Source organism: Pinibacter soli, from assembly GCF_029961145.1.
Taxonomy (GTDB): Bacteria; Bacteroidota; Bacteroidia; order Chitinophagales; family Chitinophagaceae; genus Pinibacter; species Pinibacter soli.
The window spans coordinates 1095983-1211325 of sequence record NZ_JASBRG010000007.1 but is presented as its reverse complement, the minus strand read 5'-3'; the positions used below and the strand labels follow the sequence as shown (position 1 = coordinate 1211325).

Here is a 115343-nt window from a genome sequence, read left to right as displayed (position 1 = left end):
GTAGAATGGAAGGCGTGGCAATAGAAGCAGTGCGGTTGCTTAACGGACAAAAGAAATACGATGCTTCTTACTATTCTATTTTTAATGTGGTATGGTATGGATTAAAGCCACTTGAGTTCGGATTAAAAGATACAAGCAGAGCTCCAAAATCAACCGACGGAATTTTCTTCGATGCATTCAAAGAAGGTCAGCCGGGAGTGCAGCCGGAAAGGCTCGGGCCATATACCAGCACATTGAATCCGGGTTATGATCCTTCATTGCCCATGTACCGCACATGGCCGTTGTTCAATGCCATACAAGCCTCTTATGCTACGAATGTTCCTATCAGTGATTATGACAAAATAGAAGATAAACCAACGACTGATGATAAACGCAAAACGTCCTATTCAAAAATAATGATCTTGTCTGCAGATCCTGAAGCTAAGCTGGCTACGCTGTTCAGGGATCTTGGTGTACAAGCAGAGGATAAGCTTTCTGCAACAGATCATGCGCTGGTTATTGTAGACGGAAAATTTCCTCCAACCGATAAATCATCTATTTCGCTCTGCAGTGCTGTTACAAACAAGGGCGGTGATATCTTCATTTGGGGTGCCAATGAAAAAACACCTGCAGCCGTAGCATCTTATCTTCCTTTCGCGGTAAATGTTGTTGATCGCAAAGCCACTTCGTTTATCAAAGAAAATGATGATCCTCTTTTGAATGGTTTTGGTAACGGTGAACTTTACTTCAGTGAGATGGCGTCGCAACCGCTGGTGAATTATTGTATTGCGGGTGATTTTGTCAACAAAGGAAAAGTGCTGTTGAGTGCTTGCAATGCCGACTGGAAGGCCTGGAACGGCAAGGCGGAATATTCTAAAACCATTTCCCTGATTAAAAGCGAAAGAGAAAATAAAGCAGTTGGCAATGTGATGGTCGTATATTCATCGGGCCAGGGAAATATTTATTTCACCACACTTGATCCACAGGCAATCTACAAAACATCTGAAAGAGTATTGTATGCCCTGTTGGCAAATCTTGGTGCAACGTTCAATGCTCAAGCAGGTAAAGATCTTTCAGCGATAGATGGCGATGGTGTTCTGCAATACGCGATGTTTTTGGATTCTGTAGCAAATGGTAAAACAACATCAAGAACGCTAAGTGCTTCTTCGAACGGTACATTGGATGCGAGCGATATTCAACAAAGCAAGGATGGGAACAACTTCACTAGCTTTTGGGTGTACAGTCCCCGCTCGCTGGTGAATCTTTTGTCAGAGCCGGATATGCCGGTGTTAGATATGGATATCACTACCAAAAGTCCGTGGCAGGTGTATTTGAATGGAAAGGCCGTAGATGCCGCTTCCATTGAAAATAAGAAAGATGGTAAAATTATTCATTCACTGCCGCTGGATAAAGGTTGGAACCATTTTCTTATTCAAAACGTGCAAAGAAATAATTTGGGCGTGCAGGTAAAATTCATTTCTACCCAGAAAGATTTTGTCGAAAAGCTTCGTTCAAAAATTTCCCAATAAAAATTTAAACAGATTCAACTAACAATAGCCAACAATTAATCAAGAGCGTTTATGAAGAAGAATCTTTCAAAAATTATTTTCGGTTTCTTTTTACTACATGCCAACGACACACAGGCGCAAACAAAATATTTCATGTCAGCTGTAGCGTCTGTTAACCAGGCAGCTGTTGGCCAGTCTTTCGATGGTGATACGAAAACAGGCTGGGCATTGCGTAGCAATGATCTTAAGAAAGAACAATCGGTGTTGTTTACTTTATACAAGCCCGGCAACATTAACGGCTTACACATTGTTACCGATAATCTCACTGCTGATGTGTTAAAAAAATCGTTGACAATATACGTCACTTACGATCCTATGAACCTTGGAACGCCTGTTACCTACAGTGTTTCGGGGAGCAAGACGTTTGATGTTTCATTTCCCGCAAAATATGGTGCGCATTTAAAGATGGTGATAAAAGAAAGTAGCATCAAAGCGCCTGTTACTTTCAAAGAGATCACAGTAGAATATGGCGGTGCTATGACTGATGCGACTGAACTAAAAAACAAACCGTGGCTAAATGCATCGCTCCCTGTAAATGAGAGAGTGCTTTTGCTACTGAACGTAATGACACCTGCGCAAAAGATGGAATTGTTGAGAGAAGGCTGGGGCATACCCGGCATTCCTTCTTTGGGCATTCCGTTTGTGAACAAGGTGGAAGCCATTCACGGTTTTTCGTATGGAAGCGGCGCTACTATTTTTCCGCAATCAATTGGTCTTGGTGCAACATGGAACAAGCAGCTGATAGAGAAAGTTGCAGAAACAATTGGTGATGAAACGGTGAGCGCAAACACTGTGCAGGCATGGTCTCCCGTGCTTGATGTGGCGCAGGATGCGAGGTGGGGACGTTGCGAAGAAACTTATGGAGAGGATCCTGTGTTGGTATCGGAAATAGGTGGAGCATGGATCAAAGGCTATCAATCAAAAGGATTGATGGTTACACCAAAACACTTTGCTGCACACGGTGCACCGCTGGGTGGTCGCGACTCTCACGACATCGGATTGTCTGATCGCGAAATGCGTGAGATACATTTGGTTCCTTTTCGTCACGTCATCGAAAAGTACAAATGTCAATCGATCATGGTTGCTTACTCTGATTTCTACGGCGTGCCTGATGCAAAAAGCAAAGAGTTGCTCAAAGGCATTCTTCGCGAGGAGTGGGGATTCGATGGCTATGTAGTTAGCGATTGCGGTGCAATTGGCAATCTTACAAGTAAGAAACATTTTACGGCAACGAATGTAGTAGAAGCAGCGAATCAATCGCTTGCCGCAGGCGTAGCAACTAATTGCGGAGATACGTACAACAATCCGAAAGTGATAGAAGCTGCAAAGAACGGAGGTCTCAATATGGATGATCTCAATTTCACTTGCAGTACTTTGCTCGCAACAATGTTTAGGAACGGCTTGTTTGATCATAATCCTGCAAAGTCTTTAAACTGGAACACTATCTATCCGGGTTGGAACAGTCCTGCACATAAAGAAGTGGCGAGACAAGCGGCGAGAGAATCAATTGTGTTGTTGAAAAATGAAGACAAGGTTTTGCCGCTCTCTAAAAAAATATCAACTATTGCAGTGATAGGCCCGGGCGCCGACGATTTACAACCCGGCGATTACACTGCGAAACTTCAGCCCGGACAACTTGTTTCTGTTCTATCAGGTGTGAAGAAAGCTGTTGGCACTGCAACGCAGGTGTTGTTTGAAAAGGGGTGCGAGTTTTATTCCACAGATAGTTCGCGCATAAAAGACGCGGTTGCTGCTGCGAAAAAAGCAGAAGTCGTAGTAATGGTATTGGGCGATTGCTCAACAAGTGAAGCGATGAGTGGTGTTAAAAAAACTTCCGGTGAAGCGAATGACTATGCTTCTCTTATTTTGCCAGGATATCAGCAAAAATTATTGGAAGCGGTTTGCGCCGCTGGAAAACCTGTTGTATTGATTCTCCAATCGGGTAGGCCATACAACTTAACTTATGCTTCCCAACATTGTAAAGGCATATTGGTAAACTGGCTTCCGGGACAGGAAGGCGGCTATGCTACTACCGATGTATTGTTTGGCGATTACAATCCCGCAGGTCGCTTGCCTATGACCTTTCCGAAGGATGTTGCGCAGTTGCCATTGTATTACAACTTCAAAACATCAGGAAGGCAGTATGCGTATGTAGATATGCCATTCTATCCTTTGTATCCTTTTGGATATGGCTTGAGTTATACCTCTTTTAATTATTCGGATTTAAAGACTTCAATAAATGACGATGGCTCAATAAATGTTACGGCAATTGTTACCAACACTGGCAGCGTTGCAGGCGATGAAGTAGTGCAACTATATGTTACTGATATGTATGCAAGTGTGAAAACCCGCGTAACAGAGTTGAAAGATTTTTCCCGTGTAACGCTCGCTCCGGGTGAAGCAAAGAAAATATCGTTTACGCTAAGCCCTTATCAATTATCTTTATTAAATGACGAAATGGATAGAGTGGTAGAAGCCGGTGATTTTAAAATTTTGGTTGGTGGAAAAAGCCCTTCCTTTAAAGCATCGGATGAAATTAAGAACAGTGTTGCATTTGCCACCAGTGTAGAAGGCGTAAGTACTATGTTGCATTACAATAAAAAGTTTGCAGCATCATTTAGCATAACTACCGGAAATATTTTTGTTGACAGCATCATCGGAAAAAAGATATTGCCCGTGCTCGTTAAGAACAGTGGCAATCTTACAGATGTTGGAACTGTCTCGATGTATATAAATGGAAGTCGTGCGGATGATGTGCATCACTTTGAAGTAGAACCCGGTAAAGAAAAGCAAGTGGCATTTGTTCTTAATGAAGACATAGCAGGTAAACAGGTAACGTTTACAAGTAAACATGTGAGTATAACAAAACAGTTTTAATTGTTGACATAAATAGTAGCGTATCACAAGACCTGACAGGGTTCTAAAAACCTGTCAGGTCTTGTAGCACCTAAGTTGACCGTCATGCGACTCCTTAAAATCGAGAATGATTATATGTATAAACAGAAAAAAACGATTGCAAATTCGAATTGGATAAAAATTCTGGGTGGTATTTTTTTTCAAATCTCTTTCATTTCAACCTTTTCACAGGATCGCTTAACAAAAGAAGATTCTACATTGCCAGCCTCTCAACGCAATGGGAAAATAACAGCGCAATGGTATGACCGTGCGGTTTTTTCTGGAAAGGGAGATGGACCACAGAAAGAAAATGTTTTGTGGTACCGCACATCTGCAAAGGTGTGGGAAGAAGCACTTCCAATAGGCAATGGAAAGTTGGGTGCGATGATATTTGGCGGTGTTACTGATGAACGCATTCAGCTAAATGAAAGCACACTGTGGGATGGGTTTGCGCAGGATGCTAGCAATCCCAATGCATTAAAAGCTTTACCGGAGGTACGTCGTTTATTATTTGAAAATAAAAACAATGAAGCGGTTGAATTGGCGGGTAAAACCATGATGGGAAATCCGTCGCGCATCAAGCCCTATCAATCGCTGGGAGAATTGTGGTTTGATATGCCTCTGGCCAATGCAGAGAATTATGTTAGAAGTCTGGATTTGTCAACTGCAATCGCGACGGTGCAGTACCGTTTGAAAGACGCTACATATACAAGAGAAAGTTTCGCAGACGCAGCAAGTAATGTGATGGTTGTTCGTTTTACGGCAAGTAACAAAGGCAGCATTGGTTTCAATCTGAGATTGAGACGTGCAAAAGATGCCAACTGCGTTCCCGTTGCAGACGATAACCAGGCACTACTGCTTAGCGGACAGGTGTCGGTGAAAGACAGTACAGGGAAACAAAGAGGAGTTAGGTTTGCCGCAGAAGTTAAAGCTGTTGCGGAAGGTGGAACAGTAGAAGTCAAAGACGGCGTGTTGTCCGTGCATGAGGCTACGTCCGTTACATTGTACATAACAGCGGCGACAAATTATCCGGGTTTGTTGCAATTGGCAAAGGGTGTACAGACCTCAAATATTGATCCTGAAAAAGAGTGTAATAAAACTCTTCGCAAAGCCATTACTGTTCCTTACGCTCAATTGAAATCGCAACATATAAAAGACTATCAACGCTATTTTAATCGTGTGGCAATTAATTTGGGAAAGGTTGCTGATACATTAAAGACGTTGTCTACAGATGAGCGCCTTGCACAAGCCCGTGTGAATGGAAAAGCGGACAATGATCTGATCGCAACATACTTTCAATACGGACGTTATTTATTGATCTCCTCTTCGCAGCCGGGCGGCATGCCTGCTAACCTGCAAGGTTTATGGGCATGGCAAATGAATCCACCATGGAACGCAGACTTTCACACGAACATCAATGTACAGATGAATTATTGGCCCGCAGAAATAACCAATCTTTCTGAAATGCATTTGCCATTGTTTGATCTTAGCAATGCATTGGTGAAGCCCGGTGAAAAAACAGCACGTACGGAATACGGAGCACGCGGTTGGGTGGTGCATCACCTCACCGATGCATGGGGTTTCACAGCTCCTGCAGACGGTCCGCAAGGCATTTGGCCAATGGGCGCCGCATGGCTCGCACAGGATCCATGGGAGCATTATTGTTTTACAGGAGATAGAAAATTTCTTTCTTCTACGGCTTATCCTTTGATGAAAGGTGCTGCTTTGTTTATGCTCGACTTTCTTGTGAAAGCACCGGAGGGTACGGCTTGTGCAGGTAAGCTTGTAACTAATCCATCATACTCACCGGAGAATGAATTTGTATTGCCTAACGGAAAAGTATCTGTTTTTACATATGGAGCTACAATGGACCTTGAAATTATTCATGATCTGTTAACGCACTGCATCGAAGCAAGCAAAATACTGAATGTAGACGCTGATTTTAGAAAGCAATGTACTGAGACATTACAGCAATTGGCACCAATCCGCATAAGTAAAACAACGGGGAGAATAATGGAGTGGGCAGAAGATTATAAAGAAACAGATCCGCATCATCGTCATACTTCGCATTTGTTTGGATTGTATCCCGGCAACCAGATTACCGTGAATGGTACACCAGAGCTTGCAGAAGCTGCACGTAAAACATTAGAGGCAAGAGGTGATAACGGTACGGGCTGGAGCCTCGCATGGAAGATCAATATGTGGAACAGGTTGCAGGATGGCGATCACGCATATAAATTGCTATCGGTGCTGCTAACAACAAAAACGCTGCCCAATCTTTTTGATAACCATCCTCCATTTCAAATAGACGGAAACTTTGGTGCAGCTGCCGCCATAGCAGAAATGTTTTTGCAAAGTCAGCAACAAACGACAAACGGCAGTTATGTTGTTCAGCTGCTGCCTGCGTTGCCGCATGCATTTGAAACAGGCGCTGTTAAAGGGTTGGGTACACGCGGAGGCTTTGTGGTGGATATGGAATGGGCAAATGGAAAACTGGTAACTGCAACCTTTACTTCGAAACTTGGCGGAGAATTGAATGTTCAGTTGGGCGATAAGACCGTGAAATTTTCGACGATGAAAGGAGAATCGGTCCGATTGGATGGAGAGTTGAAGAAGGTTACAAGTCAAAATTAAAAATTCAAAAGTCAGAAAGTTTATTTTCCGTAACCATCCTGATAATAAGCTTTTTGACTTTTTACTTCATAATAACCAGATGAGCAGGAAGCAATATTACAAACGTAGAGCCTTTATCCCGTTCGCCGAATGCATATATATAGCCCTGGTGATTCTCAATGATTTTTTTGCAAAGGGCAAGGCCGATGCCTGTTCCTTTGTAAGCGGATTTTGAATGCAGCCGCTGGAAAATCTGGAATATTTTTTCTGCATACTGTTGTTCAAAGCCGATGCCGTTGTCTGTAAAAGAAATTTCCAGCACACGCTCTGAGTCCAGTATTGGTACGCCATCTGGAAGTTGGTCGTTGAACAGGAATCGTGTACTAATGTTTATGCAAGGGGTTGTTTCGCAAAATTTTATCGCATTGCTGATCAGGTTTGCAAACAGTTGTCGCAATTGAGACGGCAGCCCCATTATTACAGGCAATTGCTGCGATTGAATTTGAGTGCCTGTTGTATTGATTAGTGTTTCATAGTCTTCAAGAACTTCTTTCAGAATGAGGTTAAGATTTGTTTTTACAAACTGAGTTTCCTGTCGGTCAATTCTGGAATATTCCAGGATGCTTTCTACAAGACCTGACATTCGCTCGGCAGATGATTTTATACGATTAAAATAATTTGCCGGCATCGGATCAAGGCGTCCATTTTTCTCAATGATGTCTATGAATGTTTGAATTTTCCGCAAAGGCTCCTGCAGATCGTGACTGGCTATATAAGCAAATTGAGCAAGATTCTCATTTGACTTTAGCAGGTGTTCATTCATTCTGCTGAGATCAGCTGTGCGTTCGGCAACCGTTTGTTCAAGTATTTCTTTGGTGGTTTTTTCGTCGGTAATATCCAGCATGGTGCCAATGATCTTTTCTGCATCACCATTCGAAGAGAAATATACTTTGCCTCGCACTCTTGCCCATCTGATGGCTTTCGATTCCTGAACAACGCGGTATTCGATGTCGTAGTCACCGCTGTCTACATTTGTCATAGCCTCTTGCAGCCGGGCATTTACAAGATCTTTGTCTTCCGGATAAATAGCCTCCATCATAACTGCCCAGGTAAGCGCTTTGCTCCATGTACCGAAAATATTGGCCGTTTCTGTTGAGTAGGCAAGGTTATGGTTTTTGATATCAAACGACCATGTGCCAAGTCTTGCTGTCTCGATGGCAAGCCGGTATCGTTCCTCACTCTCACGTAAGGAAACTTCCTGCATCTTTTGAAGTGTGATATCACGTGCAATTTTCGAAGCACCTACTATCTTGCCATTAGCATCTTTTATCGGCGAAATTGTCAGAGATACATTCAGCAGCTTTCCGTTTTTGGTAATGCGAACGGTTTCATAGTGTTCAATGCGACTACCTCTGCGAAGATGTTCCTGGATCATGGATTCTTCGTTCCATAGATTTCCGGGAATAAGTTTAAAGATCAGTTGACCGATCATTTCATCGGCAGTGTAGCCGAAGATTCTTTCTGCGCCTGCGTTCCAGCTGGTAATTACGCCATCGAGTGTTTTGGAAATGATGGCGTCGTCGGAGGTTTCAACGATGGCGGCCAGGTGTGCTTCTTTTTGTTGGTTTATATTTTGACTTAGAACGCTTTCGCAGTTAACAATAAAGCCAATGTGTGCGCCTTCTTCATCATGGAGATATCTGAGATTGGTTTTGACAAGTGTTCTTTTACCATCAGATTTTTCAACGAGCATGTTGTGTATCGACAGCTTGCCGTTCATTATACTTTCGGTTGAAAACGGTGCAAATGGCTGTCCTTTCTCGTCAAAAGTTTTCCATGCGGCGGTCCATTTTTCTTTGCCGGGTTCAGGCCTGCGGCCCCAAAGTTTTGCGGATGCTTCGTTGTAAAAAACAATAAAGCCATTGCTGTCGCAAATGTATACAGCATCTTGCTGTGGGTCTAAAACCTGTTGCAATAAGTATTTAGTATCCGGAAATGTAACGCTCATGGTTGTGTAAGTCGCATGGGGGTAAAGGAAAAACGATAACAATAAATATTGTGCCAGTGGTAATTCGGGTCGGATATTGGATTATCAACGAAAACATAAATTACAAAATAAACGGTAAGTGTGGGTAAAACATTCTACAATTTTTCCTGCATGTCGTTCGAACGCAATTTGAAAATTTGAGGATTTGAAAATTTGAAAATGCTTTGAGTGTATCTCCCTAATTGATTTAATCATTCTTGCGATGCAATATGTTTAGGATTAATAACGAGATTTGCACGTCGAGAATTTTCAAATTTTCAAATCCCCAAATTTTCAAATTGATGCAAATCTTTAAATCAAGTCTTTTATTGATGATCATTGCGGCGTTTGGTTTCGCTGCAGCCGCACAGGATTATATTTCACCGACCACACCACCAAAGGCGGGCAAAGCGCCAGGTGTTAAAGTGAAATTGTTGAGTACAAACGGCGAAACAAAAAATTATGTGCTTGTATTTGCAACAGGTGATGAGCTACGTACAGGATTAACCGAGTTTGCTAAAAAGTACAATGTAAAAAGTGCCCATTATTCAGCCATTGGAGATGCCAGTACGCTGACAGTTGGATGGTATGATGAGCAAAAGAAAATGTTCAAAGTAATTCCCATCAATGAAGCCGCAGAAATTACAACACTTACGGGCAACATTGCTATTTACAATGGCCAGCCGGTTGCGCATTCCCATGTAAATGCCGCCACGTCGGATGGTATTGTACACGGCGGACATTTGCTGGAGCTGGTTGTAGGTCCTACGCTTGAAGTGTTCATTACCGTTGAACCTGTTGGCTTGTACAAAAAGTTTGATGACAAGTCGAAGGCTGCAGTGATAGACCCGGAGGAATAATTTGAAGGAGAAAAAGAACGCAGATTGTCATGATTGTCATGATCTGTTATGATTTTTAAGGATGGTTGTCACTGTTTATAAACCACAAAAAAAGCAGCGCAGAAACGACTTTGGAAACTTCGTATTTATTAGCCTTATGAAAACGTAAAATCATATCATTCAAATCATGACAATCATGATAATCTGCGTTCCGGTTCTCCCTACATTTTCTTATCCAGGTACCAATCAATATAATCTTCCTTTATGCTGTTGATATCAAGCACTCTGTAGATCATGGAGTGCTTTGGCAGGAAATCCTGCGCAGCGGTATTTGCTTCGAGGTTCACAATTGTTGAAACCATTGAACGGGATCTGTTTTTGAAGCGGGAAATAGGTTGCCCCGGGGAATCAAAGAATTGGCAACGATATTCTGTAGTATCACTTCCGCTGATAGTAATGATTTTAAGATTGTTGTAGGCATCTGTGGAAACGGCTTCATGATTCATTGTCGTTTTTTGAGACGCAAGAAAGGTGTCAAGCATTTTGAAGCTTTGCATTTCTTCAATTTTTTTCCTGGAGTCTTCCTTGTCCGAATCAAAGCCTCTTAGTTTCCAGAGCTCGTCATTTTTTTTCGCTACCTGTACAATTTCTTTTCTTTCGGGAGCGGCCAATCTTGGCCCGATAAACGATGGTGTAAAATTCTGTTTATCAGTATTTAGTTGGGTGAGCCAGTAATATATTTTCTCTCTTGGAACAATGGCCAGGTTTTTTGTAGAAAACCTGATAGAGTCAGTATGTAGTGATTTGCCATCGTTTCCCGCCGATGCGACAGTAGAAAATCGATGTGTAAATTTAAAGTCCCCACTTTGAATTCGGCTAAGTTCAAGTATTTCGCCCTTCCCGTAAACGCCGGGTCTGCCAAATGAATATTGACCCTTGCTGTAGTCAATGATGATGACATTCACAGAATCAATACTTTGTCCAAATAAAAATTGGTGAGCGATCACAAAAAGGATGATCAAAAGCTGCTTTGCCATCTTGCAGTTATTTAGCGTTTAGGTTGCGGTAGCTTAGATAACAACAATGGCAAAAAAATGTTGGCAAATAGTTTTACTTCTTATAACTTATCCGGCGCCTGCTCATCTTTGTAGCCTTTATAGTCAAGATATATGTTAACGAGGGTTTGAAAGTTTAAGGAGATTAAGAGTTGTTTCATTTACGGGTTATTTACACACCTCATCAATTCTTTTCTGTGCATATTCCGCCCCCAGCGATTTTGCCTTTGTCCAATCCATGCAGGCTTCTTTCTTGTTGCCTTTGTTGAATTTGGTATTTCCTCTGTTAAAATATGCCATGGTGTTCTTTGGGTCGAGTAATATTGCTTCGTCATAATCCTTTAGTGCTTCGTCAAATTCGCCGGATTCATCTTTATTGGTAGCTCTGCTTATCAAAGCGTCTACGAAATGCGGGGCCAGCTCAAGTGCTTTGTCATAGTCACATCTGGCAGCTTTCTGAGTTCGCAATTCATCTTTAATAAGACCTCTGGAGTACCAGGCATCGGGATTTTTCGGATCGATCCTTATAGCTGTTGAAAAATGAATAATAGCCATTCCGAGATTTCTTTTATTGTAGGCTTCCATAGCTATGTCAAAATAATGATCATACAAGTTAGAGTCAAGTTTCGGGAAATTTTGATTATTTGGATCAGCAAGCGCTCCATAGCCCGTAAGTTTACAGTCAAATTCATATCCCTTGTAATACAGGTCAATTGCCCAATACATGAGATTGCTACTGTCAAGCGGAAATGCCGTCGCATCTCCTTTTAGTTCCCAATATCCCTTTTGTTTTTTTATTGGGTAGTTTTTAAAGCCATAGTTATTTGATAGAAATACTGCTAGTGAGTCCAGCTTGTCCTTCGCATCAGAAATGTATGTAAAGTCAAATGTCAGTAAACTATATTCTTTGGTTCCGTTTGCTATCATTCCTTTGTAAATAGAATTAGCATCGGCCATCTCGTTTCCGAAATTGTCATTGAATTCAGTTTGGGAGAGGTATCTGGTTTTCATTATTGTTGTTTGAGCAGAGCAAAGAGATACTAAAAATGAAAGCAGCGTTGTAGTTAAAAGTTTGATCATGAAAATGGGTACAGGGTTCAGCAGCGAACTTAAGACATTTTTTAGCACTTGAAAAGTTTGCGGACAATAAATAGGCGACGTTAAAACATGTAGAGTTTTTTTCATCACCAAGGCACTAAGGGCACTAAGTTTCACTAAGAGAGGGCTTACTGCGGCGTAGCGACACGAAAGTAAAATACTGAAAACCCTCTCACAAGGAGCGGTTCACAATCCTCCTTTCCTCTGTGAAAAAAAACTCTTTTCCTCTGTGGTTTAAAAAGTAAAGCCTTCCACTTAATGCAGCTTTGTGTGCTTAGTGAAGGAAAACGGACAACCATGTTAATTATTTATTACCATAATATTACGATTACGTTATAATCCTTGTAACGCTGATGAACAGTTGCATTTTTATCTTCCTTTGCCGAAATTTTTTAGCCCAATGCAACTGCGTTCTCTGCTTATAACCGGACTGTTTTTCATTTGTAATACTTCGTTCGGCCAACAAAACGAACACTCCGTAAAAGGGACTATTCTTGATGCCCAATCAAAAGAACAGCTTTCGGGTGCAACCATCACCATTGCTGAATTACATCGTAATACAAGCACGAGATTGGATGGTTCTTTCACACTTGAACATATCAATAGCGGTACTTATCATTTCCAGATCAGCTACATTGGTTACATAACAATTGATACAGTATTTGCTGTAAACAGCAACATCAAAATATATATACTATTAAGGAACGCGTCTTCTGCTTTGAGTGAGGTTGTAATTGCAGGAAGAAAGGCAAACGGTGAATCTGAGATAGCTGCAAAAAGAACAGAACAAAATGCAGCAAGCGTTCAGAATATCATTTCGGCAAAGGCAATTCAAATGTCTCCCGACGTAACAGTGGGAAATGCTTTGCAACGTGTATCAGGCGTGTCTGTAGAACGCAGCAGCAGTGGTGACGGACGTTATGCGATCATCAGAGGGATGGATCAGCGATATAATAATACATTGATCAATGGTGTAAAAATCGCGAGCCCTGATAATAAAAGCCGTTTCATTCCACTGGACATTTTTCCTTCTGATTTGATCGAAAGAATTGAAGTGAACAAAACACTTACACCTAATATGGAAGCCGATGCGATCGGTGGTACGGTAAATATGGTGATGAAAAACGCTCCCGATGCATTGTATGTAAACGCCAGTGCTTCTGCAGGGTTCAACCAGAACGTATTGAAAAACGGCTTTGATCAATTTCCTGTAAGTGCCATTAATAAACAATCTCCATACAGAGCGAATGGTCCTGCTTATAGTGCCACTCCGCAGGATTTTACAAGAGATAATTTGAACTATACACACAAGTCTGCACCGGTAAACACGTTCGCGACATTGTCTATCGGCAACCGCTTCTTTAAAAATCGTTTAGGCGTAATGCTTGGCGGTTCTTATCAAAATGTTTACAAGTCATACAATACGATCTTTAGTCCCGGCGAGTTTCAGGATGGTGGACAACTTTACATCAAACATTTCAATGTTCGTGATTATTCTACGGAACTTACCCGTGCGGCATTGAATGGTAAAGTTGATTTCAATATTAATGATAAGAACAAAATAGGCTTGTATGCAATATATGCTGACTTGCAGGATGCGCAGGCCCGTTTAACAACAGATACGCTCATTCTTGCTCCGAGAACTGTTCCGGGAACCGGCCAGATATGGCAGTTCGGACGCTCCAGATATCAACATCAAAATATTTTCAACACAACTTTGCAAGGCCAGCATACTATTGTTACTGACAGACTAAAGCTTGACTGGTCCGCTGTTTATTCCAATGCAATGAGCCAGGTTCCGGATGTGGCAGAGTATGAATACGATGGAGGGATCTATGCAGATGCAAATGCACCGGGCTCTGCACCATACAAGCATCCTGATGTGTTGATGGACTATGATCGTACATGGTGGAAAAATACAGACAGGGATTTGACGGGCATCGTAAATCTTAGTTACAATAATACAACGCGTAATATTCCCTACACAGTAACAGTGGGTGGTTTGTATCGTGATAAACACCGTGTGAATGAGTATGATAATTATGAGTTAAGACCTGTGCCAAATTCAGATGGTTCAAAGCAAACATGGGCAGGTATTTACAATTACAAATGGTCTGTGTTTAACCCCAAGGGTAGCGCTGCAGATTACAATAACTACAGGGCAAACGAAACGATCGGCGCGGCTTATGCAATGCTGAAGTTTAAAATAAAGCGATTGGAGACCGTTGCCGGTGTGAGAATGGAACATACTGCGCAGGACTACATGACTGATGTGGATGCAACAGTAGAAGGAAAATCGGGAGAGAAAAGTTATCAGGATATTTTGCCCAGCGTAAACTTCAAATATTTGCTGAATGATAAAACAAATATTCGTCTTTCTTACTACAGCGCAATAGCAAGGCCAAGTTACTTTGAGATCGTTCCTTATAACGACAAAGCAGGAGATGATTTCGTGGTGAATGGTAATCCATTTGTGAAGCATTCTACATCGCAGAATTTCGATGTTCGTTACGAATGGTACGCAAAACCAAACGAGCAATTATTTGTAGGAGCATTCTATAAAAAAATACACGATCCGATTGAATATGGGTTCAATTTCACAGGATTTCAAAACAGCCAGATATATCAACCAAATAACTATGGCGATGCGGCTAACTATGGTCTGGAACTGGTGTACGAGAAATACATTGGCAACTTTGGTGTAAGAGCAAACTATACTTACACTCACTCTTCTATCACCACAACGAAGTTCACGTCGTTTAGAAAACCAGATGGTACAGTAGACAAAATGTATCCTGAGCAAACAAGGCCATTGCAAGGGCAGGCACCGCATGTTGCAAACGTAGCTGTGTTGTATAAGAACAATAAACTTGGTTTAGATGCGCAGGTTACATGGCAGTATACAGGAAAACGCATTGCACTGGTATCTCCTTATTACGAAATGGACTACTGGCAAACAGGCATGAGCATTTTTGATTTGGCAGCAGAAAAAAGAATTGCGAAACATTTTTCAGTATTTGTCAAGGTTCAGAATCTGCTGAATGCAAAATATGAAGTGTATGTGAACAAGCCGGTTATCAACGATGTGCGGGTTCCTTACCAGGACCCTGCGTCAGGCAAAACACTTACACAGCGTAGCGAATACGGACAAGTCTATCAGGCTGGTGTTCGTTACATTTTCAAAAAATAATTTCAAATACAACTATTCAACTCTTATTAAAGTACAATTATGAAGAAACATCATTTCAGGATCGGTCTTATCGCAATGATTCCGGTCGTAATGTTCTCTTGTAAGAAAGACGGTGAAAACACAAACATTTCAAAGCCGTTGACTATTATCGGTCAAAGTATTTCTGATACTATTCTTCCAAAGAAAGATGCAAGCGGTAATTCTATTCCTTTGAAAGGAACAATGCTTGCAGGCAAAACGTATCACATCATGTCTGACGTTACTATTAATGCAGGCGATACGGTGTATGTACAACCAGGTGTAAAGGTTTTGATACATGGTGATGGTCTTAGTCCTGAAACAAGTCCGGCAATTTATGTTAACGGAACATTCGTAAGCCAGGGTACTAAAGATGCTCCAAACTGGTTCACGATTTATGAAACGTCAACTGTTCAAAAGTCAAATTCTACATACAAAGACGACGCTGTAAATGACCCGGCTTACAAAGGTTACTGGGGTGGTTTCCAGTGCGGTAAAGCGGCAGATCTTTTGTTGCTTCGCTGGACACACGTTGAATACACAGGTGGCCCTTGGGGCGCGAATGCAGCTGATTACGGCGCAAAACCTGGTGATCCACGTTATGCAGTTTACATGAACCGTGCTTCAGGCTTCAGCAAATTGATCCTTGAAGATTCATGGTTCTTTGGTAGTAAAGATGACTGTATCGGTAAATGTGAAAACACTTACGTGAGCATTATGAGAAACACGTTTAACAAACTTGGTGGCCAGGGTGGTGAAGGTGTAAACCTGAAAAGCCACACCTTCGGGGATATGGCATACAACCTGTCTTACGGTATCGCTACAAACGGTTTGAAAACTGCAGGTACAGATGGCGTTAACACGTTAGTGAACATCTACAACAACACGCTTGTTAACTGCGGTTTCAGGCAAACAAAAGCTACGCGTAATGGTTCTATCAATACAGAAACAAACACTGGTGGTTTTATTTACAATAACATCATCGTTAACTGTAAACAAGGGTTGAGAATTTCTTATCAATCAGAAAAAGGTAAACCTAGTGATACATTGAACACATCTTACGGTCACAACCTAACTTGCATTGGTAGAGGTACTGTAATGGGCCCTGCGGACCAATACATGCTTTTCATCGAGCCTAATCAGTTCACGTTGAAACAAGCAGGTGATTTGAATGGTTATACAAATGGTGTGATCGCAGCTAATGGCACTAACGCAGGTACTAACAATCCTAATGATTCGTTGAAGTACGATCCAATGTTCACAAATTATGATGTTGCCAAAAACAGCATAGGTAAAGAATATAGAAACAGCGTGATCCCTGCTGGTGCTGACTTCCACTTGAAAGCTGGTTCTCCTGCAATTGGTGCCGGTGTTTACAAAGGAGGTACAGGCGCTAATGCAATGCCATCGAAACCAACAGCTCCAGTGTTGATGCAGTACGGTTTCCCGATGACTATACTAGGTGCCGCAAAGCCTACCGAATTTGACGCTGTTATCACTGGTCCAAATAAAGATTTGGGTGCGTTCCCAACTGACAATAGCGGTAATCAGCATTCTTACTAGTAGCTGCTGAACGCCTAATGCTTAATGCTTAACGCAGAACGCAAGGTGCCCGATCTTTCGACACCTTGCGTTCTGCATTAAGTGTTTTGCTTTGAACGTTGTGCATTAAGCTTTCACTAATGAAATTTTACACTTTACTTTCTATCGTTACTTTGATTGACGCTGTTGGATGTTCGAAGAACTCAACAGGGGTAACGCCGGATAATCCCGGTGGTAGCGACACTATCGTTACTGTGGTCAAAGACACTACGCCTCAAGCAAAATATGATATTACACAACTTGATAACTGTTTGTTGTTTGCAACAATACCGGTTGTAAACGTTATGCAACGCCAGGAGTACAACGAATTATCGGGCATTGCTTCGAGTGTTGCTAATCCAGGTGTATTGTATGTGCATGAAGATGATGCAGGTACAAACACTATCGCACTCACCAATGCACTTGGTGATGACCTTGGCAAACTTGTGCTGGATAATATTTCCACACGCGACGTTGAAGATATAAGAGTTGGCCCGGGCCCTGAAGCCGGAAAGACCTATATCTATTTTGCCGACATTGGTGATAACAATGCTTCACGCAAAACAATTACAGTGTATCGTTTTGAGGAACCTGTGCTGAAAGACCTCTCAGGTAGTTCTGTTATTCATATGCAGTCAATTGATAAAATAGAACTCGCTTATCCAAAAGGTGCAGTGAATGCAGAAACATTACTGGTTGATCCTGTAACGAAAGATATTTTTATTGCATCAAAAGAAACATTGCGAAGCACGATATATTCCGCTGCTTATCCTCAATCGCTCACAGTTACAATCGTTTTGAAGTCTGTTGTGAAAACAAATTTTGACCTCCTTACTTCCGGTGATATTTCTCCGGATGGCTCAGAAATGGTGTTGCGTAACAAAGGACAGATATGGTATTGGAAAAGAAATGCCGGTCAGTCTGTTGCACAAACAATATTGACAGCTCCACAAACGGCACCTTATGCAGGCAACGAGCACCAGGGCGAAGGCATATGCTTTATGTACGATGGTAGTGGTTATTTAACCGATACTGAAATAAAAGATCACGCCGGTGCTTTATCAACTATTTCATTTTATAGAAGAAAATAACAACCCGAAGACTCAATATGAAAAGAATATTTCAGCAACCTGTTATAATCATCGCTGTATTGGCAACAATGGTGGCAACAAGTTGTAAAAAAGACGATAACAATTCGCAGGACAATGAACCTATACAATTCATTTTTACTTCTGATGCACACTATGGTATTTCACGTCCTGCGTTTCAGGGCAAAACAAACGTGGATGCACATGTGGTGAATGCAGCCATGATCGCAAAAATGAACACGCTGCCTAATCTTACTTTGCCTAATGATGGAGGATTGAATGCTGGCAAAAAGATCAACACTGTTGATTATCTTTTTGAAGGTGGCGACATTGCAAACCGGATGGAAACAAGTGTCAGTGTACAAATTGCTGCTGCATCATGGGAGCAGTTCAGAGTGGATTATCTGCAGAACCTGACCGTAAAAAATAAAGATGGTCAAAAAGCACAGTTGATGATTGTTCCGGGTAATCATGATGTTTCGAATACCATTGGGTATTACGCAAAAATGTCGCCGCTTACAGATGCGACATCAATGGCGAATATCTACAACCTGATGTTTGGCGTTTCTACAAAAGATGCGCTGAATTATAATTACGCAAAAGACAGGATCAATTATTCAAGAGATATCGCAGGTGTTCACTTTTGTTTCATACAAATGTGGCCGGATTCAAGCGTGAGAGTATGGATGAACAATGATCTGCAGAAGGTGTCATCAACAACGCCTGTAGTTATTGTGGCACATGATCAGCCTGCTGTAGTATCAAACCATTTCACCAATCCAAACGGAGATCATTCTATCAACAGTACAGATAAGTTTGATAACGTACTGGACGAGCGTTTTAAAAGTGGTACTACAGCTTCTGTTGCAGATAATATCGAGCAGAGAGCATTTGTTGCTTTCCTGAAACAACACACCAATATCAAAGCATACTTGCATGGTCACGCACACGAAAGCAAGTACTATGTGTACAATGGCCCTGACAATGATGTTGCATTGAGCACAGTAGGAGCAGACTCGCCAATGAAAGGCGTGGTGTCTACTATGAATGATGAAACAAAACTTTCGTTTCACTTCGGCGTACTGGATCCTAAAACAATGACACTGACGATGAGAGAATGTTTGTGGGATGCAGACCCTTCAAATCCACTGGCGGCTATACAATGGGGTAAAATGGTAACGATTAATTTGAAGTAATGTTTGTTAATGCGACCATACAACGATTTTAAGTTAAACAAAGAAACCCGCTCAAAAGGCGGGTTCTTTTTATTTAATGTGGCGATAGCTAAATAAGGTGTTATAAAATCAGCGCTGCTTATTTTATAGCGTTTACGATTCTATTTTTCCAATAAAGACCTCTTCCATGCCTTTAGTTCATCCACTTCGAATACCAGCTGATGATCGCTGCAATTGATTATAAATTCTCCGCCTGCATTAAAAATGGTTGGGTAAAACTTAAATGAATGTTGATCCGTCAATGACCATGAATGTACTTGCTGGGTCTGCTCATCCTGCTGGCACGGAACAAAAGCCAGTCGTTTGTCAGTTAAAAACAATTTACCGGGAACTGCATTCTCATCCATTGTATGATTTGCCGGGGTTTGAAGTTTTACAGTCTCTGAATCCTGAAGCGTAATGTTGATTGCCTGCAGCACTTTTACTGGCTTTGTATATTTTCTATGGATCAAGCCATTGGCAAGCAAAGCTGCAATGCTCATAAAGCTGGATGCTAATAAAGTGTCCTGCGATGAAAAGTGATAGTAGGTGCCAAAAATATATGCTAGAACAAACATGGCAACACCGTAAGAAATTCCGTTGCGTAATATTTTGATAGTTTGGTTCATGGGTTCGGGTAAATGGATTTGAAGGTGATTTTCTAATGCGCAAACTTTATCTCATAAATATTCTCCCACAGTTTCCCTGTTACATACACTTTATCTGTAGCGGGATCATAAGCGATTCCATTCAGTACATCCACGTTTGGATTCTTTGTTTTGGCTTCATTCATCAATGAACTCAGGTCGATCTTTCCAACTACTTTTCCATTGGATGGATCGATCTTTACAATCACATTTTGTTGCCACACATTGGCATAAATAAATCCCTTGATAAATTCCAATTCATTAATGCTTTCAAGAGGAGTGTTGCTATCTGTAACGGAGAGTATTTTTTCCTGCGTTAAAGTTTTTGGATTCAGATAGGTAAGTTTGTTTGTGCCGTCGCTCATAATTAAGCTTGCGCCATCAGTTGTCATGCCCCAACCTTCAATGTTTGAATACTTAAAGTCTCCAATTTTTTTAAAGGTTTTAGCGTCGTAAATAAAACCTGTCTGGTTTTTATAAGTAAGCTGGTACAGTTTGTCATTAAGAAATACAATTCCTTCACCGAAGTATTTTGACTTGTCCAGTTCCACTTTTGTTTCAATATGGCCGTTCGATAAATTGTGCGCTACTACCAAAGATTTTGTTAGTGGAAGATCCTTTGGTGAGCCCGAGCTTTCGTATAGTGTGCCGTTATAAAATAGAAAGCCTTCGGTAAACAGGGAAGCATCGTGAGGATATTGATTAACTATAGAATAGTTGATTAACGGAGTAGCCGGAATGGCAGCTGTTTCAGTGGTTGTGGTGCTGCTTTGTTCATTGTTGCAAGATGATAATGCGACAAGGCTAACCGCAAAAAAGGTAGATGCGATATTGGTGAACTTCATGAAATTGATATTTGGTTCGATCTGAACGGCAATATATCAATTATGTTTGAAATGCTGGGAATGAATAGATATAACTGTTTTGTGGGCCGGTCGTTTATATGCAACGATGAATGTTACGATTCCAAGTACGGCCCCTTGGTTTCGCCCCAGCCCCAGGTCGGCATTGGCGCTTTTTCGTTCATCGGATTGGTTGTTAACTGAGAATTGATTACCGCTATTCGTGTTCCCCATTCTAAATATCCAACAAAAGCAGAGCGAAATTCCGGGTCGCTTTTAAGGCCGATTTCGTCAGCGGTTTGTATCAGTAAATTCATCCAGCGTTGCCGTTGTTGCTCAGTAAGCATTTTACCGATATGCTTGCCGATCATTTTTGCATGTGAACCTTGGTCTTGTCCGGAGTATAACTCACCCGCACCAAAAACTTCTGCTATGAAATGCGTTACATGGTTTACATGTTCGGGTGACATATGTTCGAATAATCCTCCAATCAAGTCGTCCTTCAATACCTTGTCGTAAAATTTTGTAAACAAAGTTTCAAAGGTTGTGATATCGCCAATCCATTCGAATAGAGTAGGTATGTTTTTATTGTCGTTCATGGTTGTTGCTTTAATGGCTTAACAGAAGTCTCGTAATTGTTATTAAGTCAAATTTATGCCATGAAAGGGATAGGTTAAGTGATTTCTTTGTTATTGATGTTTGTTCCCATTCTTCATGCTTGCTCAGTTCAGGTCGAGTTTGAATCTTTTGTTGTTGCTGATAATTGCCGTCACTTGTCCTTTGTTGTTAAGTAGCTGTCTGGTTTTGGCGGGATTAAACCCTTCAATGACCTGCGTTCCATCATAGAAAAAGTATTTGTCCACTGCATATTGGTAATGCCCTTGCAGCAGTTTGAAAGTTTTGGTATCTGCGCCTTCAAGTTTTGAAATTTGCATTCCACCGCTTACTGGTCTGTAGTAATAAACGTTGTTTTTATCTTTTGCATACCAGCCGTCGAGGTTCAAAAGTCATCGGATCAACTTCCTAGCAAAAATATCCATTGAAATATTCAACTTCAGTCAGATGGTCCTTAACTTCTCTCAGGCCAATTGTGTTCTCATACAGATGGCCGGTTTGACTTTTGTAAAATTCATCTTTAATGTGTGTAAGAAGAAGGCTGTCACTTAGTTCAAATTGAGCAGGGCATTTGCATGTTTTTGCAGTGTCCTCTGAGTCGACGTCGTGATGAACAATCGGTTTTTGTTCAGCTTTTTTTATGGTAAAACTGTTTTTAGTGTTTTGCCCACAACCCTGATGCATGGCCGCGCAAGCGATTAGCAAAATGCAGTTTGCAATTTTCATTGTCCGGTTTAAAGTTTTCATAGCAACTGGAGGTTTAATTTTTTATTGCTGAGGCGCACCAATCTTCGGGGAATCTTTTGACATTGTTCCCTGCCAGCTGGTGTACATCCATTTGCCATTGCGTTTTACAAATACTGCGGTGTATAAAAATTCCACCACAAGCATGTTGTCTACATACACCTGGCCACGGCCATTGGTGATGCCTACATTGTCATACACTCTAATCTTTTTGTCGACCAGTTTGAGATTTCCCAATTCAACCATTTTCATGCGGGCGGTATCCGCGAAGGACTGCGCTTTGTCTGCCGTTACGCCATCCGCGTTGATGGTAAAAAAATCATCAGCAACGTCGGTTTTGTAATATTCCTTATAATGCGTGAAGTTCATGTTTTTAAACATCCGCGATTCGGCGGCTTCTACTTCTTTGATTTTCGTAGCGTCTGTAGAATGTTGTGCTGCTAAACTAAATGAACTTAATACGAGGGCTGCGATGAACAAAAGTTTACATTGTTTCATATGCTTTTGGGTTTAATTGAATGACGGGCGTGATAGAAGAGAGAAAAGCATTGGGAAAGTTTTCGGGATAGGATTTGTCCGGAGGCTGATGCTATTGCAAATGCCTTTATTTATTACTTGTCACTTCATTGCCTCGAATCCTGATCTCTTTTGACTTCTTAATATTTTCTTCGGTCTTCGTTAAAACCTTTACAAATTCCAACTGAAGTTTTTCTTTCGGGTTATTAATTTCGTCCACAATGATTTGAAGTACATTGTTTTCGTCGATAAGATATTTGTCGTAATCGGCATTGATGATGTCGCCATCAATCATAAATACAACTGGGTTGTCCGTAATGTTTGTGTATTTGAATTTTAGTTCATTCAGGGTAATTGGTTTGGGTGTGTAACTGACTTTCGTCTTTATGAGAATTTTACCGTTATATTGAATGCCGTTGATCGTGTCTGCGTGGAGGACATCTATGCTTTCTATCGTATTTGGGTTGATGGATGGCATTGAGCTACCGAAAAAAGTGCCGTTCAGGTAGTACGCGGTTTGTGTTACAGGTTTTAGCTTGTTTCTATAAATCACTTTTATTGTGCTGTCTGATGCGATTGTAACGCCTCTGGCGATTGGGGTTTGCGCATGCATTGTAATGGGTAAGGCTACGAAAGCAAGTACAAGAAAGTGCTTCATTTTCGTTTAAGTTTATAAAGTTTAATGGTAGAGGGTAGGATAATAATATTGCACAATTTAATAGAATCAGTTCGCTTTTGCAATGCTCCTATATCGCATTAGCCGTTAAACATTTTGTGTCTTTTTATTTCTTCTCCACGGCTGAGCTTTAAGGCGTGATAGAATGAAGGTACATCGTTTGTCCAATTTTTTAAGGCGAGAATAATCGCCGCAATTTCAATTCTGGTCAGCAAGCCAACCCAGAATAATATGTTGAATAATATGGTTGATTGGCATTGCACGATAACCTGAATTAGCGTTGCAAACAATAACAGTGTCCATACTTTTGCGCCAATGGAATGCGTGGCAATTTCTTTTTTGAACTTTAAGAAGCTTACCAGATATGTCAATGCTTCAAACATAATCAGTATTCCCAATTTTACTGCATTTGATTTAAAAAAATCAGGACACTGGATATATGTTGCAATTGCAACCGAAATGAAAAATATTTGGTCGATGGTTGAGTCTAAGCGTCTGAGTTTTTGCGTTGATATTTTTAATTGTCTTGCAATAATTCCGTCGAAAATATCTGTCAATAATCCGGTGGTTAAAAGAATGATTGCAGTTGTTTTATAGCCATCAAAATGCAGGCAGCTTAGAAAGATCAATATCAAGCCAATCACGAGCCTCAAATAAATCAGCAGAGCGGGAATTTTAGTTTTCATTAGTTTAACGGTCTTCTTCAGTTGTTCTGGGGAATATTGTTTCCAATTATTTTTTAAGAGTATTCACAGACGTGTATGGTTAATGCAGTCGGTTTAAATTAACTATAACTTTTCGATTTTTTGCTCCACGCTAATCACATGAATATCCTGCGTGCCAACATTCTGCAAAACATGTGGTGGAAGCGCTTCGACCCAATTGGCAGCTCCCGGGCCGGGCTTTTTTTCAAGCATTCTTGTATCGAGCATCACATTACCTTCGTCATCAAATCTCACAAAATCCGACCAACTCAAAATGTAAGTAGACGCCGGATATCGATGCGTATGAATCGCCGTTGTTTCGCCCGGTGGAATAAGCGTATCCAGCACCCGCACGAATTCATTTTCGAATAAGAGCTTGTGGTGCTGGGGTGACGCGATGAGAGCGTCGAGGGAATCGGGGTAGGGCCAGGGTTTATTATTGTTTGTTGTCATAAGCTTTAATATTTGTCAGACGACCCATGCAAGGTGTTCGAATACTTTCGCTTCATCCGTGTTGAAATCTGTCAGCTTATCATTCATAAGTAATTTCATATATAGTTAACAGTTTGCCGACGTCGAAAAGGATTTGTTTTCAAAGTTCGAAAACTCGAATTAGTAGCAATGATATTCAAATTTATCGATCAAGTACTTTTTGCCGTTGGCGTAAAAGCCATACACTGCTCGCTTTAATTTGTCTTTATTGTAAATGATTAGTTCCATATCCTTGCTGGTTTGAGTATACGGAAAACAGTCAATGTTTGGTGGAGGGGCATCGCAGTATACTTCGTAATTGATAGTTTCCAGTGAGGTGTCTGTGTAAATATATTCCGTAATTCTGTTTAAATTGTTATGTACCAGTTCGCCAATTGTGCCCGACTTTGAAAAAGAATTTAGCCGGATTATCCTGTTGTATTTGTCATAAATTGCGCTGTCTGTTTTGCGCCATTCTGCTTTTCCCAAACCATGCCTTCCAATTACAAGTTTGGTTTGGCCTTTGAGATTTTGATACGAGTAATAGACTACATCATTTAGTTCCAAACTCGTTGGTTTGATTTCGATTTGATCAGATACATTTCCAGGATAGTCTTCTTTGAAATAGGTCAATTTTGTTTTAAGGAGATTCTTTTCATCGTAGAAAAACTCTTCATAGCCGACATAATAGCTGTCTTTCCTGCCATAATAGTTGTAACAGTCGAGGTAGCTTTGAACTTGTCCTTTATTGTTTTGAATAAATCGTTCAAATCCAAGAAGGGCAGTCTTTTCGTCGTTGTATTTTAATCGATAAGTGGTGTCACCGCTAATTCTATAAATAAACGGGTTTCTGAAACTATCAATAGGATAGTTGATGTCTCCGATCAATCTTCCAAGAATGTCATAAATTTTAATATTCATTTCGCCAGGAAGAGTAAGTTCGCAGCTATCGATTACATATTTTATATGATTGTTTTTGATAAGCCTGTTTTCGGGATAGTACTTGCCAGATAAAAGGCTTTCTATATAGGTGTTATTTTGTTGTCCAAAACAAATTGCTGACAAGATTGTGAACTTGATGAGGATTACTAAATGTCGCATGAAAAATGATGTGTAAATTTTACATCCGTTTATTTTAAGAAATTGAAAAATGACGATTTGGGACGTTTGTGAACTTAATAAATTTTTCCCAAAAACAAAAAAGCCCGCATCGCTGCGGGCCTTATATCTCTGATAAAAATTCTACAACACCATTATCTCAACTCTTCTATTCACTCTTCTGTTTTCTTCACTCGTATTTGGCATCAACGGCTTTGTTTTGCCCAAGGATGTCACCTCAATACGATCGGCATCAATGCCTTTGTTTGCAAGATATGCAGCCACTTCCTGGGCGCGTTTGAGGCCGATTTTCTGGTTGGTTTCGTCAGACCCGATATCACAGGTGTGGCCAGTGACAGATACACGCATGGTGGGATATTTTTTCATAATGTTGGCGATGCTATCCAGGCGCGGTTTGAGTGCCTCAGGAACGTCGGTGCTGCCGATTTTTCCAAACGCCACAGGGTCCTGTAGTGTTCCCATTTCTTCGTCTGACATAACAGCAGGTGGCGGCGGTGGCGGAGCGATTTGCTTCACTTGTTCTACCGGTTGCACAGCAGTTGTCTGGCTGTCTTTCTTCACTTCTGGTTCAGGTTGCACTTTGGATGCAGGAACCGATGTTTTTGCAACAGAATCTGATTTTCCTGTAGTAGATGCCGATTTGCCTGCGGCAGGAGCGGCCGGAGCAGACTTCGATTTTTTGCGGTCAAAACCAAGCTTCACTTGTATGCCAAATGCATTAGGGTAGGCGTTTCCTGCTGCTTCCATGTTCAACACGGTGCCGGGCACGATATTATTTACGCCGGTGGCGCTATATGAAAGCATAGAACCGCTGCCATCTTTTTTGTAAACGTTGGTAAGGCCATAGTCTGCATACACACCTGCGTACAGGCGCATACCTGTAGAGAGCGGGAAACTCACACCCGTTGCAAAGCTCGCCATAGCGCCAAGCTTGAGGTCGGCGTTGCTCGTGCCGCTCCAGTTTTGAACGGTGCCAAAACCATGTTCAGGCAGTTGTTTCACTTCTACATTCATGTCGGGGTAGTAGCCGGAAGTTTCGATCTGGTCAGCAGAAGCTTTTGCTTTTCCGCTAAACGGCATTAAGAGCTTCGCACCGCCGTTGATGTACCATTGTATTTTTTCACCGTTGGTGTGGTATTGCAATATCAGCGGAACTGTTACTGCCATGAAGGTTTGTTTTTCCTGGTAGCCTGTTGTTTTTACGTTGTATTGAAACGCGGAGCCCATATCATCTACCTGGAAGGAAGAGTAGGTGAGCTGGCTATTTAGCGTAGCTTTTGTTGCATAGAATGCGCCGTTAATGCCGGTTAGTACGTTCCAGTTTTTGTGCACGGGAAACATATATCCAACGCCCAGTGCGCCACCGGCTTGCGGTTTCACGTTGCCGCCGGGAAGATCGTAATGCAATCCCTGCAGGCCGCCATTTATTTCGACGCTTAGTTCCTGAGATATTGCATTGCCCGTGATGGCCAGTAAGCCAAGTGACATTGCGAGCATTTTTCTATTCATCCTATAATGATTTTAAATTCTTTAATTATTAGTTACTAATTTCTAATTACTGCTTACTTCACCAGCAGGTTCACACTCGTTTTCGCTCCGTTCTTCAGCAGCAGCGTAATGTAATACATGCCGCGTGCAGACGGTGCTGCGATCGTTTGTGTCGCCGTTACATTCGTAAGCTCCTGTTGTACTTTGCCTGACATATCAACGATCGCCATTTTCGCACCTTGCAATGCCGCAGCCGTATAGCTACAAGTTACTGTTACGCTCGAACCTGCAGTAGATGGATTAGGGTATACTTTGATTCCGGCAGTAACTGTAGCGCTGCCATTTAATGTTAGCGGACATGACTGAATCGCTACATTGTTTTTGTCGGTGGCCACTACATAGTATGTGCCGTTTAGTGCTTTTGCTTCGCTGTAGTAAGCCGAAGTTTGGTTGGTCACCACGGTGTTGTTTTTATACCATTCCCATTTGGTGTAGTTGTTGCTGCTGTTGTCAAACATCAATACATCGCTCCAGTGTTGTCTTATTGCAGATGCTGATCTGTAGTTTACAGTGTTCGTAACAGAAGGAGCTGCAAAGTGATTGGCATCGCCGGCCTGATTTGCTGTAATCACCGCATAGCCCGGCAGTACCGGTGTAAGCGAGTTACCGCTGATCGTTCCTACACTCGTGTTTGCAATGGAGTAAGAAACAGCCAGGCCACTGTTTGCAGTTGCGTTCAACTGAATTGGTGCTATGTCTGCTGTACAGCCTATTGTAAGGTCCTGGCTCCAGGTAATTAGCTGCGGCGCTTTAGTAATGGTAAACGTATTGCCAAAAAAAGCAATGGTGTAGTTTGCGCCTGCGCCAATTGTTCCTTGTTGTATGGCGTAGGTGCCTGCATTTTCTCCGGCTACTCTTGCCAGTTTTCCGATGGTCACGTCGTCGCTATATTTCCAGCCTGTTGCAACAAAAGTTAAAGCAGGATCTGCCGTTCCGTAGACTTTTGTTTGCGGATTAGCTGTAATCGTCAGCGTTGCGGGTGTGATTGCAAAGTTGGCCGCAGTGTAAGCGATGATGTAGTTGTTACCCGCGCTCAATGTATTTTGATTGATAGGGAAGTTGCCCACGTTCTCGCCGGCAAGTCTTTTCAATGCGCCGGTGATCACGCTGTTGCCATCGCCATTTACCAAACCGGTTGCAACGTAGGTCAACGCAGGGTCGGCATCGCCGTATATTTTGGTTTTATCATCTGCCTTAATGGTTAACGGAACGGTGGTGATAGCAAGATTACCCGTTACATAACTGATGTTGTAGTTTGCATTTACTGCACCTGTTGCCGTGATAGGATAGTTGCCTGCATTGCTTGCTGCAGTTGCAGTTGTAGTAATGGATGGCGCGTTAGCGAGGCTTGAAACGCCATCGCCATTTACCCAGCCACTATACGTTGCGGTAAATGTTGGAAGCGCCGCACCATAAGCTTTTGTTTTGTTGTCCGCTGTGATGGTCAATGCTGCCGAAGTGATCGACAATTTTCCATTTACATAGTTGATGGTATAGTTTGCGTTTACCGCGCCACTTGCTGTAATGGTGTAATCGCCCACGGCACTGGCAGCGGTTGCTGATGTATTTGCAGTTGCTGCCGGTGTTAATTTAGTAGCATCATCATTGTTTACAAAGCCACTGTAGCTAATCGTTAACAGTGGATTGTTTTGACCATAAACTTTTGTTTTGTTATCAGCTGTAATTGTCAGCGTTGCTTTGTTTACTGCAAGATTTCCCACAACATAAGTGATGGTGTAGTTTGGATTCACCGCACCGCTTACATTGATAGGGTAGTTGCCCGCCGGACTTGATGTAGTCGCGGTTGTAGCGATGGCAGGCGCTGTTGTAAAACTGGAAACACCATCGCCATTTACCCAACCGGTATACGTTGCAGTAAGTGCTGGATTGGCGTCGCCGTAAGTTTTTGTTTTACTATCTGCCGTAATGGTTAACGGTGCAGCAGTAATGGAGAAGTTCGCTCCGTAATAAGTAATAGTATAGTTACTGCTTAGCAACAACGTTCCCTGTGTAATGCTGTAGGTGCCTACATTCTCGCCCGCCGTTCTTGCAAGCGCTCCTGAAATTACATCTCCATTCACAGGCGAAGGCAGTGTTGTGTAGTTTAATACAGGATCAGGAGATCCGTACTCTTTGGTTTTCGCAGTTGCTATAATATTAATCGACATTGGATTGATTACGAGTGTTTGTTGTACATCAACCGGTGCGCCGTGATTGGCGTCGCCTGCTTGCGATGCTTTGATAATAACCGTTCCTGCAGCAACGATATGCACCTGGTTACCATTAACAATAGTTGCAAAGGCAGTGTTCATACTTGTATAAGTGATAGCTGGTCCGGGATTGGTGCTGGTAGCACTTAATGTAAGATCGGCATCTCCGTAAGTACTCGCAGGTAAAGGAGAAAATGTGAGCGTTGGCAGGGCATTTACAACCAAAGAATATGATTTGCTTGCAGTGTAAGGGCCCGCGCCGGTTGAGCCATCCTGGGCGGTAATCGTAAGGTTGAATGTGCCGCTTGCAGTTGGCGTTCCTGATAAGGTGCCGGTATTCGTTAAACTCATTCCCGGAGGCAATGCGCCTGAAGAAAGCGAGTAGCTGTATGGAGCAGTACCACCTGCTGCTGTCACAGTAGCAATGTATGCCACATTTTGGTTTGCTGCCGGTACACTGGCTGGAGCCATAGATATACTCGGAGCAGCTATAGTAAGTGTATATGATTGTGTTGCTGTTTTTGCAGCAGCATCTGTAACCTTTACCACAAAGTTGAAAGTGCCGCCTGCCGTAGGCGTTCCTGAAAGCACGCCCCCTGCAGACAGTGTTACACCTGCAGGCAATGAACCGGAGGTGATTATAAAAGCATAAGGCGTCGTGCCGTTAGATGCTGTTAATGTTTGGCTGTATGCGGTAGTGACAGTTCCTGAAGGCACTGTTGTTGGAGAAATAGTAAGCAACGAAACAGTAAAAGAGTTGGTTGAGCTGTTTGCACTTGTGTTGCCTGCTGCATCAGTTGCTGTGGCTTTTACGGTATGTGAACCGTTAGAAAGCGAAGCGGGCTGCGTAAGCGTCCAGTTGCCGGATGCATCTGCAGTAGCAGTACCTATGGAAGTTCCGTCTACTATGACGTTAACGGTCGAACTGATTTCCGCGGTGCCACTATAGACAGGTGTTGCAGTAGTGACGCTTGCGCCATTCGCAACGGTTACTACAACGGGAGCTACGGGTGCCAAGTTATCAATTGTCCACGTGTATGTTGCCGGCGTTGCATCTGTATTGCCTGCATTGTCCGTGGCCATTACATAAAAGGTGTGGCTGCCTGCTGAAAGGCCGCTGTAACTTTGAGGTGATGTAGGTGCAGCATATGATCCTGCATCCAGTTTTGCTACAAATGTCGAAGGGCTTTCGCTGCTGGTAAATGAAAAGCTTGCATTTGTTGAATTGGTAAGCGCAGGAGGATTCGCGGTGATGGATGTCGTTGGCGCAGTTTTGTCAATTTGGTAAAATGGAGCTCCAATATAGGGAGAGTTGGTAGGAACAGCACCCATTGCGTTTCCATTTACTACAAGTCGCAGGCCGCCATCTCCGGAGCCTGTATTAACTGTTACCGTGTAAGTGGTGCCACTTCCGCTAACACCGGTGACAGTCGGTCCTGTAAGGCCTCCGGTTGTTGTAAATCCAAAAGCGGCTGGCGTTACATTTGTAGCGTTGTCGCTAAATGTAACGGTGTATAAAACAGATGATGCATTTGTGGGATTGGGTGAGGCGGCCGTAACGCTGGCAACCGTAAGAGGTACAGGCGTTTGGAAAGTGATTTCCGCTCCATAGGCCGTTCCTGTGGCATTTGTCGCATATGCCCTTGCGTGGTACCATGTGCCGGGCGTAAGTCCGGTAAGGTTCGAAGAGATCGCACCTGTGCCGGAACCGTTGGCTACTTTGCCGTCGGCGATGGTTGGGTCAGTGCTTGTACCATAAGCAATTCCCTTTTCGCTTACTGGGCCGTTGCCCGCGTAGGTGACATTGCCTGAAACAGTTGCGGTTGTAAAACTGACACTGCTGGCCGAGCCTGTTGTTACATCGGCTCCTGCCAACACTGTAACAGAAGATAGGGCACAGCCATTGTCCTTTACCCATACATTGGTGGTTCCTGAGTACCAGGATGTAGGAATGGTTTGGCCGGCGGCAAGGTTATGGTAGTATAAATCGCCTGCATTTCCGAGCATCAGCATCCAGGTGGCTCCAACGGGATAGAGGTGATAAGTGCCCTGGACCCCGTTTCCTGAAAATTCGGAGCCGGTCCAGCTAAGCGTTATGGTTGATGTTTCATTACAGTCCGTAAGTTTTACAGTTTGGGAAAATAATGAGCCGGTAAGCAACAACAATAAAATGGACAGGTAGAGTTTTGGTCTCATATAATTGGATTTGTCAGCCTGCTAAGGCGTACTATAATATTGACTAATTGAAAACAGCAATTTCCTGGAAATGCATTATTAATGGCCTTTTGAGCCTTATGCGTTTTTCTGGTCTGCAAAAAATGGATAATAACGGGATCGTGAGCACGATATTGCGGGAGTGCCAAAATTGGCTTGGGTACGGTTGGTTATCATGGTTTGGGTTTGGTGTTATAATAACAGGTTATTGGTTCCTGTTAAGGATGCAAAGAAATTGAAAAGATCGGAATCTTTCTATTTAATTTTAGGAATAGTACGGTTCGTGTGGGTAAAATGGGAATTTGGAACGGAGAAAGCACGCAAGTGACGCTGATTCGTTTCCTTAGGAATAATATTCCCGGGCGGGATTGCTTCGACCCATTCCTTACATTTCAGGAATATTTCCTTTTACAATCTCCACTCTCCGCAGGGTCTCGCAATGACGGCGCTACCATTTTGAACTTAAGGCTACAACCTGTTACTGCTGAATTCGAGAGTGGCACGTCATTGCGAGCCCTGTGGAAAATGAATGGTTGAATTATAAAAAGTAAAATAAATAAAAAAGAACCGGGCGAAGCAATCTCAACAGAAGATATATCTGTAAGGAAACGGGGTTGACTTCTAATTCCTGATTTCTAGTTCCTAAAAATTCCTGTACTGCTTATCAATAAACTGATGAAATTCTTCTCTGTAAGTTTCTCCAATCGGCAGTTCGAACGTATGCACACGAACAGTACTGCGCTCAATCACATCAACATAATTCAAAGAAATGATAAACGATTTATGAATGCGAATGAATTTATACGGACGCAGTTGATCTTCAAATTTCCTAAGATTTTGCAATACCATTACTTTACCTTTTGTAGTGTGAATGATAACATAGTTGCCTGAACCTTCGAGATAGTAAATGCTATCGAGCATTACTTTGATCATCCGGCTATCGGATTTGACAAAAATAAAATCGTCCTTTTCCGGAGAAAGCAATTGCGATGATTGCGCAGGCGATGAGCTTTGTTCGGCGCCGCTGATGGAGCGAACTTTTTTTACGGCACGTTCAAATCTTGCAAAAGAGAAAGGCTTCAGCAGGTAATCAACCACGTCCATTTCATAACCCTGCAACGCAAAATCAGGATAGGCAGTTGTTAAGATCACATTCGTGTGTTGAGGCAATCTTTGCGCAAGCGCAAGGCCGTTGATGCGACTCATTTGTATATCGAGAAACACAAGGTCGAATTGTATTTTGCCAGCGCTTATGTCCTGCAGGGCTTTTGCAGGGTCTTTGTAAACCTGCACCAATTCAAGGTCGGGAATGCGCTTGGCATATTCAGTAATGACGCCGAGTGCATTTGCTTCATCATCAATCGCGATGCATGTTATCATAAGCTAAGTCAATTTGAAGTTCTGCAATATATTTTCCTTCTTCCTCCTGCAAAGAAATGGTATGGTGACCGGGATACAGCAATGAAAGCCTGCGTTGCAGATTTGGTAAGCCAATGCCGCTTGTCGCATCTTTTACTTTTCCTTCGTCAATTACATTTTCTACGCGATATAAAAGTTGCTTGTTTTTAATTTCGATCAGCGCTGTGATGGGAATTTCCTCTGTGCCCAATTGTCCGTGTTTACAGGCGTTTTCAAGGAAGGTACTAAGTATCAGCGGCGCGATAAGGCATTCTCTTCCAGGTTCGTCTATATCTGTATTTAGTATGATCACATCATCAGTGAAACGGAAAAGATGGAGTTTGATAAATTGTTTCAGGTACTCAATCTCTTTGTGCACCGATACCTTTTCGTCTTTATTATGTAAAACATAACGCAGCAGGTCAGAGAGCTCCAGCAAAGCATCTGCTGTTGATGCAGATTGAATGAGTGCGAGGTAATAAATATCATTGATGGTATTGAACAGGAAATGCGGATTGAGTTGATAGCGGAGTAATGCAAGTTCAGCGCTTGTTTTTTCCTGTTGTAAAATTCTTGTCTCTCTGTCTTTCACAAACCAGTCTCTCATATAGGCGTAACCAATTCCCAGCAGCATATACACCAGCATACCTACCGTAGACCACAACCACGCAATTGGCGATAGCTGCAACGTAGCCATTGCTACCGATTTTCCGCCCAGATTAGCGATGGGTTTGAATGGCCTTGTGGGCGACAGCAGCCATCTTTGCCCTGCAAGGTCCACATTGGCAAGGACAAATATTATTACAGGTACAATAATAAGAAGGGGATAGAATCTTCTTTTAGCAATAAAGTATGGAAAGATAACAAATGCACCGAGTGACAATGAAAGGAAACCATTGCAATGGATAAAGAACCTGCGCATTATGACAATATGCACATCGTTCACTTTCAGCAGTGTTCCCGACAAAATATAGAACAGGAACCAGAAAGCCTGGAATATCAAAAACAGCATCACAATCTGCCTGATTTTGCTGCCTGAAGTCGGTTGTATATTGGTTAAAGGCATACTGCAAATTATCTATTTATATGAAAGCTGCAACATTTTAGGGATCAAATCAGGAATCTAAAGTGGTGGGAGGCGTTCACGTATTTAATTGGGGTGTTCACATATTAGACTCAAAACAGAAATAATAATTTGATAATTATGTACTGTCAATAGGGAAGTAAAAGTAAAAAGTAAAAAGTAAAAAACTGGAGCCGCTATTTTGACTTTTGAATTTTGATTTTTTAAAAACAGCCTGATGAAATTTTATACAGCCGCCATAATATGCAGTTCACTTGTAGCGAGCGCCAGTGCGCAAAGTAAGATCATTTTCAAAGGAAAGGTATCCGGCGATACCAAAGGATACAATAACGTGTTCACCTACACCGGTCACACCACGAAGGATACAGCGATAATATCAGATGGCGCTTTTTCCATAGAGTTGCCGTATGAAGGACCTGTGCTGCAATTGTTCTATGACGAGTATGATATCCGCAACAATGGAATGTACCAGCCCTACGGTGTGTTGATCGACAAACCGGGAACCTATTACCTTACTACCGACATCACAAAAGGTTTTCACAGTACAAAGGTCACAGGAGGTAAAACGCCAGAGCTATATCAGTCTTATAATGATCAACAATCAGCTGCATTTAAGAAAGTGAATCAGCAGCTGGAGAAAATTTATGGTAAAGGATGGCTGCCCGAGACCGATCCGAATGCTGCGGCATTGAGCAAAAGCAGGGACTCACTGCAAAAGGCGATTATTGTTCCAATGATCATGTCGTTTGTAAAAGAAAATAAAGACAGTTACGTGTCGGCCTTTGCAGTGGTCGGTTATGCAAGAAACATGATGAGTGTTGATGAGCTTGAAAAAACATACGCAATGTTTTCCCCGGCTGTTAAAAAAACAGATGATGCAAAGAGAGTAGCCAACTATATACAGGGTTTGAAAAGCTCTGCCATCGGTGCCACGGTGAAAAACTTTACAGCCGTTTCTCCTGAAGGGAAGCAATTTGATTTCGCTTCGCTAAAAGGAAAATATGTGATCATCGATTTCTGGGCCAGCTGGTGCAGCCCCTGCAGACAGTCGTTTCCGCACATGCGCGAAGTGTATAAAACGTTTAAAAGCAATGAATTTGAAATGCTGAGCATTTCGATTGATAAAGACAAAGCTGCATGGTTAAAAGCGGTGGCGCAGGAAAACAATCCATGGATACAAACGCTGGATGATAATTCCGTAGCAGATAAAGGTTTCGCCATCACCGGCGTACCCACAACATACCTGATAGATCCGCAAGGAAAAATATTGCTAAAAGAAGTAGGTTTTGAAAGCACAAAGAAAGGACCAATGGAACTGAAGCTCGAGGAACTATTCGGAAAATCTGTACCCGTTGCCACCACGCAGAAAAAAGAAGAAAAGAAAGAAGTAATGAAAGCGGTGCCAATGAAAGCCATGCAATAGAAAAGTAAAAAGTAAAAAGTAAAAAGTAAAAAGAGTTTCACCATACGCGGTCTCTCTTAGTGTGTCTTAGTGCCCTTCGTTCCTTAGTGGTAAATGTTGGACCTTGCTTTAACAAGCAGTTGAGGTTCATTTGAGAGCCGCCTGTTTTGACTTTTGATTTTTAACTTTTGCCTTATTCAACGTCCCTCTTAACATTTATTGTTTTTGCCATTTGCTAATTCTCTTTAAAAACGGGAACGGGAACTCCTGCGCCTGTATTTTTTGAAAATAAAAAACAACAAAACTATGCTGTCTTATTCCTCCCAAAGCACCCACAGAGTGTTGGGCATTTTCCTGATTGGTACAACATTGCTTGCATCCTGCAAAAAAGATGAAGCAAAAAGTAATCTCGCCGGTTTAAGCGAATTCAGTATTAAAGATGTGAACGTGAGTTTCAAGATTGATGAAACCAAGGCAACCATTGAAAACACAGATAGTTTGCCATTTCAAACAAATGTTTCTTCACTCGTTGCCATCTTTAAAGCAGTGCCTAATTCTACCACCAAAGTGGGTGAAGTGGTGCAGGTTTCGGGCACCACAGCAAATAATTTTTCCTCTCCGGTAATGTATACTTCTGTTGCACAAGATGGTATAACAAAACGCAATTACACAGTAAGGGTAAACGTTGCCAAACTTGATCCTAAAACAGTTGCATGGCAGCAGGCAACAGCCAATGGCGGCTGGGGGCCTTATCGCACATCCACTGCAGGATTCTATGGCGGCAAGCTTTGGGTAGCAGCAGCGGAGAGCGGTTCATTCGGTGTGTTTAACTCCGGATTGTGGTCTTCTGTAGATGGAATCACGTGGACAAAGGTGACTGCGAAAGACGATGCAACGAACAATGTTCCTTACGCAGAGCGCCAGACAGGTGTGTTTGGATTTAATAATAAAATGTGGCTGGTTGGTGGTCTGGTTCCCGGGATCGGTTTCAACTTCAGCAATGTTACGAACAAGGTATGGAGTTCTACAGACGGTGTTTCCTGGACGCTTACCACACCGGCTGCAGGCGCTACGATATGGTCGGCCCGCGAACGTACAGCGGCAGTTGTGTTCAATAGCAAATTGTTTGTGATTGGCGGAAACGGTTATCCTGCATTCGGTAACGCAAACTCCCCGGGCACTGCATTGAATGATGTTTGGAGCACCACAGACGGTGCGACATGGACAAAAGTTACTGATGCTGCGGCTTTTATAGCAAGAACGGAGCCAGCCGTATTTGTTTACGATAACAAAATATGGGTTGTTGGCGGTAGAGACAATTCAGGCAAATTGCTGAATGATGTGTGGAACTCTACCGATGGTGCGAACTGGACGCAGGTAACAACTACACAGGTATTTACGGAAAGATGGGGACACAAAGTGATTGTGTACAAGGACCAGTTGTTCCTGTTTGGCGGCGAGGTAAATTCGACCGATGCCTCCAGCGAATTATGGATATCTGAAGACAAAGGTGTGACCTGGAAAAAAGCTTCTGCAGGTGATGTAAGAGCGTTGCCTTCCAGCATTGCCGGACGTGCACATTTTAGTTACTTTGTGAACAATAACACCATTTGGATCGTGGGCGGACAAGCGTCGATGCCGGCGGCGGGCACCTACTCATTTATCAACGATACCTGGAAAGGCCAGTTCCCTGAATAAGTAATTAAAACAAATATTGCTGATGACATCTCCATATGTCATCAGCAATGTTCAACTGTATTTTCTATTTTAATAACCATTAATGACTGCACGTGGATATGGCTTTGAGAAAAAAAATACGCAAACATATTCTGTATCTCGTTGCAATATCGTGCATAGCTTCGATGTCGCACGCACAGGATACGAAGTCCGCAACCCGCAAGGTTGAGGGTACTGTTAGCTCAGAAAAAGATGGTGCTATAGTTCCCGGCGCTTCTATCAGAGTAAAAGGTTCTAAGAAAGGCACAACCAGTGATGAGAACGGGAAATTTCATTTGCTTGTACAACCAGGTGATACACTTGTGGTAACAGCCGTTGGTTTTGCAAAACTTGAAACCGCCTGCAACAAGAATGTCTTTCAGGCACTCAGGCTTTTGTCCGCGAGTAAAGACATGAATGAAGTTGTGGTAGTGGGCTATGGCAATGAAAGAAAAAGAAACATCACCGGTTCCATTACTTCCATAAGTGGGGACGAGTTAAATAAGGCAGCAGATATTTCATTCGATAACGCAATAACCGGAAAAGCTGCAGGCGTAAACGTGTTGTCAAGTTCAGGCGTTCCGGGCTCTGCGACAGCCATTACTATTCGTGGTTTGAGCACATTGAATCCTGACGGCAACCAACCGCTGATTGTTATTGATGGTATGCCAGTGTACGGCTCGGGAAAAACTACGAACACAAGCACTTTTAAAAATTCAACCACAGCCGCGGCAAGTTTTGGCGGCGTGAATGTGAGCAACAATCTTACACCGGAACAATCATTTGAAAACAATCCGCTTGCTTCTTTAAATCCCGCGGACATTGAGTCAATCGAAATTTTGAAAGATGCGTATGCCACATCAATCTATGGTTCACGCGGTTCTGCCGGTGTTATTTTGATTACCACTAAAAAAGGCAACAGGGGAAAAACATCTTTCAACGTTCGTTATACGGCCGGAGCAGTTCAGCCGATAGGAAAATATTCATTGCTTAATGGCCCGCAGTACAATGACATATACACAACGTACTACAAAGAACTGGGTTCAACTAAAATTTTCAATTCACCTTACAATACTAATTGGCAGGACGAAGTAACACGCACCGCTTTTACACAACAGGCAGATGTATCAATGGCCGGAGGAACCGATAAGGCGCAATTCTTTATTAGTGGTTCATACACAGATCAGCCGAGTTATGTGATCAACAATGATTATACCAGGTACACAGGAAGAGTAAATGTAAATTACCAGGCATCGAAAGCTATATCGCTCGGTGTAAACATGTCGATGAACTATTCAGCCAATTCGTCAATGAATGCGCCGGCTATTTACCGCGCCGCCATTACGAAAGCACCGAATCTTCCCGTAAAAGATTCAACAGGGAAATATTACTACGGCATTGGTACAAACCCTTACGGAAAGTTAGATGCTAATCCGGTAGCAGATGCCAATCTGAATACGAATACGCTAAACGTTTCGGATGCATTGGGAAATATCTTTTTGCAATACAAGCCTTACTCATGGCTCAATTTGCGCTCTGAGTTTGGTACGCAGTTTACCAACTCAAATGCCTATACAAGAAGAGTGAAACTGCCAAGCGGCTTTGGCGACGATGCTGTACAAAGCACTGCGAACAACAGAAAGATCGTTGTAAACAACACCATTACTTTTCTTAAAACTCTAGGTGGCAGTCACTACATCAATGCCATCGTGGGTCAAAGTTATGAGCAGTCAAATGAATCGACTACCGGCATTGGCGGTTATGGTTTTTTCAACGACAACATCAGGAGCATAACTGCGGCAAGCAGGAGGTATGTATCATCTGCATTGAACCAGAAATGGGCGCTGGTGTCTTATTTTGCGAGAGCCAACTATGAGTTTAAGAATAAATATCTTGCCGGCATCACTTACAGAATTGACGGTTCATCAAGGTTTGCAAGCAACAACAGATATGTTGGGTTTCCATCATTCTCTGCAGGCTGGCGCTTATCGCAAGAGTCATTTTTGATGAATCAAAAATGGATCACCGATCTTAAAATACGTGGTAGTGTTGGCTATTCCGGAAACAACAGCACGACTTCGTACTATGGCAGCCAGGGACAATATACGATCAATAGCGACAACATCACTTATGCGGGAACTCCGATCTTGCAAATGCAGCAACCGGATAACCCAAATCTAAAGTGGGAGAGAACGAGATCTGTTGATATCGGTTTGGATGCATCGTTGTTCGACAGCCGCCTGACCGTGGTGTTTGATTACTATCAGCGCCGCATCAAAGACATGATACTAAGTTCAGCCGTTCCGCTATACCAGGGCTGGACATCGCAGCCGCAAAACATCGGCGATATGATGAACAAAGGATTGGAATTGACGATCACCAGCGATGTGATGAGAAGAAAGAATTTTTCATGGGCACTTAATTTCAACATTTCACGCAACACCAATAAAATTATTAAGCTCAATTTTAGCGGTGAAGAAGTGGGCCTTGCAAATGATGCCTACAAGTACATGAAAGAAGGGGAGCCCGCTGCGCAATTCTTTTTGTACACATGGCAGGGCGTAGATCCAATGACAGGTAATCCTTTGTGGAACGATAACAAAGGCGGCGTTTCCACCATACCTCCGGCTTCGCTGTTTGCTGTAGTTAATGATGTGAATGATTTCAGAAAACCGTACGGAACAAGTTTACCTGATTTCTTTGGTGGCTTGGGAAACACATTTACTTATAAGAACTGGGAGCTGAATGCATTCCTTTCATTTTCTTACGGGGGAAAAATGATCAACGGTGCAAAAGCGAGCCTTCTTACTTATGCCACCGCGGATGCTGCGAATTTAAGCACAGATATAATGGACCACTGGTTAGTGCCCGGTCATATTACGGCAATTCCAAAATTGGCAAATGCATCCATTACAACATCACCGGGATCGGCAGCGAGTACAATGGATTTTACCACTAGCAGAACAATCAGTCGTTTCCTGGAAGATGCATCATACCTGCGTTTGCGCACACTTTCACTCGCATATAATGTGCGCACTGATAAGCTGATGCATGCGACAAAAAATACAGTACGAACCATTCAGATATTTGCGAGAGCAACCAATTTGTTTACCCTTACAAAGTACACTGGCCTGGATCCTGAAGTGAATGCATTTGGCTCATCGGCGCTGCAATCGGGCTATGATGAAATAACGATGCCGCAAAACAAAATGTACCAGGTTGGTTTCAATGTTGGATTGTAGATTTTAAAGAGAAGTAACCATGACAAAAAAAATATTTTACTTACTGCTTTTTGGCGCGGCAATCTCCATGATCGCCTGCAATAAAAAGCTGGACATATCACCGGAAAACACATTGGTAGATAAGGATGTGTTTGCTACATCAAGCGGTGCAGAACAGGCATTGATGGAAGGCTACTACAATTTGTTTGGCTCTGCCACACAATACATCGCTTATACTTTCGGTGACTTCAGCACCACAACACTGAATCATGCGATTAATTATGATGCTTATGTAAAGGGCACAGCATTGCCCACGGATTATAGTGTTGTAGGAATGTGGACGGAGTATTTTCAGACAGTCAATATCGCCAATAACATAATCGATAAAATTCCACGCTTTGGTCAATTTGAGCAGGCAAAGGAAGATCAGTTCATAGCAGAAGCAAAATTTATTCGCGCCTATGCTTATCTTGATTTGCTCAAGTTGTACGGAGACGGTGCCCTGACAGGCAAAATGGATGGATTGGGTTTGCCGCTGCAATTAACGCCATTCCAGGGTTACAAGACAGGGCAGGTAATACCACGCTCTACCAATGGCGATATTTATAACAGCATTGTAAAAGATCTTACTGAAGCGGCCGCTATATTACCTGAGAAACAGGCAAATGATCTCAACACAAGATCACGTGCCACAAAAGGCGGAGCCAATGCTTTGCTTGCAAGATGTTATTTGTACATGGGAAAATTCAAAGAAGCGGGGGATGCTGCGAAGGCAGTACTTGACGAGACGGGCACCTATTCGATCGTCAATAATCTCCTGCAGCTGTTTCCTGCAAATCCTTCCGGAGCAGCGCAAAATCTTACAGCCGAGCACATACTTGCATTTCCCGTGAGCCAGATGGTGGGCACAAGTACATCAGTTAGCAATAGCGTTGGTTCCACTTATTATTACAAACGCGCATTCTGGATCAATAAAAATTTCATGAGCGAGTTTGAAAGCGGTGATCTGCGTGTGAGCCAGTTGATGTTTAAAGGAGATCAGATTTATAACACAGATCGCCTCAATGATTACACGACATTCAAGTTCAATAATCAAAACAGCAGAGACAATGTGCCTGTAATACGATTGGCGGAAGTAATGCTCGTTCGTTCAGAAGCTTTGGCAAGAATACAAGGCGTAAATGCTGAGTCCATCACATTGCTTAACACAATACGTACCCGTTCACTGCCGAACGCTACACCGTTGACCAGTGCTGATTTTGCGAACGCGAATGCATTGATAGAAAAAATATTGCAGCAGCGAAAATTTGAACTGGCTTTTGAGGGGTTTTATCGCTACGATTTAATACGCACGGGAAAACCTTTGCAGTCGCCGGATTTGCCGGAGGCGAAAAAAGTATTGCCAATACCGCAAAGCGAAATTGATATATCTAATGGTCTTATAAAACAAAATACAGGATACGCACCTTAGTTGTTCTTTACTCTTAACAATTTGATTCCATTTAAAAACAAAAAATGAATTGTATGAAATTTTTTGACCGGGCCCTTATGCTCGCAGGTTTAGTATTTGTTTCTGCGAATAGCTTGTTTGCCCAAGACTCTATTCGTTTTCAAAACATTGGTTTTGATGAGGCCGTAGCGAAAGCGAAAAAATATAATAAAGTTGTTTTTGTTGACGTACAGATGGCAAAGCCTTCTCCCGTCAATTTGCAAGCAGATAAAGATGTTTTTACTGCAGATTCGGTTGCGCGTTATTTCAACGATCACTGCATCAGCATCAAAATGAACATGACAACAGAAGAAGGTAAAAAGTTTGCGCCGCATTTAGCTATGCTCATGTATCCGGCTTATGTTTTTTATGCTGGAAATGGCGATCAGCTTGATTTTACAAACGCAGGCGTAGTAGTGAAAGATCCAGCCATTTTGATGACTAAGGCACGTAGCTCGATGGCTGTTGCAAAAGTTAAAAACGACAACAAAAGATCCATCACATTCACTGAAAGCAATTGGGCTTCTATACTCGCACAAGCAAAGAAAGAGCACAAGCTCGTGTTTGTAGATGCGTACACACAATGGTGCAGACCTTGCATCATGATGGCGAAAGATGTGTTTACGCTTGATGTCGTTGCCGACTTTTACAACAAGAACTTCATCAATGTCAGCCTCGACATGGAGAAAGGCGAAGGTCCTGCGCTTGCAAAAAAATACAGCGTGAACGCCTACCCATCTTTCCTCTATATCGACGGCGACGGTAAACTCGTATCCCGCGATGGCGGCTACCAGGAAGCAGATAAGTTTATTGATGCGGGAAAGAAAGCGATAGGTAATTAGGAATTAGGAACTAGGAGTTAGGAAATCTCTTAGTGAAACTTAGTGGCCTTAGTGGTGAGGAAAAACCCCCAATTAATTTGAGTTCATACAACAGTAAAAAAGCCGGTGGGTGAAAATCCCGCTGCGCGACTTGCTATGCCTCAATGTTTCAATGCATACAAATTAAAAGTTCAAAATAAACAAAATGAAAAAGTTGTTAGTGGTTGCTGGTGCATTGCTTGCCATCAGCGCGTTACAGGCGCAAAAGAAAGTTGCGAAGAAGTACATCGTCATTAAAGGGAAAGTTCAGTTTATTAATCGGGCCCCTTATACTTACTTAAATAAGGTATGGCTGAGCAAAAGCAAAGGCTGGGATACAATAACCTACGATTCTGTAGACGTTGCAGCTGATGGCACCTGGCAGTTGAAAGTAGATGCAACCGTGCCTAGTATATATACCGTCGACATCGTGAAGTGGGACAGAGTAACGGTGTATACAGACTCATCCATGACGATCAATTCACGCGGTTACGATACCGCAAAAATTAAAATAAAAAATCCGCCTTACATCTTTGTAGAAGGTTCGGCAGACAACAACTTCATCAATCTTGTTGATCACATTGTTTACCGCAATTATCAATCAATGATTGCAGATAGCAGGGAAATGTATGAAGCCGGCAAAGCGGGAGATTCTCTGTGGTCCGGCTATCTTAAGAAGAAAGATCCTTATAAGGGGCTTGCCGACGATTTTAAAGACAGGCTGAAAGTGTTGATACATGCCTATCGCAATCGTCCCGTGGTAGTGTATGGACTTGGTATGCTGAACTGGGAAAAAGACCAGGATATTATCATGCCCATTCTTGCTGATTTAAACAAGCGCTACCCATGGTTCAAAGATGGCGTGCAAATGAAGGCAGACATGGAAGAAAAAATGGCCAAAGCAAATTCGCTTAAACCAGGGATGCCGGTGCCTGTTATTTCTTACCCGGATAATAATGGTGTAATGCAAGGACTTGAGCAATATAAAGGAAAGTATGTGCTGATCGATTTTTGGGCAAGCTGGTGCGGTCCGTGCAGACAAGCAATTCCTAAAGTGAAGGAGTTGTATGAAAAATACAAAGAAAAAGGGTTTGATATCGTGAGCGTTTCAATAGATGACAACAAAAAAGCGTGGACGAAAGCAATGGAAGAAGAAGGAATGCCATGGAAGCAATTGTTAAGTCCCGATAAAAATGCAACGATGAAGAACTTCCTTTTCTCTGGCATACCAACGATTTACCTGATTGACAAGCAGGGCAAAATTGTTAGCAAGTACAACGGTTTTTCTGCAGATTCAGCAAAAGAGATTGAGAAGGTTTTGAGTAATGGATAGGAGAAATTGAAAGTTGAAAATTGAAAATGGTAGGGGCGAATCGCATTCTCCTCTCGTAGAATCGCGTTGAACGCGTCTCTCTTAACACCCATGCGCTGCTAAATTCGAGTTGTTATGATTGATTCATTCATTTATTTATTGCTCTTTCGCTTTAGCCAATAGAAAAAAAACTACATTCTAATGATGCATAAATATTTATTGATCGTATTTTTTTGCGTAGCTAATTATAGTTGTTCGTTTGCACAGATGCAAGCAGCGCAAAAAACAAGTTGGGATTTTGATACGACGGTTAAATTCAATAAACCTGTTCCGGCGCTGTGGGATGCAATTAAAGATCCTGCGAAATGGGCAACGATAAGTAATGGCTACATCACATCTATCGATGCAAAAGGAGAGGCGCAGAATTTGAAACGTGAAATTACTTTTGCCGACGGAAGTAAAAGAAAAGATGAAGTGACGCAATATCAACCGGAATATAAATTCATCGTGCTAAAGGTCACCGATCCGGTTCCAGCATCTATAACGACCAACACGCTTGCATTTCATGCGGCAACAGAAGGAGAGGGCATATCAAGCCTGCATATTTTCTTTAGAGCAGAAGGCGATGAAGCGCAAAAGGCAGGTTTGATAAGTGCGTTGAGGAAAGAAATTGCGAATTATATGGAGGGGTTGAGGAAGAATTGAAAATTGAAAATTGAAAGTTGAGAATGAAGAAAGAAAGCCTGATCGAACAACTCATTTTCAACTTTCAACTAATTTCCTGCTGCGCGAAAAAATCAGCGCAAACCAGTCAAATCTGTGTCATCTGAGTGCTCTCTCTTCGAAAGTTGCTATATTGAGTGCATAAATAGAAAAATGGATTCCAGACTTATTTACGAGGCAAATAAAAAAGCGATAGGCAAAGTTGATTGGGTGAGACAAGCGGATTCAGAGTGGGTCTATTGTGGCGTAAAGGAAGATTTTAAGAATGAGCTTATAGCATCTGAGTTCAATGAGTTTTTTAATGAGGGTAGTTTCTATTTTTCGAAAACACGAAAAGATTCTTTTGAGTGTGCGAAACCTGATTTGATGAAGCATGTTGAAGAGTTGATAGGTGTTAGCGGATTTTGTATTTGGGATAAGGAGTTTAAAAAAGTAATCGAGTTTAATGCAATCGGTACATTTCGTAAAGGAGAGTTTAGTAAAGGTATAATATCGCCGCCCAAAGATTATTGGATCAAAAAGGGCTCACCTGATAAAGTGAGAGGCAAACTGGTGAAGTATAGAAAAGGAGATTGTGTAAGTATTCATTGCGGTGAAGGAAAGTATTTGGCAGTTTTTATTTCAGAGAAATTCAACAAGTACTATGATTTTACTTTGTTTGACTATCTCGAAGGTCGCCAACCAACAACGGATGATTTTATAAACGGCTATTATTTCGGCAGGTATGGCGATTCTCCAGAGAACGTATTTCCATGCGTTGAAAAAATTATGATGGACTGTCTGGAAATTGATGCAAGCCCTAATGTGGAAAAGATCGTACACTTTGAATTGACGGAGTCTTTGACGATGGGCTCATACATATATGGCAGAAGCGGAGATCTTGCTTCTCTTTTGAATGATTATAAGTCGGATATTGAAAGGCGCAGGACTAATACCGAAAATTTCAATAAGCACCCTGATGTATTTTTTATCGGCGACCGGCTTATGAAGTTTAAGGAAATAATCAAAGAAGAAGCAGGTGCCAAATAATGAAGTTACGAGAATGTCAAATCAAATGAAGTTTCTGTTTCGCTGATTCCCCAGCTTCCTTCCGCAATTTCTTCCTCTAGTTCGTTGGCATCCCAGCCACAATAGCCGATGAAAATTTTGACGTCTTTTTCTGTGATTGTTCGATCATTGATCAGCTTCACGGCAGTTTTAAAATCACCGCCGAGGTAAATGTTGTTGTGAGTCAACGTTCCGTCTTTTATTAAGTCTGGTCGCTGGTGGATGAAAAAAAGATGTTCGCGGTCCACTGGTCCGCCATCGTGTAGAGGGAAGGGCCTGATGTGTTTGAACTCTTCCAGTTCGTTGAGCTTTCGATCAAACAGTTTGTTGATCACAAAACCCATCGCACCTTTTTCGTTATGTTCTGTGATGAGTATAGAAGTGTCTTCGAAAATAGTATCGTCAAGAAGGGGTGTGCTGTGTAAAATGGTGCCTGCGTTCATATGGGCAAAGCTAGTAGAATTTGGAATGCTTAATGCTAAACGCCTAACACTAAACGCAAGCATATTTGCATTTAGCGTTAGGCGTTTAGCTTCGTCTATTTCACCGTCACCTCTGTTTCTTGTGTCACTTTAGCTGGAGTTTTCACAAACATTTTCCTATTCAGCCATGCTCTCACCGGCTCATCGTACCATTTCAAACAAGCGTAGGCAATTGCCACTGCAGAAACAAACACCAATACCGACACTGGGTAGGCTTCCTTCAGCGGAATTTTTTTATCGGATACCCAGGCCGTATAAATGTAAATAAGTGGATAGTGCGTAATATAAATGGGATAAGAAATGTCGCCGAGAAACTTGCATATTTTCTTTCCCGCATTGCTTTGTATTTCGCCACTTGCGCCCAGGAAAATGATAAGAGGAAAGATCAAAACGATGCTTAAGGAATCATATAAGCCATTCATCCATAAATGTTCCTTTGTGCCGATTCTTGGCGCTGCAAGCACAATAATGGTCAGCAGGCTGCACCACACAAATGCATTTTTGATATTGCGCAATTTAGCAACACGGAACAATAACAGTCCGCCAAAGAACGGAAACATAACCCTGCAAAATCCAATACGCAATTGCGGTGCGTCCAGCGACCAGCCGCCGATAACATCACCCTGCGTTACTGCAAGATGTATCAACGCCGCCGCTGATAAGCCAACAAGGATAGAAAGAATTGTTTTTGAAAGCTTTCTTGCGCCAAGCGCATAAAAAATGTTGACAACATACTCAAAAAATAATGACCATGCTGGCCCGTCAAGCGTATATGTTTCGGCCCAGCCGCGGATGTCCGCAGAAGGAGGCAACGGCAACATAGTGCAACCGATCAGCATTATAAGAAGCATTTTCCAAACCGGAGTTTGTTGTATTAACGGAAAAGCAGCAGATGCCTGGAAATAATAACAGATCGCGCCGATGATCATTCCCATGATAACCATAGGCTGAAGCCTTGCGAGCCGTCGTTTAAAGAAATTTCCGGTTGTCATTTTTCCCCATCGATCGTCGTAGGCATAGCCAATTACAAACCCTGAAAGCAAAAAGAAAAAATCAACTGCGAGATAACCATGATTGATGATTTGATCCTGGTGACTGGTTGAATGCGGCTCGCACAGATGAAATGCAACTACCATAAGCGCTGCAACGCCGCGTAGTCCATCCAGTATGGCATAGTGAGGTTTTGCGGATAATGAATTCGTCTTCATGTTGGTAAAAAGTAATGTTGAGTTGTGTTAATGAAATTGCAAGATAGACATTTAGTTTTGAGTGGTAATTAATGGATTATAAGCGATTAGTGCAGCTTTTCGATGTTATTACTTGTCATCATATTTAGGTATCGGAAATTAGCTTCTCTTTATTACAGAGAAGGAGAGGATACATTTTTTACTTCTTTCTCTTCGGGAACGTTTGCGTACAAATATATCGCTCATCACTTAGCGCAAATATTTGATTTTGGTATTTTTAGCTGCGGATCAAATAACGTTTGCCAAAATGAAAATCTCTTCAATCGACCTGAGTCAAAAACTTAGTTATCACAATTTTTGCCATGAAATAAATTCCAGGCACAATACAAATGGAATTATTGTTTCATCTCCGTTTCTGTTTGTCTTCCGTCATTTTTTCCGGTTCCAGTAAGATGTTATAAGAGAGCTCAATGAGTTCACTCAAGCTTTTTAATATATACCACAACAACTACTATTATGAAACCATTACTAACGATTGCGCGGGAGCATTTGTGTAATACAAATCCCCTTCTACGAAAAGGCGCCCTACTGTTGGCAGCATGTGTGCCTTTGGTGTCATTGGCTTCTCCTACCTTTGAATTGAGCCGGCATTTGAATGTTGTCGTAACCAATTCAAATCATCCATTAGGCATTATTACCGGTAAAGTAACCGATGAAAAAGGCGAGGCGCTCGCAAATGTTTCCGTTATGGTCAAGGGCAAAAGTAAAGGCGTTTCCACGAATTTGCAGGGCTTGTATTCCATCAATGCAGATAATAATGCAGTGCTGGTTTTTTCCTTCATTGGCTACGATGCGCAGGAAGTAGCTGTGGGCGGCAGAACAACCATAGACGTATCCATGGTCACCAACAAAAAAGAGCTGGAACAAGTAGTGGTAGTGGGTTATGGTTCGGTAAAGAAGAAAGATCTTACCGGTGCCGTTGTTTCCATTAAAGGTGAAGAAGTGAAGAAAGTGGCTGGTAACAACGTAATGGAAAGTGTGCAGGGTAAAATGCCGGGTGTTGACATCGTGAGAACAAGTGGTGCCGCAGGTGCAGGTGTAAATATTACTGTTCGCGGTAATCGTTCCATCCTTGCACAAAATGGTCCGCTGTTCATTGTAGATGGTATTCAGTACTCAAGCTACCAGGATATTAATCCAAATGACATTCAGTCAATGGAAGTTTTGAAGGACGCATCATCTACAGCCATCTTCGGCGCAAAAGGCGCGAATGGTGTGGTGATCATCAGTACAAAAAGAGGAACCAGCGGAAAGCCGCATATAAGCGCCGGCGCATACTATGGACAGACACAGGTAGCCGGATATCCTAAACCAATGACAGGTCCTGAATTCGCTGACCTCAAACGCCAGGCCTATCGCACTGCCGGTGTATGGAACTCACCAGCAGATGATCCAAAGGTATTTACAAGTCCCGCAGACCTGGCAGCAGTGCAAAACGGGGTGTCTACCTACTGGCCGGGATATTTGATCAAAAACGGTTCTCAGCAGGACTATAATATTGGTGTTGCAGGTGGTAGTGAACGAACAAAAGTTTATTTCTCCGTTGACTATTTAAGAGAAACAGGTATTCTTTCCAATGACTATCAAAACAGGTACGCTGTTCGTTTGAACATTGAACAAATGCTTGCTAAAACATTTAAGGTAGGATTGGAAAGTCAGTTGACATACTACAAAGGCAACTCAAGGCAGGACGGTGTGCTAACTGTTGCCAATAAAGTATTGCCTTACTACACACCGTATAATGCTGATGGTACGCTGGCAAAATATCCTGGCAATGGTGCGCAGTTCAACCCATTAATGGAAGAGTTGCCTGGTGCCTATATCAACCAGACAAACACCACGCGTATCCTTTCAACTGCTTATGCAGAATGGAAACCAATACAAGGTCTTACGCTGCGCTCAAATCTTGGTATAACCAATAGCAATTCACGCAATGGGTTCTTTGAAAGTGCCAACACAATCGACCGTGCATTGTCTTCCGGTTCGTTATCAAGAGTGACAAATGCTTTAGGTACGGATCTTATCTGGGAAAACATTATCACTTATCAGAAAAAGTTCGACAAACATAGCTTTGAAGTAACGGGTGTAACCAGCTATATAGCAAGTAAGGTAGATAGTTCGCAGGCTTCAGGTACCGGTCAGCTGTTGCAGGGACAAACGTTCTATGCGTTGCAAAACAATCCTGCTAACGTTTCGATCTCTAGCAATTACATAGGAAGCAACCTGGCATCAGGTGCCCTTCGCTTAAACTATAGTTACGCAGGCAAGTATTTGCTGGCAGCGACTATACGTGCAGACGGGTCATCCATTTTGTCAGAAGCTAACAGATGGGCCTACTTCCCTTCTGTTGCTGCGGGATGGCGCGTTATCGATGAAAGTTTCATGAAAGGCCAACACATCTTCTCTGAATTAAAATTAAGAGCAAGCTATGGCGTTGCAGGAAACTACGCTGTACCGCCTTACTCAACGCAAAGTGTATTGATGTTGATTCCTTATGAATACAACGATAAAAGCACACTGGCTTATGGATTTAACCCACGTGCCGGTAATCCTGATCTGAAATGGGAGCTGACCAACACATTGAACCTTGGGTTTGATTTCGGTTTTTTCAAAAACAGATTGACAGGTACATTGGATTACTATGATTCAAGAACGCATGACCTGTTGCTGGCAAGAGTGTTGCCAACTACTTCAGGTTTTTCTACGATCGTGCAAAACGTTGGTAAAACACGCAATAATGGTATTGAGCTTGGTTTGTCAAGTGTGAACATTGAGAATAAAAATTTCACATGGTCATCTACAGTGACATTTACGCACAACAAAGAACAGATTGTTGACTTAGTAGGCGGCCAAAGTGATATCGCGAACAGCCTGATTATTGGCTCTCCGGTTAAATCATTTTATGATTATGATAAAATAGGTGTCTGGCAAACAGCTGACTCTGCGTTGGCTAAATCATTTGGATACAACCCGGGCGACATCAGAGTACGGGATATTAGCGGTCCTGGGGGCAAGCCGGATGGAAAGATCGATGCAAACAATGATAGAAAAGTTGTGGGATCAGCGGTGCCAAGATATACAATTGGTTTTGGAAACGATTTGAAATACAAAGGCTTCGATTTTAACATGTTCATTGTTGCGAGACAGGGCCAGACTTTTGTTTCTGACTATGCAAACAAATTCGAACCGAACGCAATCGAAAATGGAGCTGTTGTCAATTACTGGACACCTGAAAATCCAACAAATGATTATCCAAGACCAAACTCAAAAATATCAAGAGCAGCTTTGCCATTCGCAACAACACTTGGATATAAAGATGGTTCCTTCGTAAAAATAAGAAGCATCACGTTGGGTTACACACTTCCTCACAAAACGACGGACAAGTGGCACATTAGTTCATTGCGGTTTTATGTAAGTGCTAAGAACTACTTCACAATGTCTAAAGTGAAAGACTACGATCCGGAAGGAAGCGGTTCATTCGACAGACCGTTGACAAAACTGGTTGTAGGAGGTTTAAATATTGATCTGTAAACATTTAAGAAGTTATTTATGAAAAAGAATCATCTATATATATGTTTCATTGCGCTGGCTGTCATTACTGCAGCCTGCAATAAAAAGTTACAAGAATATAACCCGAGCGGAACCACCTCTGCAACGGTTTTTAATAATGCAGCAGGTTTCGAAACACTGGTAACCGCCGCTTACAGTTACGATCGTTTCTGGTACGGAAAAGAAGAAGGCGTGAGCCTTTCAGAAATGGGTACCGATATCTGGACAAGTGGAAGCGGTGATGTGTATCCACAACTTACACAGTACAATAACCTGCAAGGTGGTAATACGGCCTCTCTTAACCTTGAGTGGGATAATTTTTATGCAGCCATCAACCTGTGTAACACAGGTATAGCAGGCATAGCTGCTGTGCCAGACTACACCGATGCGCAGAAAAAAATGAGAGAAGGAGAATTGCGTTTTCTTCGTGCCTTCTACTACTGGCACATTGTAGAAACATGGGGCGGTGTGCATTTTACAACCGTTCCTTCTGCAGGTGCGCAAACAACAGCAAACCGCACACCGATTGATAGTTTTTATCGCCAGATATTTACCGACTTGAATTTTGCTATTGCCAATCTACCAACAACAACAAGCGACTATGGTCGCGCAACACTTCCTGTTGCAAAAGCATTTTTAGCGAGAATGTATTTGACCCGCGGTATGAATGTGCAAGCTGCTGCTTTGGCAAATGATGTGATTAAAAACTACGGATTCTCCCTGCTTCCCAACTATGTTGATTTGTGGAATATGGGCAACATGGGCCCCGGCAAAAACAAGGAAGTGATCTGGGCAGTTGATTATTCAACCAACCTTTCTTACAATGACATGACAACCCCGACTTATCCTTATGGTCACTCACGCGGTTCAAACAGTGATCACCTTTTGTACCTGATGGTGTATGACCAGGTGAATAAATCAGTATTGATTCGCGACATTAATAATGGCCGTCCCTTCAACCGCTACATGCCAACGCTGTCTTATCTGAGAATGTTTAACAGAAATTTCGATTCACGTTACAATGGTTCGTTCCAGTCACTTTGGACATGCAATCAAGCAGGCGGCAGCTTCAAAATAGGCGACACTGTTTGCTGGGCTACTCCAGATACAATCAAGGATATAGCAACAAGAAAATATACTGTATATGATGCTACAAAAGTATACAAGGCTAATGGTGGATTTTTGCAAAACCTGTTCTATGTTTCTCTTTCCAAATTCAAAGATTCTACCCGTGCGAGTTTGGCTGAAGCGCAAAGTGCAAGAGATGTATTTGTGATTCGCTTAGCAGAAATGTATCTGATTGCAGCTGAAGCAAAATACAAACAAGGTGATCTTGACTCAGCGGCTTATTTCATTAACGTTGTAAGAAAGCGAGCTGCGTTACCGGGACATACAAATGATATGGTGATCACATCGGCACAGGTTAATCTCGATTTTATTTTAGATGAAAGAGCAAGAGAGTTGGGCGGCGAGCAATTGCGTTGGTTCGATTTAAAACGTACCGGCAAATTGGTTGACCGTATCAAAACGCAAAACCTGAATCCGGATGCTGCAGTGTATGTTACGCTGGATGATACCTTGCGTCCGATCCCGCAAAAACAGTTGGATGCAGTAACGAACAAGAGCGAGTTTTATCAAAACAAAGGATACAACTAGGAGTTAAAAATTAGGAGTTAGTTTCTGATTTCCGGCTTGATATAGTTATTTGAAAAAACATCGGCAAGCTTGTCTTAATTGACTAGCTTGTCGGTGTTTTATAACATAAAGGATTTAACAGAAATAGTGCTTGTTGAATGCAGAACAATTATGGGCCAGACAATAGAATAAATATTAAGCTTTTCTTGCGTCGCACTCTTGTGCTTTTTGTTCTTTATTGAGCGATATTGTATAATTGCCGCCTGATTTATTGTAGTCGGATGTTGCACGATTTTGACTTTTGATTTTTTACTTTTGAATTCGTAAAACATAAACCATAAATAATGAACAAACTTCTCGCCGTACTTTTAGTCGCACTGGTCTCTTTTAATCTGCCGCCTAAGAAAATTAAGATCTGGCTCGTAGGGGATTCAACAATGTCGGATAAATTAACAACGGCCTATCCTGAAACGGGCTGGGGCATGCCATTCAAGTATTTTTTTGATTCTACTGTTGTAGTTGACAATCGTGCACAGAACGGCAGAAGCACAAGAACTTTTCTTTCAGAAGGAAGATGGCAGGCAGTAATGGATGGCTTGAATGAAGGCGACTATGTGTTCATACAATTCGGACACAACGATGAAGTGCCGACAAAAGTAAATAGCTATGTAACGGAAGATGTTTTTAAAAGCAACCTTCAAAGATTTGTAAAAGAAGTAAGAAGTAAAAACGGTGTGCCTGTTTTATTAACGCCTGTTGCAAGACGTAAATTTGACAGCGCAGGAAATGTTGAAGAAACACACGAAAAATACGCAGCAGTAGTACGTACCGTTGCAAAAGAAGAAAAAGTATTGTTCATTGATCTGGATGAAAAAAGCAAAACCTTACTGCAACAATTCGGCGTGGAAAACTCTAAATTGCTCTTTAATCAATTGCAGCCGGGCGAACACCCAAACTACCCTGAAGGAAAAGAAGACAACACACACTTCAACGAGTTGGGTGCAAGAAAAATGGCAGAGCTTGTGCTCGCAGAAATCAGGGAACAGAAATTTGATATTACAAACAGAATAGTTCAAGGAAAAAACAAAAAGTAAAGGACGTGCGAAACAAAAAAATCATTGGTGCATTTTTAATTACCACTTTTTTATCCACCATTCAAACAAACGCTCAGGTATCAAAAGTATGGGTTTCCGATCAGGGAAATGGAACCTACAAAAACCCGGTGATCAACGCCGACTATTCAGATCCCGATGCGATAAGGGTAGGAGATGATTATTATCTTGTTGCTTCCAGCTTTGATGCAGTGCCGGGATTGCCGATACTTCATTCGAAAGACCTGGTGAACTGGACGATCCAGGGTTATGCGTTGCTGCGCCAGCCACCTTTTGATCACTTCTCTTCAACACAGCATGGAAATGGCGTTTGGGCGCCCGCCATCCGTTATCACAACAACGAATTTTACATTTACTATCCCGATCCTGATTACGGTATTTATGTGACGAAAGCAAAAAGCATTAACGGCACATGGAGCGATCCGGTTTTAGTTGAAGCCGGCAAGGGCCTGATTGATCCATGTCCGCTTTGGGATGATAATGGAAAAGTTTATCTCGTGCACGCATATGCCGGAAGTCGCGCCGGCATTAAAAGTATTGTTGTTGTAAAACAGCTGACTGCCGATGGAACTAAAGTAATAGACGAAGGCAGACTTGTGTATGATGGTCACGAACTTGATCCAACATTAGAAGGCCCTAAATTTTATAAACGCAACGGATACTACTACATTTTTGCTCCGGCCGGTGGCGTTAGCACCGGGTGGCAATTGATCTTACGATCAAAAAATATTTATGGTCCTTATGAAAGAAAGGTGGCTATGGACCAGGGGAAATCTCCCATCAATGGTCCGCACCAGGGCGCATGGGTAGATACAAAAACAGGCGAGTATTGGTTCCTGCATTTCCAGGATAAAGAAGCATATGGACGTGTGGTGCATTTGCAACCAATGACATGGAAAAACGATTGGCCGGTTATTGGAGTTGATACTGATGGCGATGGCAAAGGAGAACCTGTTGTGACTTACAAGAAGCCAAACGTTGGAAAAGTTTATCCAATCGAAACTCCAGCCGAGAGCGATGAATTCAATGGAACAGGTCTTGGTTTACAATGGCAATGGCAGGCAAATCCAAAAGCGACATGGTCGTTCATGAATACAGCAAAAGGTGCGTTGCGCTTGTATGCTACGCAAATTCCTGATTCTGCCAAGAGTTATTGGGATGTTCCTAACGTGCTTCTTCAGAAGTTTCCTGCGGAGAAATTTGTTGCAACAACGAAACTTACTTTCACCATAAATCCGAAAATAAAAGATGAAAGAACAGGTTTGATCATTATGGGACAAAGCTATGCCAGCATAGGATTGCGTTCTACAAAAGATGGCATCAACATTGTTTACGCGACATGTCGCAACGCAGTGAACGGCGAACGTGAAACAGAAAAAGTTTTGGCAAGCTTATCCGGCAAAACTGTTTACTTACGTGTATCTGTAATCGAAGGTGCAAAATGCGAATTCAGCTATAGTCTTGATGGTGAAAAATTCACCAGCACTAATGAAACATTCCAGGCAGAAGCTGGCAAATGGATCGGCGCAAAAATGGGATTGTTCTGTACACGCACCGTTGTGACGAATGATGCTGGATATTCAGATGTAGATTGGTTCAGAGTGACGGAGAAATGACTGATAACTGAATGACTGAATAATTGAATTACTGAAGTCTCACCGAATCGTCATTGCGAGCCACGGCATAGAAACAATGCTTGGGTAAGCAAAGGTTGGTTGCAATAAAAGCAATGTGGCGAAGCAATCTCAGTCGGGGATTGCTTCGCCACGTTGCGTTAGATCAATCATGTTTTAGGCATTCATGCATTCATTGTCCGCAGTGTCTCGCAATGACGGTGCGGGTTTGCTTGTTGATTGAATGGAAGCGGGATAGAATGATTTAAGTAACATTCACGGTTCAATATAGATTCAAATGCTGAACGGAGCGTCGCAACGATGCTTAATCAAGGCGCTGCTGCTGATTTCCAAATATGCTGCGGGAGAATTATTGAATCATTGATAAAAAGGCGACAATGTAGTCAGTTATTCAGTTACTCAGTTATTCAATAGCTCAATCATTTGCTTCACGCTCGAATCCCTCACCACTAGCTCTGCAGGAAGCACACGATTTTCAAAGACCTTTACTGCACGTTTTGCTTCCATTAGATTAATCAACATTTCTGTTGCAATTTTTCCCATTTCGAATGCGGGCTGTCTGACAACTGTGAGAGCGGGTTGCAAAAGATCTGTGGTCTCAGAATTTGAAAAACCAACCACTGCAATATCATTCGGTACACGGATTCCGGTTGATTTAAAATATCGCAACACGCCCATCGTGATTTTATCCGAACTCGCGAAAATAGCTTGTGGCCTTTGTTTCAGGTTTAGCAGTACATTCATTTCTTTCTCCAACTCTTCATAAAACAAACCACCATGCGCACAGTACCTGATCAGGCTTTCATCGATAGGAATGTAATGGTCGGTTAGTGCTTTCTTGTATCCATTCAATCTTCCTTGCGTAATGGAAGAGTGTTGTGAAAGAGAAATACTAGCAATTCGTGTAAAGCCGTTTTCAATAAGATGCGTTGTTGCGTCATAACTGCCCGTAAAGTTGTCAACTGTTACTTTGTGCGTCTTGATATCGCTTGCCACTCTGTCAAAAAATACGATCGGCAAACCTTTGTTGTGCAGGCTTTTCAGATGGCTGAAACTGGTTGTTTCTGCTGATACGGAAATTAATAAACCATCTACCGACCTTGATGAAAGATAATTGAGGCCGACTATTTCACGTTCGAAAGATTCGTGTGTTTGGGAGATGATCGCATTGTATCCGCAGTCATATGCGATGGATTCAATGCCATTAATCACTTGTGAGAAAAAGCTGTTGGCGATTTCGCAAACCACTATGCCGATGGAGCGGCTTCGTTTTTCCTTCAGACTTAAAGCAATGGGATTGGGTCTGTAATTATGTTCCTCTGCATAAGCGGAAATAAGTTTTTTTGTTTCCGGGCTGATCTCATGACTATCCCGCAATGCACGGGAAACCGTGGATTTGGAGAAACCCAATGCGTTTGCAATGTCTTTTATCGTGATGGCGTCAAACCTCATAAACCGGCAGTAATACAGTATGCTAAAAGTAGACAATTTAGGAATACGCCAATTTGTTGATAATTAAAGGGTTGCTGGAAAGCAGAGCGGATTATTATACCTGACAGGGTTTTCAAAAGCCCGTCAGGTCCGGAAGCTGGAAGTTTTCTACCTGCTTACCGGCAGCCAAACACTCATTTCGCTGTGGCCTCGATTGGCCCATGTGTAGTAAGGGATCAGCTTTATGGTTGTCTCTTTGGTCTTGTTTGAAAACTCCTGATACAAACGGTTTTGCCAGTTATTGTTGTTGACGCGGCATTCTGCCTTGCCTGTTAATGACATTACTTCGCTGCCTGAAATGGTGATCGGTTGAGGTGTGAGTTGTATGGATGCAGGAATCAGGATGTCGGCAACTTTTTCATCATTTGGTAAATCAGTTGATTCCAAACAATATACAACCGGACCGCGTTTTACCGCCACCATATTGCGGGATTCTTCTACTAACGGATTCGATTCCATTAGCTTCGTTTTCATTGGTAACGTAAGTACGATGCTGTCATTTTTCTTCCATGTTCTTTCCACTTCAACGTAACTTTCGGCATGTATGTTTTCAACAGGTTGCTCGTTGACAGTGATCGTTGCTTTGCTGCACCAGCTTGGAATGCGCAGGAACATAGAGAATTTTTTAGAAGGTGCCTGCTGCATTTTAATAACGATCTTATCGCTCCATGGATAGTTTGACTCCTGGGAAAGTTTTACAACGGAACCATCCTTCAGTTTTGTAGAAAGCTCATTGCCGCTATACAGATTGCAATAGATTCCTTTGTCGGAAAGGCTATACGCATAGCTGGAAATCTCTGCAATGGTGCGAATGATATTAGGAGGGCAGCAGTTGGATAACTTGATGTACGCTTGTCGTCCACCTGCCCAGCGAAGTGTGTAAGGAAAATTATCAAAGGAACTCAATGGGTTAGTATAGAAAAATTTATCGCCCTCTAAGTTAATGCCCGACAAAATACTGTTGTACAAAGTCTGTTCAAGCACATCAATGTATTTTGAATTGGCTGTAGCCTGGAACATGCGCCAGTTCCACAACAGGTTGCCAATGCTGGCACAGGTTTCATTATATGCCATTGTGTTTGGCAACTGATAGTCCAGGCCGTAAGCCTGATGTGTTTTTTGGATCTCGTTAGGATTGTATGATGTGCCATTCGGGGAAACGCCGTCGTACATGGCGCCGCAACCTCCGGTAATGTACATTTTCTTAAACACGAGATCGTTCCAGATATGATCGAGGCAATACATCAAAGAGTCGTCCTTTGTTTCAGCATAAACATCTGTTGCACCTGCATACAGATAGTTTGCACGAACCGCATGCCCGATTGCTTTTGTTTGTTGGCGAAATGGTACGCGATCCTGGTTGTCATCCGTGCCGTCGTTGGTGTATCCACGAATGTCGATCAGGTTTTTGGCAAGCTCCATGTATGCCTTGTTGTTGGTGGTTCTGTATAATTCTATGAGCCCCATATAATGCGAAGGGCAAATTGCATTGCGAGCCAATTCAGGCGAAGCATGCTGGTAATACTTGTTTAGAAAATCCGCTGCCCTGATCGCTATGTTGAGCAATGATTTTTTTCCTGTTGCCCGATAATGTACACAACCGGCAGTCATCAAATGTCCAAAGTTGTATGCTTCAAAATTGATGCGCTCCGCAAACGCCTTAGCTTTGGCCGGATCTTTTCTGGCTTCTATCAAGGCCGGTGTATAGATGTAACCGTCCTCACGTTGAGCTTTTGCAATTACAGCAATCGCTTCGTCCGTCATTGAATCAAGTTTCCTATCTTTTGTTACAGCATACACGGCTGCAACGGCTTCCAGGACTTTATAAAAATCTCCGTCATGAAAAGAAGGGCCCGAATGTGAGCCTGTGTCAATGCCCGCGGCAATTTTAAAATTCTCGAACGAGTGACTGATGCTGGCATCGGTGTAAACGTGCCAGATATTGGGAATCATTTCGTTTTTGCAAACATCAAAGCGCTCCGCCCAAAAGCCCTTTGTCCATTGTACATCACCCATGTTGGTGGAACCTAATTTTACATTTGGACTTTGTGATGTATTAACCAAACTGCGATTTTGCTGTGCAAAAACACTCGCACTTAAAAATAACAGACCAACAAAAAGACTTCTCTTCATATAGTTTCAGTTTAAGAAATCGTTACCAAAAAATCATCACAAATCATGACAATCATGATAATCTGCGTTCATGTTGTTACCAGTCATCGGTTCTGAATGAAGAAGCCGGTAATCCCTCTGTGCTGAACAATAGTCCGTCTTCCGGAACATCTTTAAATGCATAGCGAACAGCAACAGGTTGTTTCACTTGCGGAGAAGAAACTGTCACTGTATTCTTTGAAATGCTTGCAGCAGCGGGATAGAACACTTTGTCGCTTCCTGCAATTTCAAAATTGGATAGTTTTTTACCATAGGATGTAAGCCAGTTTTCAGCATTTTTAAAAGATATGATTGCTGTTGTATCTTTTATTTTTATTGAGTCATAAAGCGGGGCGAGATATCCAAATCCTTTCATATCATAGCTTTTGGCCAATGCGATATATGCGAGACGAATGCCTGGCGTTTCTTTATTCATCGGGTGGATTGTTTTTGCATCCCCGGCGTCCAGCAACACAGACATAGCAGCGTTTGGAATTGCGTCTGCCATCTTTCTTTGTGCGTCACGCAAATAAGCGGAGTTGTATTTTTCTGTTGCGTTCTTATCAGCAAGTTGCTTGTAACCATAAGGAGCAATTTGTGTGTAGTAAAAAGGAAAATCGCCAATGCCCCACTCGCTGCGCCATTGCTTTACTGCAGCTGGCAATAATTTTTCATACAGATCAGGATCTTCGTAATTAGATTCGCCCTGGTAAAAAATACAACCTTTGATAGTGTAACCTTCAACTGGGTGCATCATGCCATTGTACAACGTAGTAGGAGTGCGGCTCGCTAATTTAATAGAGTCATCTTTTTTAGGAATGGTGATAGATGGAAATGCTTTCAAAGTTTCAGGATTCATCCACGCTTGTATTGAAGAGCCGCTGTAACTACAGTTGATTAATCCGATAGGAACATTGTCCATCAAGGCGCTTAGACGTCTGCCAAAATAATAACCAACAGCGCTGAAGTTGCTCACTGTTTCCGGGTCTGCTTCTTTCCAATCAGAAGGCTTACTGTTTTCTTGCGGCGTAGTAACAGACGAACGCGGTACAGTATACAATCTGATGTTTTTGTTTTTTGACATAATGATCGCTTCGTTGGAACCGATGAGCGGCTGGCCTTTAAAGCCTTTCATGGCCATCTCCATATTCGATTGTCCACCGCATAACCATACTTCGCCGATTAAAATATTTTTCAGTGTAATTGGTTTGCCATCGCTAATTGTAAGTTCATAAGGACCACCATAAGAAGGCGTCGCGATCTTTACTTTCCATTTGCCGTCTGCATCTGCCTGGGCAGTATATTTTTTCTTGTTCCAGGAAGATGTGACCGAAATATTTGCGCCGGCTTTTGCCCAGCCCCAAATCGCAACGTCTGTTTGTTGCTGCAATACCATGTTGTCGGTGAATAGAGATGCGAGTTTAACCTGCGCCGACATTGAGCCGTAAGCGATCGACAGGATGAGCAGCAGTGATGTTAGTTTAAGTTTCATATGTTGAATTTGAGAGACGGAACGCAGATTTTCATGATTGTCATGATTGGTTAAGATTTTTTGATTTTTGATTTGAGATTTGAAATTTGATGCTTCCTGATATGCAACTAGCTTAAATTAAACTTTCATCTGGCTGCACAAAATCTCAAATTTCAAATCCATCAAATCATGACAATCATGAAAATCTGCGTCCCTGTATTTTAATCTTTTACTGTGAACCAATATTCCCCGGAAGCAATGTTTACGACCGTTCTACCGTTTTCATTGCCGAGGATTTTTACGTCTTTTTGTTTTGATAACAATTGATTGCTCTCGAAAATTATGGATTGCGCTGTTGCCGGTAAATACACTAGTGCCGTAGTGTTTCCAGGAATTTTCACATGCAATGAAAACGAACCGTTCTCTTTTTTCCAGTCACTCACAATCGTGCCGTACATCGTTTCATAACTGCCTTTGGCAAAATGAATGTCGCCCACCACTTCAGGCTTTATAACAATGTTTTTATAACCTACCGAACTGTCAGCCTGATTGATACCAAGCAGGCCATTGTAGAACCACTGCATGATGTGACCCAGCATCAAATGGTTGTTTGAGACATCGCTCAATGCCTGCCATGATTCAGTGAGAGCGGTTGCACCTTTTTTAATCTGAAAGCCATAACCTGCAACATCATCACGATTGTTCATTTCGTAAATCAGTTGTGAGGCGCTGCCTTCGTGCAATGCCCGCACGAGAAAGTGATAGCCTACATCGCCGGCTGTTAATTTTTTGCCGGAGGCAGAAATAGAATCGACAAGATTTTTCATCACAGCCGGTTTATTTTCTTCACGTACTAATCCTACGCATAGCGGCATCGCCATTGATGTTTGGCTACCTGTTGCATAGACGTTGGTGGCAGCATTGAAAAAATTGTCGTTAAAAGCTTGCTTCACTTGTTGTGATAAATCGCTGTATTTATCTTCATCTGATTTATTGCCGAGCAATGCAGCTACTTTATTCATCAAACTTAGATCATAGTAATAGATTGCCGTTGCCGTTAGCGGAATGGGCGTCAATTGTGCCACTCCCGGATGGTTCGGGCCATAATCGTACCAGTCGCCGAGCCCGTAAGAGAGAATATGATTGCTTGCTTTACTTTGAAGATAACTTGTGTACTTCTGCATCATGGGATAGGCTGTGGCAAGAATATCCTTATCTCCGTACCATTTGTAAATGAGCCATGGCACAATGATAGCGGCGCTTCCCCACTCAGGAGAATCCCGGAAACCGAAACCGTGATCGTCAAAGAATACAAACTCCGGTGCGATGTCAGGAACAAGGCCTTCGGCGGTTTGTGCATCCATCATGTCAAACACCAGTTTGCGATAGAGATTGTATGTTTCAAAATTACTTTTGATGCCATCGCCCATTAAATAGTCTTGTTCCAGCCAACTTAGCTTTTCCCTGTGCGGACAATCCGTTAACACACTTTGCATGTTGCTTTTTATTGCCCAGCGTATCAAGGTATTGATCTGGTTGAACAGTTGATTCGAACATTCAAAAGCTCCCGCAGTTGGTGAGCTGTTTCTTGTGTGCAATGACGACAGGCTTACAATCGAAGGTAAATCATTCTGCTGTTTTGCATTTGCGGGAACACCGCCTTCCACCTGTACGTAACGAAAGCCATAGTATGTGAAGCGTGGTCGCCATGTTTCTACACCGTCACCTTTTAATGTGTAGAAAAAATAATAAGGCTTGCCGGTTGCTTTTTGATTAGCAAGACTGCTATCAGTGAGTAATTCAGCAGGCGTCAATTTAATGGTTTGTCCTTTCTTGCCGGAGACTTTCAACTCGACAATACCTGAAATGTTTTGTCCGAAATCATACATGTAAATGCCCTTCGCTGGTTCGGAAATTGCCGGCTTGCTAAATGTTTCACAAACCTCCACAGGATAGTCATGCTCAGCTTCCAGTTTGCCTTGCGGAGATTTTACCAACACAACTTTCTTCCATTGTGCATCAGAAAAGGATGCAGTGTTCCAGTCTTTTTGTTCCAGCCTGGCATCGTAGTCTTCTCCACCATAAATGCTGGAGAAGGTTATTGGCGAAGCTGTGGTTTTCCAACTTTCATCTGATACTATATTTTCAACACTTCCGTCGTAATAAGTGAGTTGTATTTTGCAGATCATTTTTGGATTGCCAAAAACAGAAATTGCTTTGAAATAGCGTTCGCGGTTAATATTGTAAAATCCATTTCCTACCATAACGCCGATCGCGTTTTGTCCCTTTTTTACCAATGAAGAAATATCGTAGGAGTTGTAAAGGCAACGTTTGTCATAAGACGTCCAGCCAGGGGCAAGAAAACTGTTGCTCACTTTTTGTCCGTTCATACTTAGTTCATAATGTCCCAGGCCGCTGATAAAAACCAATGCACTTACAATCGTTTTATCAGCAGCGAAAGTTTTCCTGAAAAGAGGAACAACGGTTCTCTCCTTCGCTTTATCCGGCCCTAATTTTTTCTTTACATCCGGACTATGTACACCGGGAACGATGCGCGAAGTATCTGGCAGTTCTTCATAGCCGATCCATTTTGCGTTGCTCCAGTCATCACTGGTGAAAAGGCCCGTAGTAAATGAAGTTGGTGCGCCCCGCCGGGAGGCCTGTTTTTGCTTATTCCAGATTTTCACGCACCAGAAATAAGTAGTCGCAGGTTGTAATTTCTTTCCGTTATAAGAGATGAAAATATTTTCAGTCGCACTGATCTTTTGAGAGTCCCAAATTTCACCAATGCCTTTCTGCAAATTGCTCTTGCTTTTTGAAACCAGTATTTGATACGCGGACTGACTGCATCCGCGGTCGCCGTTTATTTTCCAGCTAAACCTTGGATGAACAGCATCAATATTTAAAGGTGCAATTTTGTCTTCGCATTTTAGATCGTGCACGGAAATGTTTTGTGCAGAAACGGCACAGCAAAAAAAACAGATCAATAAAGCCAGGCAGAATTTGTTCATAGTCAGCGATCGTTAATTGAATTGCAGGCGATAAAGTTAATCAATACACGTTATGAAAAACACGCAATGCTATCATTAAATCTCAACAAAAACAATATCATTTTTTGCTGGTTTGATGGACTATTTTACAACGATCGAATTTTTGATGAGAATTTTAAATCTTTTGCAATCCTTGTTATTGCTGGGTTGCAACAGTTTCCTATTTTTAAGCAGTGGTGTATGTTCAGTGAAAATGTACTTATCGCTCATCTCGCTGTTGCGGTATTTAAATATTCTTTACGATTATGTTCAAATTTAAACGGATTGCTTCTTGCCTGTTGTTCCTTCTTTCTTGTGCGATAGTTTTTCCGCAGGGATTACGGAAAGATGAATCTCTGAACAAAAGCTGGTATACAAAAATGGATACATCCAACGATGTGGCAGCAGAAGCTTTCAATGCCAGGGATTGGCAAATGGTCAATGTGCCACACAATTGGGACCAATACGATGGCTACAGGCGGCTGAAGCATGGCAACAAGCACGGCACAGCCTGGTACCGCAAATCTTTTTCCTTAAAAGATATCGATAAAACTAAACGCTACTTTCTTTGGTTTGAAGGTGTAGGTTCTTATGCAACGGTCTGGTTGAACGGAAAGCAGATCGGGCAGCATGCGGGCGGAAGAACAACTTTCACAATAGATATTACAAATGCGATTTGTAAAGAGAACTCCTTGATCGTGAAAGCGGCGCATCCCGCTATGATCAGCGATTTGCCCTGGGTTTGCGGTGGCTGCTCGGATGATCGTGGTTTTTCTGAAGGCTCGCAGCCATTAGGTATTTTCAGGCCGGTTCATTTGATAACTACAGGCCCGGTGCGTGTTGAACCGTTTGGTGTGCACGTTTGGAATGACAACAAAATTTCCAGTGCGGGTGCTGTATTACACATGGAAACGGAAGTGAGGAATTATGCATCGCAATCAAGAAAGATAGTATTGGTGAATACTTTGTTGGACGCATCTAATAAAGTTGTTGAGGTGCTTCGTCAGAACGTAACGCTTACAACCGGAGAAACGAAAACAATTCCGCAGCAAACTAAAACGATAGCCAATCCGCATTTGTGGTCATTGGAAAATCCTTATTTATACAGGCTTCAAACCACCATTGAAGAAAATGGAAAGGTTAGCGATCAGGATACCGTTACATATGGTATTCGCTGGATAAGCTGGCCACAAAACAGAAACGATGGATCGAAACAATTTCTGTTAAATGGAGAACCTGTTTTTATTAACGGAACCTGTGAGTATGAACACCTGATGGGCAAAAGCCACGCATTTAGCGAAGCACAAATAAAAGCCAGGGTTAAACAAATTGAAAGCGCGGGTTTCAATGCTTTTCGTGATGCCCATCAACCACATAATTTATTGTATCAAAAATACTGGGATCATGATGGTATATTGTGGTGGCCACAGTTCTCAGCCCACGTTTGGGTTGATTCTCGTGAGTTTCGGGAGAATTTCAAAACATTGCTGAGGGAGTGGATAAAAGAAAGACGCAACAGCCCTTCCGCTATATTGTGGGGCCTGCAAAATGAAAGTGTAATGCCCGCTGACTTTGCCAAAGAATGTTCTGATATTATCCGCGAGCTTGATCCCACTGCCAGCAATCAAAGAATGATAACCACCTGCAATGGCGGCGAAGGAACAGATTGGAACGTGCCGCAAAACTGGACAGGTACTTATGGCGGTGATCCAAATACATATGGAGACGATTTGAAGAAGCAATTGCTTGTAGGAGAATACGGTGGTTGGAGAAGTCTTGGTTTGCATGCCGAAAATGATTCGCATCAGAAGACTAACACTGAAGAAAAAATGACGGAATTGATGGAGCTGAAAGTAAGGCTGGCGGAGTCCGTAAAGGATTCCACCTGCGGACATTTTCACTGGTTGTTTGCCTCACATGAAAATCCCGGTAGATCGCAGGGTGGTGAAGGTATGCGTGAATTGGATAGAATCGGGCCGGTAAACTATAAAGGGTTGTTTACTGCGTGGGGAGAACCAACTGATGCATTTTACATGTACCGTTCAAACTATGCGGATAAAGTGAAAGAGCCTATGGTTTACATCGTGTCGCACACGTGGCCCGACAGATGGATGACTGCAGGCATGAAAGACGGAATAGTCGTGTATTCCAATTGCGATGAAGTAGAGCTGTTTAATGACGCAGATAAAACTATCTCGCTTGGTAAAAGAAACAGGAATGGTATTGGTACACACTTTGAATGGAACAAAGTCAACGTACAATACAATGTGTTGTATGCTGAAGCCCGTTTAAATGGTAAAGTCGTGGCGCATGATATGATCGTGTTTCATCATTTGCCGGAGGCGAAGAAAAAAAGTACATCGAATGAAACTGCCATTACAAAAGGGGTTGCTGGTTATAATTATTTGTATCGTGTTAACTGCGGAGGCGGCAATTACAAGGATGTTAATGGAAATATCTGGCACGCAGATGTTGATCAAAAGGTAACTTCTCATTGGGGTTCGGTGTCATGGACAAAAGATTTTCCGGGTATTTCGCCATTTTATGCAAGTCAGCGAACAACAAATGAACCTATTGCGAACACGAGTGATAACGCTTTGTTTCAAAGCTTCCGTTATGGTATGGATAAGTTGCAATATGATTTTCCGGTTCCCAATGGGGACTATCTTGTGGAGTTGTTTTTTGCAGAGCCATGGTACGGAGCGGGCGGCTCATTGAATTGCAAAGGCTGGCGGATGTTTGATGTGGCAATCAATGATAAAACTGTTTTGAGGGACTTTGATATTTTTAAAGAAGCTGGTTTTGCAAAAGCGATAAAGAAAGCCTTCAATGTGCATGTGACCAATGGCAGGATTAAAATATCGTTTCCAGATGCTGCGGCAGGGGAGGCAATCATAAATGCAATTGCAATTGGTACCAAAAATGTCCGGTCTGCTGTTTCATCTGCATCATCGCCGATGATTGCTAATTTTAAAACCAGCGCTGCGGCAAACAATTGGGAAACCGGTTCATGGCTCAATACAGGCGATAAAGTGTTTGTTGACAAAAGCGTTTCATTTGCCTCATTGCCTCCTGAATTATATGGCGCTGAATGGCTGAAGGTTTCTTCAGGGAATCAGGCTGGAAATAGTGTACTGGCAAGCTTTACCACAAGCGAAGCTGCCGATGTATATGTCGCTGTTGCTGATACAAATAAAGAACTGCCTTCATGGTTAACGGGTTTTAGCGATGCTCAAAAGAAAATAGTAACTGATGAAAATGGCGGCAAAGAATTTTCGTTGAAGCATAAGCGTGTAGCAAAAAATGCCTTGATCGAAGTAAAAGAAAATTGCACCGTGTTTGTAAATCCTGCATCCAACATGGAAGGCGCTTACGATCTGAAGCCTACAACAAAGTATGAAGCAGAGAAGGCAACATTAACTGATCTGCAAATTGCAAAAGAAGAATTGTACGGCAAACAGTTTGTTGAATTTGAGAAAGGCATTCAAGGTTCTATCGCATGGAATATTTACACGGGCGTTGCCGACGTTTATTCCCTGCATTTCAAATACCTGAACACCACCGGCAAAAAGATTACTATGAGAATGAAACTGGTGGCAACTGACGGGCTGCTGATAACTGACACAATTGTTGAGTTTCCTGTTCGTGAAGGGAAGTGGGGCGTTGTTGACAGTTCAACGGGAACATTTATCAACGCCGGAACGTACAGGATTATATTGTCGCCTGTAGATGGAGAAGGCTTGAGAGTAGATGCGTTGGAAGTGCAGTAAATTTTCAAATTGGAATAAAGTCCATCCTCAAACGAGAAAAAGGCATTTTTCGCTAGTGGTTGTTCGAATAAATTTGTAAGCTATTAACCTGCAATAAATTTACGAATGCTGCCTGTATTGAAGAATAGAACAAGTTTGTACTTATTGATCATCGTGCTTGCTACGATGAATCTTTTCGCTGTTGCGCAAAATAAAAAGACGGATAAAACAGCCAACCTTCTCATCTCTCTAAATGCTTCAAAACGTGTACAATTCGGTGCGGACAAAGTTTCCGCCGCATTGCAACAATCGGGTTATGGCGTGAAAACGCTTGTGGCTGGTAAGTCTTCTGCGAAAGTTGTAAACATTGTTATTGGGAAACTGGATGATGATATTTGCAAAAATGAAATTGCACAGAATAGAATTGCCCTGGCAAAACAACCGGGTAAGGAAGGCTTCGTGATAAAGCAACTTGCGGTCAATAAAATTCTCGTTGCTGGCGCAGATGAAAGTGGTGTTCTTTACGGATTGCTGGCGCTGGCAGATAGTATCAGGAAATACGACAAAATTCCTGCAGATTTGAATGTTACCGATCAGCCGGAAATGGTGCTTCGCGGCGCTTGTGTGGGTTTGCAGAAGCCTGCGTATTTGCCCGGTCGAAATGTATATGAGTATCCGTACACCGAAGAAACATTCCCTTGGTTCTACGATAAAAAATTGTGGTTGCAATATCTTGATTCACTCGTTTCTTACAGATTGAATTCATTGTATTTATGGAACGGTCATCCGTTTGCTTCTTTAGTGAAACTGAAGGAGTATCCTTATGCCGTGGAAGTAGACGATGCTACTTTTAAAAAGAACGAAGAGATGTTTACGTTTCTAACTGAAGAGGCTGATAAACGTGGCATTTGGGTGATCCAATCATTCTACAATATCATCGTTTCAAAACCTTTTGCAGAGAAAAATAATTTAAAGACACAAGACAGGAACAGGCCGATCATTCCAATCATTGCTGATTATACAAGAAAATCAATTGCTGCATTCGTAGAGAAGTATCCGAATGTTGGATTACTTGTTACATTGGGCGAAGCAATGGAAGGGGTGGGTCAAGATGATATCGACTGGTTCACAAAAACAATTATTCCCGGCGTACAGGATGGCCTGAAGGCGTTAGGTTCAAATACACAACCACCAATTGTTTTGCGTGCGCATGATTCCGATGCACCGTCTGTAATGAAGTATGCATTGCCTTTGTATAAGAATTTGTATACGATGGCAAAGTATAATGGTGAGGCTCTTACAACCTATACGCCACGCGGTTCCTGGGCCGAATTGCATCGCACATTAAGTCGCATTGGAACGGTGCATATAGAAAATGTACACATAATGGCCAATCTTGAACCGTTTCGTTATGGTTCGGCTGACTTCATTCAAAAATGTGTGCAGGCTATGCACAATGTATATGAAGCGAATGGTTTGCATTTGTATCCTGAAGCTTCTTATTGGGACTGGCCTTACACTGCCGACAAAACTTCTCCGCGCCTGTTGCAGGTTGAGCGTGATTGGATATGGTACAAAACATGGTCACGTTACGCATGGAATTGTCATCGCGACAGAAGCGGGGAAATCAATTACTGGGGCTGCGAGCTGGGTGATAAGTACGGCTGTGATTTGTCGCAGGGAAAAAATATACTGGAGGCTTACGAACAGGCGGGAGAGATAGCCCCAAAATTGCTTAGACGTTATGGTATTACAGATGGTAATCGCCAGACATTGACACTTGGTATGTTGATGACACAACTAATTAATCCCAACAGGTATGGCTTGTTTACTTTGTTGTATACGTCAGAAAGTCCGGATGGAGAAATGCTGATCGAGTATGCAGATAAGGAATGGAAACATCAACCCCATGTTGGTGAAACGCCGGTGCAAATTGCCAATGAAGTAGTTGAACACGGACGAAAAGCAAGAGAAGCGATTGATAAAGCCGCAACGTCTGTAACCAAGAACAGAGCAGAGTTTGATCGATTGAAAAATGATGTCTATTGTTATGATGCATTGGCAAGATCGTATTCAGAGAAAGCAATTGCAGCTTTGTCTGTATTGCGTTATAAATACTCAAAGGATATAGCTGATTTGGAAACAGCGCTGGTTCATTTGAAGAAGAGTGTTGATGCTTATGAAGAGTTAACGGATCTGACAAACGGAACGTATCTGTATGCAAACAGTATGCAAACTTCTCAACGCAAAATTCCAATTCGTGGTGTGGATGGAACATTTAAAACATGGAAGGAATGTTTGCCCGTTTATCAGCAGGAGTATAACTATTTGAAGAAGAACATTGACTCATTAAAGACAGCAAGTCACGCGGTAAAAATTAAAACGCAACCTGTTGTTTTGAAGAACGTATCTGTTAAGTTGTTAAGCAAAGCAGACGGCGAATATGTTGTTGGGAGCGGAGCTTCTGTATTTGGCGATACGGCCTCTTCCATTACGGCATTTGCAGCGGAAATAAGGGATTTAAAAGGGATTCGTTTCTCAAGAACAGAACAGCGAAAATCCGGCACTGAAGTAACATTCAAAAGCGATAAGCCGGTAAAGGTAGTGGTGGGATTTTTCAAGGTAAAGGACAAGGCAAACTATCTAGCTCCATCTGATCTTGAAACGGACGCGACTGCAAACGATCTTGGACAGGCTGATATAAAGCTGGCAAATGCTTTGACTATTGCTGGTTTTCCGTTGGTAAATATTCATACGTTTTCTTTTCCTGCAGGAACAAATACATTGAAGTTGGCAAAAGGTGCGTGTCTGGTGCTGGGCTTTCTCGACGGCTCAACTGATGTGCCGCGCTACAATGCTGGTGTTGGAATTACAGGCGAAAATGAAGATGTTGATTGGTTGTTCGAGCGGTAGAGACAAGGCATTGCCTTGTCTCTACGTATGACCAACTGCTTGGTTCATAAATACTAAAGTGATATTTAAATATAAAATGACTAGGAAAATATCTATAACGATTGCAATTGTTTTGCTCACCTTTCGAGTGTCGATTGCACAGGATTACAAGCCTTCGTTTATCAAGACAGATAAACTGAAGAAAGATGTTACATACTTCAATTTGATTGATTCCGGTGATGTGCAGAACTACGTGCCGAATGACAAGGCTTACGACTGGATATTGCAGAACACGCCATTGTTTGAATGCCCCGACAGCACAATACAAACGGTATACAACTATCGCTGGTGGACGTTTCGCAAACATTTAAAACAAACGCCTGAAGGGTTTGTTTTCACTGAATTCATTATTCCTGTTTCACATGCGGGCAAGTACAACGCCATCAGCAGTGCGCTGGGACACCAGGTGTACGAAGGCCGTTGGTTGCACGATCCAAAATATATACAGCAATATCTGAACTTCTGGTTCTTTGTAGACAGCAAAGAGAAAAAACAATTCTTGCATCGCTTTAGTGGTTGGGTAGAAGATGCGGTGTATAATTTTTATCTTGTTAACAATGATTTGAATTATGTAAAATCGGTAATTCCGGCAATGGATGCCGATTACAAGCTGTGGGAAGAAGAAAGAAGATTTCCTGATGGTTTGTTTTGGCAATACGATGTAAAAGATGCGATGGAAGAATCGATAAGCGGATCACGTAAATTCAGAAACAAAAGGCCTTCTATCAATAGTTATATGTATGGTAATGCGGTGGCAATGGAGAAAATGGCGGTACTTACTGGGGTAGATTCTCTTAAAGACCATTACAGAAATAAAGCAGCAGAATTAAAGAACGGCGTGGAAAATAAATTATGGAGCAACAAGGATTCTTTTTTCGAAACAGGAATGGAGAAAGGAGATACTTTGGCTAATGCGAGAGAGGCAATTGGTTTTACGCCGTGGTATTTTAATTTACCGGATGACAATGATAAGTATGTTAAAGCATGGTCGCAAATCGTAGACACTGCGGGCTTTATGGCACCATGGGGTTTGACTACGGCAGAGAGAAGACATCCGCAATTCCGCACACATGGCGTTGGTAAATGCGAGTGGGACGGTGCGATCTGGCCATTTGCCTCCACGCAAACTTTAAAAGGATTGTCACATTTGCTGACAGATTACAAACACAAAGGCGGGATGACGCCGCAGGTTTTTTATAATGCATTTCACACTTATGCAAGTTCGCATCAAATGGATGGTGTGATTTATATTGGGGAATACCAGGATGAGAAAACAGGAGCGTGGTTAAAAGGAAACAATCCGCGCAGCAGGTATTATAATCACTCAGGATTTTGCGATCTTGTGATCAATGATTTGGTGGGGTTCAAGCCAAGGGTGGATAACAAGATAGATGTTGATCCATTGCTGCCGGCTAACGAATGGGATTGGTTTTGTCTTGAAAATGTTTTGTATCATGGCAAGCAGGTAAGTATCCTTTGGGACAAGAGCGGCAAGAAATACAACAAGGGAAAAGGATTTCACATTTATGTTGATAATAAAGAAGTGTATCACGGCAATCAGTTGAAACATGTTACAATTGATTTGAAATAGTATTGAATCAATCATGCCGGTTAAACCTGAAAAATATAAACTCTAAAACGATCGCCTTTTGAAAAAGTTATTACAGTTATTTTTAGCGAGCAGCATACTTTGCTTTTTGGGAAATGCTTTGTTTGCACAACAGTATTACAATGTACTTAATTTCGGAGCAAAACGTGACAGTAGCAAACTCTGCACGCAAGCCATTAAAAATGCGATTGATGCAGCGTCAAAAGCGGGTGGCGGAACGATTTATTTTCCTGCCGGCAAATATCTTACAGGTCCGATTCACTTAAAAAGCAACATAACCATATTTATAGATGCAGGTGCTGAGTTGCATTTCAGCGACGATTTTGACAATTATCTTCCAATGGTAGAATCTCGCTGGGAAGGAACTGACGTGCAAAATTTCTCTCCTTTGTTTTATGCTTACAAGGCGGAGAATATTGCTATCCGTGGTCGTGGTATTATTGATGGTCATGGGAAAAAGTGGTGGGATTTTCATCATGGTTTGTATGCCAAGAATGCACCCCGCAGCAAATGGCAGGATATTTTTGCAGCGAATAATAAGAACGTTATTATGCCTGAAGTGCCTGATATGATTCAACGTGGCTTCCTTCGTCCGCCATTTATACAGCCAATGTATTGCAAGAATGTTTTGGTAGAAGGTATCACCATTCACAATTCTCCCTTCTGGACTGTGAATCCTGAGTTTTGCGAAAATGTAACGGTAACTGGAGTTACGATTCAAAATCCGGTATCGCCAAATACAGATGGCATCAATCCGGAGTCTTGCCGCTATGTGCATATTTCCAATTGTCACATTAGCGTAGGTGATGACTGCATTACCATAAAATCAGGTAAGGACAGTGCAGGAAGAAAAATGAACGTGCCTGCGGAAAATTATACGATCACCAATTGCACAATGCTTTCGGGTCATGGTGGTGTGGTGATAGGAAGTGAGATGTCTGGCAGTGTAAAAAAGATTGCGATTTCCAATTGTATTTTTGATGGCACAGATAGAGGGATTCGCATAAAAACAGCAAGAGGGCGTGGTGGCGTTGTGGAAGATATTCGTGTTGATAATATCATCATGAAAAATATTCGCCAACAGGCAATTGTATTTGATATGCAGTACACAAAGACCGCGCCGCAGCCGGTTACGGAGAAAACTCCGATATTTAGAGATTGTCATTTTAGCAATATTACGGCAGATGGTAACGAGGCAATACTGATCGATGGCATTGAGGAAATGCCGGTTGAAAATGTCACTTTTCATGATCTGCGTATGGATATGCAAACCGGAGTAACTGTTCGAAATGCGAAGAATATAGAATTTCACCAGGTTGCGATAACGGCAAAAAAAACTGCTTCATTTTCAATTGAGAATACTGCAGGCATTGAGCTGGATGGTGTTAAGACTTTACAGCCGGTTGCAGGAAAGCCATTGATCACAATGAAAAGCGTAACGGATGCATTTGTTCACGGTTGTTCTCCTGTCAAAGGTACAGACGTGTTTCTGCAAATTAACAATGTTGATTCTACAGAGATTGTTATAAAAGGCAACAACCTGAAAAATGTGAAAACGATTTTGTCGGGCGACACAAAAAATATTAAAGCTGACTAAGGTTAAACCAAAATTCAAAAGCCTGTAACAATCGATCCAGATGCTGAAATTTAAATCTTTACGGCTACTCATTTTTTCAACATTGTGTTGTGCAACAACAAATGCGCAGGATAGTAATCTGCAATTATGGTACAACAAACCTGCTGAGAAATGGACAGAAGCTTTGCCAATAGGCAATGGGTATTTGGGAGCAATGATTTTTGGAGGCGTGGAGAACGATAGAATTCAATTTAATGAAGCTACTTTGTGGAGTGATGGGCCGAGAGATTACAATCGAAAAGGAGCGTATCTATACCTTGATCCTATTAGAAAGTTGCTGGCAGAAGGCAAACAAAAAGAAGCAGAAGAACTGGCGCAGGAACATTTCATGGGTATGAGAAGTAATGAAGAAGGCTATGAAGCGAGGAAAAAGGAATGGTTGGTAAAAGTGAAAGGAGATGTGATTATTAACTCTTCTCAATGGAACAATGCACAATGGAAGGATATGCAACTGCCAACGCTGAACGGCTGGGAAACCGCTGGCCTTGAAGGATTGGACGGCGCAGTTTGGTTCAAAACAACTTTCACTTTACCTGATAGTTGGCAAGGTAAAGATCTGCTGATCAGTTTGGGAAAGATCCGTGATCTTGACATTACCTACATCAACGGCAAACAAGTCGGAAGCACGGAAGATATTACTGCCAACAGATTGTACACTATACCTGCAAGTATACTTAAAAAAGGAACGAATGAAATTGAAATACAAGTTATCAATTATTTCGACAAAGGTGGTTTTGCTGGAACAAAAGGTGACCGTGAAATATTTGCCGTTTATCCAAAGGAAAGAAACGGAAAAGAAAGTGTAAAACTTAATCCTGTTTGGCAATACTGGGTTCAGAATGATGACGCGCCGGCAATGCCAAGATACCAGGCGGACTACCAGCCTTTTGGTGAATTGCAATTAAAAACGTCCGTGGCTAACGCAACTGAATATCGCAGAACATTGGACATAGCAAATGCCGTTTCAACTGTAACGTACAAAAGCGGCAATGTTGTTTATACAAAGGAATATCTCGCAAATTATCCGGAGAGTATAATTGCGATTCAGTTGAAATCTTCTGCAAAAGGCAGGCTGAATTATAACGCCAGCTTTACTACTGTCCATAAGAATTACAGGATACACGCAATAGATGGTCATACATTGGCACTCGACGTTGCTGTGAAAAATGGTGCGATGAATGGAACTGCTTATTTGTACGTTGATAATACAAATGGCAAAGTAGAAGTGACAGACAAAGAAATTAAAATAAGCAACAGCGATGAAGCGACACTCTATCTTATCGCTGCTACCAATTTCAAAAACTATCGTGATGTATCTGCAGACGCGAACGCTATTTGCAAAGCGAAACTAGTATCAATTAAAAAGTTGGTCTATGAAAAAGTGAAAGCAGCGCACATTGCCGACTACAAAAGATACTTTGATAAATTTTCACTTCAATTAAGTAATGGCGCTGCAAATGCAGGTGTGCCAACCGATGAAAGAATCAAACAGTTTTCGATAACAAAAGATCCGGCGTTGGTGACGCTTTATGTGCAGTACGCAAGGTATTTGATGTTGTCATCGTCGAGACAAGGAACGAATGCGGCAAATCTGCAAGGCATTTGGAACGATTTGCTCACGCCGCCATGGGGCAGCAAATACACGACCAATATCAATTTGGAAATGAACTATTGGCCATCTGAGTCGCTCAATTTATCAGCGTGTACACAACCTCTTTTCAAATTGATCAAAGAGGTTGCAGAAGCGGGCAAAGAAACGGCAAAAGAATATTACAACGCACCGGGTTTTGTGTTGCATCACAATACAGACCAGTGGAGGGGGACAGTGCCAATCAACGCAAGTAATCACGGCATTTGGGTGACCGGTGGAGCATGGCTCTCCACGCATCTTTGGGAGCATTATTTATTTACACAGGATAAAAGTTTTCTTCAAAATGAAGCTTATCCAGTGATGAAAGCGGCTTCTGATTTCTTCGTTCATTTCTTAGTCAAGGATGAAACAACAGGCTGGCTGATCAGCACACCATCCAACTCTCCGGAACACGGTGGATTGGTTGCGGGGCCAACGATGGATCATCAGATCATTCGCGAACTCTTCAGTAATACGATTGAAGCGGCTAAAGTTTTAGGTACGGATGAATCTTTCAGAAAATTATTGCAACAAAAATATGATAGTATAGCGCCTAATCAAATCGGCAAATACGGGCAGTTGCAGGAGTGGTTGCAGGACAAAGATGATTCAAGCGACACACATCGTCACGTTTCGCATTTGTGGGGTGTTTATCCCGGAAAAGACATTACATGGAGTAATGAAAAAATGATGAAAGCCGCGAGGCAATCATTGTTGTATCGCGGCGATGATGGCACTGGTTGGAGCATTGCATGGAAAGTAAATCTGTGGGCAAGATTTAAAGATGGTGATCATGCTATGAAAATGTTGCAGAAGTTATTGTCAGATGCTACTGCAGGCAAAGGAAGTGAAAGTGGTGGCGTTTATCCAAATTTGTTTGATGCACATCCGCCGTTTCAAATCGATGGCAATTTTGGTGGTGCTGCAGGTGTTGCTGAAATGCTGGTGCAAAGCCATATGGGTTATATTGAACTTTTGCCGGCATTGCCGTCTTCTTTGCAAAGCGGCATTATAAAAGGTGTTCGTGCAAGAGGAAATTTTACCATAAATATGCAATGGGAAAATGGAAAACTTAAACGTGCCGGGATTACGTCAAACGCAGGAAACAACTGTGTTGTAAAGTGCGGAGATAAAACGGTGACGTTTAAAACAGTGAAAGGAAGAACATATTCATTAAACCAGGCATTGATATTGATCCAAACAAAATGACCATGAAAATCAGGCTATACTTACTTGTTTTTATTTCGATCATTGGATGTGCAAATGTTTTTGCGCAAGCAAACGCAAGCGGCCCCATCTTGTTTGATGATGATTGGTTGTTTTGGCGAGGCGGTGCATTGGGTGGAGAGAAGCCAGACTACAGAGACGGTGATTGGAGAAAAGTAAGTCTGCCTCATGATTGGAGTATTGAAGATATGCCGGGTACAAATTCTCCGTTTAGCCCCTACGCGATAAGCCAGGTGAGTGGCGGCTTTACAACGGGTGGTACCGCGTGGTACAGAAAAAAGTTTTTTGTTGCCAAAGAGAAAAAAGATCAGCAAACCATTATTCAGTTTGACGGCGTTTACATGAACGCCGATGTTTGGTTAAATGGAAAACGTTTAGGCAATCATCCTTATGGGTACACTTCTTTCTGGTTTGATATTACAAGTTTCATCAAACCTGATACAATAAATATTATTGCTGTAAGAGTAAAGAACGAGGGCGAAAACAGCCGATGGTATTCAGGTTCCGGTATTTACAGACATGTTTGGTTGCAAACTTTTGATCCCGTTCATGTGTCGCACTGGGAGACTTTTGTTACTACATTGAATGCGTCGGAGGCAAAAGCAGCGGTAAAACTAAGCACGATTGTAAAGAATGAAACTAAACAAACTGCTGACATCCGTATTGTAACAAAAATATACGACAATCAAAATAGAGAAGTTGCACAACAAACTTCAACGCAACAGATAGCCGCTTCGGCAGAATTAAATCTAGAACAGCAGTTTAATATCGATCGACCAAAATTATGGTCAGTTGAAAGTCCTGTGCTGTACAAAGCCGTTGTGTCTTTATTTCGAAGCACTGAATTAATAAATGAAGAAACAACAAGTTTCGGTGTTAGAACCATTTCATTTGATGTGACAAACGGTTTTCAATTGAATGGAAAAACAATGAAGCTGAAAGGTGGTTGTATGCATCACGACAATGGGCCGTTGGGGGCAGCAGCTTATGACAGAGCAGAGGAAAGAAAAATTGAATTGCTGAAAACTGCTGGTTATAATGCTATCAGGACATCACATAATCCACCGTCTCCGGCGCTATTGAATGCATGTGACCGCTTGGGCATGCTCGTGCTGGAAGAAGCATTTGATATGTGGCGCGAAAAAAAGAACACAGATGATTATCATCGCTTCTTTGATAAAGAGTGGAAGAACGACATCGAAAGCATGGTGAAGCGCGACAGAAACCATCCATCCATTATCATGTGGAGCACAGGCAATGAAATACCAAACAGAGATAAACCGGAGGTGGCTGCTGTTTCTAAAATGCTTACGGAGCATATTCATTCACTGGATGCAACGCGTCCTGTAACATGCGGTGTTAATGGAGTGGGGCCGGATAAGGATTCATTGTTCGCTACAATGGATGTTGCAGGTTATAACTACGCAGTCGATAAATATGAAACAGATCATCAGCGTGTGCCGAAAAGAGTAATGTATGCATCGGAGTCTTTTGCTATTGATGCCTTGAATTACTGGAACGCTGTTGAAAAATATCCGTGGGTGATCGGTGATTTCGTTTGGACCGCTTATGATTATATCGGCGAAGCAAGCATTGGTTGGCTCGGTTATCCGCAGCGAGGTTGGTTCTATCCCTGGAACTTAGCGTATTGTGGTGATATTGATGTTTGCGGTTGGAAAAGGCCTCAGTCATATTATCGCGATGCAATATGGAAAAACGGAACGCCGCTTTCCATTTTTGTAGCGCCACCAACGCCAACGTTCCCCGATAAAAATCCCGGATTGGAAAAGTGGAGTACGTGGGACTGGCAGGATGTTCAACCAAGCTGGAGCTGGAAGGGTAGTGAAGGAAAGCTTTTAGTTGTACGTGTTTACAGCGATGCAGGGCAGATTGAGCTTTTCCTTAACGGCAAATCATTAGGAAAAAAATATAGTGGCAAAGACAGTGCTTACACAGCCACATGGCATGTGCCTTATACGCAGGGCACATTGAAAGCTGTTGCTTACAACGGTTCTGTGAAAATTGCAGAAACTCAATTACAAACCGCAGGTGTGGTTTCCCAAATTAAAATGCAGGCAGACAGAAATGTGATTCATGCGGATGGACAGGATTTAAGTTATGTAACGGTTGAGTTAACAGATGCGAAAGGTGTTCGCAATTTTGGTGCTGAAGATTTACTGAAATTTTCAATTAAAGGAGGAACGATTATAGGTGTAGGAAACGCCAATCCGAAAAGTGTTGAAAGTTGCCAGCAACCTCAACGTAAGGCTTGGCAGGGTAGATGTTTGGTGATTGTGAAAGCTAGCAAGCAAAAAGGCGATATTGTTTTGAAAGCAAGAAGTGGAGTGTTGAAAGGCGAAGTAAAGATTGCTGCGCAATAGGAGAGAAAGAACGCTGATTTTCATGATTGTCAAGATTAGTGATGATTTGATATTTGAGATGCTAGTGCGTAAAACATCAAATCTCACGCTCTCCGAAGCTTTTAGCTTCGGAGGAATATTCTATCGCCTCTGGCGATACTAGTTGCCAAAGGCAATAGAATAATGCTGCAAGACTACAAGTCTTGCAGAGCAGATAAATCAAGAATGAAGAAAGTTTTATTATACATCATTATCACCTTTTTGTCTGTACAGTTATTTGCGCAGACTGATACTTCGTTTTCGCGACCGTGGGTGTTTTGGTATTGGATGCAGGGAGCGGTTTCAAAGGAAGGCATAACCGCTGATCTGCAGGCAATGAAAGCGTCCGGCATTGGTGGCGCTTATTTGATGCCCATACAATCCCCAGGAGAGAAACCTTTGGTAGACACACCGACCATTCAGCTTTCACCGCGTTGGTGGCAGATGGTGAATTTTGCTTTTAAAGAAGCGAAACGTTTGGGATTGCAAATAGGTATGCACTATAGTGATGGTTTTGCATTGGGTGGAGGCCCTTGGATAAAGCCTGAAATGTCCATGCAGAAAATTGTGAGTGTTGATACTATTGTAGAAGGCAACGCAGCCTTTAACGCAATCTTGCCAAAACCGCAATACAATGAAAATTATTATCACGACATAAAAATTCTGGCGTATCCTACACCTCATGACGCAGATATTTCTACACGCAGTACAGTGCCAGTTGTTACAACAAATATTGAGGGAGCGAATGCACAATTGCTGGTTAAGCGTGGAAATAAAGAAGGCGTAAAAAGTGATAAACCTTGCTGGATTCAATACTCCTTTCAGCAACCATTTACTTGTCGCTCAATTTTGATTACAACGGGGGGAAATAATTACCAGTCGCATCGCTTAAAAATAGAAGTGAGTGATGATGGAACGAATTTCAGATTTGTAACGCAGCTAACTCCTCCGCGTCATGGCTGGCAGGATACAGATGCACCTGTTACGCATGTGATAGAACCCGTTACTGCAAAGTATTTTCGATTTACATACGATAAAGAAGGAACAGAACCAGGGTCTGAAGACCTAGATGCGGCGAAGTGGAAGCCAGTTTTGAAACTGAATGGGCTGGAATTGTTTGGCAAACCCCAGATCAACCAGTATGAAGGAAAAACAGGAGAAGTATGGCGCATCAGTTTGCCAACGACATCGCAACAAGTGTCTGATGCAATGTGTGTGCAGCTTTCATCGATTGTTGATCTTTCCAAATTTGTAGATGCAGATGGTCGCCTGCAATGGAAAGTGCCGGCTGGCAAATGGACAATCCTGCGAATAGGGCATACTTCAACCGAGCATACCAATGCTACAGGTGGCGGCGGTAAAGGACTTGAGTGTGATAAGTTTAATGTAGATGCGATCAAATTGCAGTTCGACAATTGGTTTGGAGCAGTGTATAAGAATACAGATCAGGGATTGGCGCAACAGGTGTTGAAAGTGTTTCATGTGGATAGTTGGGAATGCGGCAGTCAGAACTGGTCATCAAATTTTGCAGCAGAATTTGCAAAGCGACGCGGGTATGACATGATGCGGTATTTGCCTGTGATGACAGGTGTTCCCGTCGAAAGCGCAGATGTTTCAGAGCGTTTTCTGCGTGATGTAAGACAAACGATCGTTGATCTAATTGGGGACAAATTTTATGCAACCCTAGCGAAACTTTCGCATGAAAAGGGATGCTTGTTTACTGCAGAAAGTGTAGCGCCAACAATGACAAGTGATGGTATGCTACACTATAAGTATGTTGACATACCAATGGGTGAATTTTGGTTGAGAAGTCCAACCCATGACAAGCCCAATGATATGCTGGACGCGATTTCTGCAGCACATATCTATAAAAAGAGAATTATCCAGGCAGAAGGCTTTACTGAGTTAAGAATGGCATGGGATGAACACCCTGCCATGTTAAAATCTTTGCTGGATCGCAATTATGCTTTAGGCATCAATCGCATGGTATATCATGTGTTTGCGCACAATCCGTGGTTAGATAGAAAGCCGGGCATGACGCTCAATTCTGTTGGCTTGTATTTTCAACGCGATCAAACATGGTGGAAGCCCGGTGCGGCCTGGGTTGAGTATGCGATACGTTGTCAGAAGTTATTGCAGCGTGGAGTACCTGTCGCTGATGTTGCAGTATTTACAGGAGAAGAAATTCCGAGGCGTTCCATTTTGCCTGAAAGGCTTATTTATACATTGCCCGGTGTGATGGGAAAAGACGAGTTTGAAAGGGAGGAAAAACGTTTGCAAAATGTTGGTGTACCTGTTAAAGAAATGCCCGCGAGTGTTTGGAGCACAAATATTTCAGAACCCAAAGATTGGGTAAATCCGTTAAATGGCTATGCGTATGATTGCATCAATGTTGATGCCTTGCTGACCGCTGAAGTAAAGAATGGCCGTATCGCATTGCCGGGCGGAGCGATTTACCGGGTGCTCGTTATTCCTTCAAAACATCCGATGTTGACCGATGGTACGATTATGAGCCTTCCAGTTGCAAAGCACATATTGCAATTGGTGAAACAAGGCGCTAATATTTTGCTTCCTGATGGATTAAAAGAAACGACGGGATTGGCATCTTCAAAAGATGATGCGGTTTTAAAAAGTATCCTCGACGAAATTCGTAGTACCGGCAAAGAGCGGGTTGCAGAAGTGCCTTATCTGAAAAGTGATTTTGAAAACTTCGGGTTACAGCGCGATGTGATTTTTACCGACAACCGGAATAGCCCGATTAAGAATATTGCTTACACGCATAGAGTTGATGGTAGTACGGATATTTATTTCATCAGTAATCAGGGTGATAAACCTGTTTCAGTCAATGCTTCGCTGAGGGTATCAGGAGGTGTAGCAGAAATCTATGATGCTGTAACAAACCGGACGTTGTCTGCAAAAAACTGGAAAGTGGCTAACGGAAGAACATTGCTGCCATTAGGTCTTGAAGCAAGTGGATCTTTGTTTGTGATCATAAAAAAAGACGTCGGTAAGAAAGTGAAATCTTCTACAGGATATAATCGTTTCGAGTTTACGACACTTTCTACTATGAATAGTTCGTGGAATGTTATGTTTGACAAAACATATGGTGGGCCGGTAGAATCACAGGAATTCAAAACACTTGCGGATTGGACGGTCAATAGCAATGATAGTGTGAAGTATTATTCAGGCACCGCAATTTATTCGACAACTTTTAACTGGAATGCGTTGGCCGTAAGCAACAGAATATGGTTAGATGTGGGAGTGGTAAACAACATTGCACAAATAAAAGTGAATGGAGTAAACTGCGGCGTCGCGTGGACGGCGCCTTATCGGGTGGATATCACAAAGGCGTTGAAAGTTGGAGTGAATAAGTTGGAAATAGAAGTAACGAATACTTGGGCAAACAGATTGATCGGAGATCATTCATTGCCGGAAGCGGAAAGGGTTACGAATACAGAATCGCCGTATAGACTAGAAGGTAAGCCTTTGATACCGGCGGGTTTGCTGGGGCCGGTGGTGTTGTTGAAGGAGAAATAGCGAGGCATTGCTTGCTAGCACAATGCTCAATAGAATACAACAGTTGACGAGTGCGACGCAAGAAAAGTTCAATAGTAGCAATATGGCCGGGCTCAAAAATGTCCTGATGATTTTTTACGATTAAAAACAAAAAATGAAACGCTTTATATATTTCAAACTCTTTTTTGCATTAATAATTTCTTTTGCTGCGAAGGCACAAAACGTGAAAGAAGTGCCGCAGGCAACAATGCAAAAAATTTATGAAGAAGTCAAAACGCCTTATAAATATGGGCTTGTAGTTGTGCCGGAAAGCAACGAAAAGAAAATTGATTGCCCCACCGTCTTCCGCAAAGGAAATGAGTGGTACATGAGTTACATTCAATTTGACGGCCGTGGGTATGAAACATGGCTTGCAACAAGTAATGATTTATTGCAATGGAAAACATTGGGAAAAATGTTGTCATTCAGTGATACAACGCAGTGGGATACGCATCAGAAAGCCGGTTATGTGGCATTGGAAGATTATGCATGGGGCGGTTCTTGCAATCTTCAAAAGTATGATGGCAAATACTGGATGTCATATTTTGGCGGCAATGAAAGAGGGTATGAGGCTGGAGCGCTTGCGATAAGCATGGCCTACACTTCAGGCGATGCAGCAAAGGCGCACGAGTGGAAGCGGTTTCCTGCACCGGTTTTAACTGCGAAAGATAAAGATGTGAGATGGTGGGAAAATAAGAAGCTGTTTAAAAGTTCTATCATTTGGGATAAGCAAAAATTGACGGGTTACCCTTTCGTAATGTTCTATAATGCAAATGGAGATTCTGCTATTAACAATATTAAAACAAGATGGTATGAAAGGATCGGCATGGCTGTATCAAATGATATGAAAACATGGAAACGCTATGAGCAGGAGCCTGTAATGCATCATCCTGTTGGTATTACCGGCGATCCGGTGATCCAGAAAATTGGGGATGTATGGGTAATGTTTTATTTCGGTGCCTTCTGGAAAGGCAATAAGGACGGCGCCTACAATCGCTTTGCATGTTCATACGATCTTGTACATTGGACCGGCTGGACGGGCGATAATCTAATTCAATCTTCAGAGCCATTCGATGCGAAATGGGCTCACAAATCTTACGTAGTTAAGTACAAGGGCGTAGTTTATCATTTCTATTGTGCGGTTGACAAAGCTGATCATCGCGGCATTGCCGTGGCAACATCGGTTGATAAGGGCAAGAGTAAGGTGGAGTTTGTAAAATAGTTTCTTATTTGAGACGCGAAGACTTATCGCTAAGACGCTAAGGACACTAAGTTCCACTAAGGGAGGTCTAAAGTTGAACAACCCTTAGTGCGGCTAAGTGTCCTTAGTGCCTTAGTGGGAAACATTAGAGTCTAAGACTTTCTCGACTGTTGCACCTAGCACATCTCGCTCCGGGTAATAACAATCGAAATTGGAATATAATCCATCGCTTTTTGCAAATAATCTATTGCGCCAAACTGTTTTCCACGCTAAGTTCGCATTGTATCACAACCAGATTCAAAAGAGCGGAGTATGGCGCAAAACAGGTGGTTTGAGGAGATCCTTTTAGGCGAAGGCAGGCAAACCCTTTCGAAGGCAATTACAGAAAAGGATATTAATTTACATGCCGCGCAGACGGGTGATTTTTTTCCTCATCACATGGATGCAGAATGGTGCGAGACGCAGCCTTTTAAAAAACGGATGGCGCATGGTACACTGGTGTTTAGCATAGCAATAGGACTTACAGCTTCGGATATCAACGAATTGGCGATGACTTACGGCTATAACCGCCTTCGCTTTGTAAAACCGGTTTTTATCGACGATTCCATCAACGTTAAGACGACCATTGTTGCGAAAGAAGATCACAAGAAGCCTGGATTTGGATTAGTATTTGAATCAGTGGAAACATTTAACCAGCATAACGAACTGGTGATGGTTTGTGAGCACGTGTATCTCGTTCAACGAAAAACAATTGCTTGATGACCGACATTGTCTTGCCATTAAAAGGATTAGTTGTACTGGAGTTTTGCCAGTACCTCTCAGGCCCTTCAGCCGGTCTGCGACTTGCAGATCTTGGCGCAAGGGTGATAAAGATCGAGCATCCCGAAAAGGGAGAAGCCGGAAGAAAATTGTCCATCAAGAATCTCTGGGTGGGCAGCGACAGCTTGCTATTTCACACCATCAACAGGAACAAAGAAAGTTTTACAGCCGACCTTAAAGATGCGGAAGAATTGCAAACGGTTAAACAGCTGATTGCAAAGGCAGACGTGTTGATCCACAATTTCAGACCGGGAGTAATGGAGAAAATAGGGCTGGATTATTCTACTGTAAAACAAATTAATCCGTCACTCATTTACGCAGAAATTTCCGGTTACGGAAAAGCCGGTGCCTGGCAAGGCAAGCCGGGACAGGATTTGCTGTTGCAATCCATCACGGGTCTTGCATATGCAAGCGGCGACCAGGGTGATGCGCCTGTGCCTTGCGGTGTATCTATCGGTGATAATTTGTGTGGCGCACAGCTGGTACAAGGTATTTTAGCAGCACTCATCAGAAGACAAAAAACAGGTCAGGGTGCTTTAGTGGAAACAAGCTTAATGGAATCATTGCTTGACTTTCAGTTTGAGTTGTTGACCACTTATTTTGCTTCCGGACAACAACCCGTAAGAAGCAAGATAAGCAACGCCAATCCCTTGCTCAGTGCGCCCTACGGCGTTTATGCTACGCAGGATGGGTACCTTGCAATTGCCATGATGAGTCTTGCACAACTTGCCACCGCGATTGATTGCCATATTTTACATAGCTATTCGCAAAGCGATGCCTTTGCAAAAAGAGATGAAATAAAAGAACTGATTGCACAGCATGTTGCAGGCAATCGTTCTTCTTACTGGCTTGAAAAGTTGCATGCAGCTGGTTTGTGGTCAATGGAAATAATGGACTGGCAACAGCTTTCCACACATGAAGGTTATCTGTGCCTCGAAATGGAACAAACCATCAATGTTCCCGGAGCAGATATTACAACAACCAGATGTCCCATCAAAATAGACGGTAGCAGAATTTATTCCGGCACACCAGCTCCGTTGTTAGGAGAACACAATCAAAAAATTCAGGAGGAAATTTTAAGTGAGCATTTGTTCACGCAGCCAAAACTTTAGCCATGAAATTATTGCAGGACATCATTGTGTTGGATTTTAGTCAATTCTTATCGGGACCCTCAGCCAGTCTGAGGTTGGCCGACATGGGTGCTCAGGTAATCAAGATAGAGAAAAAGGGAACAGGCGATATCTGCCGCCAGCTTTACGTTTCAGACGTAATGATCGAAGGTGAGTCTACTATTTTTCACGCCATCAATCGTAACAAACAGAGCTATGCTGCAGATTTGAAAGATGAAGACGATCTGAAAAAAATCAAACAACTGATTGCAAAAGCAGATGTAATGATTCACAATTTCAGACCTGGTGTAATGAAGAGACTTGGTTTGACTTATGATGATGTGAAGAAAATAAATCCGCAAATTGTTTACGGCGAAGTAAGTGGTTATGGCGACGAAGGCCCGTGGAAAGGCTTGCCGGGACAGGATTTGCTGCTACAAGCTATCTCAGGCCTTTCGTGGCTGAGTCACAACAAAGACAAAAAGCCAACGCCAACAGGCGTGGCTGTTGTAGATATTTTAACCGGAACTCATCTGGCCCAGGGACTGCTGGCGGCATTGTATCGCCGTGGCGCTTTGGGAATAGGAGGGTTGGTGCAGGTAAGCATGCTGGAAAGTATTCTCGACTTCCAATTTGAATTGCTCACTTGTTTTTATAACGATGGAGGCCAATTGCCACAACGGAGTGCCATCAGTAATGGCAATGCCTATCTTTCCGCCCCATACGGCATCTACAAAACTGCTGACGGCTACATTGCGCTGGCAATGGGAGATATACCTATGCTCGGAAAGACGTTGGTTTGTAATGAATTAGATAGTTTCCAAGACAAAGACGAATGGTTCTCGAAGCGTGATGAAATTAAGAATGTCCTGACGGAACATCTTGGGCCGCAAACAACCGCACATTGGTTGTCGTTGCTGGAACCCGCTGGTATCTGGTGCTCGGAAGTCATGGACTATGACATGCTGATGCAGAAAGATGCTTACAAATTGTTGCACATGGAAATGGAAGTGCGTACCGGCGCTGGTCATACGGTGAGAACAACCCGGTGCCCTGTTCGCATTGATGGCAAAATGTTGGATTCAACTTTAGGTGCGCCTGTGTTAGGCGAACACAATGCAGAGATAGAAGAACAATTTTCGGTTACACCTTAAAAAATACTGTTTCCTCTCTCTATAGTACCAGTTTAACCATATTGAGCCCAATTTCGGGCAATTTTCTCCTAGAATGGTCGTAATCTCGTTCTAACGGTGCTTGCTATTATGGCAATTGCGCTATATTGCAGCTAGGTTACCTGGCTACAGAACGGATTTGTCATTTACATACCTTTCTTAACTGATGGTCGCCTCACAAAACTCTGATTTTAACCAATTTACAAGATTGCTTGAGGCTCCATGTTTAATCCGATTATTGATACACATATTCATGTTTGGGATCTTGATCATGCCAGGTATGCATGGTTGGACAACGAAAACCCTGTGCTCAAACGCACTTATAATATTCATGAAATTGAAAGCGACCGCAAGGAGCTGAATATTGTAAAAGGCGTTCTTGTACAGGCTGCCAATAACCTGGAAGATACTGACTGGATGCTGGAAGTGGCCTGCCACACAGATTGGATTGCCGGAGTAGTCGGCTGGCTTCCTTTGCAGGACCCGTTAAAAACGGAGCAGCTATTAGCCGAAAAATATCTTACCAATAAATACTTCAAAGGTGTTCGCCACCTGATTCACAACGAAACAAACGTTCAGTGGCTGTTGCAGGAAACAGTTTTGCAAAGTCTTGAAATCCTGGCGGGACACAACATAGCTTACGAAATAGTAGCTGTGCAGCTGGAGCACATCGAGGCAGCTATTGCTGTGGCAAAAAAAATACCGTCCTTACGCATGGTGTTTGATCACCTTAGCCAACCACCGATTAATCAAAACCAAAAATTCGAAAAATGGGCGGAGCTAATGAAAGAAGCCGCAAAGCATCCAAACTTTTACGCAAAAATTTCCGGACTTGGGCTTGCCGAGGATAACCAGACAATGCGCAAGGGGGATGAAATCGCTCCTTGCATATCATTTGCCGTGGAGCAGTTTGGCGAAAACCGTGTTTTCTGCGGAAGCGATTGGCCCGTTTCTTTAAAAGCCGAATCCTACAAGGAAACCTGGCAATGCTACAGGGAGGTTATAGAAAAACTTTTCGGCCAGGCTGTTAGCAAAAAAATATTCTGCGAAAATGCGCAACAGTTTTATAAATTGCCGTAAGGGCGAATCGCATTCGTCTTCTTGAATATTATTTGAACTTCAACATTACTTTGATCAAGTGAGTACAAGACCTATATACATTCTTGGCGCGGGTGGAATAGTGAATGATGCGCATTTGCCTGCTTATAAGATTTCTGGTTACAATGTCGCCGGAATTTTTGACGCGAATGAGGAAAAAGCAATCGCGACAGCCCATAAATTCGGCGTTCCCGCAGTTTTTGATTCATTGGAAACATTGGTGAAAAGTGTTCCTGCCAATGCCGTTTTTGATGTTGCCCTGCCTGCAAGTGCTTTCATTGAAACATTAAAGGCTTTGCCAAATGGCGCTAACGTGCTTTTGCAAAAGCCAATGGGAAACACATTAGAAGAAGCAAAGCAGATCAGGCAAATTGTCCATGAGAAGAAAATGTTAGCGGCGGTGAATTTTCAATTGCGCTATGCGCCGTTTGTCGCTATGGCGCGTTCAATCATTTCCCATGGAGATATAGGAGAGGTTTGCGATATTGAATTCAATATCAATGTTTACACGCCCTGGCAGTTGTGGGACTTTTTATATTCATTACCACGCGTTGAAATTTTATATCACAGCATTCATTACATCGACCTTATCAGAAGTTTCCTGGGCAATCCCAAAAGCGTTTATGCCAAAACAACAAAGCATCCGCGCATGAAGGAGCTTGCGTCTGTACGTTCCAACATTATTTTGGATTACGGCGAAATGATCAGGGCGAATATTCTTGTTAATCACTGCCATGATTTTGGTACAAAATATCAATGTTCGAATGTAAAGATAGAAGGCACCCGTGGCGCCATTAAGATTCAAATGGGCTTGAACATGAACTACCCGCAGGGCATGCCCGATGTATTTGAATATGTAATACTTGAAGAAGACAAAGAGCCGGAATGGAAAACACTTCCTGTTAACGGAACCTGGTTTCCGCACGCCTTTATTTATAGCATGGAACAAGTGCTCCTAGCCGCCGATGGTAAAATTCCAGCGCCTGATAATTCCGTTGACGACTGCATTTACACGATGGCATGTGTGGAAGCTGCGTATGCGTCGAGTGCGAAAGGAGGAGAGAAGATTCAGTAGAGACAAGGCACTGCCTTGTCTTGGTTCATCAATCATGTTGGCTGCGCAGACAAGGCACTGCCTTGTCTCTACCTAATCTTTCTTTACACTCCTATACTTCGTAGGCGGCATGCCGATTACTTTCGAGAATCTTCTGGAGAAATAATACGGATCATCAAAGCCCATTTGCGACGCCACTTCTTTAATGCAGAGATCGGTGAGATCCAGTTGCTGACAGGCTTTCTGCATTTTCATTTGAATGAAATAATCTATCGGCGAGTAGCCTGTTTTTTGTTTGAAGATGTCAGAGAAACGTGAGGTGGAGTAATCGTAACTGGCGCTAAGATCCGGAAGTGAAATGTTTTCGTGAATATGCTCCCGCATGAAGAGGATCGCGTTGTCTACACAATCATTTTTCTCTTTTGTATTTGCAATGCTATGTTTTGCGGCATATACAAAAAGCGTGAGAAAGTGCGGCAGGCACATGTTTGCGAAGAGCAGGTTGTCTGTACTGTAGCCCAGTTCAAGCGTTTTGTACATTTTATTAAACTGGGTAAAAATTTCCTCATTGCTTTTTATATATGCGGGTTTATAATGCTCCTGAACAGTACGCAACGAATTGAAATGTGGCAGCAGTTCTCCGCCAAAGTGTAGCCAGTAAATGCTCCATGGATTTTTTTCCATGCTTCCGTAGCTGTGCTCAACGTTTTGTGGCAAAATGAAAAACTCGTTTGGGCCCACTTCGTACTGTTTATCTTCTATTTTGTAGAAGCCATTACCGTCAACGCAGTAAAACAGGAAGTTTTCGGGCAATCCTTTCTTTCTGTAGGTGTAGTGGCCCTCTGCCTGTGGGTAATATCCAAGGCTGCAGAGGTACAACTGTTTCAACCACACATTGCTTTGGATATGTGATTTCACCAAAGGCTTTGGAATTTCTATACGCTGGCGGCCCTGGCCGTACCAGATATTTTTGTGCGAACCGCGCTTGTTTGTTTGTTCTTGCATATGGCAAAAAATCTTTGGGAACGATTGCGTAAAATCTCGTATGAATTTTACGATGGATTTTGCCTAAAAATAGGAAAATAATCCATTCAATTAGTAAAAGATGTCATTGTTAACCAATGTTAATATTATCATCTTTGAAAGATCAAAGCAGCCATGAAATTTAATAACAACGATGCATTTGCCAACTTACTGCCTGCCGTTCTGCTAACGGTACTCACCTTAATTACAGGTCAGGTGGTGTTGGGTCAAAACAACAACTCATCGGAAGAAAATGAAGCTGCTTACACTACCACCATCACAGAAAGATCCCAAAAAATAATCGCTCCTCTTAATCTCGACGGTTCCAAAAATCAAAAAATATGCGATATTGTGATGCAGCAATACAGGAACCTGAATGCTCTATATATATCCCGAGATAGTTTAGTGAGATTGGCCAAAGCTTCAAGCCCGGTAAATAACACTACCATCAATTCCATCGAAGATTCTACATCGGATTTAGTACGCAGGTTGCATGCACAATACATTGAAAAACTTATCGCGGAAAACTTAAGTGAACAACAGGTAACAGTGATAAAGGATGGTATGACATATGGCGTGTTGGATGTTACTTATAAAGCTTACCAGGATATGATCCCTGCGCTTACTGCTGTGCAGAAAGTGCAAATTAAAGCCTGGCTCACTGAAGCAAGAGAATATGCTATGGATGCCGAATCTTCAAAGAGAAAGCATGCATGCTTTAGAGTATACAAAGGAAAGATCAACGAATACCTTGCAACGCAGGGGTATGATCTGAAAAAAGAAGAAAAAGACTGGCAGGCACGATTACGGGAAGCAAGGGCAAAAAAAGGATAGAACCAGTCAAACAAAAAAGAGAGTACGAAACCAAAATAAACTTTTATTATTTACTAACGAACGCTATTAACTAATACTGCCATGAAAAAAATAGACGACGGCGCTATTAAAAAACTCGCACTTATCGTTGTAGCAGGCTTTGCGTTAGCCAACCCTGTTTTTTCGCAAAACCCTTCTACACCAACGACACAAACTGCACCAAAGGTTAATGTATCCGGAAAAGTTGTGGATGCCGACGGCAAGCCACTTCCAGGCGTTTCGGTCCTGGTTCAGGGTACAACGACCGCAACTCAGACAGCAGAAGACGGCACATTTAAATTAAGCGCTCCCGAGGGAGGCAAATTGTCGCTTTCACGAGTGGGTATGAAATATGTTTCCTACTCATTAGCGGGAAATAAGAATGGCATTGTGATCACCATGCAGCAAGAGAATAAAGACATGGACGAAGTAGTGGTGATTGGTTATGGTACACAGAAACAAAAAAACATCACAGGTGCTATCGTATCAGTTGACACAAAGAAATTGGAGGATATGCCTGTTGCAACAGTTACCGAAGCCCTAAGGGGTCAGGTGCCTGGCTTAAACGTTGTAGGTGGTAGTACCCGTCCCGGTCTAATGCCTACACTAAACATTCGCCAGCAATTCGACTTTGGTAAGGATGGTAGTAGTCCATTACCGTTAGTTATTATTGATGACGTGATACAATTAGATCCCCAGTCCGGCAAGCCGACTATGGATCAGTTCAATCTGCTTGATCTTTCTGAAGTGGAAAGTATCACTGTATTGAAAGATGCAAGCGCTGCTATCTACGGATCAAGAGCATCACAAGGCGCAATCATTGTTAAAACCAAACGAGGCAAACTTGGCATGCCAAGGATTTCTTACTCGGGCAAGTTTGAAATAAATGATGCAATAAGCCATGGTAAAGTAATGAATGCGCATGACTATGGTATATATTCCAACCGCATGGGTCGTGCCTTGAACTGGACAACAGCTAACATGTTCGACAGTACAGAGCTTGTGAAAATGGATTCACTGAACTATGACTGGCTGGGTGATGCATGGAAACCCGCAAATGCAATGCAGCATTCATTGAACGTAAGCGGTGGTAGCGACAGGGCAACTTACTACACCGGAGCCTCTTACTATTCGCAAACTGCAAACCTTGGTTCACAGGATTACAAGAAATTCACTTTCAGATCTGGCGTTGATGTAAAACTGGTTAACAATCTTAAATTGTCTGCAACCATTGCCGCCCAAAACTCTGATCTTGAAAAGTCTTTCACCAAAACAAGTGTGAACGATGGTTATGCAAACGGTGGTGAGCAGAATGACTATGGTATACTGCTGCACATGCCGAAGTATATTCCTTATAAGTACAATGTTAATGGTACGGATTATTTTATATCTCCCGCGCAAAGTGCAAAAACGGTTGCAGGTAACGTAACATCCTCGGCTGTAACAAGCATCAACTACTTTGCATTGTTGAATAACAATTCTAAAACTTTCAACAACACATTTGGTTACAACGCAAACTTCTCTTTGCAATATGATTTTCCTTTCCTTAAAGGCTTATCAGCGAAAGTATCTTACGCTATAGCTGGAACAAGCGGCAGAACTGAACAAAATGCGTTTGCTCCAATATTGGAGCGTGCTACCAACACGAACACTGCAGGTAATCACTTGTATAGTTCTCCTACAATAACGTGGGCCCCACCGGCAAAAGCCACAAACAATGCACGTGTTACTTATGATAATACCGTATCGAAGAATGTGCAGCAAAACTTCTATCTGACTTACGATCATTCTTTTGGCCGCCATAACATTTCTGCAATGGCGGGTGCTGAAAAATCAACGAATAACCTGGATGACAACTATCAAAACTATGCTTCGCCAAACGGTGATGTTTACAATGGTACATCTTTTACTTCTCTTGGTACGATTGATCCTACTACCACTCTTACGACAAAATATGCGGGAGGAAGTTTGTCTTACTTTGGACGTGTGAGCTACAACTATTCCAATAAATACATGGCACAGTTTGTAATTAGATCTGATGCTTCTACCCATTTTGCACCAGAGAACTACTGGGGAACTTTCCCTGGCGTATCGGCAGGTTGGGTGATATCTGAAGAAAACTGGTTCAAGGATAATGTGAACTGGGTGAATAACTTGAAAATACGTGCATCCCTGGGTAAAACAGGTAACGACAACGTTAAGCCATGGAAATGGATGCAGGTGTTCGATCTTACTCAGAAAGGTTTAGCTTTTGGTACCAATGGCGGTACATACACGTATGCTGCAAGTCCAAGCGTTACTCCTAACAGAGATATTAAATGGGACTGGACAATACAGCGTAACATCGGACTCGATTTCGCCGTATTGAAAAGCCGTTTGGCAATGAGCGTTGATTACTACTACAATTCAGGCCACGACATCTTAACGTACCTGACCGATAACCCTGCAGTGCCTGTCACTGAAGGCGGTGCCTTTGCGGACATGAACTACGTAGACATGAATGCCTGGGGTGCTGAGATTTCAGCAACATGGAAGGACCACGTTGGTAAAGTGAATTATTCTATTGGTATGAACTTTGGTTATTCAGATAACCGAATGACCAAGTATTTCGACAGACCATTCGACTATCCATCTTTGACGACTACGAGAAGACAGGTAGGTTATTCAACCATTACTCCAGCCTGGGGATTTAGAACCTGGAAACAAAACTCCACACACGATGGTCTTTTGCGTAACCAGGCTGATATAGACGCATACTGGCAATACCTGAGTGATCTTGCTGTAAAAGCAGGTAATGCTCCATCTTATATGGGCATAGTTGATAAAACGGCCATTAAGCCCGGCATGTTAGCTTATGAAGATATTGCAGGTAATAAAGATCTGAATTCAAAAACAGTAGCAGGTCAAAATGGACAGATCGTTCAGGACCAGGATTATGTGCAATTCGTTAAAAAGAACAGAACTTACGGTATTACTACTAATTTGGGTCTTACATGGAAAGGCATTAGCTTCCTGGCCCAGATCGGAACTTCATGGGGCGGTATAAACAAACTGGATTATATAAAACAGGCAACAGGTTCTGCTAACTTCTGGTGGTCACAGCCGGTTTACCTGAATGACATGTTCGATGCAACTGATAATCCGAACGGAAAATATCCTGGCCTTGCCTATTATGATACATTTAATGGCACCAACTCTGATTTCTTCCTTTTGCCAACTTTTCGCATGGTTATTCGCAGCATGAGTGTGGGTTACACCATTCCTGCACAAGTAACAAGGAAAGCAAAAATTGAAAATGCAAGAGTATTCATTTCAGGAATGAATTTGTGGGATCTTTATAACCCATATCCTAACCATTACCGCAATATGTATGATGCGCCAAATGTGACTTATCCTACATTGAGAACCTGGGCATTGGGTGTTAACCTTGGATTCTAAAATGATTTTTTGTTAAAGAATTAATCTGATCAAAATGAACAAGAAAAAACTAATTTATATACTTTCTTCACTAGCCATACTGGCAACGGGCTGTAGCAAAAAATTTCTGTCGGACCTAAAAAGCTACAACCAATTTGATGAAACCATTTTCACCAATGAGGCGCAAGCACAACTTTACATTAACAATATGTACTATAACTTCTATAATACATACAAGCTTCCGACAGCAACATTGGCAGGCGTATATGATGATTCGAAAACGAAGATGACGGAAGAAATGGGTGGAACGGTTGCTGACAGGATCAATCCAACCAAAAATCTTGATGGAACAAACAGTAATGATTATGATGCTTATTTTGGTGTAGTAGCATCATCTGTTCAGAACTATCCCTACACACGTATAAGATTCTGTAACTTCTTCCTGGAGAAGGTTGAAGAATTGGGTCAAAATCTTTCTGCGAACTTCAAATCTGCATCGAAAGGACAAATGTATTTTTTCCGTGCGATCCAGTATTATGACCTGGTAAGAACATACGGTGGTGTTCCTATTGTGCTGAAAGCGGGTCAACTGGGCGATTCTTCCATCCAGGTGCCTCGTTCTACGGCTACACAGGTCTTTACACAAATCATTAAGGATCTGGATTCTGCGGAAGCGTTGTTGCCAACAAGAGGTAAGCCGGGTGCGTGGACCGATGCTTCTGACTATGGTAAAATAACCGGCGCCGCTGCAACAGCAATGAAGAGCCGTGTACTGTTAACTGCCGCAAGTCCTTTATTTAACGCTGATTGGGATAACGCAGGTAGCTCAAAATGGCAGGCCGCACTTGCTACAAGTTTAAAAGCTGAAACAGCATTAACCTCACAAGGATATGGTCTGTATGGCACATCTGCAAAAGATTGGGCAGACATGACTAAAATTTTAAACAACACTACATTCAACCCCGAAGCGATCATGGTTCAGTTAATGTCAAGCGCTTCTACAGCTGCCGGAGCACAATTGAACAATGGATGGGAAAACTCAATTCGTCTAAGTGATGTAGGTGGATCAGGAAATGGAATTTCTGCGCCAAAAGAAATGCTTGACCTGTTTCCATTGGCAGATGGCTCTCGTCCGATTGCATCTGGTGCCAACAAAAACTATGTTGATACTTTCTTCTTCGAAAACAGAGATCCTCGTTTTTATCGCACATTTGCTTTCTCAGGAGAAAAATGGCCGCTTAAAGGAAATGCGAATAAAGTTGTTTGGTTATACAGATGGAAAAAAGACCCAAGTCAAACAACCGGTCTGTACTATGCAAACATCTCTACAAACAGCCCGGCTGTTGTTAGAAAATTTACAGACACAAATGCTGATTCAACAATATTCCAATACTCGGGAACAGATATTTTCGAATACCGTTATGCAGAATTATTGTTGAACATTGCAGAGTGTTATGCTGCAACCGGAGACATCGGAAATACAATCACTTACCTGGGTAAAATACGTAAACGCGTTGGTATACCTGCTGCAAATAATTACGGTATTGGTAACCTTACCACAAAATACCAGGCTATCGAAGCTGTTTTGTATGAGCGTCGTGTTGAGTTGGCTTACGAAGGAAAACGTTTCTGGGATATTCACCGCTGGATGCTGTATGACAATACTGCAGGTAGCACCTCTTCTAAACTTGGCACAACTCCATTGAACGGATCTTCAAGAAATGGTTACTACTGGCAAAGCCTTGTGCTGAACAATACAGATCCTCTTACAGCAGCAGACCGTGCAAGCATCTCAATTGATCCTGATGCATGGGGAACCGCAGCATTCAATACACAAATTGCTAACCTGAAAACACTGTATCGTTCAAAATTCACAAGAGCACCATTGGATAAGCCATGGGATGCTGTAAACAGTGCACAGTCAAACATCTTGTTCAGGCCAAACTATTATTTGTCAGGAATCAACTCTACCATTATTTCTACCAATACGTGGATCACGCAAACAACACAATGGAAAGACGCCAGCGGCATCATGGGAACATTTGTTCCGAATAACTAATTCTTAGTAATACAAAAAGGGAGAGGGAGATTCCTTCTCCCTCCTTTACAGTCCCTGAAAACATAACCCTCAATAATTACTTCTCTATCACGCTACAGAAACACAAAATGTTTCTGAATTAAATAGCAATCAATTTTAACTTATACCATTTTTTAAAAAGATCATGATGAAATGAACCATAAAAATTTTCGGGTAACTTAACATTCACCGCGATGAAAATTTTTATGGCAAATTCCATCTGGCCAAAAAGAAATAAAAAATAAGCAGATGAAAAAACACTTTGTGTCGATGTTCGTGATGTCTTCATTATTGGGGGTGGGATTCAAGGCTTCTGCCCAATATCCGCAAGTACCTGCAGATGTTCAGGCATCAGCAGATTCAATGATGAAAGAAGAGTGGAAACGCTCTAATGAAGCCTGGGCCAAGGCTTACCCGGTTATTCAATATGAAGCGGCCCACAATCAACGTCCTTACGTTCCCTGGGCGCATAGAACAGAGGATTTGCCACAAGCCGAAATTCCTGCGTTTCCTGGTGCAGAAGGTGGTGGTAAATATGTGTTTGGCGGTCGTGGCGGTAAAGTAATTTATGTTACGAGCCTAGAAGACAGAGGGCCAGGCACATTGCGGGAAGCTTGTGAAACAGGCGGTGCAAGAATAGTTGTGTTCGCGGTTTCCGGTATCATCCGTTTGAAAACGCCTCTCATTTTGCGTGCGCCATATATCACTATTGCTGGTCAAACAGCCCCGGGTGATGGTGTTTGCGTAGCAGGTGAAACTTTTTGGGTAAACACACACGATGTTATCATTCGTCACATGCGGTTCCGCCGCGGTGAAACAAATGTAGGTCGCCGCGATGATGCGATCGGTGGTAACCCTGTTGGTAACATCATGATCGATCACGTTTCCGCAAGCTGGGGACTTGATGAGAACATGAGTATGTACCGTCACATGTACAATGACAGCACAGGTAAAATTGAAGATAAATTTCCTACTGCTAACATCACTATTCAGAATTCTATTTTCGCAGAATCTCTCGATACTTATAACCACGCTTTCGGTAGCACATTGGGCGGTGTGAACTGCTCGTTCATGCGCAACCTTTGGGCCGACAATACAGGTCGTAACCCATCAGTGGGAGAGAACGGTATCTTTAACTTCGTAAACAACGTTGTGTTCAACTGGGTACACCGTTCAGTAGATGGTGGCGATTATACTGCCATGTACAATATGATCAACAACTATTACAAACCAGGTCCTGCTACTCCTGACAACAATCTTCGTTTCCGTATTTTGAAACCGGAATCAGGCAGAAGTAAATTGCCTTACAGACAGTATGGCCGTTGCTATGTAAATGGCAACATCATGGAAGGTAACGAGCGTGTAACAAAAGATAACTGGGATGGTGGCGTACAGGTAGAAGAACTGCCAAATGCAGGTGAGTATACACCGTACATGAAATGGAACAAACCATTACCAATGCCTCAGTTGACAATTATGCCGGCTGCAGATGCATACAACTATGTACTCGCAAATGCCGGTGCTACTTTGCCAAAACGCGATGCTGTTGACGAGCGTATCGTAGCACAGGTGCGTACAGGTAAAATCACTACTTCTCCAAATGTAGTGGCACCTACAACGCAATTCAAACATCGTCGCTTGCCTCTTGATTCTTACAAGATCGGTATTATTACTGACGTATCACAAGTAGGCGGCTACCCTGAATACAAAAGTGCAGCTGCTCCAAAAGACACTGACAAAGACGGTATGCCTGATGCATGGGAATTGGCAAACGGCCTGAATCCGAAAGATCCGTCTGATGCTGTTAAAGACGTCAACGGTGACGGATACACTAACATTGAAAAATACATCAACGGTATCGATCCAAAGAAAAAAGTAAACTGGAAAGATTCTAAATTGAACGTAGACGTATTGGCTGTTAGAGGTGGATTGAAATAAAAAATAAAAAATAAAAAGTAAAAATTAAAAAGTCAAAAGTCAGGACCTAATCATTTTGACTTTTGACTTTTTAATTTTGATATTGTTTGTTGCGACCTTTTGACTTTTGAATTTTAACTTTTGAATTACATGAAACTATACGCATTATTCCTCACACTCGCTATTCCTTGCATGGTACATGCACAGGATACAACCAAAGCAGCAAAGGAAGCTGAGTACACCAATGTACTGGTAAAACGCGCAGATAAAATTGTTGCCACACTTAACATAAAAGACACTGCGGTGTACAATCGCGTGTTACAAACTGTTGTTCAGCAATATAAAGACCTGAATGCAGTACATGACGCACGCAATGCAAAAACCAAAGAGGTAAGAAGCAATAAAACAGAAGATAAAAAAGTAACTGAAGATAAGGTTGCTGCTTTGGAAAACGAAGCAAATGCAAAACTCTACGACCTCCATTGTGCATATTTTGCGAAGCTGGCTGTGGATCTTACTCCTGAGCAGGTAGAGCAAATTAAAGACGGCATGACGTACAACGTTTTGCCTATTACTTATAAAGGCTACCAGTCCATGTTGCTGAAAGCAACTCCTGAGGAATTCAGGCAAATTAAAGGTTGGCTGACAGAAGCACGTGAACATGCTGTAGATGCAGAGTCTTCTGACAAAAAACATTGGTGGTTCGGCAAATACAAAGGAAGGATTGGCAACTACCTCGCATCCCGTGGTTATGATATGAAAAAAGAAAGCGCAGATTGGGCCGAGAGAGTGAAGAAAGAAGAAGCCGCGAAAAAGAATAAGTAGAGACGGATGATAATCCGGCTCATAGCAGACGATAATCCGTCTCTAAACCAACGAAAGCTCGCTTATCATCCCGAAGAAGGAGATATCCTGGGGCGTTCTTAAGGGGCATGGCAGTGTCAAATCCGGATTTCTTACCGCCTAGCAAAAACTTTATTGAACAAGCAATAGTTTTAAATCTTATTAGTTTTTCGTTTATTGTTCATTGATATTTTACTTCGTAATTTTTGATTTTGTAAAGTAGCAGAGGCGCCGCAAAGCGTCTTTGCCAATTTTGTAACAAAACTTGTAGCAAAAAAGAATAGAGAGGTTTCATGTATCAGTATAAAAAACATAGCGCTCTTGTAGTTGGTTTTATCGCCATTGCTTTGCAGATGGCATCAGCGCAAAAGAAAAATGTTGTTAAGCCGGTTTACCCTGTTGATGTTGACGCTAAAGGAAAACTTGTTTATGTACCCGATTCACTTGGTAACCGTGTACCCGATTTCTCTTACTGTGGTTATATGGCCTCAGGAAAAGAAATTCCCGTAATTGGAGTAAAAGTGGTTGTGCCCGTAAAAACAGGCGATGCCACAGTTCGCATACAAGCAGCATTGGATTATGTCGCTTCTCTACCGGTTGACAACAACGGTTTTCGCGGAGCGGTATTGTTAGAGAAAGGAACTTATGAAGTGCTCGGCGGTCTGCAGATCAAAGCTTCCGGTGTTGTATTGCGCGGTAGCGGAATGGGAGAGGATGGCACCATGCTATTAGGCGCGGGAGATGACAGACAAACACTCATCCGCATCGTTGGTAAAAACGATAAGAAAGAAAACAATAAAATTGCTGTTACCGATAATTACGTTCCTGTAAATGCGACCACACTCACACTCGCATCTGTAACAAATCTCAAAGTTGGAGACGATATCTTTATCCAGCGTCCCTCTACAAAAGAATGGATCGAAACATTGGGCACTGCACATTTCGGCGGTGGTATTACTGCATTGGGCTGGAAGCCTGGTGAAAGAGATATTTTCTTCGACAGAAAAATTACAGCCATTAAAGGAAACACCATTACCATCGATGCGCCATTAACCACAGCGCTTGATAAACAATATGGCGGAGGCACTGTAAACATGTATCAATGGAATGGAAGAATCAACAATGCAGGTGTAGAAAATCTGCGTTGCGTTTCCACATTCGACAAAAACAATTTGAAAGATGAGAGCCATCGATGGATGGCCATTACTATAGAAAATGCACAAGACGCCTGGGTGCGCCAGGTGACATTTGAACACTTCGCAGGTTCCGCTGTAAGTGTTTTGGAAACATCCAAACGTGTCACTGTGGAAGATTGTAAATCGTTGGCGCCTGTCTCAGAAATAGGCGGCCAGCGTCGTTATACATTTTTAATTACCGGTCAGCAAGCCCTTGTACAGCGCTGCTATGCTGAGTTTGGCTATCATGATTTTGCAGTGGGTTATTGTGCACCAGGGCCGAATGCATTTGTACAATGCGAAAATCATTTACCTTATAACTTCAGCGGTGGCATTGATAGTTGGGCATCAGGAATTTTGTTCGACGTTGTAAGCAGCGATGGTAATGCATTGCGTTTTGGCAATCGCGGACAAGACGGACAAGGCGCCGGTTGGAGCGCTGCCAACAGCGTGTTCTGGAACTGCTCTGCTGCAAGAATAGATTGTTACCAACCCCCAACCGCGCAGAACTGGTCGTTTGGTTCATGGGCTCAATTTTCAGGAGATGGATATTGGGGAAACTCCAATAACACGATTGGTCCACGCAGCTTTTTCTACGCACAGCTTGCTGAAAGGTTAAGCAAAAATGTTGAAGCGCAAGCGCAAATTATAAAAGCAGAAACAGAAGCATCAAGCAGTCCATCTGTAAAAGTGGCTGCCGAGTTAACAGCGCAATCAGTAAATCCACGCTTGCAGTTGACCGAGTGGATCGATATGTCTGCAAAGAGAAATCCTATCAGCACGGAAGTTGGCACAGCCAAAACAATTGATGCGATAGGTTACAAAACGCCTGTTACGCCAGCTTTGGCTCCTGCTATGAAAATAGTAAACGGGAAAATTGTTCGCGGAAATGAATTGCTTGTTGGCAGAAGAATTTCTGTTCCATGGTGGTCGGGCGGTGTACACGCTGCTGATTTGCAAACAGCAAAATCAAAACCTGCAATCACCCGCTACGTGCCAGGAAGGGAAGGCGAAGGCCTAACAGATGATTTGAATGAACTTACAGACAAATTGAAACAGGCAGGTGCCATAGGAATGGAGCAAAACTATGCACTGTGGTACGAAAGAAGGAGAGATGATCACGAGCGCATCCGCAGAATGGACGGCGAGGTTTGGCCTCCATTTTATGAGCTGCCGTTTGCAAGAACGGGACAAGACTTCGCATGGGATGGTTTAAGCAAATACGATCTTACAAAATATAATAAATGGTATTGGCGCAGACTAAAACAGTATGCTGACCTTGCGGATCAGAAAGGGTTGCTGCTTGTTCACCAGGATTATTTTCAACACAACATCATTGAAGCAGGAGCGCACTATGCTGACTTTCCATGGCGCCCTGTAAACAATATCAATAACACAGGATTTCCTGAGCCTGTACCATTTGCAGGTGACAAGCGTGTGTTTATGGCTGAACAATTTTACGACACCACACACCCTGTTCGTGCGCCCTTGCACAGAGCTTACATCAGGCAGTGTCTCGACAACTTTGCAGACAACAACGGCGTGATACAAACGATAGGAGAAGAGTTTACAGGGCCGTTGCATTTCGTACAGTTCTGGGTAAACACTATTGCTGCATGGGAAAAAGAGAAGAATAAAAAAGAGATCATTTCACTGAGCGTTACCAAAGATGTACAGGACGCAATTCTTGCCGATAATAAATACGCTGCAACCATTGATGTAATTGATATTCGCTACTGGCATTACAGAAGCGACAGTTCTGCGTACGCACCACTCGGCGGCCAGAATCTTGCGCCACGTCAGCATGCACGTTTAGTTAAACCTGGCAAAACATCGTTCGACCAGGTTTATCGTGCAGTATCTGAATACAAAACAAAATATCCTGAGAAAGCGGTAATGTACTCGGGCGACAGCTTTGATAGTTATGGCTGGGCGGTATTTATGGCCGGCGGTTCATTACCGGTGATACCTGCGATTGCGGATAAAAACTTTTTAAGTGATGCGGCAACAATGGATATCGTTCCTCTTTCAAGTGGTGTAAAAGACCAGTGGATGTTGAGCAATAAGGAAAAGGAATACGTTGTGTACAACGCGTCTTCAACCTCTTCATTGATTGATCTTACAAATGTAAAAGGGCAATACAAGGTGCAATGGATCAACCCTTCAAACGGAAGTTTGATAAAAGAAGAAAATGTAAAGACAGGCAAAGTGGTGGAGTTGAAAAAGCCGCAAGGTGCTAATGGTGCTATTGTTGCGTGGATTCATAAATAGAAAAGGCTGCTGAATTTTTTGACTTTTGAATTACTATGACTAGAATATTATTAACATTTTCAATCGTTCTCCTTTGCTGCGCTGCAGGCAAACGCTCTGTGGAAATGACGCCTTTAAAAGTCTCTGCCAATCACAGATATTTTACTGATGGAAAAGGCAAGCCCTTCTTTTGGCTGGGCGATACAGGATGGTTATTGTGCAGCAAGCTCAACAGAGAAGATGTGGTGAAATATTTGAACGACAGACAGTCAAAAGGTTTTAATGTTATTCAAATGTCGATGCTGCATGGATTGAACGCCGTGAATGCATACAATGATTCTGCATTGATCAACAGAGATATTTCAAAAGTAAAAACAGCAGCATCTTCCGATCGCAACAATTATTGGAACCATATGGATTTCGTAATTGATGAAGCTGCGCAGCGCGGCATCTACATGGCGCTTGTGCCAACCTGGGGAAGCGGTGCCGTGAAGAGTGGCAAGGTAACAGTTGCCCAGGCAAAGGCTTACGCAACATTTTTAGCTGAACGCTATGGAGACAGGCCAAACATCATCTGGCTAAATGGTGGTGATGTGAAAGGTGCCGATTCTATTGATGTTTGGAACACTATAGGGAGCACGCTGTGTGCAAAAGATCCAAATCATTTGATTACGTTTCATCCGCGTGGCCGTTCCACCTCATCTATTTGGTTTCATAATGAAGGGTGGTTGGATTTCAATATGTTTCAATCTGGCCACAAAGACTATGAGCAGGATGCGATGAAAAACGATGGGAAAGAAAACATTGGCGACATACATTTTGGAGAAGATAACTGGAAGTATGTGCAAATGGACTATGCACTTACTCCTGTCAAACCGACAATGGACGGAGAACCTTCTTACGAAACCATTCCGCATGGTCTGCACGATTCATCTGCGCCCCGCTGGAAAGATTGCGATGTAAGACGCTATGGATATTGGTCGGTATTTGCTGGCGGTGCAGGTTATACTTATGGTAATAACGCTATCATGCAATTTCATAAAAAAGGAGACAAGGGCGGTTCATTTGGGGTGAACACTACCTGGCAGGAAGAATTGAATGCTCCTGGTGCTTCGCAAATGATCTACCTGAAAAAGCTGATGTTATCAAAGCCTTATTTTGACCGTGTTCCCGATCAATCATTGGTTGCCGGTGATCCTGGTGAACGATACAACTATGTGGTTGCGACAAGAGGTAAAAATTATGCTTTTGCATACACTTATACCGGCAGGACATTTAGTGTGAACATGGGCAAAATATCGGGTGCCAAAGTACGAGCATCATGGTATAGTCCGCGTGATGGTAAATACACCTCTGTCGGAACCTTTGCCAATAAAGGCGTTCAATCATTTGATCCTCCGGGTGAGCAGAAGGATGGGAATGATTGGGTGTTGGTGTTGGAGAGCGATTAGGAAATGCGCTTCGCGCATGAAGTTTACCACTAAGACACTAAGGACACTAAGTTTTCACTAAGAATTATTTGTGTTCTAAAGTCCGATGGTAGACTGAAATAGAAAGTTCCTGGTTGATAAAACAACCATTAGTGTGGCTTAGTGGCCTTAGTGACTTAGTGGTGAAAAAAAGATAGCAATGAAGAGAATCTCGATAATATTTTTTACTGTTCTTCTTACCGCATGTAGCGCAGAAAAAAGCGTCTACATGTTTACGTCTTTTCATGAGCCTGCAACGGATGGTTTGCGTTTGATGTATAGCACAGACGCCTATCACTGGAAGGCTTTTGATACAACTTTTTTGAAACCGGAAGTTGGGCAAAAAGTAATGCGCGACCCATCGATGATTCAAGGACCGGATGGCATCTTTCATCTGGTGTGGACAAGCGGTTGGAACAAAGACAAAGGCTTTGGATATGCAAGTTCGAAAGATATCATTCATTGGTCAGAAGAACGATTTATTCCGGTTATGGAACACGAGCCCACAACGGTAAACGTTTGGGCTCCTGAATTATTTTACGATGATGAAGGCAAACAATACATTATCATCTGGGCATCATGCGTACCGGGACGTTTTGCGAAAGGAGAAGAAGCGGAAGACAATAATCACAGATTGTATTACACGACAACGAAAGATTTTAAGACATTCAGCCCATCAAAACTCTTTTTTGATCAGGGTTTTAGTGCCATAGATGCAACGATGATAAAAAGAGGGAAAGATGATTATGTACTGGTAGTAAAAGACAACACGCGACCAAACAGAAACATAAAAGTTTGTTTTGCGAAAAGTCCGCTCGGTCCTTTCACGCAGGCTTCGCAACCTTTTACAGATAATTTTTGTGAAGGTCCCGGTGTTGCCAAGGCGGGTAATGAGTGGTTGATTTATTTCGACGCTTATCGTGCAAAGAGATACAGCGCGGTGAGGACCTCTGATTTTAAAACATTTGAGAATGTTGATAGTTTGACATCGGTTCCCGAAGGACACAAGCATGGAACTATATTCATGGTATCGAAAAAGACTTTGAAGAATTTAAAGAAGCATGTAGGGACAAATTGAATTTGCCCTATGAAGAAATAATTATGAACAACGTAAAAAAAGTATTGATCGTGTTGTCCGGTGCTGCAAGTATCGCTACATCGATGTACGCGCAGAAAAAAGATACAGTGCGTTACCTGGGCAATACATTGGTGAATGTGGATTATCATCACGGTCAGTTAACGCCTGCGGTTGGTGTTCACAATATCCAGGTGTTTCGTGCAAACCGCGAGCATCCTGAAATGGCGGAAGGTTTTGGATTTACTTACAATCACCAGCCAATGCTTGCGTACTGGAACAACAAATTTTACCTGGAATATTTGAGCGATCGCGTTGGTGAACATATTCCTCCGGGACAAACATTATTGTGTAATTCACAGGATGGCTACACATGGACAAAACCGGTTGTTGTTTTCCCACAATACAATATTCCTGACGGTACTACAAAAGAAGGCTATCAGGGTGTTGCTAAAAACCTGAAAGCTGTAATGCACCAGCGCATGGGCTTTTACGTATCGAAGAAAAAAAGACTGATGGTGCTTGGGTTTTATGGCATTTGTTTAGATAAGAAAGACGATCCAAACGACGGCAACGGCATAGGTCGTGTAATACGAGAAGTATACGCTGATGGAAGTTTCGGGCCCATCTATTTCATTCGTTACAATCATTTGTGGAACGAAAAGAACACGTCGTATCCGTTTTATAAATCAAGCAAGGATAAAGGCTTTGTAGAAGTCTGCGATGAAATTTTATCAAGCCCGCTAACAACCATGCAGTGGGTGGAAGAGGCCGATAGAAAAGATCCAATCATTCCTTTGCATTTGGATTACAAGGCCTTTTGTTACTATCATTTGAATGATGGCAGAGTAGTTGGCTTTTGGAAAAATGGTTTGACCACAATCAGCAACGACAACGGCAAAACATGGCCCGATGCGGCATCGAGGGCTCCCGGTGTTGTAAACGGCTCCGCGAAGATGTGGGGACAACGCACATCAGACGGGCGTTTTGCAACAGTGTACAATCCTTCTGAATTCAGATGGCCACTTGCGATTTCCACGAGTGATGATGGTTTGAATTATTACAACCTGTGGTTGCTTCATGGTGAAATTTCTCCGATGCGTTATGGCGGAAATGAAAAGTCATACGGTCCGCAATACATACGCGGCATCATCGAAGGCGACGGAACGCCTCCGGGCAAAGATATGTGGGTGAGTTACAGTGTGAATAAAGAAGACATCTGGATAGCGAAAGTGGCTGTGCCTGTTAAATGCGAAGTAAAAGGTGCTGTTGACGAAGATTTTAATAAAATGAAAGCCGGAGAAGAGTTAAATGAATGGAACATTTATAGTCCGCTATGGGCGCCTGTTCGAATTGAGAAGAAGGGCGATGACAGGATGCTGATGCTGAAGGATGAAGACAGATACGAATATGCAAAAGCGGAAAGAGTGATCGAAGCAAACAAAACCGGAATGATCGAATTTTCGTTGATGGCCGCACAAAATAATTATGGCATGATGGACATCGAGTGTCAGGATGCAAAAGGTGATGTGGCTATTCGTATGACATTAGATTCAACCGGCAGGCTACAAGTGAAAGCAGGAGCGAAGTACAAGAATGTTATGGGTTACGATGCAAATCAGGTGTATAACGTAAAGCTGGTGTACAACACATCTACAAGATTGTATACCGTTGATGTGAATGGAAAACAAGTGTTGCGGGCGTTAACATTTGCACCGGTTGACAAAATTGAAAGAGTTGTTTTCCGAACAGGTTCAAGAAGATATTTCCCGACACCTGATACTCCTGCGGAGCAAACATATGATTTGCTGGACGCAGGAACACCGGAAACAAAAGCAGCAATATTTTATATAAAATCATTTAAAGCCTCGTAGAGACGCATTGAATGCGTCTCTTGGTACACATTCAATGTGTTCCAAGAGAGCCCGGGATATCGAACAATGAGACGAATTCTATTTACATACATCGCCTTACTATCTGTTCTGCATTCCTTTGCGCAGAACACGGAAATCCGATACCTTTCAGGAACTGGCAACGATAACACCGTTGACTGGCAATTCTATTGCACAGAAGGTCGCAACTCCGGTAAATGGACAACCATCCCTGTGCCAAGCTGCTGGGAACTGCAAGGCTTTGGAAAATACAATTACGGCTTCAACAAAGACAGTGCAAAAGGCAAAGAGAAAGGCTTGTACAAATACACTTTTAAAGTGCCTTCAGATTGGAAGAATAAAGTGGTGAACATTGTGTTTGAAGGCAGCATGACAGATACGGATGTAAAGATCAACGGCAAGGTTGCGGGCGCAAAACACCAGGGATCTTTTTATGTGTTTAAACATGACATCAGCAAGTTGCTGAAATACGGAAAAGACAATTTGCTGGAGGTGACAGTCGCAAAACATTCCGACAATAAATCTGTAAATGAAGCTGAACGGAAAGCTGACTTCTGGATATTTGGCGGCATCTTCAGACCCGTGTATTTAGAGATGCTGCCTCAACAGCACATTGATAACGTTGCTGTAAATGCAAAGGCAAATGGAGATATAGATGCCAATGTTTTTCTTTCAAAAAACAATAAAGCAACTGAAATAAGAACACAGCTTTTCTCACTGGATGGCAGGCAGATAGGAAGTGCCACTAATGATAAAATTGGTGTTGGTGATACAATTGCTTCCATAAAAACCTCATTCAAAAATATAAAGCAGTGGACACCTGAAACGCCTGATTTGTATAACGTAGTGTTTACGCTAGTGCAGAATGGCAACGTGTTGCACACTGTTTCCAAACGCATCGGTTTCAGGACTGTTGAAGTAAAAGAGCGCGATGGTATTTATGTCAATGGGGTAAAAGTGAAAATGAAAGGCGTGAACCGTCATTCATTCTGGCCCACATCAGGAAGGGCAACCAGCAAAGGAATAAGCATAGCAGATGTATTGCTAATGAAGGAAATGAACATGAACGCAGTGCGAATGAGTCACTATCCACCGGATGGTCATTTCCTGGATGTATGTGATTCTCTTGGGTTGTTTGTAATGGATGAGTTAGCAGGATGGCACGGACATTATGACACACCAACCGGAAAGAAGTTGCTGAAGGAAATGTTTGATAACGATGAAAATCATCCGTCCATTATTTTTTGGGCCAACGGAAATGAAGGTGGGCATAATCTTGAACTTGATCCATATTTCAGGCAATGGGATATTCAGCACCGCCCTGTGATTCATCCATGGCAGGTGTTTAGCGGATTTGATACACAGCATTACCGCGATTTCGACTATGGCATCGGCAACTATATGCACGGTCATAACATCGTAATGCCAACAGAATTTTTACATGGTATGTACGATGGTGGCCACGGCGCAGGCTTGTATGATTATTGGGAAGAAATGTGGCGCAACCCAATCTGTGCCGGAGGTTTTCTGTGGGTGTTTGCAGACGAAGGCGTGGTGCGTACAGATAAAGGCGGAATCATCGATACAGACAAAGAACATGCACCTGACGGAATCGTTGGACCATATCATGAAAAAGAAGGAAGTTTCTTTACCATTAAAGAAGTTTGGTCGCCAATATTTTTCGAACGAAAAGATATTACACCAGCATTTGACGGGAGTTTGAAAATTGAAAACCGGTATTATTTTACCAATGTTAATCAATGTTCTTTGCAATGGAAATTGCAAAAGCTTGGTGGTGTAAATGATCAGGCGAATCTCTCCTCAAAGTCTGGAACCATTGCTGCGCCTGATATTAAACCGTCAGAAAAGGGATCGTTGAAAATTGATCTTCCTGCAGATTGGCAAAACTATGATGTATTGTATGTAACGGCCAAAGATCCGTTCAGTCGTGAAATATTTACATGGAGCTTCAAAATAACATTGCCTTCAAAAACAGCGGACAATATTGTTAAGAAGGACGGTAGTATAAATGTGGAAATCGAAAAGAGTGATTCTTTGTACATAGTCAATGCAGCCACCGTGCAGTTGACATTTAGTCGCAATACCGGGTTACTGAAAGAAGTAAAGAATGATAAAGGCATTATTCCGTTCAATAACGGTCCCATTGTGGATGAAGGTGCTACGAACTTTGCTGGTTTTACAGACACTGTAGAAGGCGATAACATCGTGATAAGATCAACCTTCGATAGAAAGCAATCATACAACACACTTGAGTGGACGATCTATCCTTCCGGTTGGATCAAAATGAAAGTGAATTATTTTCCTGCCGCATACTTAACAGATGTTGTGGGGGTAAATTTTTCATTTCCTGAATATGCAATGAAGTCTGTTAAATATATGGGGGACGGGCCTTACAGGGTTTGGAAAAACAGAATGAAAGGAACGCAGTTTGGCGTCTGGGAAAAAGAATACAACAATACGGCAACGGGAGAAGTGCCATTTGTATATCCTGAATTTAAAGGTTATTATGCAAACATGTATTGGTGCAAGTTCTTTACGAGCAGTCAAAACTTTACCGTGATTACAGAGAATGAGGATCTGTTCTTAAGACTGTTCACACCGAAGGTTTCAAAGGATCCGTATCAAAATTTTGTGCCTGTGTTTCCAGGCGGTGATATTTCCTTCATGCAGGGAATCTCAGCTATTGGAACAAAGACGCAGAAACCTTTGACAACCGGCGTGATGGCGCAAAAGAATATTTTTTACGATTACGAAAAAGAAAAAGACAGAGCATTGGCGATAACGCTGTATTTTGATTTTACAGGCAAATAAGATGAGATAACATCATGAAGCATATTATCATCAATATTGTTTTCTTGCTTGGGCTCGCTACGAGTTGCCTCGCACAAAGAAATGAGTTGGCAAGTCTGCGCTGTGAGATGCTTGACAATCCTGAAGGAATTGATGTGTCGCAGCCAAGGCTCAGTTGGGAAATAGGGAGCTCAAAAAGAAATACCGTACAGACTGCGTACCAAATACTCGTGTCGTCATCGCTCGAAAAACTCAATGCAAATGATGGCGACGTTTGGAACTCTGGTAAAGTAAATTCTTCGCAATCTATACATGTACTATACAACGGTATACCGCTTGTTAGTAAAGCAGCCTATTACTGGAAAGTAAAAGTATGGACGAACTACATGGAATTGCCATGGAGTGTTGCAAATGGCTGGAGTATGGGAATATTGAATAGCAAAGAATGGAAAGCAAAATGGATCGGTTGGGAGAAACCATTTGCATGGGATAGTGTTACAAAGTTTTCAAGATTGTCTGCCAGATATTTTCGCAAACCATTTGAGACAACTGCCGCTGTAAAACGAGCAACGGTGTATGTTTCGGGAATGGGGCTGTACGAGTTGTATATTAATGGTAAGAAGATTGGCGACCAGGTGTTGGCTCCTTCTCCAACGGATTTTACAAAAAATGTTAAGTACAACACGTTTGACGTTACAGAGAATATTCAGCGTGGAAAAAATGTGATTGCGACAGTGCTTGGCAATGGCAGATTTTTTACCATGCGCCAGAATTACAAGCCGCAAAAGATCAAGACATTCGGTTTTCCCAAAATGATATTGCAGCTCGAAATAGAATATGCGGATGGAAAACGTGCAACAATAGTTAGCGATGATACGTGGAAGTTAAGTGGCGACGGTCCTATCCGTTCCAACAACGAATATGATGGTGAAGAATATGATGCGAGAAAAGAAATGAATGGGTGGAACAATACTTCATTTAACGATAGCAAATGGAGAAAGCCGGAATTGGTACAGGCTCCGGGCGGCAACCTGGAAGCGCAAATGAATGAGTTGGTGAAAGTCATGGGGCACGTGAAGCCCGTTTCCATTAAAGAGCAGAAGCCCGGTATTTATATAATGGACATGGGGCAAAACATGGCGGGATGGATTAAGTTGAGAGTAAGAGGAAAAGCAGGAGATTCGGTTGTATTGCGTTTTGGCGAGAGCTTGAAACCAGACGGAGAATTGTATACGAGAAATCTTCGGGATGCTATTTCAACCGATAAATACATTCTGAAAGGTAAGGGCCCGGAAGAATGGCGACCTTCATTTGTATACCATGGTTTCAGGTTTGTTGAAATTTCAAATTACCCGGGGATACCTTCTGTTGCTGACTTTGAAGGCGACGTGGTATACGATGGTATAAACACGATCAGCATTTTTGAAACATCCAATCAAACTATAAACCAGGTGTATAAAAACGCATGGTGGGGCATTGCTTCAAATTATAAAGGAATGCCGATCGATTGTCCGCAACGTAATGAACGCATGCCATGGCTCGGCGATCGTGCGACAGGTGCCTACGGAGAGAGTTTTATTTTTGATAATGCAAAGTTGTATGCAAAATGGCTGGACGATATCGAAGCTGCTCAAAAGCCAGACGGCGCCATTCCTGATGTAGCTCCTGCTTACTGGAATTATTACAGTGACAACGTAACATGGCCCGGAACATATTTTCTCATTGCAGATATGCTGTATCATCAGTTTGGTGATGCAAAACCTATCGAAAAGCATTATCCGTCCATGAAGAAATGGATGGAATACATGCGCAGCAAATACATGAAAAATGATTTGATCACTAAAGATAAATATGGTGACTGGTGCGTGCCTCCTGAATCTAAAGAGTTGATTCATTCAAAAGATTCTTTGCGTAACACTGATGGCGTCTTGATTGCCACAGCAAGTTATTATCGATTGCTCACATTGATGAAAGGTTTTGCGACAATGCTCGGCAAGACAGATGATGTTGCAGAATATGATTCATTAGGAGAGAAAATCAAAATCGCGTTCAATAACCAATTCTTCGATAAAAATACAAATCGTTATAGTAACAACACTGTAACGGCGAATTTGTTGCCGCTGTATTTTGGCATGGTGCCTGAGCAATACAGGCAGCAGGTGTTTAGTAACATCACCGATAAAATTGTAAAAGAAAATAATTCACATATCAGCACAGGTGTTATCGGTACACAATGGCTTATGCGCGGATTGACCTACAACGGGCAGGCAGATATTGCATACACACTCGCTTCTAACAAAGACTATCCAAGTTGGGGGTACATGGTTGAAAATGGTGCTACCACAATCTGGGAGCTTTGGAACGGCAATACTGCTAATCCGGAAATGAATTCGCAAAATCACATTATGTTGCTGGGCGATTTAATTGTGTGGTACTATGAAAATCTTGCGGGCATTAAATCAGACGATAAGCAAGTTGCTTTCAAGAAGATCATCATGAAACCTTCGTTTGTGAAGGGGCTGGATTATGCGAACGCTTCATACCTGTCAATGTATGGAACGATAAAAAGCAGTTGGAAAAGAAATAGTAATGCAATTGAATGGAATGTAGTCGTGCCGCCAAATTGCAAAGCTGAAATTCATTTTCCGGTAGACAAGAAAAATATTGTTGAAAGTGGCAGTAGTATTGAATCTGCTGATGGAGTAAAATATATTGGAGAGCAGGGTAAACAAGAAGTATATGAAATTGGATCGGGTGTGTATTCGTTTACGATCAACGACTAAAAGATTTACACTAAGGCACTAAACATTATTAAGGTGCCAAAATATACAGGAGTTTTCTTAGTGAAACTTAGTGTCCTTAATGCCTTAGTGGTAATAAAAACAATAGCATGAAAAAACTGTTTTTGATATTATTAGCGTCGTTAAACATTGTTGCTACACAAGCACAAAAGCCCTGGAAGAAAGGCATCATCGTTGATGAATTCATTTGCGACAATCCGCCATTCCCTGAAAGCCACGCATCGACAATTGTGGAAACCCCGCAAGGTTTAGTTGCTGCATGGTTCGGTGGAACAAAAGAAAGAAACCCTGACGTTTGCATTTGGGTGAGCCAAATGATGAATGGTCAATGGACGAAGCCGCAGAACGTTGCCAATGGCATCATCAACGATACATTACGTTACGCATGTTGGAATCCCGTGTTGTATCAAGTGCCGAATGGCGAGTTGTGGTTGTTCTATAAAGTAGGTCCAAATGTGGCGGGATGGAAAGGTTGGATGCTGCGTTCAAAAGATAATGGCAATACATGGTCATCACCAGAAGCTTTGCCAGATAGCTTTTTAGGGCCCATTAAGAACAAGCCGGTAATGATTGATGGAAAAATTATTTGTCCTTCCAGCACGGAAGCAGGAGGATGGAGAGCGCATTTTGAGGTGATCGATGTTAATGCAAAAACATGGCAGATGATTGGACCGATCAACGACGGCAAAACGTTATCATTCATTCAGCCATCTATTCTTAATTATAAAGATGGAAGTCTGCAAGCACTAGGCAGAAGCAAGGATAGAGCAATTGTGGAATCATGGTCGCATGACAGAGGAAAGACGTGGTCCGCTGTTACAACGACAGAGATGCCTAATAACAACTCGGGGACTGATGCTGTAACATTAAAGGATGGCCGCCAGTTGTTGGTGTACAACCATGTTAGACCGGCAGACAGTTTGAAGAATGGTAAGGGCGCAAGAACACCTTTGAATGTTGCAGTGTCCAAAGATGGCAAAACATGGTATGCAGCGGCAATACTGGAAGATTCACCTATCAGTCAATACTCTTATCCTTCTGTGATACAATCGAAAGACGGAATGGTGCATATTGTTTACACATGGAGGAGAAAGAAAATAAAATACGTAAAGATCGATCCTACTAAACTTGAGATGAAAAAAATAATCAAAGGAGAATGGCCGGCAATGAAAGGATATGAAGCGCCGAAGGCAGGATCGGAAATTGATTCGAGCGATAAATAAGTGAAAATTGAAAGTTGAAAATGAGAGGTGAGATGTTTGGGGTATAAAAGATTCAAAAAGAATTTGAGGGTTGCATGCTCAACTATTAAAAATGTTTGATCAAAAAAGAGACCAATGCGCACAACAATAACGATACTTTTTCTTGTGTTTTTTTCGCAAACATTTGCGCAGCAAAATGCCGACGAAAAATACAAGAAGCCATTGAAGCAGGTTTTGCAGGAAGTGCAGACAAAATTCAATGTGCGAATAAAGTTCGATAATAAAATGGTGGCCGATAAATGGGTTAGCTATGCTGATTGGAGATACAGGGAGAATGTGGATGCCACGCTGGCCAATATCTTGACGCCATTTGATATGAAGGTGAACAAAGAAAATGATTCAACCTACAAGCTGAAAGAGTATGAGTACTATCGCTGGAGCGTAGAAGACGGACAGAAGAAGTTGAACGAGTTGGCTGCTTTATACAACGACAAGGAGACATGGGAAAAGAGAAAGGCAATATTGAAACAACAGATGCTCGAAGCGTTGGAAATTTCTCCGTTGCCAGCAAAGCCTGCATCTAAAACAATTCTGGCGAATAAAAGAACATTAGGTGATTACACTATTGAAAACTTCGCCATTGAAATGTTGCCGGGCGTGTATGTTGCCGGTTCAATTTATAAACCTGCAAAGATCAAGGGAAAAATTCCGGTAGTGCTTTGTCCCGACGGACATTGGCAGGCATGCCGTTATCGTCCGGATTGTCAGTACAGATGTGCTACTCTGGCAAGGCTTGGAACAATTGCCGTTAGTTATGATCTGTTCGCGTGGGGAGAATCAATGTTGCAGTTTCCGTATGAAGATCATCGCAAGAGCCTCGCGCAAACGATCCAGGTGTTAAATACGATTCGCATTCTTGACTACATACTTACATTGCCGGAAGCAGATACTTCAAGAGTAGCGATCAGTGGCGGTTCTGGTGGAGGAAGTCTTACTGTGTTGATGACAGCGCTTGATGACAGAATAAAATTGAGCGCACCTGTAGTGTCGCTGTCATGTTATATGTATGGCGGTTGCCCTTGCGAAAGCGGCATGCCTATTCACTTCGCAGGTGGGGGAACCGATAACGTAGAAATTGCCGCCATGGCTGCGCCACGCCCCATGTTGGTCGTAAGCGACGGACAGGATTGGACGGACCACGTTCCGCAAATTGAAATGCCATACTTAAAGAGAATGTATAGCTTTTATGGAAAAGATGCGTTGGTGCAAAATGTACATCTGCCAACGGAAGGCCATGATTTCGGAATCAATAAACGCACACCGTTGTACAAATTCATCGCTGGTAATTTTGGATTGGATTTGAAAAAAATAACAACTGCATCAGGTGAGATTGATGAAACGAAAGTGACGATCGAAAAGGAAAATGCGATGTATGTGTTTGGAGATAAAGGCGAGAAGTTGCCGGCAAACGCAATTAAAGGATTTGATGCGTTGGCGAAAATGTTTGTGAACAATTGAAAGTTCCTGCCGACTGAAGTCAGTCAGGCGGGGAAAGTTGAAAATTGAAAATGAGGTGCCGTAGGTGCGAATCGCATTCGACCTGTTGCACCAAACAATGCACGAAAATACATGGCGACTTACTAGTGCTCAATAAAGAACCAAGAGTTGAAGTTCCGATTATACTGCGTATCGGAATCCCGATGAGGAATCGAATCGGGACGACGCAATGGGGTCTAATAGATATTCAATTGTTGGTCTCAAAAGGAAAATGTAAAACACTGAAAACAGACATATGAAATATAAATT

The 115343-nt window shown here is 42.4% G+C and carries 71 protein-coding genes (2 of these 71 running past the window's edge); 47 read left to right on the top strand and 24 right to left on the bottom strand.

The genetic code is table 11. The features are described 5' to 3' along the window. The 3 genes from QJ048_RS15570 to QJ048_RS15560 form a co-directional block, all read left to right on the top strand. A protein-coding gene (locus tag QJ048_RS15570) for a glycoside hydrolase family 2 protein (protein ID WP_282335320.1) crosses the window boundary here: on the top strand, positions 1–1508 show its 3' portion. It extends 1765 nt beyond the left edge of the window; the window shows 1508 of its 3273 coding nt (coding positions 1766–3273); its start codon lies beyond the left edge, outside the window; its stop codon occupies positions 1506–1508. Positions 1509–1559: 51 nt separating this feature from the next. Then, positions 1560–4424, top strand: a complete 2865-nt coding sequence (locus QJ048_RS15565) for a glycoside hydrolase family 3 C-terminal domain-containing protein (protein WP_282335319.1) — start codon at positions 1560–1562, stop codon at positions 4422–4424. 114 nt (positions 4425–4538) lie between these two features. Continuing rightward, positions 4539–7076: a glycoside hydrolase family 95 protein gene (locus QJ048_RS15560; RefSeq protein ID WP_282335318.1), complete on the top strand. Its 2538-nt coding sequence runs from the start codon at positions 4539–4541 to the stop codon at positions 7074–7076. 61 nt (positions 7077–7137) lie between these two features. Here QJ048_RS15560 and QJ048_RS15555 read toward each other — a convergent pair whose 3' ends face one another. Further along, the gene (locus tag QJ048_RS15555; protein WP_282335317.1) at positions 7138–9063 is read right to left on the bottom strand and encodes a PAS domain-containing sensor histidine kinase; all 1926 of its coding nucleotides are present in this window, start codon (positions 9061–9063) and stop codon (positions 7138–7140) included. Positions 9064–9383: 320 nt separating this feature from the next. On the opposite strand from QJ048_RS15555, the gene QJ048_RS15550 reads away from it, so the two are divergent. Then, complete coding sequence (locus QJ048_RS15550; protein WP_282335316.1) at positions 9384–9941, top strand: PPC domain-containing DNA-binding protein; 558 nt, start codon at positions 9384–9386, stop codon at positions 9939–9941. 200 nt (positions 9942–10141) lie between these two features. Here QJ048_RS15550 and QJ048_RS15545 read toward each other — a convergent pair whose 3' ends face one another. Both QJ048_RS15545 and QJ048_RS15540 read right to left on the bottom strand, forming a co-directional pair. Beyond that, entirely contained in the window at positions 10142–10957 is an 816-nt protein-coding gene (locus QJ048_RS15545) for a hypothetical protein (RefSeq protein ID WP_282335315.1), read from the bottom strand. Between the two features lie 186 nt (positions 10958–11143). Further along, entirely contained in the window at positions 11144–11986 is an 843-nt protein-coding gene (locus tag QJ048_RS15540; RefSeq protein WP_282335314.1) for a tetratricopeptide repeat protein, read from the bottom strand. Positions 11987–12473: 487 nt separating this feature from the next. Between QJ048_RS15540 and QJ048_RS15535 the strand changes: the two genes are divergently transcribed. From QJ048_RS15535 to QJ048_RS15520, 4 genes are all read left to right on the top strand, one after another. Then, entirely contained in the window at positions 12474–15263 is a 2790-nt protein-coding gene (locus QJ048_RS15535; RefSeq protein WP_282335313.1) for a TonB-dependent receptor, read from the top strand. A 39-nt stretch (positions 15264–15302) separates the two neighbouring features. Continuing rightward, positions 15303–16844, top strand: a complete 1542-nt coding sequence (locus QJ048_RS15530) for a hypothetical protein (RefSeq protein WP_282335312.1) — start codon at positions 15303–15305, stop codon at positions 16842–16844. A 119-nt stretch (positions 16845–16963) separates the two neighbouring features. Next, complete coding sequence (locus QJ048_RS15525; protein WP_282335311.1) at positions 16964–17953, top strand: hypothetical protein; 990 nt, start codon at positions 16964–16966, stop codon at positions 17951–17953. Between the two features lie 17 nt (positions 17954–17970). After that, a complete protein-coding gene (locus QJ048_RS15520) occupies positions 17971–19146 on the top strand; it encodes a metallophosphoesterase family protein (RefSeq protein ID WP_282335310.1) in 1176 nt (391 codons plus the stop codon). Positions 19147–19286: 140 nt separating this feature from the next. On the opposite strand, the gene QJ048_RS15515 is transcribed toward QJ048_RS15520, so the two are convergent. The 14 genes from QJ048_RS15515 to QJ048_RS15450 all read right to left on the bottom strand — a co-directional run bounded on the left by QJ048_RS15515 (position 19287) and on the right by QJ048_RS15450 (position 33934). Further along, positions 19287–19793, bottom strand: coding sequence for a hypothetical protein (locus QJ048_RS15515; RefSeq protein WP_282335309.1), 507 nt, complete (start codon positions 19791–19793; stop codon positions 19287–19289). Between the two features lie 32 nt (positions 19794–19825). After that, positions 19826–20656: a glutaminyl-peptide cyclotransferase gene (locus QJ048_RS15510; protein ID WP_282335308.1), complete on the bottom strand. Its 831-nt coding sequence runs from the start codon at positions 20654–20656 to the stop codon at positions 19826–19828. A 113-nt stretch (positions 20657–20769) separates the two neighbouring features. Continuing rightward, positions 20770–21252, bottom strand: a complete 483-nt coding sequence (locus QJ048_RS15505) for a group II truncated hemoglobin (RefSeq protein WP_282335307.1) — start codon at positions 21250–21252, stop codon at positions 20770–20772. A 123-nt stretch (positions 21253–21375) separates the two neighbouring features. Then, positions 21376–21657 (bottom strand): DKNYY domain-containing protein, encoded by a 282-nt coding sequence (locus QJ048_RS15500; RefSeq protein WP_282335306.1) that lies wholly within the window; start codon positions 21655–21657, stop codon positions 21376–21378. 19 nt (positions 21658–21676) lie between these two features. Next, positions 21677–22015: a hypothetical protein gene (locus QJ048_RS15495; protein ID WP_282335305.1), complete on the bottom strand. Its 339-nt coding sequence runs from the start codon at positions 22013–22015 to the stop codon at positions 21677–21679. A 21-nt stretch (positions 22016–22036) separates the two neighbouring features. Continuing rightward, entirely contained in the window at positions 22037–22510 is a 474-nt protein-coding gene (locus QJ048_RS15490) for a nuclear transport factor 2 family protein (RefSeq protein WP_282335304.1), read from the bottom strand. Between the two features lie 106 nt (positions 22511–22616). Next, a complete protein-coding gene (locus QJ048_RS15485) occupies positions 22617–23186 on the bottom strand; it encodes a hypothetical protein (protein WP_282335303.1) in 570 nt (189 codons plus the stop codon). A 98-nt stretch (positions 23187–23284) separates the two neighbouring features. Beyond that, complete coding sequence (locus tag QJ048_RS15480; protein WP_282335302.1) at positions 23285–23890, bottom strand: CDP-alcohol phosphatidyltransferase family protein; 606 nt, start codon at positions 23888–23890, stop codon at positions 23285–23287. A gap of 102 nt (positions 23891–23992) precedes the next feature. Next, positions 23993–24361, bottom strand: coding sequence for a cupin domain-containing protein (locus QJ048_RS15475; protein ID WP_282335301.1), 369 nt, complete (start codon positions 24359–24361; stop codon positions 23993–23995). 159 nt (positions 24362–24520) lie between these two features. Further along, positions 24521–25480: a hypothetical protein gene (locus QJ048_RS15470; RefSeq protein ID WP_282335300.1), complete on the bottom strand. Its 960-nt coding sequence runs from the start codon at positions 25478–25480 to the stop codon at positions 24521–24523. A gap of 141 nt (positions 25481–25621) precedes the next feature. Next, positions 25622–27007 carry an OmpA family protein gene (locus tag QJ048_RS15465; protein WP_282335299.1) on the bottom strand — a complete coding sequence of 462 codons (1386 nt, stop codon included), beginning with the start codon at positions 27005–27007 and terminating at the stop codon, positions 25622–25624. A gap of 53 nt (positions 27008–27060) precedes the next feature. Next, on the bottom strand, positions 27061–31452 hold the full coding sequence (locus QJ048_RS15460) for an MBG domain-containing protein (RefSeq protein ID WP_282335298.1): 4392 nt from the start codon (positions 31450–31452) through the stop codon (positions 27061–27063). 660 nt (positions 31453–32112) lie between these two features. After that, positions 32113–32850: a LytR/AlgR family response regulator transcription factor gene (locus tag QJ048_RS15455; RefSeq protein ID WP_282335297.1), complete on the bottom strand. Its 738-nt coding sequence runs from the start codon at positions 32848–32850 to the stop codon at positions 32113–32115. Beyond that, complete coding sequence (locus QJ048_RS15450; protein WP_282335296.1) at positions 32828–33934, bottom strand: sensor histidine kinase; 1107 nt, start codon at positions 33932–33934, stop codon at positions 32828–32830. Before QJ048_RS15450 ends, QJ048_RS15455 begins: the two co-directional genes overlap by 23 nt. A 235-nt stretch (positions 33935–34169) precedes the next feature. On the opposite strand from QJ048_RS15450, the gene QJ048_RS15445 reads away from it, so the two are divergent. The 8 genes from QJ048_RS15445 (at position 34170) to QJ048_RS15410 (ending at position 45704) form a co-directional block, all read left to right on the top strand. Continuing rightward, complete coding sequence (locus QJ048_RS15445) at positions 34170–35375, top strand: TlpA disulfide reductase family protein (RefSeq protein ID WP_282335295.1); 1206 nt, start codon at positions 34170–34172, stop codon at positions 35373–35375. A gap of 285 nt (positions 35376–35660) precedes the next feature. Then, a complete protein-coding gene (locus tag QJ048_RS15440; protein ID WP_282335294.1) occupies positions 35661–37052 on the top strand; it encodes a Kelch repeat-containing protein in 1392 nt (463 codons plus the stop codon). 98 nt (positions 37053–37150) lie between these two features. Beyond that, positions 37151–40312 (top strand): SusC/RagA family TonB-linked outer membrane protein, encoded by a 3162-nt coding sequence (locus QJ048_RS15435; protein ID WP_282335293.1) that lies wholly within the window; start codon positions 37151–37153, stop codon positions 40310–40312. A 19-nt stretch (positions 40313–40331) separates the two neighbouring features. Beyond that, the gene (locus QJ048_RS15430; protein WP_282335292.1) at positions 40332–41762 is read left to right on the top strand and encodes a RagB/SusD family nutrient uptake outer membrane protein; all 1431 of its coding nucleotides are present in this window, start codon (positions 40332–40334) and stop codon (positions 41760–41762) included. 53 nt (positions 41763–41815) lie between these two features. Then, positions 41816–42622, top strand: coding sequence for a thioredoxin family protein (locus tag QJ048_RS15425; protein ID WP_282335291.1), 807 nt, complete (start codon positions 41816–41818; stop codon positions 42620–42622). Between the two features lie 184 nt (positions 42623–42806). Beyond that, the gene (locus tag QJ048_RS15420; RefSeq protein ID WP_282335290.1) at positions 42807–43973 is read left to right on the top strand and encodes a TlpA family protein disulfide reductase; all 1167 of its coding nucleotides are present in this window, start codon (positions 42807–42809) and stop codon (positions 43971–43973) included. Positions 43974–44153: 180 nt separating this feature from the next. After that, a complete protein-coding gene (locus QJ048_RS15415) occupies positions 44154–44657 on the top strand; it encodes an SRPBCC family protein (protein ID WP_282335289.1) in 504 nt (167 codons plus the stop codon). A gap of 171 nt (positions 44658–44828) precedes the next feature. After that, positions 44829–45704 carry a hypothetical protein gene (locus QJ048_RS15410; protein ID WP_282335288.1) on the top strand — a complete coding sequence of 292 codons (876 nt, stop codon included), beginning with the start codon at positions 44829–44831 and terminating at the stop codon, positions 45702–45704. Positions 45705–45709: 5 nt separating this feature from the next. Here the strand turns inward: QJ048_RS15410 and QJ048_RS15405 are convergent, their stop codons facing one another. Together QJ048_RS15405 and QJ048_RS15400 are read right to left on the bottom strand one after the other, a co-directional pair. After that, positions 45710–46165, bottom strand: coding sequence for a YqgE/AlgH family protein (locus QJ048_RS15405; protein WP_282335287.1), 456 nt, complete (start codon positions 46163–46165; stop codon positions 45710–45712). A 95-nt stretch (positions 46166–46260) separates the two neighbouring features. Then, on the bottom strand, positions 46261–47412 hold the full coding sequence (locus QJ048_RS15400) for an acyltransferase family protein (RefSeq protein ID WP_282335286.1): 1152 nt from the start codon (positions 47410–47412) through the stop codon (positions 46261–46263). 495 nt (positions 47413–47907) lie between these two features. Here QJ048_RS15400 and QJ048_RS15395 point away from each other — a divergent pair, with 495 nt between their 5' ends. The 4 genes from QJ048_RS15395 (at position 47908) to QJ048_RS15380 (ending at position 55363) form a co-directional block, all read left to right on the top strand. Beyond that, positions 47908–50982: a SusC/RagA family TonB-linked outer membrane protein gene (locus QJ048_RS15395; RefSeq protein WP_282335285.1), complete on the top strand. Its 3075-nt coding sequence runs from the start codon at positions 47908–47910 to the stop codon at positions 50980–50982. An 18-nt stretch (positions 50983–51000) separates the two neighbouring features. After that, positions 51001–52656 carry a RagB/SusD family nutrient uptake outer membrane protein gene (locus QJ048_RS15390; protein WP_282335284.1) on the top strand — a complete coding sequence of 552 codons (1656 nt, stop codon included), beginning with the start codon at positions 51001–51003 and terminating at the stop codon, positions 52654–52656. 323 nt (positions 52657–52979) lie between these two features. Beyond that, complete coding sequence (locus QJ048_RS15385) at positions 52980–53729, top strand: rhamnogalacturonan acetylesterase (protein ID WP_282335283.1); 750 nt, start codon at positions 52980–52982, stop codon at positions 53727–53729. A 5-nt stretch (positions 53730–53734) separates the two neighbouring features. Then, positions 53735–55363, top strand: coding sequence for a glycoside hydrolase family 43 protein (locus tag QJ048_RS15380; protein WP_282335282.1), 1629 nt, complete (start codon positions 53735–53737; stop codon positions 55361–55363). 417 nt (positions 55364–55780) lie between these two features. Here QJ048_RS15380 and QJ048_RS15375 read toward each other — a convergent pair whose 3' ends face one another. The 4 genes from QJ048_RS15375 to QJ048_RS15360 form a co-directional block, all read right to left on the bottom strand. Then, complete coding sequence (locus tag QJ048_RS15375) at positions 55781–56833, bottom strand: LacI family DNA-binding transcriptional regulator (RefSeq protein WP_282335281.1); 1053 nt, start codon at positions 56831–56833, stop codon at positions 55781–55783. 147 nt (positions 56834–56980) lie between these two features. Further along, the gene (locus QJ048_RS15370) at positions 56981–59005 is read right to left on the bottom strand and encodes an aceric acid hydrolase (RefSeq protein WP_282335280.1); all 2025 of its coding nucleotides are present in this window, start codon (positions 59003–59005) and stop codon (positions 56981–56983) included. Between the two features lie 76 nt (positions 59006–59081). Then, positions 59082–60515: a sialate O-acetylesterase gene (locus tag QJ048_RS15365; RefSeq protein ID WP_282335279.1), complete on the bottom strand. Its 1434-nt coding sequence runs from the start codon at positions 60513–60515 to the stop codon at positions 59082–59084. Between the two features lie 200 nt (positions 60516–60715). Beyond that, complete coding sequence (locus QJ048_RS15360) at positions 60716–63436, bottom strand: family 78 glycoside hydrolase catalytic domain (RefSeq protein ID WP_282335278.1); 2721 nt, start codon at positions 63434–63436, stop codon at positions 60716–60718. A 353-nt stretch (positions 63437–63789) separates the two neighbouring features. On the opposite strand from QJ048_RS15360, the gene QJ048_RS15355 reads away from it, so the two are divergent. The 13 genes from QJ048_RS15355 (at position 63790) to QJ048_RS15295 (ending at position 88754) form a co-directional block, all read left to right on the top strand. After that, positions 63790–67293 (top strand): malectin domain-containing carbohydrate-binding protein, encoded by a 3504-nt coding sequence (locus QJ048_RS15355; protein WP_282335277.1) that lies wholly within the window; start codon positions 63790–63792, stop codon positions 67291–67293. 105 nt (positions 67294–67398) lie between these two features. After that, positions 67399–70185 carry an alpha-d-galacturonidase gene (locus QJ048_RS15350; protein ID WP_282335276.1) on the top strand — a complete coding sequence of 929 codons (2787 nt, stop codon included), beginning with the start codon at positions 67399–67401 and terminating at the stop codon, positions 70183–70185. A 76-nt stretch (positions 70186–70261) separates the two neighbouring features. Further along, entirely contained in the window at positions 70262–71815 is a 1554-nt protein-coding gene (locus QJ048_RS15345; RefSeq protein WP_282335275.1) for an MGH1-like glycoside hydrolase domain-containing protein, read from the top strand. Between the two features lie 58 nt (positions 71816–71873). Beyond that, complete coding sequence (locus QJ048_RS15340) at positions 71874–73430, top strand: glycoside hydrolase family 28 protein (protein ID WP_282335274.1); 1557 nt, start codon at positions 71874–71876, stop codon at positions 73428–73430. Positions 73431–73470: 40 nt separating this feature from the next. Then, positions 73471–76308 carry a glycoside hydrolase family 95 protein gene (locus QJ048_RS15335; protein WP_282335273.1) on the top strand — a complete coding sequence of 946 codons (2838 nt, stop codon included), beginning with the start codon at positions 73471–73473 and terminating at the stop codon, positions 76306–76308. A 2-nt stretch (positions 76309–76310) separates the two neighbouring features. Continuing rightward, the gene (locus tag QJ048_RS15330; RefSeq protein WP_282335272.1) at positions 76311–78707 is read left to right on the top strand and encodes a glycoside hydrolase family 2 TIM barrel-domain containing protein; all 2397 of its coding nucleotides are present in this window, start codon (positions 76311–76313) and stop codon (positions 78705–78707) included. A gap of 204 nt (positions 78708–78911) precedes the next feature. After that, the gene (locus QJ048_RS15325) at positions 78912–82262 is read left to right on the top strand and encodes a glycosyl hydrolase (protein WP_282335271.1); all 3351 of its coding nucleotides are present in this window, start codon (positions 78912–78914) and stop codon (positions 82260–82262) included. 133 nt (positions 82263–82395) lie between these two features. Further along, positions 82396–83502: a glycoside hydrolase family protein gene (locus QJ048_RS15320; protein ID WP_282335270.1), complete on the top strand. Its 1107-nt coding sequence runs from the start codon at positions 82396–82398 to the stop codon at positions 83500–83502. Between the two features lie 291 nt (positions 83503–83793). Beyond that, entirely contained in the window at positions 83794–84240 is a 447-nt protein-coding gene (locus tag QJ048_RS15315) for a MaoC family dehydratase (RefSeq protein WP_282335269.1), read from the top strand. Continuing rightward, positions 84240–85412 carry a CaiB/BaiF CoA transferase family protein gene (locus QJ048_RS15310; RefSeq protein WP_282335268.1) on the top strand — a complete coding sequence of 391 codons (1173 nt, stop codon included), beginning with the start codon at positions 84240–84242 and terminating at the stop codon, positions 85410–85412. Before QJ048_RS15315 ends, QJ048_RS15310 begins: the two co-directional genes overlap by 1 nt. A 2-nt stretch (positions 85413–85414) precedes the next feature. Then, on the top strand, positions 85415–86563 hold the full coding sequence (locus QJ048_RS15305; protein WP_282335267.1) for a CaiB/BaiF CoA transferase family protein: 1149 nt from the start codon (positions 85415–85417) through the stop codon (positions 86561–86563). Positions 86564–86803: 240 nt separating this feature from the next. After that, positions 86804–87661, top strand: a complete 858-nt coding sequence (locus QJ048_RS15300; protein ID WP_282335266.1) for an amidohydrolase family protein — start codon at positions 86804–86806, stop codon at positions 87659–87661. Between the two features lie 58 nt (positions 87662–87719). After that, positions 87720–88754 (top strand): Gfo/Idh/MocA family protein, encoded by a 1035-nt coding sequence (locus QJ048_RS15295; RefSeq protein ID WP_282335265.1) that lies wholly within the window; start codon positions 87720–87722, stop codon positions 88752–88754. A 72-nt stretch (positions 88755–88826) separates the two neighbouring features. Here the strand turns inward: QJ048_RS15295 and QJ048_RS15290 are convergent, their stop codons facing one another. After that, positions 88827–89738, bottom strand: coding sequence for an AraC family transcriptional regulator (locus tag QJ048_RS15290; RefSeq protein WP_282335264.1), 912 nt, complete (start codon positions 89736–89738; stop codon positions 88827–88829). A 153-nt stretch (positions 89739–89891) separates the two neighbouring features. Between QJ048_RS15290 and QJ048_RS15285 the strand changes: the two genes are divergently transcribed. The 14 genes from QJ048_RS15285 to QJ048_RS15220 all read left to right on the top strand — a co-directional run. Continuing rightward, complete coding sequence (locus tag QJ048_RS15285) at positions 89892–90590, top strand: DUF3826 domain-containing protein (protein WP_282335263.1); 699 nt, start codon at positions 89892–89894, stop codon at positions 90588–90590. A gap of 81 nt (positions 90591–90671) precedes the next feature. Next, positions 90672–94046: a SusC/RagA family TonB-linked outer membrane protein gene (locus QJ048_RS15280; RefSeq protein ID WP_282335262.1), complete on the top strand. Its 3375-nt coding sequence runs from the start codon at positions 90672–90674 to the stop codon at positions 94044–94046. A gap of 34 nt (positions 94047–94080) precedes the next feature. Next, complete coding sequence (locus tag QJ048_RS15275) at positions 94081–96084, top strand: RagB/SusD family nutrient uptake outer membrane protein (RefSeq protein WP_282335261.1); 2004 nt, start codon at positions 94081–94083, stop codon at positions 96082–96084. Between the two features lie 267 nt (positions 96085–96351). Beyond that, positions 96352–98040: a pectate lyase family protein gene (locus QJ048_RS15270; protein WP_282335260.1), complete on the top strand. Its 1689-nt coding sequence runs from the start codon at positions 96352–96354 to the stop codon at positions 98038–98040. A gap of 129 nt (positions 98041–98169) precedes the next feature. After that, positions 98170–98844 (top strand): DUF3826 domain-containing protein, encoded by a 675-nt coding sequence (locus tag QJ048_RS15265; protein ID WP_282335259.1) that lies wholly within the window; start codon positions 98170–98172, stop codon positions 98842–98844. Between the two features lie 311 nt (positions 98845–99155). Beyond that, a complete protein-coding gene (locus QJ048_RS15260) occupies positions 99156–102308 on the top strand; it encodes a DUF6298 domain-containing protein (RefSeq protein ID WP_282335258.1) in 3153 nt (1050 codons plus the stop codon). 35 nt (positions 102309–102343) lie between these two features. Then, the gene (locus QJ048_RS15255; protein WP_282335257.1) at positions 102344–103738 is read left to right on the top strand and encodes a glycoside hydrolase family 140 protein; all 1395 of its coding nucleotides are present in this window, start codon (positions 102344–102346) and stop codon (positions 103736–103738) included. Between the two features lie 178 nt (positions 103739–103916). After that, positions 103917–104834, top strand: coding sequence for a glycoside hydrolase family 43 protein (locus tag QJ048_RS15250; RefSeq protein ID WP_282335256.1), 918 nt, complete (start codon positions 103917–103919; stop codon positions 104832–104834). Positions 104835–104857: 23 nt separating this feature from the next. Beyond that, positions 104858–106705: a sialidase family protein gene (locus QJ048_RS15245; RefSeq protein ID WP_282335255.1), complete on the top strand. Its 1848-nt coding sequence runs from the start codon at positions 104858–104860 to the stop codon at positions 106703–106705. A gap of 66 nt (positions 106706–106771) precedes the next feature. Then, positions 106772–109555, top strand: coding sequence for a glycoside hydrolase family 2 protein (locus tag QJ048_RS15240; protein ID WP_282335254.1), 2784 nt, complete (start codon positions 106772–106774; stop codon positions 109553–109555). Between the two features lie 14 nt (positions 109556–109569). Beyond that, on the top strand, positions 109570–112317 hold the full coding sequence (locus QJ048_RS15235; protein ID WP_282335253.1) for an alpha-L-rhamnosidase: 2748 nt from the start codon (positions 109570–109572) through the stop codon (positions 112315–112317). 107 nt (positions 112318–112424) lie between these two features. Next, positions 112425–113558 (top strand): sialidase family protein, encoded by a 1134-nt coding sequence (locus QJ048_RS15230; protein WP_282335252.1) that lies wholly within the window; start codon positions 112425–112427, stop codon positions 113556–113558. A gap of 114 nt (positions 113559–113672) precedes the next feature. Then, a complete protein-coding gene (locus tag QJ048_RS15225; protein ID WP_282335250.1) occupies positions 113673–115055 on the top strand; it encodes an alpha/beta hydrolase family protein in 1383 nt (460 codons plus the stop codon). Between the two features lie 274 nt (positions 115056–115329). Beyond that, positions 115330–115343: the 5' end (the start) of a sugar phosphate isomerase/epimerase family protein gene (locus QJ048_RS15220; RefSeq protein WP_282335249.1), read on the top strand. It continues 865 nt past the right edge of the window; 14 of the gene's 879 nt are visible here — the first part of the coding sequence; the start codon lies at positions 115330–115332; its stop codon lies beyond the right edge, outside the window.

Coding starts and splice junctions, on each gene's coding strand:
- QJ048_RS15275 (WP_282335261.1), top strand. CDS start 94,081: ATGAACAAGAAAAAACTAATTTATATACTTTCTTCACTAGCCATACTG.
- QJ048_RS15435 (WP_282335293.1), top strand. CDS start 37,151: ATGGCTTTGAGAAAAAAAATACGCAAACATATTCTGTATCTCGTTGCA.
- QJ048_RS15310 (WP_282335268.1), top strand. CDS start 84,240: ATGACCGACATTGTCTTGCCATTAAAAGGATTAGTTGTACTGGAGTTT.
- QJ048_RS15390 (WP_282335284.1), top strand. CDS start 51,001: ATGAAAAAGAATCATCTATATATATGTTTCATTGCGCTGGCTGTCATT.
- QJ048_RS15445 (WP_282335295.1), top strand. CDS start 34,170: ATGAAATTTTATACAGCCGCCATAATATGCAGTTCACTTGTAGCGAGC.
- QJ048_RS15415 (WP_282335289.1), top strand. CDS start 44,154: ATGATGCATAAATATTTATTGATCGTATTTTTTTGCGTAGCTAATTAT.
- QJ048_RS15365 (WP_282335279.1), bottom strand. CDS start 60,515: ATGAAACTTAAACTAACATCACTGCTGCTCATCCTGTCGATCGCTTAC.
- QJ048_RS15480 (WP_282335302.1), bottom strand. CDS start 23,890: ATGAAAACTAAAATTCCCGCTCTGCTGATTTATTTGAGGCTCGTGATT.
- QJ048_RS15235 (WP_282335253.1), top strand. CDS start 109,570: ATGAAGCATATTATCATCAATATTGTTTTCTTGCTTGGGCTCGCTACG.
- QJ048_RS15330 (WP_282335272.1), top strand. CDS start 76,311: ATGAAAATCAGGCTATACTTACTTGTTTTTATTTCGATCATTGGATGT.
- QJ048_RS15405 (WP_282335287.1), bottom strand. CDS start 46,165: ATGAACGCAGGCACCATTTTACACAGCACACCCCTTCTTGACGATACT.
- QJ048_RS15255 (WP_282335257.1), top strand. CDS start 102,344: ATGACTAGAATATTATTAACATTTTCAATCGTTCTCCTTTGCTGCGCT.
- QJ048_RS15240 (WP_282335254.1), top strand. CDS start 106,772: ATGAGACGAATTCTATTTACATACATCGCCTTACTATCTGTTCTGCAT.
- QJ048_RS15355 (WP_282335277.1), top strand. CDS start 63,790: ATGTTCAAATTTAAACGGATTGCTTCTTGCCTGTTGTTCCTTCTTTCT.
- QJ048_RS15510 (WP_282335308.1), bottom strand. CDS start 20,656: ATGAAGTTCACCAATATCGCATCTACCTTTTTTGCGGTTAGCCTTGTC.
- QJ048_RS15375 (WP_282335281.1), bottom strand. CDS start 56,833: ATGAGGTTTGACGCCATCACGATAAAAGACATTGCAAACGCATTGGGT.
- QJ048_RS15505 (WP_282335307.1), bottom strand. CDS start 21,252: ATGAACGACAATAAAAACATACCTACTCTATTCGAATGGATTGGCGAT.
- QJ048_RS15230 (WP_282335252.1), top strand. CDS start 112,425: ATGAAAAAACTGTTTTTGATATTATTAGCGTCGTTAAACATTGTTGCT.
- QJ048_RS15540 (WP_282335314.1), bottom strand. CDS start 11,986: ATGAAAACCAGATACCTCTCCCAAACTGAATTCAATGACAATTTCGGA.
- QJ048_RS15495 (WP_282335305.1), bottom strand. CDS start 22,015: ATGAAAACTTTAAACCGGACAATGAAAATTGCAAACTGCATTTTGCTA.
- QJ048_RS15565 (WP_282335319.1), top strand. CDS start 1,560: ATGAAGAAGAATCTTTCAAAAATTATTTTCGGTTTCTTTTTACTACAT.
- QJ048_RS15335 (WP_282335273.1), top strand. CDS start 73,471: ATGCTGAAATTTAAATCTTTACGGCTACTCATTTTTTCAACATTGTGT.
- QJ048_RS15325 (WP_282335271.1), top strand. CDS start 78,912: ATGAAGAAAGTTTTATTATACATCATTATCACCTTTTTGTCTGTACAG.
- QJ048_RS15525 (WP_282335311.1), top strand. CDS start 16,964: ATGAAATTTTACACTTTACTTTCTATCGTTACTTTGATTGACGCTGTT.
- QJ048_RS15465 (WP_282335299.1), bottom strand. CDS start 27,007: ATGAATAGAAAAATGCTCGCAATGTCACTTGGCTTACTGGCCATCACG.
- QJ048_RS15245 (WP_282335255.1), top strand. CDS start 104,858: ATGAACAACGTAAAAAAAGTATTGATCGTGTTGTCCGGTGCTGCAAGT.
- QJ048_RS15475 (WP_282335301.1), bottom strand. CDS start 24,361: ATGACAACAAACAATAATAAACCCTGGCCCTACCCCGATTCCCTCGAC.
- QJ048_RS15300 (WP_282335266.1), top strand. CDS start 86,804: ATGTTTAATCCGATTATTGATACACATATTCATGTTTGGGATCTTGAT.
- QJ048_RS15225 (WP_282335250.1), top strand. CDS start 113,673: ATGCGCACAACAATAACGATACTTTTTCTTGTGTTTTTTTCGCAAACA.
- QJ048_RS15470 (WP_282335300.1), bottom strand. CDS start 25,480: ATGCGACATTTAGTAATCCTCATCAAGTTCACAATCTTGTCAGCAATT.
- QJ048_RS15285 (WP_282335263.1), top strand. CDS start 89,892: ATGAAATTTAATAACAACGATGCATTTGCCAACTTACTGCCTGCCGTT.
- QJ048_RS15450 (WP_282335296.1), bottom strand. CDS start 33,934: ATGCCTTTAACCAATATACAACCGACTTCAGGCAGCAAAATCAGGCAG.
- QJ048_RS15485 (WP_282335303.1), bottom strand. CDS start 23,186: ATGAAGCACTTTCTTGTACTTGCTTTCGTAGCCTTACCCATTACAATG.
- QJ048_RS15260 (WP_282335258.1), top strand. CDS start 99,156: ATGTATCAGTATAAAAAACATAGCGCTCTTGTAGTTGGTTTTATCGCC.
- QJ048_RS15520 (WP_282335310.1), top strand. CDS start 17,971: ATGAAAAGAATATTTCAGCAACCTGTTATAATCATCGCTGTATTGGCA.
- QJ048_RS15265 (WP_282335259.1), top strand. CDS start 98,170: ATGAAACTATACGCATTATTCCTCACACTCGCTATTCCTTGCATGGTA.
- QJ048_RS15270 (WP_282335260.1), top strand. CDS start 96,352: ATGAAAAAACACTTTGTGTCGATGTTCGTGATGTCTTCATTATTGGGG.
- QJ048_RS15395 (WP_282335285.1), top strand. CDS start 47,908: ATGAAACCATTACTAACGATTGCGCGGGAGCATTTGTGTAATACAAAT.
- QJ048_RS15315 (WP_282335269.1), top strand. CDS start 83,794: ATGGCGCAAAACAGGTGGTTTGAGGAGATCCTTTTAGGCGAAGGCAGG.
- QJ048_RS15250 (WP_282335256.1), top strand. CDS start 103,917: ATGAAGAGAATCTCGATAATATTTTTTACTGTTCTTCTTACCGCATGT.
- QJ048_RS15545 (WP_282335315.1), bottom strand. CDS start 10,957: ATGGCAAAGCAGCTTTTGATCATCCTTTTTGTGATCGCTCACCAATTT.
- QJ048_RS15460 (WP_282335298.1), bottom strand. CDS start 31,452: ATGAGACCAAAACTCTACCTGTCCATTTTATTGTTGTTGCTTACCGGC.
- QJ048_RS15280 (WP_282335262.1), top strand. CDS start 90,672: ATGAAAAAAATAGACGACGGCGCTATTAAAAAACTCGCACTTATCGTT.
- QJ048_RS15535 (WP_282335313.1), top strand. CDS start 12,474: ATGCAACTGCGTTCTCTGCTTATAACCGGACTGTTTTTCATTTGTAAT.
- QJ048_RS15530 (WP_282335312.1), top strand. CDS start 15,303: ATGAAGAAACATCATTTCAGGATCGGTCTTATCGCAATGATTCCGGTC.
- QJ048_RS15455 (WP_282335297.1), bottom strand. CDS start 32,850: ATGATAACATGCATCGCGATTGATGATGAAGCAAATGCACTCGGCGTC.
- QJ048_RS15490 (WP_282335304.1), bottom strand. CDS start 22,510: ATGAAACAATGTAAACTTTTGTTCATCGCAGCCCTCGTATTAAGTTCA.
- QJ048_RS15385 (WP_282335283.1), top strand. CDS start 52,980: ATGAACAAACTTCTCGCCGTACTTTTAGTCGCACTGGTCTCTTTTAAT.
- QJ048_RS15550 (WP_282335316.1), top strand. CDS start 9,384: ATGCAAATCTTTAAATCAAGTCTTTTATTGATGATCATTGCGGCGTTT.
- QJ048_RS15425 (WP_282335291.1), top strand. CDS start 41,816: ATGAAATTTTTTGACCGGGCCCTTATGCTCGCAGGTTTAGTATTTGTT.
- QJ048_RS15320 (WP_282335270.1), top strand. CDS start 82,396: ATGAAACGCTTTATATATTTCAAACTCTTTTTTGCATTAATAATTTCT.
- QJ048_RS15305 (WP_282335267.1), top strand. CDS start 85,415: ATGAAATTATTGCAGGACATCATTGTGTTGGATTTTAGTCAATTCTTA.
- QJ048_RS15370 (WP_282335280.1), bottom strand. CDS start 59,005: ATGAAGAGAAGTCTTTTTGTTGGTCTGTTATTTTTAAGTGCGAGTGTT.
- QJ048_RS15290 (WP_282335264.1), bottom strand. CDS start 89,738: ATGCAAGAACAAACAAACAAGCGCGGTTCGCACAAAAATATCTGGTAC.
- QJ048_RS15410 (WP_282335288.1), top strand. CDS start 44,829: ATGGATTCCAGACTTATTTACGAGGCAAATAAAAAAGCGATAGGCAAA.
- QJ048_RS15555 (WP_282335317.1), bottom strand. CDS start 9,063: ATGAGCGTTACATTTCCGGATACTAAATACTTATTGCAACAGGTTTTA.
- QJ048_RS15350 (WP_282335276.1), top strand. CDS start 67,399: ATGCTGCCTGTATTGAAGAATAGAACAAGTTTGTACTTATTGATCATC.
- QJ048_RS15420 (WP_282335290.1), top strand. CDS start 42,807: ATGAAAAAGTTGTTAGTGGTTGCTGGTGCATTGCTTGCCATCAGCGCG.
- QJ048_RS15345 (WP_282335275.1), top strand. CDS start 70,262: ATGACTAGGAAAATATCTATAACGATTGCAATTGTTTTGCTCACCTTT.
- QJ048_RS15430 (WP_282335292.1), top strand. CDS start 40,332: ATGACAAAAAAAATATTTTACTTACTGCTTTTTGGCGCGGCAATCTCC.
- QJ048_RS15560 (WP_282335318.1), top strand. CDS start 4,539: ATGTATAAACAGAAAAAAACGATTGCAAATTCGAATTGGATAAAAATT.
- QJ048_RS15515 (WP_282335309.1), bottom strand. CDS start 19,793: ATGAACCAAACTATCAAAATATTACGCAACGGAATTTCTTACGGTGTT.
- QJ048_RS15400 (WP_282335286.1), bottom strand. CDS start 47,412: ATGAAGACGAATTCATTATCCGCAAAACCTCACTATGCCATACTGGAT.
- QJ048_RS15440 (WP_282335294.1), top strand. CDS start 35,661: ATGCTGTCTTATTCCTCCCAAAGCACCCACAGAGTGTTGGGCATTTTC.